We start from the raw sequence: 114,872 nt of genomic DNA, 5'->3' as shown, positions 1-114,872 counted from the left end.
GCACCGGGCCGGGACAGCCGGTCGTGCATCGGCCGGCGACCGGTCCGTCGGCGCCGCACGCGGCCCGGCCCCAACCGATGCCGCACCACGGGCCCGTGCCGCAGCAGTATCCCGCCACCGCCGCGCGTCCGGCGAATCAGCCGCAGCCGTACGGAGCCTCCGGCCAGTACAACCAGTACAACCAGCCCTACGGCCAGCGTCCGCCGATGACGCCGATGCGACCGGTGCCGGCGCGGAACACATCGAATACCGGGCTCATCATCGGCATCATCGTCGGCGCGGTGGTGCTGCTGCTGGTGGTTCTGGTTCTGCTGGCCGCGCTCTCGAGCTGACCCGCGCCCGCCACCACAGATAGGGACCGAGGCACAGCGCGAGCCAGACGAGACCGATCGACCAACCGGCCAGCACATCGGTGGTCCAGTGCACGCCGAGATAGATCCTGGTCAGGCCGATCACCACCGCGAACAGCGCCGCGGCCGCGACTGCGGTTACGCGGGCCACCCGGCCGCACGGCGAGAGCACGATCATGGCGGCGAGCACCCCGGTCACCGCGGTACTGCCCAGGGTGTGCCCGGACGGGAACGAGGGACTGGTCTCGGTGACCAGCTGGTCGATCGCGGGCGGCCGGTGCCGCCCGATCGCCGACTTCAGTACCGAGCCGATCACCGCTGTCCCGGCACCCACCGCGGCCGTGGTCAGCAGCCGCGTCCACTGCCGCCGCACGCCGAACCAGGCGCAGGCCACGATGGTCAGGGCCGTCATCGCGGCGACGCCGCCGAAATCGGTGAGGGTCCGAATCGCCGGGTTCAGCCAACCGAGGCGATGGTCGACCACCCAGTCGGTGACGGGTTCGTCGACGCGGGTGAGGCCGCCGCCGTCGGTAGCGTCATGGGTGAGTTGCGCGGCGAGGCCGAGGACCGTGGCCGGCACAAGCAATCGGGCGGCCGAAATCCCGCGCAGAATGCCGTGCTGCGCCAGCGCGATCCCACCCACGAGCATGAGCAGGACCGGAGTGAGCGCAGCCATGCGCACGAGGATATGCGCGTGGACGCTCGGCACTGCGGGATCGTCGGCGGGTCCCGGGAAATGGGCCCCAGGTATTGGGGGGAAATCCCGATGGCGCCCGCACGCCGGTTTGGCCAGACTGGAGACCATGACTGCCGATGCCCTGGGCACCGAACCCGCTGCGGCGACCATGCTCGCGGCCCGCGCCACCGACCTGACGAAACTGTACGGATCCGGAGACACCCAGGTCCGCGCCCTCGACGGGGTCTCGGCCGATTTCGCCCAGCGGGAGTTCACCGCGATCATGGGCCCGTCCGGCTCCGGAAAATCGACGTTGATGCATTGCCTGGCCGGGCTGGACAGCGCCACCTCCGGCACGGTGCACATCGGCGATACCGCGCTGACCGGTCTGTCGGACAAACAGATGACGCGCCTGCGCCGCGATCGCATCGGCTTCGTCTTTCAGGCGTTCAACCTGGTCCCGACGCTGACCGCGCTCGAGAACATCACCCTGCCGCTGGATATCGCGGGTCGCAAACCCGATCAGGAGTGGCTGGACACCGTGATCGGGCGTCTCGGTCTGGGGGACCGCCTCGACCACCGGCCGAGTGAGCTGTCGGGCGGGCAGCAGCAGCGCGTCGCGTGTGCGCGGGCGCTGGTCGGCAGACCCGACATCATCTTCGGCGACGAGCCGACCGGCAACCTCGATTCGCGATCCTCCGGTGAGGTGCTGTCGATTCTGCGGGCGGCGGTCGACGAATTCGGGCAGACGGTCGTGATCGTGACGCACGAACCGCATGCCGCCTCCTATGCCGACCGCGTGATCTTCCTCGCCGACGGGCGCATCGTCGACGAATTGCGGGATCCGACAGCGGAATCGGTGCTGGACCGCATGAAGTCCCTGGAGGCGTGATGAGAGTGATGAGCGACAATCGCGCAGCGGCTCGTCTCGCCGACCGGGTGCGGGTGTCCCGCAGGACACTGGAGGCGTGATGAGCGACAATCGCGCAGCGGCTCGTCTCGCCGACCGGGTGCGGGTGTCCCGCAGGACACAGGAGGCGTAGGGCCATGGCTGGATCGCCGATGCGCAAGGTGGCCTTGCGTAATCTGGCCGCGCACAAGGTGCGGCTGGCGCTGACGTTGCTCTCGGTCGTGCTCGGAACCGCTTTCGTCGCAGGCTCTTTCGTCTTCACCGACACCCTGCAGCGCACCTTCGACGGTATCTTCGCCGACCAGGCGAAGGGCGTCGATGTGCGGGTGGAGCCGAAACACAGCCAGTCGCTGGGTGTTCCGAACGACCTCGTCGCCAAGGTCGCCGCGACCGACGGGGTGCGCGCGGTGGCGCCGGCCGTGCAGGGCCCCATCGTCCTGCTGAAGGACGGGCATGCGGTGCAGACGGGCGGCGCGCCGAGCTGGGGTCGGTCGTATCTGCCGCCCGACAAGGCGATCGCCGACCCGGAGCATTTCGTCGACGGGGTCGCGCCGGCGACGGCGGGGCAGATCGCGATCAATTCCGGTGGCGCGGACCGTGCCGGACTGCACGTCGGCGATAAGGCCAAGGTGCTGATCCCCGCCCGCGGCACCATCGATATGACCGTGAGCGGCATCTACACCGTGTCCTCGGACACCGGCGGATTCATCGGGCTGCTGTTCGACGACGCGCAGGCTCGGGAGCTGTTCACCGACGGTGCGCATGTCGCCTACGTGGATGTGGCCGCCGTGCCCGGGGTTTCCCCGGATACGTTGCGCGACCGGATCGCGAAGGTGGCGCCGGACTACAAGGTCATGGACGGCGATCAGGTGCGTGCGGATCTGAGGGCCCAGGTCGGCAACGCGCTGAAATTCGTCAACTACTTCCTGCTCGCCTTCGGTGCGATCGCGCTGCTGGTCGGCACCTTCATCATCTACAACACGTTCTCGATGATCGTGGCGCAGCGATTGCGGGAGCTGGCGCTGTTGCGGGCGGTCGGGGCCGGGCGGCGCCAGGTCGGCTTGTCGGTGGTGGCGGAGGCCTTCGTCATCGGCCTGATCGGCAGCCTACTCGGACTGGCGGGCGGCATCGGGCTGGCGTTCGGGCTGTCCGCGCTGCTCAACGCCTTCGACCTCGGATTGCCCACCGGCACCATGCAGGTCTTGCCGCGGACCGTGCTGGCGGCGATCGGCATCGGCCTGGTGGTGACGGTGGCCAGCGCGTACGCGCCCGCTCGGCGAGCCGCGAAGATTCCGCCGGTGGAGGCGATGCGCGAGGAGTTCGCCTCGGTCGGTGAATCGCTGCGCGTGCGCACGGCGATCGGTGCGGTACTGGCGGTGATCGGTGTGGTACTGGTGGTGCTCGGGGCGCGCAACACCGGCGGCAACGCCGCGGCCACGGTCGGAGTCGGCGCGGCCGCGTTGATCTTCGCGGTGCTTTTCGCCTCACCGGCGCTGTCGCGGCCGATAGTTGGGGCGCTGGGCCTGCTGGTGCGTCCGTTCGGCGCGATCGGCGCGATGGCGCGCAACAACGCGGAGCGCAATCCGCGCCGCACCGCCGCCACGGCGTTCGCGCTCACCTTGGGGCTGATGCTGGTCTCGGCGATCGGCATGCTCGGCGCCTCGGCGAAGGCCAGTGTCGGCGAACTCGTCGACAAGGGTGTGAACGCCGACTACGTCCTGGCCGGGCCGCAGATAATCGGGGTGCCGCTGGGCGCCGCGGAGGCGGCGCGCTCGGTCCCCGGCGTTTCCGACGTGGTGGCCTTCCGCGGGGTCGCGCTGCGGGTGGGCGACGATCAGGTCACCGGCACCTCGCCGGACGCGCCGATGGGGCAGGTCCTGCGCTACGACATCCGCCACGGCACCGACAACCTCACCGGCGACTCCCTGCTGGTGTCGGAAACCGAGGCGGGCGAACGCAATTGGCATGCGGGCGACCGGGTCGAGGTCACCAGTGTGGACAACAAGAAGTTCTCGGTGACCATTGCCGGAATCTATGCCGACAGCCAGTTGCTCGGCCCCCTGGTGGTGGCGCCGGACCTGTACAACCAGGTGATGCCGGTGGCGTTCCGCACCGACCTGGTCGTGCTGGTCAAGGCCGCGCCGGACGCCGACGTCGCCGCGATGCGGGGCAATCTGGAGAAGGCGACCGCGTCCTATGTGGTGGTGCAGGTGCAAGACCGCGAGGAATTCAAAGGGGCGCAGGGCAAACAGATCAACACCATGCTCGCCATCCTCTACGGGCTGCTCGCATTGGCGGTGGTGATCGCGATCCTGGGCATCGTGAACACGCTCGCCCTCTCGGTCGTCGAGCGGCGGCGCGAGATCGGCATGTTGCGCGCGGTCGGCATGCAGCGACCACAGGTCCGGCGCACGATCTATCTCGAATCCATGCTGATCGCGGTCTTCGGGGCCGTGGTCGGAGTGGTCCTCGGGCTCGGGCTCGGCGTCGGTTTCCTGCGCACACTGTCGGATCTGGGATTGAGCACGATTACCGTGCCGTGGGGCCAGATCGTGGGCATGTTGATCGGCTCGGCCGTCGTCGGCGTGCTGGCGGCGCTGTGGCCGGCTGTGCGCGCCGCGCGCACACCACCGCTGGCGGCGATCGCCGATCTGTGACAGCGAGGGGTACGGCCGCTGAGCGCATGCGTTCAGCGGCCGACCCGAATCGCGCTCAGACGCAGTATTGGCAGACGCCGCCCGCGGGCAGCTGGATGAAGCACTGCGAGCAGACCGCCGGCCGCGGCTCGGAGATCTTTTCCTCCTGTGCCACCACGGTTTTGGTCGCGCTGCGACCGCGGCGGCGTGCGTCCACCTTCGGCGTCAGCGGCGGAACGCCGACCTCGGCGGGCATCTCCGCACCGTAGTGCTGATAGCACTGCCAGCGGGCGTAGGCCGCGTGCAGTTCGAGATCGTCGGGAATCGGCAGGCCGGCGAGTTCGAGCACGTACTTGTAGTCGTCGCCGACGGTGTGGTTCTGGCGTACGCACAGCGCGGTCAGCGGCGGCTCGCCGGCACCGTGGCAGCGCCGCGCGACCTTCCGCAGAATCGCCGCCATCCAGGTGCGCGTCGGCGCCTCGGTATGCACCCCGGACACGTCCTGAATCCGTTCGGCCAACTCGTTCACAGTGATGAAATGCCCGTATCCGGTCGCGGTTTCGGCCAGTTCGGCATGTGCGGCCAATGCCCAGGCCACCGCCGCCTCGCGAAATGACACCGCAGTGCCGTCACCTACCCGCCATGCTCCTGCCGTCGTGGCCACGGAATTCTTCAACACCGGTCCAAGTTATCGCGTCGATTTCCGCGCCGACGCGCGGCCCGCCGAACTGCGCGGCCCGTACGGAGGAAATCGGCCGTACCTCGCCGAGAACAGCAGGTAGTCGCCGCGCTACTGCGCTGCCGGTGAGAGTTGCGGTCCGGCAAGACCTTTCGGTGGCCACCGACCACGGGTATCGGTCAGGTGATCATCGGCGGCTCGCGGTGGATCGGGCCCAGGTCGCGACATCGCCGCGGTCGAGGGCGACCGACAGCAGTTCGGGAAAGCGGTCGGGAGTGCACGCGAAGGCGGGCACTCCGAGCGCGGCTAGAGCGGTGGCGTTGTCGTGGTCGTAGGCCGGGGCGCCCTCGTCGGAGAGCGCGAGCAGCACCAGGACCTGGACGCCCGCCTCCTTCATCACCGAGACCCGCCGCAACATCTCGTCGCGGATTCCGCCCTCGTACAGGTCGGAGATCAGGACGAACAGCGTGTCGGCCGGCCGGGTGATCAGTTGCCCGCAGTAGGCGATGGCCCGGTTGATATCGGTCCCGCCACCGAGCTGTGTGCCGAACAGCACATCTACCGGATCCGACAGTTGCTCGGTGAGATCCACCACCGCCGTGTCGAAGACCACCAGCGAGGTCTTCAGCGAGCGCATGGACGCGAGTACCGCACCGAAGACGGAGGCATACACGACGCTGGCCGCCATGGACCCCGATTGGTCGATCGCGAGCACCACCTCCCGCCGCACCGCCTGCGCCTTGCGCCCGTATCCGACCAGGTGCTGCGGCACCACCGTGCGGTATTCGGGCAGATAGTGGGCGAGATTGCGGCGAATCGTCCGATCCCAGTCGATATCGCGCAACCGTGGCCGCGACACCCGCGCCGCGCGGTTCAGTGCACCGGACACCGCGGCCACGGTGCGTGCGGCGAGCCGGCGTTCGATGTCGCGCACCACTTTCTCCACCACGACTCGTGCTGTGGCGCGGGTGGTTTCGGGCATCATGCGGTTCAGGCTGAGCAGGGTGCCGACGAGGTGGACGTCGGGTTCGACCGCCTCGAGCAGTTCGGGCTCGAGCAGCAGTTGCGTGAGCTGCAGCCGGTCGATGGCGTCGCGCTGCATGACCTCGACCACCGTCGACGGAAAGTAGGTGCGAATATCGCCCAGCCATCGGGCGACCTTCGGCGCCGAACCGCCCAGGCCTGCGGCGCGCTTGTCCGATGGGGTGTGCTCGTCGCCGTTGTAGAGCGCCGACAGCGCCCGGTCCATCGCCGCGTCCTCGGCCGTACCGAGCCCGCCGAGACCGGCCTCGGCGGGGGCGCCGAGGACCAGCCGCCAGCGCCGGGCCTGCACCTCGTCCGATTCGGTGTGAGTCATCGTCGGCTCCTCTCGGCTCGAATCATCGTGCGCCCGCCAGAATTTCGGTCGCCGCGTGCAAGGCCAGCGCGCCGCGGGCGGCGTCCGGCCCGGAGTGGTCGCGCTGCGGCGCGGTCGCGGGCGTCCCCTCCCGGACAGCCCGGGCGATGGCCTGCCGTTCTCCCGCCTCGAAAGCGCCGAAGGTACGCCGCAGCAGCGGCAGGGTCGCGACGAATTGCTCCTCGTCCAGCTCGCGCAGCCAGGAGTCGATGCGCCGCAACAGGTCTCGATCGTGGACGAGCAGCAAACCGCGCCCACCCAGGAAGCCGTCGATCCACGCCGCCTTCTCCGCCGGACTGTGGCCGATCGAGAGGGCCGCCGACAGCCGGCGCGCAGCCTCGGCGTCGGCGATGATTTCCGCATCGCAGAGCAGTCGAACCGCGCGGCCCACCAGAGCCCCATGCACATCGTCGCGGTCGGCCACCAGGCCCAGTGCCGCCAGCCAGGTCCGGGTGGCGTGCGCATCGTCGCGGGTCGCGATGGCGACGTGGGTGGCGTCGATCAGGCCGCGCAGTTGGGCGGCGGCATCGGTATCGAGACCGGTGACGGCGCCGGGTAATCCGGCGCAGATGCGCAGGAGCAAGCCGTCGGCGACCCGCGCCAATGCGCCGAGGTCGGTGCTACGAACGTCGCCGTAGCGCAGTGTGCGGATCAGGCCGGGCAGTGCGGCGAGCAGATGGGTGACGTCGTGATCCACCGCGGCCACCGCCTCCAGGCGAGCGACCAGACCGTCCACCGCGCCGCCGAGATCGGCCAGGAGCGCGGTTTCCAGGGCCGCGCTGATATCGGCGACCGTGGCGTCGGAGGCGTCGGCGCGGTCGCGGATCTTCGCCTCGGCCGCGGTGCGGATGGTCGTGCCCCAGCGCGACGCCTCGATGACCGCGACCGACAGGCCGGGTTCCCACCGCAGTGCCCACGACTCGCGGAAGGTGCCGGTATTGCGCACCGCGCCGGTAATGGTTGTTCCCCAGTCGATTCCGAGCAGCCGCAGCCGATGCAGCAGATGCGATCTGGCCACATCGCGGTCCTTGCGCAGATCCAGGTCCAACTGCTGGGCCAGAGCCTGCTGTTTGAGCCGCAGGGTGCGCGCCTGCGCGCGCAGGTCGGCATCCAGCGGGACGGTCGGCGTGCTCTCGGGCACCGAACCGAGCGCCTCGCCGACGACCAGTTCGTCGCTGACGAACCGCAGCATCGACTCGTCGCCGTCGCAGAGCACCGACCGCGTGGCATCGGTGACCTCGGACAATCCCGGCGCGGGACGACCGCGCAGCGCGGCCAGGGTATCGGCCAGTCGCACCGACTCGATGATGTGCGCACTGGAAACCGGCAGATCACGGGCGCGCAGCGCGCCGGCCACCCGGGTGAACCAGCGGGCGATCGGGTCGTCGGTCCGAGTGAACAGGTGGTGGTACCAGCCGGGCGAGGTGATGCCCGCGCCGTATCCGGACGAGCCGGCCAGCCGGGAGTGGGTCCACGGCACCCAGGTCAGCGTGGCCTTCACCTTCGGCAAACCCTTGAGCAGGCGGGAATCTGCCACCGCTGGACCGAGTTTGCCCGCCAGCGCCGGGGCGTGCCACGCCCCGCAGACCACCGCGATCCGCCGCGCACCGCTTTTGAGCGTCCGGCGGATGACCTGCCGCATATACGCCTCGCGCTGCAGTGTGCGCAGGTCGATGCCGCCGGGCAGGAAGCCCGCCGATGCGGATGGATCCGGCTGTGGCACGGCCTCTTCCGCGTCGCCGATCGCGCTTGCGGCAAGCCGATCCGGGTCGGACGGTGCCGGCGCGGCGGCTACGAGATTCGTATCCGAGGCCGCGCGGGCAGGACCGTCTCCGGCCGCGGCGCGCAGTGCGCCCATGGCCTCGGTGATGGCCTCGAAGATCTCGGTGCCGTCCCCGGTGTGGTTCGACGACGATTCGATGACGGCGTCCCACCACCGCTCCGGATCGTCGTACCCGCCCGCGGCGGCCAGCGCGGCCAGCGGGTCGCCGTTGTCACCCGGCTCGGTGTCGAGGGCGAGGGTGTGGGCGGCCGGAAGATCGCAGAAGCTCACGGGCACAGCGTGTTCGGCCGCATACCGCAGTGCCTGCCATTCCGGGGAGAACATCGCGAACGGCCAGAAGGCGGCCCGCGCGGGTTCGTTCGGCGCATAGGCCAGCAGTGCCACCGGCGGTTCCATACCGTCGGCGGCGACGTAGGCGACCAGCGGGTCGGCGTCGGCCGGGCCTTCGATGAGGATCGCATCCGGGCGGAAACACTCCAGTGCCCAGGACAGCGAGCGCGCCGACCCCGGACCGTGGTGGCGGATGCCGAAGATTCGGGTCCGCGGCTCGCCGAGCGCGACGGCGGCGCCGCTCATCCGTGCACCTCACGGCAGGCGCGGTAGAAATCGGACCAGTCGGGGCGTTCGCGGACGACGGCCTCGAGGTACTCGGTCCACACCACGGCATCGGCGACCGGATCCTTGATCACCGCGCCGAGTACCGCACCGGCGACATCGCTCGCACGCAACACCCCGTCACCGAAGTGCGCGGCGAGCGCGATGCCGTTGGTGAGCACCGAAATCGCCTCCGCGGTCGACAACGTGCCCGAGGGTGACTTCAACGTGGTCCGGCCGTCTTCGGTGATGCCGGAACGCAGTTCACGAAACACCCGCACCACCCGCCGCACTTCCTCGGCGGCAGCCGGAATCGGCGGCAATTGCAGTGCGGCGCCGAGCTGTTCGACCCGCCGGGTGACGATCGCGACCTCGTCGTCTTCACCCGCGGGCAGCGGCAGCACCACGGTGTTGAACCGGCGGCGCAGCGCGGAGGAGAGGTCGTTGACGCCGCGGTCGCGGTCGTTGGCAGTGGCGATGACGTTGAAGCCCTTGGCCGCCTGTACCTCGATACCGAGTTCGGGCACCGGCAGCGTCTTCTCCGACAGCACCGTGATCAGTGCGTCCTGCACGTCGGAGGGAATGCGGGTGAGCTCCTCGACCCGGGCGATCGCACCGGTACGCATCGCGGTCATGACCGGCGAGGGCACCAGCGCACCGTCGCTGGGCCCCTCCGCGAGCAGGCGCGCATAGTTCCAGCCGTACCGGATCGCCTCCTCGGCGGTTCCGGACGTCCCCTGCACCAGCAGGGTGGAGGCGCCGCTGATGGCGGCCGAAAGGTGTTCGGAAACCCAGGTTTTCGCGGTTCCCGGAACGCCGAGCAGCAGCAGCGCGCGATCGGTCGCCAGCGTCGCGACCGCCACCTCCATCAGGCGACGCGGTCCCACGTACTTCGGGGTGATCACCGTGCCGTCGGGCAGTGTGTCGCCGAGCAGGTAGGTGACCACGGCCCAAGGCGACAGCCGCCACGACGGTGGCCGCGGTCGGTCGTCGACGGCGGCGAGGGCTCGGAGTTCGTCGGAGTAGGCCTGTTCGGCATGGGGGCGCAGCGGATCGGCGGGTGGGTTCTGAGTGGTGGTCATGCCAGCTCCTCGAGCATCAGGGTGCGTTGGGTCAGATCGTCGGCGAGGCGGTCGAAGGCGCTCTGCCAGTAGGGGTCCGCGCAGCGACGGGCGGCGACGGTTACCGCCGCGACCGCGCGAACCGGGAAGTTGATCGCGGCACTGCGCAGCAGCGTGCGATAGGAGACGGGGGACAGCCCGGCCGCGCCGGGGCGGGCGGCGGCCAGATGGGCGCGATCGAGCAGCAGCCGGACCAGGTGTTCGGCCAGCGGCTGCGGCCACGGTCGCGGTAGCGCCGAGGCGAGCAGTTCGAGTTCGGCCAGCCAACTGCTGTCCAGGCCGCACAGGTACCGCACCCGCCGGTCGATCGGCAGCAGCGCGAACAACTGCTGTCGCAGCCGCGGATCCGCACCCAGGGTGGGCGTGGTGGACAGCACCTCGAACAGCGGCGTTGCCCAGCGGGAATCACCTTGTGCGAGTGTCGCTTCCGACCACCCCGCGGCGACCGGCCCGAGGATGTCGTCGGGAAGCCGCAGCGCGGTGGCCGCCTCCGGAGAGCCGCACAGTTGTTCCCAATGCCGTAGCGGGGTGGCCGCCATCAGGCGGCGCAAGCGTTCGGCATCCACATCGGCCCCGCCGTCGCGGCGGTAGGCCACCGGGTCGAGCCGGTCGGCGAGTCCGTCGCGGCGGGCCGCGTCGTCGAGGTTTCGCGGCAGGTGTGCCTCGAGCGTGCTGGACCGGATGATCAGCCACTGGCTCGCGCGCTCGCGCATCCGTTTCGCGAAGGCCGAATCCGGCAGGTGAGCAAGGAGATCGGCGGCCGTGCGGCGAACTTCGGGCCGCGCGTCGTCGAGGGCCGATTCGAGCAGCGGCTCGTCCTCGGGCCCGACGCCGGTGGCCAGCACCGCCAGCAGTTCGGCCCGGCCGCGCGCCGGTTCCCGGCTCCAGGTTTCGGTGAGGGCCTGCCGGGCGGCCGCGGCGTCGCGGGCGCGCAGGGCGGCCAGCCAACTTCGGCGTTCGGCAGGACGGCCGTGCGTCCACACCTGGGGATCGTCGTCCCCGGTCCGCAGCAGCGGTCGCCAGCGTGGATGCAGCGCTGCCAGCCACCGCCCGCGGCTGCCCGCCAGGCGCATCAGCGGAACCCGCAGGGCGGCTTGACTTCTCGCGGCCTCGAGGAGCGTGGCGCAGAGTGCGTCGGGTGCGCGCCGATCGCCGGGCAGCGCGGCCTCGAACCATTCGGCGAGCATCGGTGAGCCGTCCGCCAGCAGGTGTTGCAGCCGCTGTGCCGCTGCCCGCGGCAACTGGGCGCGATCGTCGGCGGCCGCCGGAGCCGGCAACTCGGCCCGGGCCGGTGGCACCCCGCCCCGGTGATACAGCTCCTGGAGCGCTACCGCCGCCAGCACGGCGTGTTCCGGAGTGTCGGCGCGCGCGGCCGAGGTCACCGCATCGGACAGTCCGCCGGGATCGAGGCTGCGCCGGGCGGTACCCAGCAGCGCAACCGGCACGATCGGCTCCGACGAGGCCGGGACCGCGGTGCCGGGGGTCGGTACCCCCAGAAGCGATTCGGTCTCGACCCCGACGAGTTCGCCGGCCACCAGAGCGGAGACCGGGATCACTCCGGCCGCGGTCCATTCACCGATCACCGTCAGCGGATGACCGCCCGACAGTCCGATCAACTGCCACGGCACCTCGGCGGTCGCGGCGATGGGCACCGCCGTGCCGTCCGGCTCGGCGAGGTACCAGCCGGCGGTTCCCAGGCTGGGGACCACATCCGCCAGTAACATCGGCCACCCGCGCAACCACGGATCGGCGCCCAAGGCCCGCGCATGAGCTTCGAGCTGTCCGGCGATGGACGCGGACTTCGACACGATGGTGGTGAACGGTTCCGGCTCGCCGTGGCGTAGGCCCCAGACCGCGCGCAGCGGCATCGCTGCCGGGTAGTAGTGCAGGTCCGCCTCGACCATGGTGCCGGGAATCGGCAGCTCGCCTGGGAAACTCGCACTGCCGAAGCTGTGGTCGAGGACATGTGCCCAGCGCTGTGTGTCCCGGCCGAGCAGCAGAGTGCGGCGGGTGAAGACCCGTTCCTCCTCGGTGATCCGCACCCCGAGCACCATCCATCGGTCGCGGATCGCGGGCTCGCCGCCGCGGACCTCCTCGGCCTTGGCCGGATATCCGATATGCGCGCGCACTCCGGCAGCCAGCGGGGGCGGTAGTTCGTCGAGCCGCCGGTGCGCGCCGATCAGCAGATACAACCGGGCATATTCGCTGAGCAGAATCGCCGGCCTCTGTTCGACGCCGAGGGTGCGGCGCGGCAGTTGCCGCAATGCTGCCGCCACCCCCGGCGCCTGCGAATCCACCATCCGGGCGGCCACCGTCTCCAGGGCCGCCGCGGAATGGTCGGCCTGGGCCAGGCCGGTGCGGATCTGGTCGCCGAGCCAGACGTCGAGATCGTCGAGTCCGGTGGTCACTCGCGCCCGCCGCTGGTCGAGTGCCGACTGTCTGGTGCCGCGCGTCGCCGGCTCGGCCGGTTTCGCGGCCCGTGCGGCCCGGCCCGCCACCCACTCGGCCGCGAAATCGGCGGGTGCGTCGGACGTCGCGACCGTGCCCTGCGACCAGAGCAGCAACAGCGACAGCGCGTGTTTGCAGGGAAATTTCCGGCTGGGGCACGAGCAGCGATAGGCGGGCCCCGACAGGTCGACGATCGTCTGATACGGCTTGGCGCCACTGCCTTTGCACTGCCCCCACAGCGCGCTGCCGTGGACACCGGTGCCCAGCCATGCGGCGGTGAGCTTGCGGGCCGCGCTCACCGATGCGGCGTCGGGCGCCAGGGCCAGCACATTGTCGGCGGTGACGGCGTAGGTCGCGGCCGGAGAGGTCGTCACGTGTTCCCCCGTTCGTTCGGTACCCCGGATTTGTACCCGAGCCCACCGACAACATCGCGCGGGCGGCCGTCGGGGCCACCGGCCAGACCGTCGTCACCGGGTTCGCTCATCGATTGCGAGACGAATTACCCTGGCGCGGAATGTGATTGCAGGATCAAGCACTGTTGTGAATGATTGTGATCTCTGGCATTCTGATCTGTTCGGTTGAACCGAGCCACCCGTCAGGGGTGTAACCCGTGGAACTGCCCGGCCGGGACGGCCGAGGGGTGGACATCGGGCGGTTCGACCGCTCGATGGCCATGCGTCCCGCCCGGGCCGGTTCTCCGGTAGCGTTCGCCACGACGAGTCGTGTGCGAGGGCCGGGAGGGGCTGTGGGGCAAGAGCAGGGGGAGGTCGCGCCGCGGCTGCGCGACCTGGTTTCGGCTCGGCTGCAGACGGATTCGTCGGTGAGCCCGGAAGTAGCGCAGACGGTGCTGGCGGCGCTGGGGGAGTCCGCCGAGGCGGCCGGCGCCGGGCCGCGGTCCGGAGTATTCCTGCGCGCCATCCGCGTCCGTGGCTTCCGCGGAATCGGTCGCGAGGCGGTACTGCGCATCGCGCCCGGCCCCGGTCTGACGCTGGTGGTCGGCCGCAACGGGTCGGGTAAGTCGAGTTTCGCCGAGGCCGCGGAACTGGCACTCACCGGGGTCAATCGGCGCTGGGAGGGCAGATCCGCGGTCTGGCGCGACGGCTGGCGGAATCTGCACTGCGAGAAGCATCCCCGGATCGCGATCGACCTGATCGCGCAGGAACGAGGCCCGTTCACGATCGAGCGCACGTGGGCGGACGGCGACGAACTGTCCGAAGGCAGCTGGACCCAGCGCGAAAACGGCAGCGACAGCGCCCCATTTCGCCCGCAGGACTGGGCGCGCGCCTTGGAGCTGTATCGGCCGTTCCTGTCCTACAGCGAACTCGGCGCGGTGGTCGACGGCCGCCCCAGCGACCTGTTCGACGCCCTCCATCGGTTGCTCGGGCTCGACGACATCAGTGCGGCGCTGGACCGGACCCGCACGCGCCGAATCGAATTGGAACGCGCCGCGAAGCAGTCGCGGGACGGCCGGCAGGCTTTGCTGGACGAACTGATCACCGTCGCCGACGAGCGCGCCGAGCGCGTCGCCGAGATGTTGCGCGCGCCCGCGCCGGACCTGTCCGCGATCGCCCACGAACTCGCCGGCGCCCGTCACGACCCCGGCGGTGTCGCGGCACTGCAGGCCGTCGCACGGCTGCGTATTCCGGCTCCCGCCCAGGTCGAGGCGGCCGCCGAGGCGGTCGAGCGGGCCACCGCCGAACTGCTGGACCTGGCGACCGGCGATCTGGAAGCCGAACTCCGCATGGTCGACCTACTGCGGGGTGCCCGCGAACACGCTGAGGCCGGCGAATGTCTCTGCCCGGTCTGCGGCCACGGCCGGCTCGACTCGCGGTGGCGGCGCGAGGTGACAGCCCGGATCGAGGCCGTCGAGCGGCGCGCCGCCGTGCTGACCGCCGCCCGGGGGGCGCTGAGCGAGGCGATCGCCGCGGCCCGCGCACTGATCGAACCCGTTCCGCCGGAACTGGAATCGACCATCGACGCGCCGAATATCGATCCCGTGGACGCCCATCGCGCCTGGACGTCCTGGTCCGCACTGCTGGAGGTCGAAGCGGGCGCCACGCTGGCGGCCCGGATGCGCGGCGCGCACGCCGAACTCGCGGTGCGGCTGGAGGTGTTGCAGCGGGCCGTGCACAAAGAACTCGATCGCATCGACGCGGTCTGGACCCCGCTGGTCCCGCGTATCGCCACCTGGCTGCACGAGGCGCGGCTGGTGGCCGCGGCCGATACCGAGCTGCGGACCGTCCGCCGCGCCGAGGACTGGTTGAAGTCGGCCGCCGCCGGTCTGCGCGACGAACGGCTCGCCCCGCTCGCCGAGCACGCCCGGCGCATCTGGGGCGGGCTGCGCCAGCGCAGCAACGTGGATCTCGGCGCGATTCGCCTGCAGGGCAACGCCGGAGCCAGTCGCAAGGTGCTGCTCGACGTCACCGTGGACGACTCGGGAGCCGCCGCTCTCGGGGTGATGAGCCAGGGCGAATTGCATGCGCTGGGCCTGGCCCTGTTCCTGCCGCGGGCCACGGTGGCCGAAAGTCCGTTCGGATTCGTCATGATCGACGACCCGGTGCAGGCGATGGATCCGGCGAAGGTCGACGGACTCGCCCGCGTGCTGGCCGCGGTGGCGCGCAGCGGACGCCAGGTGATCGTGTTCACCCACGACGAGCGGCTGGCCGAGGCGGTGCGCCGATTGCGTTTGGACGCAACGGTTCTCGATGTGCAGCGGCGTGAGCATTCGCGGGTGGAGGTGCGCGCGGTCGAGGACCCGGTGCAGCGCTATCTCGGCGACGCGCGGGCCCTGCTGCGCACCAGGCAGTTGCCCAAGCCCATCGCGACCGAACTGGTCATCACCTGCTGCCGATCGGCGATCGAGGCGGCCGCTTTGGCCCGTGCGCGGCGGGAACTGCTGGCCGCCGGCATCGACCACCGCGAGGTGCAGCGCCGCGTCGATCGGGCACGGACCACCTGGGAGACGGTCGCCCTGGCGGTCTTCGGTGTGCCTGACCGGGTCGACGATCTCAACGACTATCTCGACCGGGAGGCGCCGTGGGCGCGCGCGGTGGTGCGCGATGCCACGGCCGGAGCGCACATCCGCATCCAGCGCCGATCGGGCGATCTGATCTCGGGGACGAAGAGATTCGTGACATGGCTGAATCCGTGAGACCGACCGTGGCACAGCGACTGGCGGCGGCCGCGGAACTGCTCGACGGCACGGTCACCGATGCGGGCGGCCTGTGGTCGCGGGCGACGGTGTGGATCCTGCGGATCGCGCTCGAACAGTCGGTGGACCGGCTGTGGGCACGGGTGTCGCCATCGCTGGCCCGGTGCAGTATGCGCGCCCAGCTGCTGGCGCTGGACAGCTGCGCCGGCCCCGAACTCGCGGGCCGGGTCGCCGGATTGTGGGCGACGCTGTCGCGGGCCGGGCATCACCTCGACTCCGAACCCGCGCCGACCCTGCACGAACTGCGTGACTGGTACGACGAAACCACTCGGCTGGCCGAGGAACTCGACCGCATCGGCGGAACGGATGTACCCGCCGTCTTCGGCCGCCGCCGGAACAGGTGAATCCCGGGCGGCGATAATCGTCCGATGGCCGACACCTTTCGCGAGCGTCCGGACGACACCCGCTGTCCGTGCGGTAGCGGTGAACAGTTCGGGCAATGCTGCGGCCCGCGCCTGGACGACACCCGCCCGGCGCCGACCGCCGAGGCGCTGATGCGTTCGCGCTATACCGCCTTCGCCGTCGGCGATCGCGACTACCTGCTGCGGACCTGGCATCCACGGACCCGGCCGCGGCGGCTGGCACTGGATCCGGCGCAGCGCTGGATATCACTGCAGGTCTTCGGCACCGAGGCGGGCGGCCTGTTCGACGACACCGGGGTGGTCGAATTCCGCGCCACCTACCGATACGACGGCCGGCGGGGCGTGCTCTCCGAGTGCAGCAGGTTTGCCCGTGTCGACGGCCGGTGGGTCTACGTCGATGGAGATATCGAATCGTAACCGGCTCGTAAAGAGTTACCGCTGCTCTCCCACTACCATAACGGCAATACATTACCGATTAGAACAGATAGCGAAGGAGTTGCCCTGAACGTGGAGGGCCGCGCGGTGGCCACCGGGAATCCGGTCTCTCACTAGGGTCACCGCATGGCACGAATCGCGATCGAATACTGCACGCAATGCCGGTGGTTACTGCGGGCCGGATGGATGGCCCAGGAGCTGCTGAACACCTTCGGCACCGACCTCGACGAGGTGGCACTGATTCCCGGAACCGGCGGAGTGTTCCGGATCACCGTCGACGGTGAGCAGATCTGGGAACGCAAGGCCGACGGCGGCTTCCCGGATGTCGCCGGGCTGAAACAGCGCGTGCGCGACCGGATCGATCCCGACCGCGACCTCGGCCACATCGATCGAGGCTGACGCGGTACGAATGATCTCGGACGTACTCTCGGTTACAGGGAGTACGAGGAGGTGCGAGATGAGCACTCAATTCTTCGAGGCGACCCCGGTCGAGGACACTACTGGACCCGTCGCCCACACGACCAGCGGTGCGGTACGCGGATTCCGTACGGGATCGGTCCACGTATGGCGCAGCATCCCCTACGCCGCGGCACCGGCGGGCCCGAAGCGGTTCGCGCGGCCGGAACCGCCCGAACCCTGGTCGGGAGTGCGTGACTGCACCGAATTCGGCGAGATCGCGCCGCAGACCATGGGCGATATGGTGCCCGTGGACTCGGGGCTGCGTATGGGCGAGGACTGCCTCTGGGTCAACGTATGGGCACCGGCGGCCGAACCGGTGCAGCCGCGTCCGGTGATGGTCTGGCTGCACGGCGGCGCCTACTGTCTGGGCACGGCGGCCCAGGCGATCTACGACGGCCGCCGGATGGTCGAGATGGGCGACGTGGTGATCGTCGCGGTGAACTATCGGCTCGGCGCACTCGGCTTCCTCGATCTGTCCTCGCTGGGCGATGGGTTCGTCGCCAACCTCGGCCTGCACGACCAGATAGCGGCGCTGGAATGGGTGCGCGACAATGCCGCCGCCTTCGGCGGAGATCCGGGCAACGTGACTGTTTTCGGCGAATCCTCCGGCGCCGGATGCGTCACCGCGCTGCTGACCTCGCCGCGGGCCGCGGGCCTGTTTCACCGCGCCATCGCGCAGAGCCCGCCGGCCACCACCGTCTTCGGCCCCGACCGGGCCGCCGGGGTGGCGAGCCGTTTCCTGGAATTGCTGGATCTGCCCCCCGAACGTGCCGGGGAACTGCTGGAATGCCCGATCGAACGGATCGTGGACGCGGCCGGCATCCTGCTGGACGAGGTGCCGCTGCAGTCGCCGGGGCGCCTGGCCGCGGCGCCGGTGGTGGACGGTGATCTGCTGCCCACCTATCCGACCGACCGCTTTCAGCAGGGCCGCTCGCATCGCGTACCGCTGATCATCGGCACCAACAAGGACGAGGCGTCGCTGTTCCGGCTGTTCCGCTCGCCGATCATGCCGGTGACACCGGATGCGGTGAACGCGATGCTCAATGCCGTCGCAGGGGAACATCCCGGGCTGTCGCACGAGCGTATCGCCGAAATCACCTCCGCCTACCCGGATCTGGCCACGACTCGCGGCGCGCTGGCGATGTCGACCGATGCGGCGTTCCGGATGCCGGCGCACTGGGTCGCCGATGCGCATTCCCGGCACAGTCGCACCTGGATGTATCGCTTCGATCAGGCCACGCCGATGCTGAAAGCGGCGCGCGTCGGCGCCGGCCACGCCACCGAATTGCCGTACATCTTCGGCAATTTCGGCTCCTTCGATCACGATCCGACCTTCTGGCTGGGTGGTCGCAAGGTCGCGAGCGAGGTCTCGGGCCGGATGATGCGGCGCTGGCTGGCCTTCGCCGAGCACGGCGTGCCCGCGGCACTGGACGGCTCGAAGCATTGGCCGCCCTATCGCGAGTCCACCCGCACGACACTGGTCGTCGACGCCGTGGATCGAGTCGTCGACGATCCCGATCACGATCTGCACACCGCCTGGGGCGCCCAGGCGGTCGGCTTCAGCTGAGCCTGCTCAGACGCTGCTGGGCTGTTCGGCGCGCGTGCCGAGCAGCACCGGCAACCGGCTGTAGCCGTGCAGGGTGAACAGCGGCCGGCGCTGCGGGCGACCGGCCAGCACCAGATTCGGGAAACGCTCGAACAGCGACCGCAGCGCGTACGTGCCCTCCATCCGGGCCAGGCTGGCGCCCAGGCAGGCGTGGATGCCGCTGGAGAACGTCAGGTGATCCTTGGCGTTGGCGCGGGTGACGTCGAAGCGGTGTGGTTCGTCGAACACCCTCGGGTCGCGGTTGGCGCCCGACAGCGACAGCACCACCGTGCTGCCCCGGTGCACGGTGATACCGCCCAGCTCCACATCGCGCCCGGCGATGCGGCCGGTGTTCTGCACCGGTGCGTCGAAGCGCAGAATCTCCTCGATCGCGTTGGGCCACAGCTGCGGATCCTCGCGCAGCCGGTCCAGCTGATCGCGATGGTTCACCAGCTGTACGACGCCGTTGCTGATCAAATTGACCGTGGTCTCGAATCCGGCGCCCATCAGCAGCGTCGCGGAGGCCTTCAACTCGGTGTCGTCCAGCGTGCCGGAACTCACCAGGCCGGACAGGATGTCCTCGCCCGGTTCCCGGCGCAGCCGTGCGATGTGCTCGTCGAGATAGTGGTCCATCTCCAGGATGGCCGCCGAGGCGTCGCGGGTGGTGCGCCAGCTGATGCCGATATCGAGCATCGGCGAGACAGCGTCGCCCCAGGCCAGGAAGCGGTCGCGGTCGGCGTCGGGGAAGCCCAGCATTTCGGAGATGATCGCGATTGGCACCTGGGAGGCGAAATCGGCCACCAGATCCGCCGAACCGCCGGAGGGCAGGGCATCGAGCAGTTCCGTGGTCACCGATTCCACGCGGTCGCGCAGCCGGGCGATCGCGCGTGGTGTGAATGCCGAGGCCACCGGTTTACGCATCCGGGTGTGGTCGGGCGGATCGATCACCAGCATCGACGGCGGCTGCACCGGATTGGGCGGCAGCGGCGCCAGAGCCATCAGCGGACGCAGCGGTCTGGGCACGAAACCCTCGGCCGCCGCGACCTTGAACGTGGTGTCGCGCAGCACGGTACGCACCAGCTCGTAATCGGTGATCGCCCAGCCGAGGGGGGAGTGCACCAGCCGTCCCTGCGCACGCAGCGATTCCAGCAGCGGAATCGGATCCTCGACCGCCTCGGGGCTGGACATCAGTTGTGCCACGGTTTCGCCGCGCCGGGCGTAGGTCTTCAAGACCAGCCGCGGCGTGCCCTGCACCACCAACCACCGAAACCAGTACTGCGGCTTCATCGCCATCCCCGTTCGTCGTCCGGTTCCCCGACACCCACACTACGGAGTAGTGGGCGAGCCGAAAACGGACTGCGGGTGGATCGTCGTGCCCTACCCGGGTAGGAGATCAGGACCGGCGAGTGGTGACGCGCTCCGTCTCGATCCGGTGCTCGAGCCGAGCCGGATCCGGGGCGGTCACCTGCACCAGCGAGGCCCCGGCCGCGTACACCGCGAGCAGTCCGTCGATCAGGTGGGCGGTGGTATCCCAGTCGGTGGTGGACAGCACCCGGTCGCTCGCGGTGAACCCCTGCTGTTCGGCCGAGGCCCGGGCCGCGGCCACGGCCTCGGCGACCGTGGCACCGTCGAGGGCGGCGCCTGCGCCGGCCGGGTGGAATTGGTCGCCGTGCGCCCGCACCGACGTGGCGTAGTCGGTGATGCCGACCGGCAGATCGGCGACCGGCATGCCCATCGGATCCAGCGACAGCGCGGCCACCTCGGCGATATCACCAGCCTCGTCGACGCGCGCGGCCGAAACCAGCGCGAGTTCGGCATCGGCGTCCGGCCGCAGCACCACCTCCGTGCCCGCCCACCAGCAGCCGAGCAGGACCGCGGCGGTCTGCCAGTGCGCGGGCAGCAGCACCGACACCCGTGCGCCCGGGGCGAGGCCGAATTCGTCGCGAATCATGTTGGCGGTCTTGGCCGCCCAGTTCGCCAGCGTCAGCCCGGACAGTTCGATACGGGCACCGGTGCTGTCGTCGTAGTGGGTGATCCGGGGCGCCGCGGGCTCGCGGGCGAGGATCGGGCCGAGCAGGGCATCGGTGAGAGTGTCGTTCAGTTCACGCATTTCGGTCCGTTCTGGCCGGCGTCGATGGGAGGCGCGGGCGGCACCGGTGTCGCGGTGCCCGAGGCCGGCGAGGCTCCGGACATGTCGAACAGACTGCCGGCCGCCGAGCCTGGACCAGAGTAGTCATCGGCGAGCACCACGCGCACCGCGCCCTCCGGCACATCCGGTTCGGCGACCACGGTCAGGCCGCCGAGCGCCTCGGCAACCGCCTTCGCCTTCGGATCGGAGCTGGAGGCGGCGAGCACCCGGCTGCTGCGCACCGGCGAACCCGGCCAGTTCTCGACGGTTCCGGTGTGGAAACCCTTGCCGGTCAAGGCCTGCGCGACCTGGCCGGCCAAACCACCGGTACTGCCGGCGTTGTAGACGTCGGTGGTGACCGAACTCGGCGCCACCGCCCGGTCGTCGTGATCGTCGGTGGTGCCGCCGACCGCCGCCGCGACGAAGGATTTCACCGATTTCGGATCGACCTTCACCACGGATTCGCCGTCGGCGGTCGTCCCGTCGAGATCCTGCACCGGAATCGTCTCGAAATTCACCTTCCCGCCGGACAGATCCTGCAGTTGATGCATGAACGCCACCACGTCCCAGTCCTCGTCGAGCACGATCGTGCGGCCGACGGCATCGCTGAGTTCGCGCAACTTCGCGGGATTGGCGAGGATGCGCGCGTTGAGCGCCTTGTTCACCAGCGAGGCCATGAACACCTGCTGACGCACGATCCGATCCAGGTCACCGCGTGGCAGATCGTGGCGCTGACGCACGAAACTCAGTGCCTGCGCCCCGTCGAGCCGTTGCCGTCCGGCAGGGAAATCCGCGCCCGAGAGCGGTTCGTCCACCGCATTGTTCAGGCATACGTCCACCCCGCCGACGGCATTGGTGAGCAGCACGAATCCGAGCAGCCCCACCTCGGCGTAGTGGTCGACGGTGATCCCGGTGAGATTGGCGACCGACTTGATCAGCGCCTGCCGGCCGGCCTGGGTGGACTTCTGCTCGATCTGGGAGTCCGACAGTCCCTGCGCCGCGTATTTCTGCCGCGCGTTCTCTTTGGTCGCGCCGTAGGCGGAGTTGATCTTGCCCTTGCCGATCCCGGGGATGTCGACGTAGGAGTCGCGCGGAATCGAGATCGCGGTCGCCGAACGGCCGTCGTTGGGCACCCGGACCAGCACGATGGTGTCGGTGTTGGTCCCGACCTCGTCGCCCGCGTGCAGCATCGCCCGCTCCTGGTCGCTGAGCGGATTGCCGTGCGCGTCGGTGCGACTGTCGATGCCGACCATCAGGATGTCGACCGCACCGTCGTGGCCGCCGCCCAGGCCCAGATTGCCGATCCGCTCGATACCGGAGATCAAGGAATCCACGCTGTGCCAGCCGAAGCCGGTGACGATGAACACCACGGCCGCGGCGGCCGCGGCGAGCAGCCGTCCGGGACGATTCACCCCGGGATCCGGACTCGGGCGAACCCCGCGAGCTCGCGGGATGCGGCCGCCGGGCAGTGGTGCTCCGGCGCCGCGGGGCGGCGACGACGCACTTCTGTTCTGCGGCACTCCGTAATCCTTTTCCACGCTCGATCGACCCCCGTTCGAGAATCCGTCCGCGTAGCCCACCGCCTCCGATACCGGTGGTGTACCGGGGAGTTCCCGGATTCGAGGCTATCCAACCAGCGCGCCCGCACCATTGAACCGCTGTTGGCGTGGCGTGCCAGACTTGCCGGGTGAGTCCCGATTCCCCCTCCCGGCTCGTGATCACCGGCGCCGGCGGACAGCTCGGCCGCGCGTTACGCGCGGCGGCGCCCGCGGCCCTCGCCCTGGGGCGTGCCGATCTCGACATCACCGACGCCGAAGCGGTGCGCGCTGTCGTTCGTCCGGGCGACGTGGTGCTCAACTGTGCCGCCTACACCGCCGTCGACGCCGCCGAGTCCGACCACGACGCGGCGTATGCGGGCAATGTCGCCGGGCCGGCGGTGCTCGCCGCCGCCTGCCGCGTGGCCGATGCGCGCCTGATCCACATCTCCACCGATTACGTCTTCGACGGCGCCGCTTCGGACCCGTACGAGCCGGGCGATCCGACCGGCCCGGCAAGTGTGTACGGCCGTACCAAACTGGCCGGTGAGCAGGCCGTGCTCGGAGAGTATCCGCAGGCCACGATCGTGCGCACGGCGTGGGTCTACACCGGCGACCGCGGCGACTTCGTGGCGACGATGCGCCGGCTCGAGGCCGAACGCGAGACGATCGCGGTGGTCGACGATCAGATCGGATCGCCCACCTACGCGCCCGATCTGGCGCTGGGTCTGCTGGAACTCGTTGCGCGGCAGCCGATTCCGGGGGTGCTGCACGCGAGCAACGCGGGTGCGGTCAGCCGCTTCGGGCTGGCGCGTGCGGTGTTCGCCGAACTCGGGGCCGATCCCGAGCGGGTGCGGCCCTGCGGCACCGCCGATTTCCCGAGTCCCGCACGGCGCCCGGCATATTCGGTGCTGTCGAATCGGGCGTGGGCCGAGGCCGGGCTCACCCCGCTGCGTGAGTGGCGGGCGGCGCTCGCCGATGCGCTGGCACGCCTGTCGGATCGGGCGAAACAGTGATTCTTCCTGCTCGCCGCCGCGCGCGGTGGCGAGCGTGCGCGGCGGTGCCGGCCGTCAGCCTGATAAGGCCCTGTGGGTGGCTGCGCTCGGGTGCCTACTCCGGCCTCTCACCCATTAGGCTGGCCTTCCGTGAGCGCTTCGGATTCAGCCCCTTCCGCGGACCGTACCCCTCAGCTGGCGGTGGTCACCGTAACGTATTCGCCGGGCGAGCATCTCGACCATTTCATCAGCACACTCGCGACCGCCACCGCGGAGAAACCGCGGGTGATCCTCGCCGACAACGGCTCGACCGACGGCGCTCCCGAGCTGGCCGCGGAGTCCAACGAACACGTCACGCTGCTGCGCACCGGCGGCAACATCGGTTACGGCGGGGCGGTGAACCGAGCGGTCGCCGCCCTCGATCCGGATATCGAATACGTGATCATCGCGAACCCCGATGTGCGCTGGGGTACCGATTCCATCGATCAGCTACTGGCCGCCGCGCGACGCTGGCCGCGCGCGGGGGCGCTCGGGCCGCTGATCCATGAGCCGGACGGCAGTATCTATCCCTCCGCCCGGCGGGTGCCCGGCCTGCTCGACGGCGCCGGCCACGCGATCCTCGGCACGGTGTGGCCGGGTAACCCGTGGACGCGCCGGTACCGGCAGGAGAACGAGGAGATCGCCGAGCGCACGGTCGGCTGGCTGTCGGGTTCGTGCCTGCTGGTCCGGCGTGACGCGTTCGACAGCATCGAGGGCTTCGACTCCCGCTACTTCATGTACATGGAGGATGTCGACTTCGGCGACCGGATGGGCAAGGCCGGCTGGCACAACGTCTTCGTGCCGACCGCCGAGGTCACCCACGCCAAGGGGCACGCGGCCGGGCGGCATCCGGAGACCATGTTGCCCGCCCACCACGCCTCCGCCTATCGTTTCCAGGCCGACCGCCATCCGCACTGGTGGCAGGCGCCGCTGCGCTGGGCGTTGCGGGCCGGACTTGCGATTCGCTGCAAACTTGCGGTTCGATCTGCGCTGCGCGAGCGCGACCGCGAAGCGCAGCGATAACGCGTGGACCGAACCTGAACAGGGGAAGATTGATGCCGGACAATTCGGGAGGGAGCGGGCGTGGATACCGCAACTGACGCCGTGATCCTGGTCGGTGGCCAGGGCACCCGGCTGCGCCCGCTGACGCTGTCGGCGCCGAAACCGATGCTGCCGGTCGCCGGTCTGCCGTTCCTGCATCATCTGCTGGCCCGGATCGCCGATGCCGGCATCACTCATGTGGTGCTGGGCACATCGTTCCAGGCCGAGGTCTTCGAGGAGCATTTCGGCGACGGAGCCGAGCTCGGCCTCGACATCGAATACGTCACCGAGACCGAACCGCTCGGGACCGGCGGCGGCATCCGCAATGTGCTGCCGAAGCTGCGCGCCGACAACGTGATGGTCTTCAACGGTGACGTCCTCGGCGGCGCCGATCTGGGGGCCGTGCTCGACACGCACGCCTCGACCCGTGCCGATGTGACCCTGCATCTGGTCCGTGTCGGTGATCCGCGCGCCTTCGGTTGCGTACCCACCGACGAGACCGGCCGGGTCACCGCCTTCCTGGAGAAGACCCAGGATCCGCCGACCGACCAGATCAACGCCGGCTGCTACGTCTTCCGCCGCGAGTACATCGAGAAAATACCGAGTGGCCGTCCGGTGTCGGTCGAGCGCGAGGTGTTTCCGTCGCTGCTGGCCGAGGGCGCCCACATTCAGGGCCATGTCGATGCCTCGTATTGGCGCGATATGGGTACGCCCGAGGATTTCGTGCGCGGGTCCGCGGATCTGGTGCGGGGGATCGCGCCCTCTCCGGCGCTGCCGGGGCAGCGCGGGGAATCGCTGGTCCATCCCGGTGCCGGCGTCGCGCCGGGTGCGCTGCTGATCGGCGGCACGGTCGTGGGCCGCGGCGCCGAAGTGGGCGCCGGTGCGCGACTCGACGGTGCGGTGCTGTTCGACGGTGCCCGGGTCGAGGCCGGCGCCACCGTGGAGCGCTCGATCATCGGATTCGGCGCGCGCATCGGTCCGCGAGCGTTGGTCCGTGACGCCGTGATCGGTGACGGCGCCAGCGTCGGCGCCCGCTGTGAGCTGCTGCGCGGTGCCCGCATCTGGCCGGGCGTGGATCTGCCCGACGGCGGGATCCGCTTCTCCACCGACGTCTAGCGCCAGCGGTCGCCGGGTCGCCGACCGGGGTCACCGCGATTGCGATGCCGGGGGCGAAACGCTGCCGCGTGAGCAGCACCACGCCGAAGCTGATATTGCCTGCCGGATTTCCGGTCGTTCGAGTCATGCCGAATACCCCGATGCTGGTCGGCCAGGGCGTATGCGGAGGTCGCTAACTTGTCTAGCGTTGCTAGAGTTTCGGTATGACGGTTCAGGAACGCAAGGAACGCGAACGTGCCCAGCGCCGGCAGGCGATCATCGACAGTGCGCGTGAACTGGCCGAATCCGACGGCTGGGATGCGGTGACCGTGCGCCGGCTCGCCGAACGCATCGAATACAGCCAGCCCGTGCTCTACAGCCACTTCTCGGGAAAGCGAGCGATCGTCTCGGCTGTTGCCGAGGAGGGGATCGCCCTCCTCAGAGATGTCCTGCGGGACGCGCGAGAACAGGCCGACGGCCCCGACGCCGCGATGGAGGCCGTCGCCCGGGCCTATCTGCACTTCGCCGCCGACAACCCCGCCCTCTACGACGCCATGTTCGTTCAGGACACCGAACTGCCCTTCGGGCCCGACGCCCCGCAGACGCTGCGCGACTGCTTCGAGGAACTCGAGCGTCTCTTTCGCCCGCGCGTCCCCGAAGACGAATCCGGGGCGTACACCGAAGTGTTCTGGAGTGCGCTGCACGGGATGGCGGCATTGGACCGAAGCGCTCGTCTGCGCCCCGACCTGTGGGAACAACGCATGCACGTGCTCATGCGCTGGGGCACTCGCAGTTGACGAGCTCCGACGTGGCGTGGCACCGCGGCCGCTCGACCGTGCCACCTGCCGTAGGCGGTCAGGGCGTCGGGATGTCAGGTAGCCCTTGGTTTTCGCCCTAAGGTGGTGGTCATGGCGGATGCGGTGGTGGTCGGCTCCGGGCCCAACGGTCTGGCCGCGGCGGTGCTGCTGGCCCGCGCGGGGCTCGAGGTGGAGGTATTCGAAGCCGCGGATCATGCCGGTGGCGGCTGCCGTACCGCCGAACTCACCCTGCCCGGATATCACCACGACGTGTGCGCGGGCGCGCATCCGATGGCGACGGCATCCCCGTTCTTCCGCGCATTCGATCTCGGCGCACACGGCGTCGAATTGCGGACTCCCGAGATCTCCTACGGGCATCCGCTCGACGGCGGGGTGGCCGCGTCGGCCTGGCGGGATCTGGATCGGACGGTCGAGGGTCTGGGCCGCGACGGTGCGACATGGCGGCGCCTGTTCGCCCCGCTCGTGCGAGAGTGGGAGGCAGTGGTGGAGCTGGGGATGTCGGACCTGCGCCACATTCCTCGTGACCCGCTGTCGGCCGTGCGCTTCGGCCGCCGGCTGCTCGAGCAGGCTTCGCCGATGTGGGACCTGCGTTTTCGCGAGGAGCGCGCGGCGGCACTGTTCACCGGGGTGAGTGCGCACGCCATCATGCCGCCGCGGCAGTTCTCGGCGGCCGGCGTGGCGTTGCTGCTGGGCACCCTCGGCCATGTGGGTGGCTGGCCGATTCCCCGCGGCGGCTCGCAGGCCATCGTGGATGCTCTGATCGCCGATCTGGAGCGGCACGGCGGGCGCATTCACACCGGGCACCGCGTCGATTCACTGGACGAATTCGCCGGTGTGCGAACGGTTCTGCTCGATACCGCGCCGACGGAACTGCTGCGGATCGCGCGAGTCCCCACGACCTATCGAAACCGGCTGCGGCGCTATCGATTCGGCGGCGCGGCCTGCAAGGTGGATTTCGCCCTGTCGGGGCCGGTGCCGTGGCAGGCGTCGGAGCTGAGGGCCGCGGGCACCGTGCACGTCGTCGGCACGCGAGCCGAGGCGATGGCCGTCGAACGTCTCGTCGCGTCGGGGCGCCACGCCGAGCGGCCGTACGTCCTGGTGATCCAGCCGGGCGTGGTCGATTCGTCCCGGGCTCCCGGCGACAACCACACGCTCTACGCCTATGCCCATGTACCCAACGGATCCGGCCGTGACATGAGTCCCGAAGTCGTCGCGCAACTCGAACGCTTCGCCCCCGGCTTCCGGGATCTGATCCGGGCCACCCATGTGCGCCCGGCCGCGCACATGCCCGCGCACAACGCCAACTACGTCGGCGGCGATATCGCGGCCGGCGCGATGACCCTGGCGCAGACGATCTTCCGCCCGACCCCGCGCTGGAACCCTTACGCCACACCGCTTCCCGGGGTATACCTGTGCTCCGCGGCGACCCCGCCCGGGCCCGGCGTGCACGGCATGTGCGGCATGCACGCCGCGACTCGTGCGCTGCGCGAGCAGTTCGGCATCCGCACCGATCCGGCCGACCTGCTCGGCGCGACGTCGTGAACCGGAACCGCCGCGGCCGAGACCTACACCGGCTGGGTGCGGTACAGATCGGGCTCGATGTACATGACCCGGGCGGCGGGGACGGCGGCCCGCACTCGGGCTTCGGCGTCGTCGATCGCGGTGGCGATATCGCCGATCTCGAGTCCGGGCACGATCGACACCTTCGCCGCGACGAGCATCTCCTCCGGCCCGAGGTATTCGGTGCGCAGGTGGATGACCCGGTCGATGCGCTCGCCGTCGACCAGATTCGCGCGGATCGCCGCGTCCTGCGCGGGCGTCGCACCCTCACCGATCAGCAGACTCTTCATCTCCACGATCAGCACGACCGCGATGACACCGAGCAGCACGCCGATGCCGAGGGTGCCGATACCGTCCCAGATCGCGTTGTCGGTCACCACGGTCAGCACCACGGCGATCAGCGCGATCAGCAGGCCGATCAGCGCACCCGTGTCCTCGAGCAGCACCACCGGGAGTTCCGGGCTGCGCGAATTGCGGATGAACCGCCACCAGCTCGCCCCTTCGCGCAGCGGTGAGGACTCCCGCATCGCGGTCATGAAGCTGAAGCCCTCCAGTGCGGCCGCGAGACCCAGGATCACGATCGCCACCACCGGAGAGGTCAGTACCTCCGGATGCTGGATCTTGTGCACCCCTTCGTAGATGGCGTACATCGAGCCGAGCGAGAACAGCACCAGCGCCACGACGAACGAGTAGAAATAGCGGTTGCGCCCGTAGCCGAACGGATGCAGGTCGTCGGCTTCCTGCTCGGCACGTTTCTGCCCGAGCAGCAGCAGCCCCTGGTTACCGGTATCGGCCACCGAGTGCACGGCCTCGGCCAGCATCGAGCCGGAGCCGGTGATCGCGGCGCCGATGAATTTCGCCACCGCGATACCGGCATTCGCGCTCAACGCCGCGAAGATCGCTTTCTTTCCGCCACCAGCAGACATGATGCAGCCCCGGTCCTTCCGTCCCCGGCGCTCGCCGGTAGATGTCCGATTTGTTCGATCAATCTACTAAAGCGGCCGAACCGGCCGCGCGGTCACTCGCCCACACACGCGCAGAACAATTGCGCCGGGCCGCCGAGGGCCCGTGCCTGGATGTCGGCGTCGGTGGCCGAGATCCACGCGGCGCTGCCGGCCGCGATCGGCAATTCGCTCCCGGCCTGTGACAGCAGTACGGTGCCGGCGGTCACCAGCAGGATGCCCGGTCCGACGCGCGGGATGTCGGCCGCCGCGGCGTCCTCGGCCAATTCGTAGCGGCACAAGGCGAATTCCGGTGCGGGCGTGGGATACCGGAACGAATGCACATCGACCGGTTCGGGTTCGATGATCGGCGCCCGCAGTGGTTCGAAATCCAGCACTCGCAGCAGTTCGGGCACGTCGACGTGCTTGGGAGTGAGCCCACCGCGCAGCACATTGTCCGAATTGGCCATGATTTCGACGCCGATGCCGCGCAGGTAGGCGTGCAGACTACCGGCGGCCAGGAACAGGCCCTGTCCGGGTTCGAGGGTCAACCGGTTCAGCAGCAGGGCTGCCAGCACCCCGGCATCATCGGGATACGCCTCCGCCAGTTCCAGTGTGGTGCGCGCCTCGGTCGCGAATTCCTTGGCCCGGCCGGGAGGTTCGAGCGGGTCGACCTGTTTGAGGTAGCGCACACACCCGTCGAGGACCTTCGGTAGCAATGTGGCCAGCATGGCCTGCGGCAGGGTGATCCAGGTGGTGAACAGGGTGCGCAGGCCGCCGGAGTCCGGCTGGGCGGCAAGCAGTTCGGTGTACTGCACCAGTTCCGGCACGGCCAGCGAGTTCAGCAGGTCGACGGTGCGCAGCGGGTCGCGGAATCCGGCCAGCGCCTCGAAACGGTCGAGTGCCACCACCAGTTCGGGTTTGTGGGAGTCGTCGCGGTAGTTGCGCATGGGGGAATCCAGCGGCACCCGCGTGTGATTCTCCCGTTCGAATCCGTAGCGGGCCTGATCGGCGCTGGGATGTGCCTGCAGTGACAGCGGTTCCTCGGCGGCCAGGATCTTCAGCAGGAACGGCAGGCGCCCGCCGAATGCCGGTGCGACGGCACCCAACTCCCGGTTCGGCTCGGCCTCGAGCAGTTCGAGCAGCGAGCGGCTGGCGCCGTCGGCGAGGATCTTCGCGGGATCGGCGGGGTGGGCGCCGAACCACAATTCGGCCTCGGGATGGGGGGAGGGAACCTCTCGACCGCACAGCTGAGCGAGGGCGGTGCGAGATCCCCAGGCATAGGAACGCAACGCACCAACGAGTTCGTGCACTAGTAGTGGCCCCCGTCGTAGTGGGCGGGACGGCTCGTGGCTGGGGGGCCACCGAGCAGACGCAGATAGGCGGCGGCCATTTCCAGCCGCAGCACCAGCACCGCCAGTTGTTCGAGTTCGCTGCCGCGCCCGGCAACCGGCGCCTGGGGTTCGCTCGCACCGGTGTCGCGCGGGACACTCGCCTCGGTGCGCATCAGTTCGATGTCGACATTCACCAGATCGGCGTCGACGATGCCCGCGCCCGCGCCGAAGACGGCCAGCCGGCGCCGGGCCGCGACCTGGTCGCCGTCGGCGCTCACCACGAACACCCGGGCTCGATCGACGGGTGCCGGCCCGTCCAACTGCTCGTCGTGGAACAGCGGATCGTAACCGGGTGCGGGCGCCTCGGCGGATTCGATCAGCCGTGCGTTCGCGGCCACGGCCTCGGTGAGGTCGACGGCGGCCGCGATCTGTCCCGCGGTCTGCAACAACACTTCGGCGCCGTGCTCGGCCACCACCGCGGCGGCGGGTGAATCACCGGTCAGCACCAGTCGCCGTTCCCGCATCCGCGCGGCGAGGGTTTTGGCGGGGTTGTGGAAGACCTCGTGGTGCGGTCCGTCGCGCAGGGCCTCGGCGTCGAGCACATCGGCGAGTTCGTCGAGGTTCGGCACCAGCGGTCCGATATGCGTCGGATCGACCGCCTGCAGCACCGCGATTCCGACGGCGACGAAGCGCAGAATCCGGTTGTGGTCCAGCACCCGGACCCGGGGCGGCAGCATGGCCGCGCGTCCGGCGGCCGCGGCTCGCATCGGGCCTTCGTCCGGCGCGGCGACCACGACTTCGGCGCCGCGGCGCAGCGCCCGGTCGACGGCGCCGGTCAGTCGCGGATCGGCCGAGTCGTCGCCCGCGACGACCACCACATCCAGCGAACCGACCCACTGTGGAATCGTGGTGGCGCTGATGATGGGCAGCCCCGCGCGGTCGCCGAAGGCGGCCTGCAGCAGAGTGGCCGCGCGGGCCGCGCGCCCGGTGCCGGAAACCAGCACCAGACTTCGCGGCCGCAGCCCGTCGAGCCGGCTGAGCGCGTTTTCGGCGACGGCGGCCGCGGTGGCACGCACCTGAGCGCCCCCGGAGGCGGCCGAACGCAAAATTCCCCCGGAATCCGCAGCCTCCAACGAGGCGACGTCATCGAGGTCGAGTACGGGTGTCCCTGCGATCATCGGGCGTTGCCACCTCCCCTCAATCGGGTCACCACGCCGGGGGATGTCGTTGTCCCCGGGCGAATCCAAGCCCTGTGATTCCACTATTCCAGTCAGCCGCGCACGATGCTCAGAATCTCGGTTACGAGTGCGTCTACTTCCTCCTGCGAACGGGCCTCGACGTTGAGTCGCAACAACGGCTCGGTGTTGGATGCGCGCAGATTGAACCATGCCTGTCCGGGCAGCCGCACGGTCACGCCGTCGAGCCGGTCCACCGATTGCGCGCGCCCTTCGAATGCGGTGACCACCGCCAGGGTTCGGTCCTGCGCATCCGCCACTGTGGAGTTGATCTCCCCGGAGGCCGCGTACGTCGCGTACGAGGACGCGAGCTCCGACATCGGCCGGTCCTTCTCGCCCAGGGCAGCCAGCACGTGCAGAGCGGCCAGCATACCGGAGTCGGCACCCCAGAAGTCGCGGAAGTAGTAGTGCGCCGAATGCTCGCCGCCGAAGATCGCGCCGGTCGAGGCCATCTGCTGCTTGATGAAGGAATGGCCGACGCGGGTGCGGACCGGCGTGCCGCCGAGTTCGGTGACCAGTTCGGGTACGGCCTGTGAGGTGATCAGATTGTGAATGATCGTGGCGCCCGGCTCTTTCGCCAGCTCGCGCTCCGCGACCAGCGCGGTGATCGCGGAGGGGGAGACCGGTGCGCCGCGCTCGTCGACGACGAAGCAGCGGTCGGCGTCACCGTCGAACGCCAGACCGATGTCGGCGCCGGTCTCGCGGACGTACTTCTGCAGGTCGACCAGGTTCTTCGGATCCAGCGGATTCGCCTCGTGGTTGGGGAACGATCCGTCGAGTTCGAAGTAGAGCGGGGCGATGGTCAGTTGCGGCACCGCGCCGAGCACGGCGGGGACCGTGTAGCCGCCCATGCCGTTACCGGCGTCCACGGCGACCTTCAGCGGCCGGATCGCGCCGAGATCGACCAGGCCGCGCAGGAATTCGGCATAGGCCTCGAGCAAGTTCTGCTCGGTGGCGGTGCCGCGGGTGCCCGGTCCGGCGGGCACGCCGTCGACGAGTTCCGCGGCGATGGTCGCGAGCCCGGTCTCCTGGCCGACCGGCCGCGCGTTGGCCCGGCACAGCTTGATGCCGTTGTAGCGGGCGGGGTTGTGGCTGGCGGTGAACATCGCCCCGGGGCACTGCAGATGGCCGGAGGCGAAGTAGAGCTCGTCGGTGGAGGCGAGCCCGATGTGGACCACGTCGAGCCCCCGATCGAGGACGCCGTCGGCGAAGGCGGCGGCCAGTTCCGGGGAGGAGTCGCGCATATCGTGACCGATGACGATGCGCGTGGCTGGGGTGGCGTCGGTGCGCATCAGCCGGGCGAAGGCCGCACCGACGTCGCGGACGAATTCCGCGTCGATCTGCTCTCCGACAACCCCGCGAACGTCGTATGCCTTGACAACTGCGTGAACGGACTCGGCAGACCGGGCGACTGTCATGACCAACACCCTAATAGTGCCGCGGGCTCGGCCGGGCTTCAGGCCGGTCGCGCGTGTGGCGCGTGTGGTGCGGGCTCAGTTCGGGGGATCGGGCAGCACCCGTAGATGGCCGCGGCGGCCGGTGCGGCCGGACCGCTGGGGTCGCGCCGGCGGCGGGGAGTAATCGCTGTAGCCGCGCTGTTCGGGTTCCGGCGCGCGCCGCCGCATGCCGGCTTCGCGGACGGCCTCGGCCAATGCCGTCAGGTCGTCGTCGTCCGGTGTGCTGGAGGAGAATCCACCCTCGTGCCGGACCAGTTCCCAGCCCTTGGGGGCGGTGATGCGGGAGCCGTGGGTTTCGCACAGATCCCATGAGTGCGGTTCGGCGACGGTGGCAAGGGGGCCGACGACTGCGGTGGAGTCCGAGTAGACATACGTGAGCGTCGCGACGGCCGGATTCTTGCAGCCTGGGCGGCAGCAACGACGCATGGGAATCACATCCAGCAGACTAACCCCCCACGCCGTGTGTCGCAGACAGACACGCGGGTCGGCGCACCGCCACTTCGGGGCGCGCGGGGGCTCCGGCCCGGGGAGAGCACGTGGCCGCGCCGTCGGCGCGGTGACTACTGTCGCAAGGTATGACCCGATCGAAGAGGCGGCCGGTGACGACCCGTTCGGTGGTTCGCCGCGGGCGTGGTGTGCGCGGACCGATGCTGCCGCCCTCGGCGCCCGCGCGCCGCACCCGCGGCCAGCAGTTCGACCGGCTGGTACTGGAGGCGTTCGCCCCGCTGGACGCCCGCTGGCACGATCGCCTGACCAAGCTCGACATCGCGGTCGACGACGTGCCCAAGATCCGTCCGCTGCACCCGGATTCGGTCACCTGGCCCGATGAGGTGGTCGCCGACGGCCCGGTCCCGCTCTCCCGCCTGATCCCGGCCGGAGTGGACCGTCACAATGTCGCCACCCGAGCCCGAGTGGTCCTGTTCCGCAAACCCCTCGAACTCCGCGCCCACGACCCGGAAGACCTCCTGGACCTACTTCGCGAAGTCCTGGTCCAGCAGATAGCCACCTATCTGGGCGTCGACCCGGAGATCATCGACCCGACAGGGGAGTGAGCCCGGTACCCGCCTCGCTTCGCCAAAGCGAAGCGAGGCGAACCGGAACCGAGACAACAGATTTCGTGAGCACACGGGTAGCTCACCGGGTACGCCCCAGAACCCGACCAGGCCCACTATCGCCGGCCCGGAGCGAACCTCACCCGGCTCGGCTCTCACGGCACGCAAAAGATCCGGAGAGGCGGCTACGAGATGCCGCGCTTGAGGCGGCGGCGTTCGCGTTCGGACAGGCCGCCCCAGATCCCGAACCGCTCATCGTGCGCGAGTGCGTACTCCAGGCACTCGTCGCGGACCTCGCAGCCCATGCAGATCCGTTTGGCTTCCCTTGTAGAGCCGCCTTTTTCGGGGAAGAAGGCTTCCGGATCGGTTTGGGCGCACAGCGCCCGTTCCTGCCACTGTTCTTCGATGGTGTCGAACATCGCATCGAAGTCGGTGACGATGAGACTCAGCTGCGGTGGTTCGGGTTTGCGCTGAGTGCGCGCCCACTGTCCTCCCTGGGGAGTTCTGTTGAGCGATCCCGATTCGTTGTTCACCGTGCTGCCCCCCTCTCGTTCGTCGTTCCGGCTGTCAGCGCAGTCGCTTGGTGCTGCGCATGCTGTGGAATCGGTTTGCGATACACCGCCTGGAATGCCCGACGGGGCCAGCTCCTCGGCCATCGCTCCGCCTCCTCACTGTGTGTTAGCGCAGAATGATTTTTCCGTCGGACCGGACGTGCCCACCGACGGTCCCACACCGCGACGTAGTCCCGCGGACATCCCCGAGCTTGCCTTTCCGATGCGAACATGCGTTCGAAACGCGGTCTGCGCCAAAGGCTCTCGCGCGGACCCGGAATGACATGTCTGTGATTAGACACGCCGGACGCGCCGATGGTCAAGCTGCCGACACAATTCCGTTACTATCCGAGGCCGCCTTCGGCACGGTTCGGTAACCCCGAAGTAGCAAATGACCAGCAAATACGCACTCGAACACCCGCTTCCGGGCACCGCATAGGCTGTGCGGATGTGACTGGAGAACAAGCGGACATCGCGGCCGAGATCGAGCGGATTGATCGTAAACCGCGCATTGCGGTGTTGGTCGGTGGAGTCGGCGGCGCGCGCTTCTTACAAGGTGTGCGGGAACTGCTGCCGGAGGCGGATGTAACGGCGCTGGTGAACGTCGGCGACGACGTCTGGATGCACGGTTTACGTATCTGTCCCGACCTGGACACCTGCATGTACACGCTGGGTGGGGGTATCGATACCGAGCGCGGCTGGGGTCGCGTCGGGGAAACCTGGCACGCCAAGGAGGAACTGGCGAAATACCACGCGCAACCGGATTGGTTCGGACTCGGAGATCGCGATATCGCGACGCATCTGGTGCGCAGTGAAATGCTGCGCGCGGGATACCCGCTCTCGGCGGTTACCGAAGCGCTGTGCAATCGCTGGCAGCCCGGTGTGAAACTTCTGCCGGCGACCGACGATCGGTGTGAAACGCATGTTGTGATCAGTGACCCAGACAACCCTGGCGAACGCCGCGCGATTCATTTCCAGGAGTGGTGGGTACGGTACCGGGCAAACGTCGAGACCCATGGATTCGTCACAATCGGGGCGGATCAAGCCAAACCTGCCCCTGGTGTGACGGAAATCATAGAGGCTGCTGATGTGGTGCTGCTGGCACCCTCGAACCCCGTGGTGAGCATCGGTGCGATCCTCGCCGTGCCGGGTATCCGGGGCGCTTTGCGGACCACGTCCGCAAAAGTCGTCGGTTTATCGCCCGTCATCGGGGGAAAACCCTTGCGCGGCATGGCCGATGAATGCCTCGAGGTGATCGGCGTGCAAACCTCGGCCGAGGCCATCGGGCGGCACTTCGGCGCCCGGTCGGATACCGGCATCCTCGACGGTTGGCTGATCCACTCGACCGACGAGGCCGACGTACCGGGTGTGCAGGTGCGCAGCGTGCCGCTGCTGATGACCGACCCCGCCGCCACCGCCGCGATGGTGCGGGAGGCGCTCGATATCGCGGGGGTGCCGGCATGAGCGATCGGCAGCGACACACCGATCACGCGCCCGGCGGGGAGATCAGGATCATCCCGGTGCCGGGGCTGCCGGAATTCCGGCCGGGCGACGATGTCGCGGAACATATTGCGGCTCAGGCCCCGTGGCTCGTCGACGGGGATGTCCTGGTCGTGACGAGCAAGATCGTCGCCAAGGCGGAGGGGCGCATCGTCGAGGCGCCGCGGGATCCGGACGAGCGCGATGCGGTGCGGCGGAAACTGGTCGATGCCGAGGCGGTGCGGGTGCTGGCGCGCAAGGGCCGCACCCTTATCACCGAGAATCACATCGGCATCGTGCAGGCCGCTTCCGGCGTGGACGGCTCGAATGTGGAACGGGGCGAATTGGTCCTGCTTCCAGCCGATCCCGACGCCAGCGCGAAGGCGTTGCGGGCGGCATTGGCGCAACGCCTCGGCGTCGACGTCGCGGTGGTGATCACCGACACCATGGGCCGTGCCTGGCGCATCGGGCAGACCGACGCCGCGATCGGCGCCGCCGGCCTGCGCGTCGTGCACGACTACGCCGGTGCGGTCGACGGGCAGGGGAACGAGCTGCAGGTCACCCAGGTGGCGGTGGCCGACGAACTCGCTGCCGCAGCGGATCTCGCGAAGGGCAAACTGGGCGGGGTGCCGGTCGCGGTCGTGCGCGGGCTGACTCCGTACGATGACGGATCCACCGCCAAGGATCTGCTGCGCGGTGGCGAGGAGGATCTGTTCTGGCTCGGCACCGCCGAGGCGATCGAGCGTGGCCGCCGGGAAGCGCTGCTGCTGCGCCGCTCGGTGCGGACCTTCGCCGATACCCCGGTGGATCCCGAGGTGATCCGGGCCGCGGTCGGCGACGCGCTCACCGCGCCCGCGCCGCATCACACCCGGCCGGTTCGATTCGTGTGGGTACGGCAGCCGGAGCTGCGCGCGCGACTGCTGAATTCGATGGCGGCGCAATGGCGCAACGACCTCGGTGGCGACGGCCTCGATCCCGAGCGGGTGGAGCGCCGGGTCGCACGCGGCCGGATCCTGTTCGACGCGCCCGAGGTGATCATCCCGTTCTGTGTCCCCGACGGCGCGCACGACTATCCGGACGAGCGTCGCCGTGCCGCCGAGTCGACGATGTTCACCGTCGCGGTGGGCGCGGCTGTGCAGGGACTGCTGGTCGGTCTGGCCACGCGGGGCGTCGGTAGCTGCTGGATCGGCTCGACCATCTTCGCGCCCGAGGTGACCCGCGAGGTGCTGGGGCTGGCGCCGGACTGGAATCCGTTGGGAGCCATAGCCATCGGCTATCCCGAGGAGGAGCTTTCGCCGCGGCCGCCGCGCGAGGCGGGAACGGGTCTGGTCGAGTTGTGAGTATCGAGTCGCTGCACGCCTCGGCCACCGAGCTGCTCGAAAGCTGGGAGCCCGCAACGCATCCGGAACAGTCCGTGCGGGAGGCGATGCTGGCGTTCCTGGGGTCGGCGCCGCGCGGGTGTCTGCGCGAACACGCACCTGGCCACATCACCGCTTCGGCGGTGGTGTTCTCCCATGACGAGCGTGAGGTGCTGCTGACGCTGCACCCGCGGGTCGGCCGGTGGATCCAGTTGGGCGGTCACTGTGAGCCGGGCGACGAGACCGTCGTCGACGCCGCGTTGCGGGAGGCGATCGAGGAGTCCGGGATCGCCGGGCTGGAGGTCGAACCCGGCCTGTACGGCGCGCAGGCCCATCCGATCACCTGCTCGCTGGGGGTGCCGACCCGCCATCTGGATCTGCTGTTCAAGATCCGCGCTCCGCGCGGCGCGGTGCCGGTGCGAAGCGCCGAGTCGACGGATCTGCGGTGGTGGCCGGTGGACGCGCTGCCCGCCGATTCGGACGTGCTGTTGCGCTGATCGATCTCTCGCGGCGGGACGGGTCGCCGAGCGGAACCCGTCCCGTCCGGCCGTTGCGCGGTCACAAGGCGTTTACAAATCGGCAAAAATGTATAGACAACCGACAGGCGTCGGAATATTGTCCACGGTAATGGTTACCCGCATCACAGTAGATGTGGCAGCTGTATCGAATGGAGACGACGATGTCGACCGAAGCCGGAACCACCGACGGCCTGCTCGACTCGGGATGGCGTGACCGCAAGCGCTATATGTGGTTGTGGGGCTTGTTCGCCCCGACCGGGCTGTTCATCATCGGACTACCGCTGATCTGGGGACTCAACGAACTGGGCTGGCATACCCTCGCGAAGGTGCCGTTCTGGCTCGGCCCGATCCTGATCTATCTGGTCATTCCCGCCGCCGACCTGTTCTTCGGGGCCGATGGTGAGAATCCGCCGGACGAGGTCATGGAGTATCTGGAGAACGACCGGTACTACCGCTACCTCACTTACATCTACCTGCCGTTCCAGTACGCGTCGCTGGTCATGGCGTGCTACCTGATCACCGCGGACAACCTGAGCTGGCTCGGCATCGACGGCGGGCTGACCGTCGTGGACAAGATCGGCCTGGCACTGACGGTCGGGATGGTCGGCGGCATCGGGATCAACACCGCCCACGAACTCGGGCACAAGAAGGTGCGTCTGGAACGCTGGCTGTCGCGGATCGCGCTGGCCCAGACGTTCTACGGCCACTTCTACATCGAGCACAATCGTGGTCATCATGTGCGGGTGGCCACGCCGGAGGATCCCGCGAGTTCCCGTGTCGGCGAGACGTTCTGGGCGTTCTGGCCGCGCACGGTCCGGGGCAGTCTGCGCTCCGCGTGGGGCCTCGAGCGGACCCGGCTGCAACGGCTCGGGAAGCGGCCGTGGAGCCTGCACAACGATGTGCTCAGCGCGTGGGCGATGTCGCTGGTGCTGTACGCGGCGCTGGTGGCCGGTTTCGGTATCGAGGTTCTGCCGTATCTGGTGCTGCAGGCGGTGGTCGGGTTCAGTCTGCTGGAGGCGGTCAATTATCTGGAGCACTACGGTCTGCTGCGGCAGCGCACGGCCCGCGGCCGGTACGAGCGGCCGACACCGCGGCACAGCTGGAACAGCGACCACCTCGTCACCAACATCTTCCTCTACCACCTGCAGCGGCACAGCGATCACCACGCCTATCCGACCCGCCGCTACCAGACCCTGCGCAGCTGGGACGGAGCGCCGAATCTGCCGAGCGGCTACGCCAGCATGATCCTGCTCGCCTACTTCCCGCCGCTGTGGCGGCGCGTGATGGACAAGCGCGTTCTGGCCCACTACGACGGCGATCTCACGCTGGCGAACGTCCAGCCGAGCAAACGGGACAAGATCCTCGCGCGTTACCAGGAGGCGCGGTGAGCGACAATCGCGCAGCGGCTTGCCGTGCCGACCGGGTGCGGGTGTCCCGCATGACACGAGGCGCGGTGAGCGACAATCGCGCAGCGGCTTGCCGTGCCGACCGGGTGCGGGTGTCCCGCATGACACGAGGCGCGGTGAGCGACAATCGCGCAGCGGCTTGCCGTGCCGACCGGGTGCGGGTGTCCCGCAAATTACAGGAGACATGATGGGGGTTTTTCGTTGCCCTGTCTGCGATTACGTGTACGACGAGGCGAAAGGTGCTCCGCGGGAAGGGTTTCCGGCGGGCACGCCGTGGGAGGCGGTACCGGACGACTGGTGCTGCCCGGACTGCGGAGTGCGAGAGAAGATCGACTTCGAGGAGGCAGGGTGAGCGACAATCGCGCAGCGGCTCGCCGCGGCGACCGGGTGCGGGTGTCCGGCACGATGCAGGAGGCACAGTGAGCCGGCCCTATCGGATTTTTCAGTGCGTCCAGTGCGGCTTCGAATACGACGAGGAGCAGGGCTGGCCGGACGAGGGGATTGCGCCGGGCACGCGCTGGGAGGACATTCCGGACGACTGGACATGTCCGGACTGCGGCGCGGCCAAGGCCGACTTCTTCATGGTCGAGATCGAACGTTCGTGAGTCGTTTTGACTGCGGAATCGACCCGTGACACCGTCGCGGGTATGCCGCGTAACGGATCCCGGGTCCCGTATCAGGAGGCGGCGCGCACCCTGCTGCGTACGTCGGTCCTCGACGCGATGCGGGAACTGCTGATCGAGCGGGACTGGGCCAAGATCACGCTCGGCGACGTCGCGACGCGGGCGGGGGTGAGCCGCCAGACCCTGTACAACGAATTCGGCTCCCGGACGGGGCTGGCGCAGGCGTATGCGCTGCGGCTGGCCGACCAGCTGGTGGATCATGTCGGAACGGCCGTCGAGGACAACGTGGGGGATGCGCGGGCGGCATTCCGCGAAGGCCTGGCAAATTTCATCCTCGACAGTGCGGCCGATCCGTTGGTGCAGTCACTGGTAGTCGGTGAGGCCAAGCTCGACCTGCTGCGGTTGATCACTCTCGACGCCGGGCCGCTCATCGAACATGCCGCCCGGCGCTTGGGTGCGGTATTCGAAAACAGCTGGGTGGGGGCGTCGTCGGCGGAGGCGGATGTACTGGCGCACGCCCTGGTGCGCATCGCCATCAGCTACATTCCGACCCCCGCCGGACTGCACCGCGACGCGCCGGAGGAACTGAGCAGGTTGCTGTCGCCGTACGTGGAGGCGATTCTCGCCGCGCGAGACCGGACCGGCGGCCACTAGCCCGAAATCGCCCTGGGAAGGATAACGATTTCTCCGCGGGCTGGTTGGGGTGCTGGACAACAACCGCACGGGCGCTCTCCGGCCGGATGGAGTGGGATGAATGGGTGCTGACCTGTGTGTTCGCTGCGGAAACGGTGGTTGCTCATGCGGTGCCGCGTACCCGGTTCCGGCCTTCGCTGTCTGTGACTTCGGGTCCACCTGTGTAACGGTTACCGCTTTGCGGGTTTGAACCCGGCGTAACGGCCTGGGAGCGGCTACATATTTACCTGGCAGGAGTCCAGGTTCGTTCTAGTGGGGCAATGAGTGCAAATGGTCGGCAAACGTTCGGGTTCGGCTGATCCCAAGAAGCATCTGTGGATGTTGGGATTGATCGCTCCGGGCTGCGCATTGCTCCCTTCCCAGCTGGTCGCGAGGACCGGCATCGAAGCGTTCTGGTGGATCGGGCCGATCATCGTGCTGATCGCGATACCGGTGCTGGACTGGTTCGTCGGCGAGGACGGCACGAACCCGCGCGACGAGGACTACGAGCGGCTCTCCCACGACCGCTACTACCGGTGGTGCACGTATCTGTTCCTGCCCATCGAGCTGGCCGGACTGGTGATCGCGGCCTACATGTGGTCGGGTGACGAACTCGACGTCGTGGACAAGCTCGGGCTGGCGGCGACGCTCGGTTTCGTCAGCGGTATCGGCATCAACGCCGCGCACGAGCTGGGGCATCGGGTGGAACGGCTGGAGCGGTGGCTGGCCAAACTCGCGCTGGCGCAGTCCGGATACGGGCACTTCTTCGTCGAACACAACAAGGGTCACCACGCACGGGTGGCCACCCCGGACGATCCGGCCAGTGCCCGGCTCGGTGAATCGCTGTGGATGTTCCTGCCCCGCAGCGTCTTCGGCGGACTGCGCTCGGCGATCCGGCTGGAACGCGACCGGCTGCACCGCAAGGGCCTCGGCTGGTGGAACGTGCGCAACAACATCCTGCAGGCGTGGTCGATGACGGTGGTGCTCTACGGTGCGCTGCTGGCGGCGTTCGGCTTCGCCATGCTCCCGTATCTGCTGCTGCAGGCCGTGATCGGATTCGGGCTGCTGGAAACCGTGAACTACGTCGAGCACTACGGGTTGTTGCGCCGCCGCCTGCCCGGTGGCCGCTGGGCGCGCTGCTCGCCGGCCGACAGCTGGAACTCCGATCGGCTGGTCACCAATATCTTCCTGTTCCATCTGCAGCGCCACAGCGACCACCACGCCAATCCGGGCCGCCGCTATCAAACCCTGCGCAGCACCCAGGAGGCTCCGCAGCTTCCGGCGGGTTACGCGACGATGATTCTGCTGGCCACCGTTCCGCCGCTGTGGCGACGGGTGATGGATCCGAGGGTCACCGCCCACTACGCGGGCGATCTCGGCAGAGCCAATATCGCGCCGCGCAAGCGGGAGCGCACCCTCGCCGTCTACCGGCTCGCCGGATAGCGGTATCGGGCGGGACCAGGTTTCAGGCGGGGACCAACTCGGTCCGTTCGGCGGGAGTGGCGGGTGCTTCGGCAGGTTCGCTGTCGACCATCGTCGTCTCGTCGAAGGGGAGTTCGCGGTCGAGCACGGCGTGCAAGCGCACGTCGTCGATTGTCCCGGTCCAGGTTCCCACCAGGACGGTGGCGACGGCGTTGCCGGAGAAGTTGGTGATGGCGCGGGCTTCGGACATGAACCGGTCGATCCCGACGATCAGGCCCACACCGTCGATCAGATCGGGGCGATGGCTCTGTAACCCGCCGGCCAGGGTGGCCAGCCCCGCGCCGGTAACCCCGGCCGCCCCCTTGGAGGCGACGATCATGAACACCAGCAGGCCGATCTGCTGCCCGAGCGACAGTGGCTTACCCATCGCATCGGCGATGAACAGCGAGGACATCGTGAGGTAGATCGCGGTGCCGTCCAGGTTGAACGAGTATCCCGTCGGCACCACGATGCCCACGGTCGAGCGTTCGACCCCCAGGTGTTCCATCTTCGCGATCAACCGCGGTAACGCCGACTCCGAGGACGAGGTGGAGAAGATCAGGAGATATTCGCGGGCCAGGTAGCGAACCAGCTTGAAGATCGATACGCCCGAACTCACCCGCAGCAGCACGCCCAGTACGCCGAAGACGAAGACCAGGCAGGTCAGATAGAACGCCAGCATCAGCGCCGCAAGCTGTTTCACCGCATCCAGCCCGGTGGCCGCCACCACGTTCGCGATCGCGCCGAAGGCACCGAGCGGTGCCAGCCACAGGATCATGGTCAAGATCTTGAACACCAGCTTCTGAACCAGCCCCACCGCGCGCAGGATCGGTTCGCCCTGCTTGCCCATCGCCTGCACGGCGAAGCCGACCAGCAGCGCCACGAACAGGGTTTGCAGCACGCTGCCCGCGGTCAGCGACGAGAGCAGCGAGGTCGGGATGATGCTCTCCAGGAAGTGCCAGGTACCCCCGCTGCCTTCGGCCTGTTTCACGTAGCCGGCGGCAGCGCCGATGTGTTCGTGGACGTTCAGGCCGCTGCCCGGCTGCAGCAGGTTGCCGACGACGAGACCGATCGTCAGAGCCACCGTCGACATGATCAGGAAGTAGCCGATCGACAGGCCGCCGATCTTGCCGACCCGCGCTGCCGCCCGAACCGAGCCGATACCCAGCACGATCGTGCAGAAGATGACCGGGGAGATCATCATCTTGATCAGGTTGACGAACATAGCGCCCAGCTCGCCCACGGACGTTCCGAATCCGGGCGCCAGCCAGCCGACGAGTACGCCGGCCACGACCGCCACGATGACGGCGAGATAGAGCCAATGGGTACGGTCGCGACGGTGCGTCCGTGTCGAGTCGCTCATGAGATGTGCCTCCGGTACTGCCCGATCTGTCCTTCGGGTTCGTACTGTGATGATGGGGGTGGCCGTGACCTCGGTCACCATTACGTACGTTTCGTTCACGGGAGGACCGTTGCGGGCGAAAGGCCGGACCCGTCGTTCGCGTCGTGCAGCGCGCGGGGGCATGACACTGGCCGGCCAGGTCTTCGTGGTGCAGCTGGCGGTCCTGGTGGTGGTGATCGCGGTCGGATCGGCGCTGGCGGTGTGGGAGGTGCGGCGCGAACAAGACGATGCGACGGCTCGGCGGGTGACCGGCGTCGCGGTCTCCCTCGCGCAAGCGCCCTCCACGGCTGCTGCGGTGCGGACGCCGGATCCCACGGCCGTGCTGCAGCCGGTGACCGAACGGATCCGGCAGCGCACCGGGGTCGATTTCATCGTCGTGATGGCCCCCGACCGCACCCGCTACACCCATACCGATGTCGGCCGGATCGGTCAGCCGTTCAGTGGCAACATCGATCGGGCGCTGTCCGGTGAGACGTTCACCGAGACCTACACCGGGACGCTGGGCCCGTCGATCCGGGCGGTCACACCCGTCGTCGACGACACCGGCCGGGTCGTCGCGCTCGTCTCGGCGGGCGTGACCAGGGCCCGCATCGGCGCTCAGGTGGGTGCGCAGCTGCCGCTGATCCTCGGGGCGGCCGCCGCCGGTCTGCTGCTGGCCGTCCTGAGCGCACTACTGCTGCGCGGCCGGCTGTTGCGCCAGACGCAGGGACTGGGCCCGGCCGAACTGCGGACGCTCTACGAGCATCACGATGCCGTGCTGCACTCCGTGCACGAGGGGCTGATCGTGTTCGACCGCGACGACGAGGCGGCGGCGGTGGTCAACGACGAGGCCAGACGCTTGCTCGAACTGCCGGACGGCCCGGTGCGCCGCGCCGATCTGCCGGTCTCGCTGCGGCGCCTCGACGCGCCCCTGATCCGTGACGAGATGCACGTGACAGCCGCACGCGTGCTGGTGGTCAATCAGGACGTCGTCTCCTGGGCGGGGCGGCGCCTCGGCACCGTCCTCACCATCCGTGACCACACCGAATTGCGCGACATCATGGGTGAATTGGATTCCGCGCGGGGTCTGGCGGAATCGCTGCGGGCACAGGCGCACGAGGCGGCCAACCGGTTGCATGCGGTGATCACCATGGTCGAGCTCGGCAATGTCGCCGAAGCTGTCGATTTCGCGACGGCCGAACTGCGGCTGTCCCAGGCGCTGATCGATCGCCTGACCGATGCGGTCCACGAGCCGGTACTGGTGGCACTGCTGCTGGGCGAGGTCGACCGGGCTATCGAGCGCGGAGTGGAGCTGACCGTCGCCGACGACACCGCGCTCGAATCCGTCGCCCCGCTGACCCCGCAGGAAATGGTCACCCTGGTCGGGAATCTGGTCGACAACGCGGTGGACGCGGTGGCGCAGACACCCGACGCGTGGGTCGAGGTGTCAGTCCGCTCGGAGGCATCGGCGCTGGTGGTCAGGGTCGCCGACAGCGGCCCGGGAATGTCGGAGGAGACCTTCGCCCGGGCGATGGAGCGGGGATATACGACCAAGGCCGAACACCACGGACTCGGCCTGGCGCTGGTCTGGCGGCTGGTGACCCGATACGGTGGCTCGCTGCGCGCCGAGCGAAGCCCCGAATCCGCTGTCGTGGTAAGGATTCCGGTGCGATGACGGGCCAGCCGATTCGGGTGCTGATCGTGGAGGACGAACCGCGCATCGCCGAGGCGCATCGCTCGTATGTCGCGCGGGTGGCGGGATTCGAGCCGGTGGGGGTGGCCGCCACCGGCCGCGACGCCCTCCGGACGGCAACGCACGCTGCCGCCGCGGGAACCCCGGTAGATCTGGTCTTGATGGATCTGGGACTGCCCGATATCGGCGGGCTCGAGGTGACCGCCGCCCTGGCCCGGTTGCGCCCGCGACCCGATGTCATCGCTATCACCTCGGCGCGCGACCTCGAGATGGTGCGCGCCGCGGTCGCTCACGGGATAGCGCTGTATCTGCTGAAACCCTTCACATTCGCGGCTTTCCGGGACAAACTCGAGCGCTATCTGGAATTCCGGGCCGCGCTGCCGGCCGGTGATTCGACGCTCACGCAGCACGATATCGATCGGGCATTGAGCGCGCTGCGCACCACCGATCCGAAGGCGTCCGCGCCGAAAGGTATTGCGCCGCAGACACTCCAGGAGATCTCGCGGGCGGTACGCGAAACGCCGGACGGACTGTCGGCGACCGAAACCGGCCGCGCCGTGGGGGTTTCGCGGGTCACGGCATGGCGCTATCTGGAGCAGCTGGCGGCCGACGGTGTGGTGGAGCGCCGATCGGACTACGGCCGCGCCGGACGGCCCCAGGTCCGATACATCTGGCGCCGGTGATGCGCGGCCGGCTGTGCGGGCGGGCACCGGCGCGGTCGGGACCGAATTCGATCGGGCTCGGCAGCCGCACCCCGTCGGCGTACACCGAACGCGTGCGAGCGACTAGCCTGAGTTGTCGAACCGACATCCACCGAGAGGCTGATCCAGGCGCATGACGACCTCACAACTTTCCGCTCAGACGAACCTGACTCCCGATGTTCGCAACGGCATCGACTACAAGGTGGCGGATCTGTCGCTGGCCGAGTTCGGCCGCAAGGAGATTCGACTGGCCGAACACGAGATGCCCGGTCTGATGGCGCTGCGCCGTGAGTACGCGGAGGTGCAGCCGCTGAAGGGTGCGCGCATCTCCGGTTCGCTGCACATGACGGTCCAGACCGCGGTGCTGATCGAGACCCTGGTCGAACTGGGCGCGCAGGTGCGCTGGGCCTCGTGCAACATCTTCTCCACCCAGGATCACGCGGCCGCCGCGGTCGTGGTGGGCCCGCACGGCACCGTCGACGAGCCCAAGGGCACCCCGGTCTTCGCCTGGAAGGGGGAGACCCTGGAGGAGTACTGGTGGGCGGCCGAGCAGATGCTCACCTGGCCGGGCGAGCCCGCCAACATGATCCTCGACGACGGTGGCGACGCCACCATGCTGGTGCTGCGCGGCGCCCAGTTCGAGAAGGCGGGGGTCGTTCCGCCCGAGGACGAGTCGCATTCCACCGAATACAAGGTGTTCCTCAACTTGCTGCGCGCGAGCCTGGCCGCGGACCCGGGCAAGTGGAGCGCGATCGCCGAATCGGTGCGGGGTGTCACCGAGGAGACCACCACCGGCGTGCTGCGGCTGTACCAGTTCGCCGCCGCCGGTGAGCTGACCTTCCCGGCGATCAACGTCAACGACTCGGTCACCAAGTCCAAGTTCGACAACAAGTACGGCACCCGGCATTCGCTGATCGACGGCATCAACCGCGGCACCGATGTGCTGATCGGCGGTAAGAAGGTGCTGATCTGCGGTTACGGCGATGTGGGCAAGGGCTGCGCGGAGTCGATGGCCGGCCAGGGCGCGCGCGTGCAGGTCACCGAGATCGACCCGATCAACGCGCTGCAGGCGCTGATGGACGGCTTCGACGTCGTCACCGTCGAGCAGGCGATCGCCGATGCCGACATCGTGATCACCTCGACCGGCAACAAGGACATCATCGGCCTGGACCACATGAAGGCGATGAAGAATCAGGCCATCCTGGGCAATATCGGTCACTTCGACAACGAGATCGATATGGCCGCGCTGGAGAACTCTGGGGCCACCAAGCTGAACATCAAGCCGCAGGTCGACCTGTGGACCTTCGGTGATTCCGGCAAGTCGATCATCGTGCTGTCCGAGGGCCGGTTGCTGAACCTGGGCAACGCCACCGGCCACCCCTCGTTCGTGATGAGCAACAGCTTCTCCAACCAGGTCATCGCGCAGATCGAGCTGTGGACCAAGCCGGAGCAGTACGACAACGAGGTCTACCGCCTGCCCAAGGTGCTCGACGAGAAGGTCGCTCGCATCCACGTCGAGGCGCTGGGCGGCACCCTCACCAAGCTGACCAAGGACCAGGCCGAGTACATCGGCGTGGACGTCGAGGGCCCGTTCAAGCCGGAGCACTACCGGTACTGAGTTCGGAAACGGGAGTTCGGAAACGGGAGTTCGGAAACGGGTTGTCCCGCAGGGGCTTTCGGCTTCGGTGGGACAACCGTCTCGTGCGCCGCGACACTCAGATCCGGCAGGTGGGGCTGGGGTGCAGCAACCAGCACAGCACCGAGCCCGGCTCGTTCGAACCGCTCGCCGAGCCGGATCCGAGCGGCGTGTCGGCGATCGCGGTGTTCGCCTGCGGTGTCCGGGCTGCCGCCGTGGCGGCACAGACGGTGCCCGGGGTGCATCCGTGGCTGATGTCGCCGAGCAGTTTCAATAGGTCGATGACGCTGCTGCCGGCACCGCCGTCGGTGGCCGAATTCGCACTTCCGGAGGTGCCCGCGACCGGGGCGGCCGGCTCGAGCGGGAGCGGTGCGGCCGCCGCGACACCGGCGGCGAGGCCCGCCGTGATGGCGAGAGTCGCTGCGGCGGTACGTAATACACGAGAGATGAGCATGGGCGCCTTCCTGTTTTCGGGACGCTTCCTTGATCCCGCGCGGCGTCGCGGTCGTTATCCGGTGCGCTGCCCCCGAAAGTCGCGTCTTCTGAAACGTTAGTGTTTCCGATAACGCGCCGCGGGTGCGTGGAACAGGGCGGCCGCGAAAGCTGTAACCTGCACGTTATGGGTGCACTCATCGCGGTAGAGGGCCTCGACGGCGCGGGCAAGCGGACGTTGATCGACGCCGTCGTCGCGGGTCTGCGCGACCGCGGTCTGCGCGTGGACACGCTGGCCTTCCCGCGCTACGGCCGGTCGATCCACGCGGATCTCGCGGCCGAGGCCCTGCGCGGCCGGCACGGCGATGTGGCCGCATCCGTGAGCGCGATGGCGCTGCTGTTCGCGCTGGATCGCGCCGAGGCCCGCGACGAGTTGTCGAAACTGTTGGTGGACAACGATATTGTGCTGCTCGATCGGTATGTCGCCTCCAATGCCGCCTACAGCGCCGCGCGGGCCGGCGAGCAGGCGGACGGCGAAACAAGTTCGTGGGTAGCGGAATTGGAGTTCGGCCGGTTCGAACTGCCGGTCCCCGATATCCAGATACTGCTCGACGTGCCGACCGAGCTGGCGGTCGAACGCGCCCGGCGCCGAGGTGAACTCGACACGGCACGCGCGCTCGACGCCTATGAACGAGATATATCGCTGCAGGAACGTACGGCGGCGGTCTATCGTGTGTTGGCCGAATCGCGGTGGCACGGGGCCTGGTGGGTCCATGCGCCGCAGGACGATCCGGTCCGACTCACCGAACGACTGGCGGAAATGATTGGCCGATAGGGTGGCATGTGCGTCGGTAATGTAACCAGTGTTGGCGTGGTTGCCCGTTCCGAGCCGGAGAGATGACAACATAGTAATTATGAAGCCGAAGATTCTGGTCGTCGACGACGATATGGCGCTCGCCGAGATGCTCACGATCGTCTTGCGCGGCGAGGGTTTCGACCCCCATGTGGTCGGCGACGGCACGCAGGCGCTCACCGCGGTCCGGGAGCTACGCCCGGATCTGGTGTTGCTCGACCTCATGCTTCCGGGCATGAACGGTATCGACGTGTGCCGGGTGCTGCGCGCCGATTCCGGTGTGCCGATCGTGATGTTGACGGCCAAGACCGACACGGTCGACGTCGTCCTGGGCTTGGAATCGGGTGCCGACGACTACATCGTCAAACCCTTCAAGCCGAAGGAACTGGTCGCGCGGGTGCGGGCACGGTTGCGCCGTACCGACGACGAGCCGGCCGAACTCCTGTCGATCGCGGACATCGTCATCGACGTACCGGCCCACAAGGTGACCCGCAGCGGGCAGCAGATATCGCTGACTCCGCTCGAATTCGATCTGCTGGTGGCACTGGCACGCAAACCGCGGCAGGTGTTCACCCGTGAGGTACTGCTCGAGCAGGTGTGGGGTTACCGGCACGCGGCCGACACCCGCCTGGTGAACGTGCATGTGCAGCGACTGCGGGCCAAGGTCGAGAAGGATCCCGAGAACCCTGAGATCGTGCTGACCGTTCGTGGCGTGGGCTACAAGGCCGGACCGCCGTGATCGCAGGCTCCAGAAGCCGCGTCGAGCGGCTGCTGGCAGCTGTGGTGGCCTGGTTCAAATCCGTCGGAGAATCGCTGGGCCACACGTGGCGGCGATCGCTGCAGTTGCGCGTGGTGGTCTCCACGCTCACCCTGTCGCTGATCGTCATCACGATCCTCGGTGTGGTGCTGACCAGTCAGATCACCGACCGCCTCCTGGACGCGAAAGTCAATGCGGCCGTTGAGGAGATGAGTCGTGCCCGCAATACCGTCGAGGCGCAGCTGACGGGCGTTTCCGATTCGAGCACCCAGGCGGTCCGGCTGCAGGACGCCGTGCGCGCACTGTCGACGGGCAGCAGTTCGTCCACCGGCGGCGCCGGAACCTACAATGTCGCGCTGGCGATGGTGGGCGACGGCCAGCAGGAGGTGACCGCCGGGCCCATCACGGAGGTGCCGGCCGAGCTGCGCCGGTTCGTCCAGCAGAACCAGGTGAGCTACCAGTTCGCGACGATCTCGGATCCGGACGGATATCGCGGCCCGGCGCTGATCATCGGCAGCCCGAGTTCGGAGATACCGACCCTCGAGGTCTATCTGATCTTCCCGCTCAACAACGAGCAGCGCAGCCTGAGCCTGATGCGCGGCACCATGCTGATCGGCGGCATCGTGCTGCTGCTGTTGCTGGCCGCGATCGCCGCGCTGGTGGCCCGGCAGGTGGTGTTGCCGATCCGCTCTGCCGCCCGGATCGCCGGACGTTTCGCCGACGGCCGCCTCAAGGAGCGGATGCTGGTCCGGGGTGAGGACGATATGGCCAGACTCGCCATGTCGTTCAACGAGATGGCCGAAAGTCTGTCCAATCAGATCACTCAGCTCGAGGAATTCGGCAATCTGCAACGCCGCTTCACCTCCGATGTCAGCCACGAACTGCGAACCCCGCTCACCACAGTGCGCATGGCCGCCGACCTCATCCATGGATCCAGCGACGAACTCGATCCGGCGCTGGCGCGCAGTGCCGAACTGCTGGTGACCGAGCTGGACCGGTTCGAGGGCCTGCTCAACGATCTGCTCGAGATCAGCCGCCACGACGCGGGTGTGGCCGAATTGCAGATCGAATCGCTGGATGTGCGGATGTGCGCGCGGGCGGCGGTTTCCACGGTCCGGCATCTGGCCAAGGAATCCGGCTGCGAACTGGTGGTAGACCTGCCCGAGGAACCGCTGGTCGCGGAGGTCGATCCGCGCCGCGTCGAACGCGTGCTGCGCAATCTGCTGGCCAACGCCATCGACCACAGTGAGGGCAAACCGGTCCTGATCCGCATGCGCGGTGACGTCGACGCCAACGCCGTCGCGATGGTGGTGCGCGATCAGGGTGTCGGACTCCGGCCCGGTGAGGAGAAGCTGGTCTTCAATCGCTTCTGGCGGTCGGATCCCTCGCGGATGCGGCGTTCCGGCGGTACCGGCCTCGGTCTGTCGATCAGCGTCGAGGACGCGAATCTGCACGACGGTCGCCTCGAGGCCTGGGGCGAGCCCGGGGTGGGCGCGAGCTTCCGTCTCACCCTGCCGCTGGTGCGCGGACGAAAACTCGGACCGAGCCCCCTGTCGCTGGAACCGCCCAAGCGGCGGCTGGCCGATCCGCCGGCCGGGTCGGAGGAGGCGGACGATCTCGCGGAACCCGCGGGCGATGCGCTCGCCGATTCGGCGGACCCGGCCGCGAGCCAGGCACAGGCGGACGGGCCCGACGGTCACGCGGGCGTTGCCGGTACCGTCGAAGCGGATGCCGATGCCGAGCCGTCGGCGCGGACGACGCCGCCGGGCGGGGACGCCTCGGGATCGCCGGAAGCTCCGGACTCGCCGGAAGCTCCGGAATCGCCGCACGGTGAACCGGCGGCCGAGCGGACATCGTCGAAGCCGGCGGGTGAGAACGCGGGCTGCTCGGACGACACCGCACTTGCCGACAAAGAGGACATCAACCCATGAACCGCACTCGTCTGGCAACGCTGTTCGCCGCGCTGTTCAGCTGCGTGCTGGTTCTCGCCGGCTGCGCCAATCTGCCGGATTCCTCGGCGCCGCAGGCATTGGGAACGCTCAACCGTCAGCCGACGTCGACCGGCCCACATCCGCCCACCTCCGGGCGGGACCCGGATCTGCTACTGCACGATTTCCTCGACGCTACTGCCGATCCGGCCGACCACCATCGAACGGCGCGGCAGTACCTGACGCCGGGGGCCGCGGAGGGGTGGGACGACAGTGCCCGCACCGTCATCGTCGATAAACCCGACACCCTTCGGGAGTCGAGGTCGGAGGACTCCGCGACGTACCGCATTCGAGCGCGAAAACTAGGTGAGCTTGCCGCAGACGGGTCTTTCCGCGCCCAGGACAATACGTACGAGACCAGAATCGAGATGAGCAAGGTCGGCGACGAGTGGCGCATCAGCCAGGTGGAACCGGGCGTGGTAGTGGACAGCTCCGCGTTCCACAAGTCCTACCGTCGGTATCCGCTCTATTTCGCCAACAGCGCCGGGACCACCATGGTTCCCGAGTTGCGTTGGATCTCGAGCCCGAAGGATCAACTGACGCGGCGGCTGGTGGGACTGCTGGCCGCGGGCCCGCAGTCGGCCCTGTCGCCGGCCGTGCGCAATATGCTCGCCCCTCCCGTCAGTCTGCGCGAAAGTATCACCAAAGCCAACGGCGAACCGGATAACGTCGGCGTCGGCCTGGGTGGGGTACGCATAGATTTCGCTGGTGCCTCGGCTCTTGATGCGCACGATAAGGAAATGCTGGCAGCCCAGGTGGTACTGACCTTGGCAGGGGCGGATATCCCTGGCCCCTACGTGTTACTCGCCGACGGCAAGCCGCTGGACGACCGGTACGCCGGCGTGGGCTGGTCATTGGACGACGTAAGTGCGATGAACCCGACAACTCTCACAGGAGATCGGTCCAACCTCCATGCGTTGCGGGACGGCTCGCTGGTTGCCGTGGATGTCTCCAAGGGACAAATCGTCCGTATGCCCGGATACTTCGGTGCCGCCCGAAATCTCCAGTCGGTCGGATTGTCGGAGGACGGAAAGTTGATCGCCGCGGTCGCCGAGAGCGGCGAGCCCGCACCCTCCCCGAAGCGCACCCTCATCATCGGCAGCTATGACGGCGCTTCCACATTCCCGGTGGTCCAGGGTGAGACCATCACGCGGCCGTCATGGACCTCCAATGGCGAGGCTGCGTGGACGGTGGTCGATGGAACTCGGGTAATCCGAGTAGCGCACGATCGCGGCACCGGCAACGTATCGATGCAGGACATCGATACGTCGACGCTGACGTCGGGAGAGGCGAACAGCACCGACCCAGTGCCCCGTTTCCCGATCACCGACCTCAGTATCTCCCGCGATGGAACGCGTGCGGCGATCATCGCCGGAGGCAAGGTTTACCTCGCGGTCGTGATTCAGCATCCGGACGGCAAGTACGCACTGGTTTCGCCCAGGCCGGTGGCGGTCGATCTCAGCACAACGGCCGTATCCATCGACTGGTCCACTCCTGATTCCCTCGTTCTGGCACGAGAAGGAGACGTGAACCCGGTGGAGTCGGTCTTTATCGATGGTTCGGAGCTGACGCCACTGTCCAGTCAGAACCTGACTCCACCTGTCCGCGTGGTAAGTGCCGCTCCCGGCATTCTGTACGCCGCCGATTCACGTGCGGTAATGCAACTGCAGTCGACAGGACCGTCGGCGGACCGGTTTTGGCGTGAGACGCCGGGGCTCGGTGCGAACACGGTGCCGGTTCTGCCGGACTGAACAGGCGAAACTAACTTCTACAATCACCACCGAGCCCGCTCCGCAATCGGAGGACGGCCACCAGTCGCCCGACTGACCAACCTCCCTGAACATCACAGTTGGTCCGCGCGAGCGCTACCTGTCGGTGGCCTCGGCCAGACTGGGCCGATGCGGACGCTGCTGGATTTGGTCCTGCCGCAGTACTGCGGGGGATGTGGATCGGCCGGAATCGGATGGTGCGGGGAATGTGCCGCGACACTGAGCGCGCAGCCGATGCGGGTATGGCCGCGCACCGACCCGGGGGTGCCGTGCTGGGCGTTGAGTGGATACGCGGGTCCGGCGCGGCGCGCCGTGGTGGCGGCCAAGGAATCGGGCCGCCGGGATCTGATCGCACCGCTGGGCCGGGCTCTGGCCCGCGGTATCGGCCTGCTGCGTGCTCCCGGCCGCCCGCTGATTCTGGTTCCGGCGCCCAGCCGCCGGGTCGCGGCCCGGCGCCGTGGAGGCGATCCGGTCCTGCGGACGGCGCGCGTCGCGACCGGTTGGCTGTCCGATTGCCATCTCGCACCCGTGCTGTGGACACGCGGTGAGGTACGGGACTCCGTCGGACTGAGCGCGCGAGCGCGCCGGGACAATCTGGCGGGCCGGATCGTCGGCCGCATCGGCGCGACGTCGGTCCTGCGGACACTCGCGGCTGCCGACATCGTGCTGGTAGACGATGTTCTCACCACGGGCGCGACCGCGGCCGAATCGGTGCGGGTTCTGGCGCTGGCCGGGCTGAACGTGCGTGCCGTGATGGTGACATGCGCCGCGTGAGTGGGAGAAATTTGCGTGAACAGTGGCGGACGGATCGTTGGCGTAATAGCGTTGCTGACAGAGCGATCTGACACCCGAACCCAGAGTTTGGAGGTGGCTACTCGGACGACTTCGTACCGAGCATTCCGGCATGAGTGGCGGGCCACGGGTGGCAGGTTGCAAGCCCTTTCCGAATCCCGCGCAACCTCTCTCCGGTCGGCTCGGTGCGGTTGCTAACCCGCCGCACATGAATCGGTTGTGCGGCCAGATCCGGGAGGTACGCGTGACGACTTCACGACCTTCAGTGAAAGAAGCAGATCCCTCGACCGGTACGGGCACCCAGTTGGGTTCCGGTGAACTGAACGGAGCCGAACAGACTATTTCGGATGTGCCCCGGACGCCCGATGCGGACGTCGTGGTCAAGGGACGTAACGTCGAGGTACCCGATCATTTCCGCATTCACGTCGCGGACCGACTCTCCCGTCTCGAACGGTTCGACCCGTCGATATACCTCTTCGATGTCGAGCTGTTCCATGAACGAAACCGCCGCCAGCGCAAGAACTGTCAACGTGTCGAGATCACCGTGCGCGGCAAGGGCCCGGTGGTCCGGGCCGAAGCCTGTGCCGACAGTTTCTACGGCGCACTGGAATCCGCGGTGGTCAAACTCGAGGCCCGATTGCGGCGCAGCAAGGATCGCCGCCGGGTGCACTACGGCGAGAAGACACCGGTATCGGTCGCCGAGGCGACAGCCGCGCTGGCCGAGGACACCCTTCCCGCCGGCGCCGACGGATTCGAGTCGGCCGACCGCGCCGACACCGAATCGAGCGAGTACGCCGGGCCGGGGCATATCGTGCGCACCAAGGTCCATTCCGCCACTCCGATGTCGGTGGACGACGCGCTGTATCAGATGGAACTCGTCGGCCACGATTTCTTCCTCTTCCACGACCGCGAGACCGACCGACCGTCGGTGGTCTATCGGCGCCACGCCTTCGACTACGGGCTGATCAGGCTGACCTAACGAGTTTTCGGGAGCTGGACGGCCGGGGCCGAGACGCCCCGGCCGTTCGTCAGGTGCGGGCGATGGTGTGGGGCGGGGTGATCCTGCCGAGTGCGGCGCCCAACGTCGCGCGGGAGATCGCTCTGGATCGAGGCCTCGACCACAGTTGCGAGGGCTACACGGTGACCCCGGGCGTGCGCCTCCGGACTGCAGGCCGTGACCGCGGCGGCGGCCGCCATCGAACGCGGGGAATACGACATCATGGTCGCCGGCGGCAGCGATTCCACCAGTAATCCCTTCGGCGCCACCGGTGCCGGCATGGTGACGACCATGGCCAACGAGCTGGCGCTCAGCGGGAAGAGCGCTGCGCTGCTGGGCATCTGCGCCGCGGGAGGGCCACGGCGCAGATGCCGTCCTCGAACGGGTGTAGGCGGGGCGCTAGTACCGCTCCCAGTGGATCGCGTCGTCGAGGGGACGCCGGTCGCGCCAGCCGAACCGTTCCAGATCCGGCGTGTGCTGGAATTCGTGCACGGGGCCGATGCACAGCCACGCGACGGGACGAATGCCGGCGGGCAGCTCGATCAATTCGGTGAGCAACGGTGCGTCGTAGAAGCTCACCCAGCCGACGCCCACCCCTTCGGCGGTCGCGGCCAGCCATAGGTTCTGGATCGCGAGAACCGTAGAGTACAAACCGGTTTCGGGAACCGTCGCGCGACCGAGGATCTGCGGTCCGCCGCGACTGTCGTCGTGGGTGACGACTATCCCGGTGCCGCTCTCGGTGATGCCCTCGATCTTGATCGGCTCGAAAGTGCGGGCCCGCTCCGGTGGCAGGCAATCGCGGAATTCGATGCGCTTCTCGGCGACGTGTGCGGCGAAGCGCGCCAATGTCGCCGGGTCACGCACGACGACGAAATCCCACGGCTGCGAATTGCCGACGCTGGGTGCGCGATGGGCCGCGTCGAGGATTCGGAGCAGGGTCGCATCGTCGACGAGATCGCCGGTGAATTCGGCACGAACATCGCGGCGCCGCCGGATCACGTCGTAGATGCTGGATTCTTGCGTTGACACCGGTTCAGTCAATCAGGCCCGGACGCCGGCAGACGAAAGGGGCTCCCCGGAGATCGAATCCGGAGAGCCCCTTCTGTTCGGTGATTGCTCAGGCGGCCGAGCCGACCGTCTGCCGACGTTCCGCCACCCGGCGCTTGCCTTCCCTCAGCGCGGTGCGCAATCCGCGCCGGCGCCCGGTTACCGGGTCGACCGTGCCGATGCCGCCGAATGCGCGCTCGGACTTGGTCTCCGGAGCGTCGTCGGTACCACGGCGCAAATATTTGTTGGGCACCGACAGCTTGATGATGGTGCGCCACGATTTCGCATACTGCACCGGCAGCGAGCCGCTGGTGTAGGGCAGATCGTATTTGTCGCACAATTCCCGCACGCGCACCGAGATGGCCCGCAGCCGGTTGCTCGGCAGGTCCGGGAACAGGTGGTGCTCGATCTGATGGGAGAGGTTGCCGGTCATGAAATGCATGACCGCGCCGCCGGTGATATTGGCGCTGCCCAGCATCTGGCGCAGGTACCACTCGCCCTGCGTTTCGTTGTCCACATCGCCCTTGGTGAACTTCTCCGCGCCGTCGGGGAAGTGGCCGCAGAAGATCACCGCGTTGGTCCACACATTGCGGACGATATTGGCGGTGATATTGGCCGTCAGCGTGGACAGGAAGGCCGGTCCGGTCAGCAGCGGGAAGATCAGATAATCCTTGGCCGCCTGCTTGCCGACCTTCTTCAGCACGACCTTGCGGTCCTGCTCGAATTGCCGGCGTTCCGGCGAATCGGCCGGCCACTTCTTCTTCGCGACCTTGCCCAGCTCCAAATGCTGGATGGCCACACCGTATTCGAAGAACATCTGCAGCAGCAGGTTGTAGATCGGCTGTCCGAGATAGAACGGCGTCCACCGCTGATCGCGCGTCACGCGCAGCAGGCCGTAGCCGATGTCGTCATCCATACCCAGCACGTTGGTGTACTTGTGGTGCAGGTAGTTGTGCGTGATCTTCCAGTGTTCCGACGGCCCGGCGTTGTCCCACTCCCAGTTGGAGGAGTGGATTTCCGGATCGTTCATCCAGTCCCACTGGCCGTGCATGACGTTGTGGCCGATCTCCATGTTCTCGATGATCTTGGCGGCCGACAACATCGCCGTGCCGGCCAGCCAGGCCGGCGGTAGGAAACTGGCGAACAGCGTGGCGCGACCCCCGATTTCCAGGGCGCGCTGCAAACGGATCACGTTACGGATGTAGCGGGCGTCGTTCTCGCCTCGGGAGGCCTCGATTTCGCGACGGATCGCATCCAGCTCCGCGCCGATCGCTTCCACATCCTCTGGAGTGAGGTGGGCGTATTCCTTGACATCCGAGATCGCCATGCTGGTTACACTACCGTAGGTTACGGTCCCGTAGGTTGTCTCTGGATCGATCACAGCTGTGGCGTATACCGCATTGTGATCGTAGCCGACATGGCTTAGGTTAGTCGCCTCCGTTTTTGCCGCAACCGGACGCGAACGGTCGCGCGTCCTCGCAGTCCGCGGCGCCGGAGTATCTGCTTCTCGGCCCGAGCTTTTTGCTGCAGAGCGAGCTTGGCTTCGCGCAGCGCCGCCTTTTCCTGCCGCGCCTTCTCGCGCAGTGCGGCCTTGGCTTCGACCAGTGCCGACCGCAATCCCTGCCGCCGCCCGGTGAGCGGGTCGACACCGAACAGTGGCTCCTCGGCACCGGCCGTCAACGAACGGGTCAGCAGCGAGAATTTGCGTTCCGACGACGTCTCCGGGGCGTCGTCGGCGGTACGGCGGAGGAATCGATCGGGCAGCGCCAGTTTGTGAATCGTGCGGAACGCCAACGCGTATTGTCTGCCCAGCGATCCCGTGGTGTACGGCAGGTCGTATTTGTCGCAGAGCTGACGGACCTGCTCGGCGATCTGCGGATACCGATTGCTCGGAATGTCCGGAAAGAGATGGTGCTCGATCTGGTAGCACAGATTGCCGCTCATGAACGCCATCGCCGGCCCGGCCCGGAAGTTGGCGCTGCCCAGCATCTGCCGCAGATACCATTCCGCCCGGGATTCGTCCGCGAACTGCTCCTGGGTGAATTTCTCGGCGCCGTCCGGGAAATGCCCACAGAAGATCACCGCGTACGCCCACAGATTGCGGATCAGGTTGGCCGTCGCGTTGGCCTTCAGTGTCGCCTTCCAGCCCGGACCACTCAGCAGCGGAAAGACCACGAAGTCCTTGGCGACCTGGCGGCCGGCCTTCCGCAGGAACTGCCGGTTGGGTTCGGACAGCAGTTCGCTGCGGGGAACTCCGGTCTGCAGTTTCTCGATTTTCAGATCGTGCAGGGCGATACCCCATTCGAAGAGCGCGGCCAGGATCAGATTCGCCACCGGCTGGGCGAGATTGATCGGCTTCCACTCTTCGTCGCGGGTCATGCGCAGGATGCCGAAGCCCACGTCGTCGTCCATGCCGACGATGTTGGTGTAGGTGTGGTGCGAGAAGTTGTGCGCCCGTTTCCACTGCCCGGAGGTGCCGGTCATGTCCCACTCCCAGCTGGTGGAGTGGATCTCCGGGTCGTTCATCCAGTCCCATTGCCCGTGGCTGATGTTGTGCCCGAGTTCCATGTTCTCGATGATCTTGGCCACCGACAACATCGCGGTGCCGGCGACCCAGGCCCATTTGTTGCGGCCGGCGAGCAGGACCGCCCGGCCCGCGGCCTCGAGTGTGCGCTGGGTCCGGATGGTGCGCCGGATGTAGGCGGCGTCGCGCTCACCCAGCGATTGCTCGACCGTACGGCGGATGGTGTCGAGTTCCTGCCCCAGTGTGTCGATATCGGCAGCCGTCAGATGCGAATACGCCTTGATGTCGGTGATGGCCACGGTCCTGCAATGCCTCCGCTTCGCTCCGGCGGTTTCGAATGAATGCCTCCGCATCGCGTCGGCGGGCCGGTATCGGATTGCCTCCGCTGCGCTTCGATGGAATGCCTCCGCCGCGCTTCGGTGAAATCGCTCCGCCGCGCTTCGGTGGGAGGTCTCGGTCTTGTCCTCTTCAGAGTATCGGTAACCGATGGTGATCGCTCGCGCCGCTGCGGGGCGAACGGGTGAACACCACCGGAACGCGACTCACACGTCCAGGGTGCAGTCGCCGGCCGCGGCCGAGATGCAGGTCTGCACCTTCTCCCCGGCCTGGTGTTCGGCGCCGTTGCGCAGGTCGCGCACGTGCCCGTCGGTCAGGGTGACCACGCAGGTCTGGCAGATACCCATCCGGCAGCCGAACGGCATCTGCACGCCCGCGGCCTCACCGGCCTCGAGCAGGCTGGTGGCGCCGTCGACCTCGGTGCTTCGATCGGTGCGGGCGAAGGTCACCGTGCCGCCCTCGCCGACCGCCGAACGCTCCACCTCGAACCGCTCGACATGCAGCTTGTCGCTGATACCCGCTGCGGCCCAATGCTTCTCGACATCGTTGAGCAGGCCGGCCGGACCGCAGGCCCAGGTTTCGCGCTCACGCCAGTCCGGGAACCGGCTGTCGAGATCGGCCAGATCGAATTTGCCCTGCTCACCGGTGAGGTGGACATGGGCGGTAAAGCCAGGATGCTTGGCGTGCAGCGCCCGCAGTTCCGCGCCGAACATGACGTCCTCGGCGGTCCGGGCGGAATGGATGTGCACGATGTCGTCCATCGCGTCGCCGTCGGTGCGGTCGGCCGCGCGGCGGTCCATGGTCCGCAGCATGGCCATCACCGGGGTGATGCCGCTGCCCGCGGTGATGAACAACACCTTCGCCGGCGGCGGCTCCGGCAGGACGAACCCGCCCTGTGGCGCGGCCAGGCGCACCACCGTGCCCTGCGGCACGCCGTTGACCAGGTGGCTGGACAGGAAGCCCTCCGGCATCGCCTTCACCGCGATCGAGATCACCCGTTCGGCGCGGTTGTCCGGATGGGTCCAGTCCGGCGGGCAGGTCAGCGAATACGACCGCCAGTGCCAGCGTCCGTCGACCAGGACTCCGATGCCGATGTACTGACCGGGGGTGAAGGTGAAATCGAAACCCCAGCCCGGCTTGATCACCAGGGTCACCGAATCGGCGGTCTCCTTGCGGACCTCGACGATCCGTCCGCGCAGTTCCCGCGCCGACCACAGCGGATTCACCAGATGCAGATAATCGTCGGGCAGCAGCGGGGTAGTGATGCGGGCGGCCGCGCCGCGCAGCGCGTCCAGGCGGGTCCGCCCGGCCATCTTCGCGTCGGCGACCGGGGCCTCGAGCCATGCCCGCAGGCCTTGTACCGATTTCGACACCATCGTGCGAATGCTCATTTCCTGTGATCACGCGCCTGCGGCGCACCCTTCGAGCCAAGGTTACGGCATCGTAGGTTAGCGGGCGGATCAGAGGAGGTCGAGCAGGAACGGCAACTCCTGTGCCGCGTACCAAGCCAGTTGGTGATCCTCCGCGTCGCCCAGCACGAATTCCGCGTCCGGATCGCCCAGATCGGCCGCGTCGATGACGTCGACGGCCTTCGCGACCTGCGGTTCGGCCTCGGCCAGGTCGACGTGCACCGAGGCGATGCGCTTGTAGGTGATCGGTCCGGACAGCCGGACCACCGCATCGTCGAGATCGGAGCGCAGGGTCGTGCCCGTCACATCGGCGGCGATGACGGCACGGCGGTAGACGGGCGCCGAATACGACGATCCGGCGTCTTCGGCGGCGTCCGGATCGGCATCGGCCGCCGATTCGGCATCGCCGTCTTCGGCATGCAGCAGGGCGGATTCGCGTTCCTCGGCGAGCAGCCGCAGCGATGCGCGCGCCGCCTCGCCCATCGCCACCTCGGACAGTTCCTCGTCGTCGCCGGAGGCGTAGGCCTCGCGCAACGCGGGGGTGACCGCGAAGGCGGTGTCGTTCACCGCGCGAATTTCGCGCTGCGCCACCAACTCTCGGAGCATGGCGATGGTGGCCGGGACATAGACGCGTAGCTTGCCCTGATCAGACGCAGGCACCGAGCATCTCCTCCATGGATTCGCGCACCGCCGCCGCCAGTACGGCGATATCGGCCATCGCCTCGCGGTCGGCATTGAGACCGTAGAACACACGTCCGTCGTAGGACGTGATTCCGATGCTCGACGCCTGATTGCGCAGCAACGGCGATACCGGATACATCTCCAGCATCCGTGCGCCGCCGATGTACATCGGCCGCTGCGGACCCGGGGCGTTGGTGATCACCAAGTTGAATGTGTGTTCTGCGAACGTACTCGCCGCCCGCACACTCATCGCGTGCAGGCTGGCCGGGGCGAAGCCGGCCAAGTGAACCAGGGTGCGCGCCCGCACGCCACGCCGATGCCGGGAATTCTCGGCCGTGGCATGCGAGATGTGCGACAGCCGCATCACCGGATTCTGCTCTCCCACCGGCAGATCGATCAGGAACGAGGAGACCTCGCTGGACGGGCGCACGGTGTCGTCGGGCGGCCCGTCGACGTAGACCGACATCGGCACCACCGCTCGCAGCACCGCCGATCCGACCAGCACCTCACCGCGTGATTGCAGGAATATCCGCAGCGCGCCGGTCACCACGGCCAGGATGGCGTCGTTGATGGAACAGCCGAAGTGTCGTCGAATGAGGCGATAGTCCTCGAGGTCGGTCCGTGCGATATCGAACCGGCGGCACCGCGAGATCGAGGTGTTGAAGGGGCTGTCGGGCGCCGTCCGCCCGGCCGCGCGCACCCGATTGACCGCAGCGTCGACCGCCTTGCCCGCGGCCGCCAGCACCGCCGACGCGTTGGCGCCGGCATCGCGGACGACTTCCCACGCCGTCGCGGGCTGGGTCGCCATTTCGGCCAGCGACATACCCAGCAGTTCCATGTCGCTGGGTTCGCGGTGGGCCACCCAGGTATCGGGTGCGACCACCCGCGGCGAGGGCCCCGAGTCCAGGATGACGTGGCCGATCTCGAGCGCGGTCTCACCGTCTACCAGCGCCGAATGGGTTTTGGTGAAGATCGCGCAGCGGTCCTCGGACAGGCCTTCGATCAGGTACATCTCCCACAGCGGCCGGCTCGGGTCGAGCGGTCGCGACGACAGCCGCCCGACCAGTTCGTAGAGCTGCTCGTCGGAGCCCGGAGCCGGCAGCGCCGATCGCCGCACGTGATAGGTGAGGTCGAAGCGGCTGTCCTCGACCCAGACCGGGCGCCCTACTTTGAACGGGACCTCGCGGACCTTGCGGCGGTAGCGCGGCACCATCGACAACCGGCTGTCGACCAGGTCCAGCAGCGTCTGGTAGTCCACGCACGCCGAACCGTCGCCGGGGTCCTCGGGGGCGACGCGCACGATCGCGAGAGAGCCGATGTGCATGGGATTGCTACTCGACTCGAGCCGGAAGAACGACGCGTCCTGCGGCGTCAGTCTCGTGATCACGCTGTCCGAGCTCCTCTCCGTTGCCGCTCTCCATTGTGGAGTGACACAAACCATCTGCGCGTGACTGTGTGGGACTTGTCGCGTCGGCGTCGGAATTCCGCCGTCGCCGACGCCGGGCATGGCATGCTGGTTCGATCCGTGCCCAAGCATGCCGACCCAGGGGGAGTGTCGAATGCTCGAGTCTTCTGCAAGCCCGGTATACACCCGCCGCGCCCGCCGCGCGCCGGTATTCGAACCGCCGTTGGATCCGAGGAGTTCCGGTAATCCGAGGAGTTCCGGTGATCTAACTGCTGGTAAGCCGCTCGATCGGGGGACGGCCGAGCACGCTGTGCCGCGACTGCGGACGCCGCGCCGGTCCGCGCACGACGGCCGCTCGCCGGGCTCCGGCGCCGGTGTGCCGGTGTCGTCCGAAATCTCCGGCGGCAACGACAGTGGTTCGGCCGCAGCGTATTTTGCGGAGCGGTCGCTGCGGCTGGTACTCGAGGTCGTCGACGGGCGGCGTCCGCTGGGGCAGTTGCGTCCGGTGGTGGAGCCGACCGTGCTGGCCGCCGTCGAAACGCTCGCCCGCACCGCCGCCGCGGAGCGCCGTCTCGGTACGGCGGTGCTCGTGACCGTGAAGCTCGCCGAGGTCACCGCGAGCGCTGCGGAGGTGTGCGGCGGATACGAGCGGGGGCAGCGCCGTTTCGCCGTCGCCGCGCGTTTGGTTCTGCGCCGCGGACGGTGGCGAGTGAGTGCCCTGCGCATGCGGTGATCGCGGCCGCGTGTCGTGCCGAAGTGTGATCGATCACTGCCGGGCGCCGCTGGGCCACCGCTGTCCGTGGATGTTCTGACACGGCGGCGCCTACGATGGAGGCCGCATTACCATGGACGATGCCGCTTATCCGCGCGCCGGGAATTTCGCCCATACGATGTGGCGGGGGCTTCGGTATGCCGCGAGTAGTGCGGTGTGCCGAGGATGTAGCACTGCAAGACGACAACATCGACCAGAGGACTGACGAGACCCGTGCCTGCGCTGACACTGACGAGGTTGCTACGTTTTGGTGAGGGTCGCACCGTCAAGCGGCTCGCGCATCTGGCCGACGAAGTTCTCAGTCTGGACGACGAGTACGCCGATCTCACCGACGCCGAACTGCGAGCCAAAACCGACGAATTCAAACAGCGTTACGTCGACGGCGAATCCCTGGACGAGTTGCTGCTCGAGGCTTTCGCCGCCGCTCGCGAGGCCTCCTGGCGCGTGCTGAATCAGAAGCATTACAAGGTGCAGGTGATGGGTGGCGCGGCCCTGCACATCGGCAATGTCGCCGAGATGAAAACCGGTGAAGGTAAGACGCTCACCTCGGTGCTGCCCGCCTATCTCAACGCGATCAGCGGCGACGGTGTCCACATCGTCACCACCAACGACTACCTGGCCCGTCGTGACTCCGAATGGATGGGCCGCGTGCACCGTTTCCTCGGCCTGCAGGTCGGCGCGATCCTGTCCGGGATGAGCCCCGCCGAGCGGCGAGCGGCCTACAACGCCGACATCACCTACGGCACGAACAACGAATTCGGCTTCGATTATCTGCGCGACAACATGACCCATTCGCTGGACGATCTGGTCCAGCGCGGGCACAACTTCGCCGTGGTCGACGAGGTCGACTCGATTCTGATCGACGAGGCCCGGACGCCGCTGATCATTTCCGGCCCGGCCGATGCGTCGAGTAAGTGGTATGCCGAATTCGCCCGTATTGCACCGCTTCTCAAGAAGGATGTGCACTACGAGGTCGACATCAAAAAGCGCACTATCGGCGTGCACGAGGCCGGTGTCGAATTCGTCGAGGACCAGCTCGGTATCGACAATCTGTACGAGGCCGCCAACTCGCCGCTGGTCAGCTATCTGAACAACGCGATCAAGGCCAAGGAACTCTACGTTCGCGACAAGGATTACATCGTCCGCAACGGCGAGGTCATCATCGTCGACGAATTCACCGGCCGCATTCTGGTCGGCCGTCGCTACAACGAGGGCATGCACCAGGCCATCGAGGCCAAAGAGGGCGTGGAGATCCAGCCGGAAAATCAGACGCTGGCCACCATCACGCTGCAGAACTATTTCCGCCTGTACGGCAAATTGTCCGGTATGACCGGTACCGCCGAAACCGAGGCGGCCGAGCTCCACCAGACCTACGGTCTCGGTGTGGTGCCGATCCCCACCAACAAGCCGATGATCCGCATGGATCAGGCGGACCTGATCTACAAGACCGAGGAATCGAAATTCGCCGCGGTCGCCGACGACATCGCCGAGCGGCACGAGAAGAACCAGCCGGTGCTGATCGGTACCACCTCGGTGGAGCGGTCGGAGTACCTGTCGAAGTTGCTCACCAAGCGCGGAATTCCGCACAACGTGCTGAACGCGAAGTTCCACGAACAGGAAGCGCAGATCATCGCCGAGGCCGGCCGCCCGGGCGCGGTCACCGTGGCGACGAATATGGCCGGTCGTGGTACCGACATCGTGCTCGGCGGTAACCCCGACATCATCACCGATACGCTGCTGCGCCGGCAGGGCCTGGATCCGGTCGAGACGCCGGACGAGTACGAGGCCAACTGGCTGCCCGCGCTGGAGCAGGTCAAGCGGCAGGTCGAAGACGACGCCGATCTGGTGCGCGACGCCGGCGGCCTCTATGTGCTGGGCACCGAGCGGCACGAGTCGCGGCGTATCGACAACCAGTTGCGCGGTCGTGCCGGCCGCCAGGGCGACCCGGGTGAATCGCGCTTCTACCTCTCGCTCGGCGACGAGTTGATGCGCCGCTTCAACGGTGCGGCCCTGGAGTCGATCATGACCCGGCTCAACCTGCCCGACGACGTGCCGATCGAGGCCAAGATGGTCTCGCGTGCGATCAAGAGCGCCCAGACCCAGGTCGAACAGCAGAACTTCGAAATCCGCAAGAACGTTCTGAAGTACGACGAGGTGATGAACCAGCAGCGCACCGTCATCTACGCCGAGCGCCAGCGCATCCTGGCCGGCGAGGATATGGAGGGCCAGGTTCAGTCGATGATCACCGACGTGATCACCGCCTACGTCAACGGTGCCACCGCCGAGGGCTACGTCGAGGACTGGGATCTGGCCAAGCTGTGGACGGCGCTCAAGACGCTGTACCCGGTGGGCATCGAATACCAGGATCTGACCGGTGAAACCGTAGACGGTGAGATCGGCGAGCTGACCCGCGAGGAACTGCTCGACGCCATTCTCGAGGACGCCCACGATGCCTACGCGCGGCGTGAGAAGGAGATCGACGATCTGGCCGGCCCGGGCAGTATGCGCAACCTGGAGCGCCAGGTGCTGCTGTCGGTCCTGGACCGCAAGTGGCGCGAACATCTCTACGAGATGGACTACCTCAAGGAGGGCATCGGCCTGCGCGCGATGGCGCAGCGCGATCCGCTCGTCGAATACCAGCGCGAGGGTTTCGACATGTTCTCCGCCATGCTCGAGGGCCTGAAGGAGGAGTCGGTCGGCTTCCTGTTCAACCTCCAGGTGGAGGTTCAGCAGGCTCCCGAACCGCAGCCTGCGGTAGACCCCGGCCTGCGGTCCCCGGTCGGTGCGATGCATCCGGCCCCCGCCGTACCCCAGGGCAACGGCGCCGCCGACAACGCCCCGGCGGCCCTGCGCGCCAAGGGAATCGACGAATCCGGCCCGCGCGGCCTCAGCTTCTCCGGTCCGGACGAGGGCGGCCACGCCGAAGTCCGCAGTGCCGCTCAGGAATACGGCGACACCCCCTCGACCGGCATGACCCGCCGGGAGCGCCGTGAAGCGGAACGTGACCGGGCCAGGCAGTCCAAGCCTCCGAAGTCCAAGCGCCGCCGGTAATTTCGGCGAATGAGGCGGCCGGTTCACCGATCAGGTGGGCCGGCCGCTTTCGTGAAGGGGCGGATGCGTCCTCGGCGACGCCATGGGTGAACCCAAGTGGCCTGGCCGACACCGCAACGCGCCTCCGAGGGAGTGCGTGAGCGTCTACAGGGCGGCTTCGGAGTGCTGTTCGTAGCGCTCGCGGGCCGCGTGGACCTGATCCATGTTGTCCTCCGCCCAGTCCTTGACGGCACGCATCACGGGCTGTGACTTCTCAACAACGGGAATGAGCAGGTGGGCGAACGGCTAATCCGGCGCATACGGTCGGCTTCGTCGAAGGCCGGTTCGCACACAGCCGGGTGGCTCCGTCGAATATCCGGCCGCCCGCGCGGCGAAACGGAACGGTGATCACGCCCGCCTGCCGGTGACCAGGAGATACTCCCAGCGCATCCGCCCGCCGCCGAGATCGTGGCGAGCGGCCAGGTCGGCGAGGGCGCGGTCCAGTTCGGCAGTGCGGTCCGGGTCGCCGGCCAGGGCTTTGTACACGGCGACCGTGGGACCGTAGTTCGTTTTGAAGAAGTCACGGAACCGGTCCCCATCGGCGAAACACTCCACCGTCGCGAATTCGCGCTGCATGTGCAGGTCGGTGACGCGGTCGGCGAACAGTTCCCGCACGTGGTCGGCGGTGCCCCAGAGCAGCGGCGATTGTGCGCCGGGCGGCGGTGGCGGCGCGAACCGTTTCGTGATGGCGAACATTTCGCCGATGAATCCCTCCGGCGTCCAGTTGATCAGCCCGATCGTCGCGTTCGGTGCGGTCACTCGGAGCAGTTCGTCGGCGGCTGCCCGATGCGACGGGGCGAACATGATGCCGACGCAGGACATGGCGACGTCGAATCGGCCGTCGTCGTACGGCAGTGCCTGGGCGTCGGCGGTCTGCCAGGTGAGGCGGACACCGCGGGCGGCCGCGGCGGCCCGGCCCGCCTCGAACATTTCCGGCGTCAGGTCACTGGCGATGACGTCCGCGCCGGTTTCGGCCGCCGGAATGGCCGCATTCCCCGCTCCGGCGGCGATGTCGAGCACTCGCCGGCCGGGACCGATATCGCAGGCTCGAACCAGGCGCCGGCCCAGGCCGGGGATAACGGTCTCCGCGACCCGGGGATAGTCGCCGAGGGCCCAGAGTGCGTGTGTGCGTTCGGTGAGGTCGATGGGTGATTGCTGGGTGTGGTGGATAGCTGTCATATCACAAGCATCCGGCGGCCGCGGTAGGACCGGCCAGTTCAACATCTGTACCCGGGGCGCGCCGAGTGGTCTACTGGTGGTGTGTCCGGCTACGGGGAGTTCTGCCCGATCGCCAAGGCAATGGACGTCCTCGACGAGCGGTGGACGTTGCTGGTCGTGCGCGAATTACTCTTGGGCAGTACGCATTTCAACGAGTTGCGGCGGGGCAATCCGAAGATGTCGCCCGCGCTACTGTCGCGGCGTCTACGCTCGCTGGAGCGGTCGGGGGTGCTGCGTCGCGAGATCGGTGCGGATGGACGCGCCGCCTACATCCTGACCGAGGCCGGACGGGAACTGTCGACCGTCGTACAGGCGCTCGGAACGTGGGGGGTGCGCTGGATCGGCGATCTCGGCGACCGGGATCTGGATCCGCACCTGTTGCTGTGGGATATCCGCCGCACGATACCGGTCCGGGCGTGGCCCGATGAACGGACGGTCCTGGCGGTCGAGTTCACCGACGTACCCGGCAAGGAGGCGCACTGGTGGCTGTTGGTCGAGCGGGGTACGGCGGCGATCTGCGACTACGACCCTGGTTTCGAGGTCGCGGCCACCGTGCGTAGCACGCTGCGGCAGCTCACCGAGATCTGGCGCGGCGACCGGACCTGGGCAGCGGCGCTCCGGGACGAAACGACCGAGATCGTAGGCCCGGCGTCGATTCGGCGGCAGGTACCGCAATGGCTCGGGCAGGCGACCCTGGCGGCGACTCCGCGCCCGGAACGCGCGGACTGATCACATCCGCTGATACTCGGTAAGGTCGATGTCCAGCTCGAACGGCACCGACAGTGCGAGGCGATCGTGGTGGATGCCGGTGGGAGTGTATTGGCCGGTGGCCGGGTCCAGTTCGTAGCTATAGACCACCGCGCGACCGTCGTCATTTTCCACACGCCAGAAATGGGGGATTCCGGCGCGCGCATACAACTGCGGTTTGCGTTCGCGGTCGCGCACAATCGAATCCGGCGAAACGACTTCGACCGCCAGGACGACATCCTCGGGCAGATAGGTGGTCTGATCGGCCCCACGATCCGCCGATTCGTGGACGACGATAAGGTCCGGCTCCGGGCGTTGCCGAGGGCCCAGTGTCACCGTCATTTCCCGGCGAACCCGAAGGGCGGAGGGCGCTGAGGATCGCAGCGCGGATACGAGCAGATCGATTACCAGTGCATGGAATCTCATCTGCGGGCTCACGAAGACGAGACTCCCATCGATCAGCTCGGTGTGCGGGGGCAGGTCGGGCAGCTTGTCCAGGTCATCGGCGGTATAACCGCCGGGCGGCGGGACGACCCAGGCAGGCAGCGGCTCCGCGCTCATCAGCCCTCCCTCCTTGTCGGGACGTCTCGTGCAATGTCAAGTATCGCATTCCGCCGCCACATGCCCGCGCGCAGAACAAGAGGGTTCAGCTGCCGCCGACTGCCCAGGGATCGTTGGAATTCAGCGCGGTCAGCAACAGCCGGATCGCCGCCACCCGCCGCTCCTTGCCCGGCATTTCGTCCAGCGCGCATTCCGGGTCGGCGGGCGGACCGAGGTGGGTGCAGCCGCGGGGGCAGTCCTCGATGGCCTCGGACAGGTCGGGGAAGGCGGCGATCACGTCGTCGGGGGAGATGTGGGCGAGGCCGAAGGAACGGATGCCGGGGGTGTCGATGACCCAGCCGCCGCCGTCCAGCGGCAGGGCCACCGACTGAGTGGAGGTGTGGCGACCCTTGCCGACGCCGGAGACGGTGCCCACGGCTCGTTCCGCTTCGGGGACAAGGCGATTCACCAGCGTCGACTTGCCGACGCCGGAGTGGCCGAGCAGGCAGGTCAGCGAATTCCGAAGGAGTTCTCGAACGGGTTCCAGTGGATCGTCACGCCCGCCGTAGACGATGGTCAGATCCAGATCGGCGAATTCGGCGGCGAATTCGGAATCGGCGGCCAGATCGTGTTTGGTCAGGCATAGAATCGGTTGCAGCCCACCGGCATACGCGGCCACCATGGCGCGTTCGACGAAGCCGGTGCGGGGCGGCGGATCGGCCAGCGCCACGACGATGAACAACTGTTCGGCGTTGGACACCACGATCCGTTCGAAGGGATCGGTGTCATCGGCGGTGCGGCGCAACACCGTTCGGCGATCGGCGACGCGCACGATCCGCGCCAGCGTGTCGGGCCGGCCGGACAGGTCGCCGACCACGTCCACCCGATCGCCGACCACGATCGGCGTGCGGCCCAGTTCCCGCGCCCGCATCGCGACCACGCGGCGATCCGGATCGTCGCCGAGCACGCACCCCCACCGTCCCCGATCCACCGAAACAACCATGGCCGACACCGCATCTCGATGTTCCGGCCGGGTCTTGGTACGGGGACGCGAACCCCTGCCCGGGCGGACCCGGACATCGGATTCGTCGTACTCCCGGCGCCTCAGTGGGCCGCTCCCTCACCCGATAAGGCGCCGGCGCCCGCCAGCATCGAGTCCCACAGGGTGACGAATTCGGGCAGCGTCTTGGCGGTGGTGCCGATGTCCTCGATGCTCACCCCGGGCACGCGCAGGCCGAGAATCGCTCCCGCCGTGGCCATTCGGTGATCGGCGTAGGAATGCCACCGGCCGCCCTTCAGCGGGGTCGGCTCGATGCTCAGCCCGTCCTCGGTTTCGGTGACATTGCCGCCGAGGCGGTTGATCTCGGTGGTCAGCGCGGCCAGCCGATCGGTTTCGTGCCCGCGTAGATGGGCGATGCCGCGCAGCCGCGACGGAGAGTCGGCCAGTGCGGCGAGTGCGGCCACGGTCGGCGTCAGCTCGCCCACATCGTGCAGGTCGATATCGATGCCGGCGAGGGACTGCGGGCCACGCACGGTGAGCTTGCCGTCGTAGCGCCGCGCCTCGGCACCCATCCGGACCAGGATTTCGCGGATCACGTCTCCGGCCTGGGTGGTCAGCTGCGGCCAATGCGGAATCGTCACCTCGCCGCCGGTCACCGCCGCCGCGGCCAGGAACGGCGTGGCGTTGGACAGATCCGGCTCGACCTCCCAGTCGACGGCGTGGATCGGCCCGGGTTCGACGGTCCAGACCTGTTCCTTGCGCGGATCGGCCGGCGCCTCCACCCGGACCCCGGCCTGCCGCAGCATGTGCACCGTCATCTCGATATGCGGCATGGAGGGCAGCGGTGCGCCCTCGTGGTGCACGATGATCCCGGTCTCGAAATGCGCCGCCGACAACAGCAGCCCGGAGACGAACTGCGAGGAACCGGACGCGTCGATGGTGACCGGCCCGCCGCGCAGCGCCCCGGCGCCGTGCACGACGAACGGCAGGGTGTTGCCGTCGATGTCGACGCCGAGGCTGCGTAGCGCGTCGAGGATCGTGTGCAGCGGACGCAGCCGCGCCTGCTCGTCGCCGAAGAACGCGACATCGCCATGCGCCAGCGCGGCCACCGGCGGCAGGAACCGCATCACGGTGCCGGCCAGTCCGCAATCGACGGTGGCGTTGTGCAGTTGCGCCGGCGGGGTGACGGCGAGGGTGTCGCCGTCACCGGTGATTTCGGCGCCCATCGCGCGCAAGCCGGCGATCATCAGCTCGGTGTCCCGGCTGCGCAGGGCGCCGGAGATCGTCGAGGGGCGGTCGGCGAGCGCGGCCAGAATCAATGCCCGGTTGGTGATCGATTTGGACCCGGGCAGGGTGACGGTCGCGTGGACGGCATGGTCGATGTGGGGCGCGGGCCAGAAACTCACCGGACCATCTTCGCGCATGAGAGCTGAACCCGTGTGCAGGGAGCGCGGTTTTGTGATCTCCGACGTATGCTCGTTTAATTGCTGAACTCGGACAATTGCCGCCTCATGCGGGAACGCGCCGGTTTCCGCGGCCGATGTCACCCCACGATCGGGCCCGCACCGTTGGGTGCGGGCCCGATCGAGCGGCAGTGAGTACTTGGACGAGTACTCGGACTACTTGTGGCGGCCGTGCAGCAGCGGAACCACCTTGCGCAGCAGCTTCATGGTGCTCTTGGTGCGCTTGTAGCTCATCAGCGCCATACCCGGAATCGCGAAGCGCTGCACCGCGATCGAATGCGGGCTGGTGAACTCCAGCAGACCGGGCGCACCGTGGATGCGGCCGATACCGGAGTCGCCGACGCCGCCGAAGGGCAGCGACGCGATGGCGGCGAAGCCGAGCACCGAGTTGACCGAGGTCGCACCGGCGCGCAGGCGGCGGGCGATCTCGAGGCCGTGCTTGCGTGAGTAGACCGCCGACCCCAGGCCGTACTTCGAGTTGTTCGCCAGCTCGACCGCCTCGTCGATGGTGTCGACGGTGCGGATGGTGACGGTCGGGCCGAAGGTCTCCTCACAGACGGCGTCCGAACTCTCGTCGACATCGAGCAGGACCACCGGCTCGATGTACGGCGCGTGCACCGATTCCGGGCCGCCCAATACCGCGGTGCCGCCGTTGGCCAGTGCCGCTTCGATGTGCCGGCGCACGATGTCGACCTGCGACGGCATGGTCATCGGCCCGTAGGAAGCCTTCTCGTCGGAGCCGGCGTGCACGTCCGACAGGATCTTCTTGACCTCGGCCACGAACGGCTCGCGAATCGACTTGTCGACGTAGACGCGTTCCACGCCGGCGCAGGTCTGGCCGCTGTTCATGGTCGCGCCGTAGGCGACGGCGTCGGCCGCCGCGGCGATATCGGCGTCCGCGGCGACGATCACCGCATCCTTACCGCCGCATTCCAGCAGCACCGGAGTCAGTGTCTCGGCTGCGGCGACCATGATCTTCTTACCGGTCGCGGTGGAGCCGGTGAAGGCGATCTTGTCGACTCCCGCGCGTACCAGCGCGGCGCCGGTCGCGCCGAATCCGTTGATCGTGACGAAAACGCCCTCGGGCAGGCCGGGGTTGGCGTCCACGAACGCCTGGCCGACGAAATTGCCGATGGCGGTGGAGTATTCACTCGGCTTGAACACCACGGTGTTGCCGGCGGCCAGTGCGTAGGCCAGCGAGCCGTTGGGGGTGTAGACGGGGTAGTTCCACGGCCCGATCACGCCGACCACGCCCAGCGGGCACTGTTCGATCGACGCCGCGAAATTCGACATCAGCGCGCCGGGCGATACCTTCTTCGGCTCGAGAACCTTCTCGGCGTTCTTGGCGGCCCAGGCAATGTGTTCGAGAGCCAGCATCAATTCCAGGTACGCGTCGTCGCGCGGTTTACCGTTCTCGGCGTGGATCAGATCGCAGAATTCGTCGGCACGGGTGACGAGGCGGCTGGACCAGCGCAGCAGCGCCCGCTTGCGATCGGCGAAGCTGAGGCCGCCCCAGGTCGCGGCGGCCGCGCGGGCCTTGGCGACGGCCGCCCGCACCGCATCGTCGTCGGCGATGGGGTGGGTGGCGATGACCTCGCCCGTGGCCGGATTGAGTGAGGAGAACTCGGTGGGCCGATCGGATTCGGCTGCCTGTACCGACGCGGTGGCGGCGGTGGACTCGGTGGTGGACATGATTCGGCGACCCCTAATGAGAGAGTTGTAGCAAAAAGCTCTCATACTCGCGATGTGATGTCAATCGCCTTCAGTTGGTTTCGTCTCGTTGTGCGGGTATGGCCGAGCCTACGGATTCCGTCGGTCCCGGATGGCAGCATGGAGGTATGTGCGGCAGATATGCGACCACGGCGAATCCCGCCAGCCTGGCGGTCGAACTCGATGCCGTCGACGAGACCGCGAACGGTGCGCCGAGTGACAACGCCGCGGCAGGGAAATCGGCGCCCGGTGCGGGTGGCGCGAGTGCCGGCGACAAATCCGGAAACGGCGCCAACTACAACGTCGCCCCGACGAATCGGATTCTCACCGTCGTTCGCCGCCACGACCACGACCACCCCGACGACGACCCGGCGCTGCGGATTCGCCGCATGCGCTGGGGGTTGATCCCGGTCTGGACGAAGGCCGCCGAACCGGGGGTTCCGGCCAAGGGCAAGCCACTGTTCAACGCCCGCGCCGACCGTGCCGCCACCGCACCCTCGTTCCGGGATTCGGTGAAGAAGCGTCGCTGTCTGGTTCCGATGGACGGCTGGTACGAATGGCTCACCGAACCGCACCCCACCGGCTCCGGGAAGGCCGTGAAGCAGCCGTACTACATGTCGGATGCCCAGGGGCGCCGGTTGTACATGGCCGGCCTGTGGTCGGTGTGGCGGGATCCGGCGCAGCGGGATATGGCCCCGCTGCTGTCCTGCACGATCCTCACCACCGATGCGGTGGGCGATCTGACTCGCATCCACGATCGGATGCCGCTGATGATGCCGCGCGAACATTGGGACGCCTGGCTCGACCCCGACCGTCCGGCGCCGCGCGAACTGCTGGAACCTCCTGAGCCGCAGGTGATTTCGTCGATCGTCGCCCGGCCGGTGTCACCGCTGGTGAATTCGGTACGCAACAACGGCCCGCAACTGCTCGAACCGGTGGCGGGCGCGGGCGGTGAACAGGCCGGGCAGACCAGCCTGATCTGAACCCGGCCCTCGCTGCGCATCTGCCGCTATTCACATTTCACGGACGGCACCGCGATATTCAGTCCACATTTCACGATGTCGGCGCCCAGTTGGACGATCTTGGTGGTGGTGTCGGCGCCCAGTTCGATGATCTTGGTCGTCGTATCGCCGCCCAGCTTCTCGGCTTTCTCCGCCCTCGGATCCTTCTCCGGAGACCTCGGATCCTTCTCCGGTGAGCCGGGATGTTCGGCTTCGCCGCCCAGCGGATAGTTCGGGTTGTGGGCCGGCGTCACCACGCTCGGAGTGGCACTCGCGGGTGCGGCGGCCGCTGGACCGCATCCCAGGGCGAGCAGTGCGGCGCCGGCGGTCGCGACGAGCAGGCTTCGTACGTGCGGACGGTGGGTCATTTCGCATCACATCCTCGGTTCGAGACGAATCGGGGGAGAACGAACTGCTCGACAAGTAACGCACAGATACCGGTGTGCTTCGAGTGATTTATGTGAATGTCGTGTGTCCCGTCGCCAGTGTTGCCGCTGCGGCCTGTCACGCGCCACGACACGGGCGGCTCACTTCCCGGTGAGCCGTCCGTGATCCGCGGCGCAAACCCGTCGGCGCGCCGGAGTCGGTCGCGGGCCAGGTCGCGAAGGTCCTACCGGTCGGATCAAGTCCGTGGAGTCACCGCCGGATTCCGGTCGGCTCGCTCCGCCGCGGCGGTCTGTTCGGCGTTATCGCCGACCCTCGGCCGGGGTGGTGGTTGTGGTCACGAATTTTTATCCGTCGCAGCGCCTTTCGTGGGCGAGGGGAGGGTGAGTATCGCCGGGCGCGCGGCTTCGTAGTCGCCGACGAAGCGGTGCAGCAGGACCGCGAACTGCTCGCGGTCGGGGTCGTTCCAGTCGGTCAGGATGCGCTCGAGCATCTCGTTGCGCCGCGCGCGCAGCTGGGCGGCCATCTCCGTGCCGGCGTCGGTGACGATCAGGACGCTGGCACGGCCATCGCTGGGATCGGCCTCGCGGCGCAAGAGGCCGCGCTTGACCAGAGCCGCCACCTGGCGGCTGATCGTGGACGCATCGGAGTACATCGCCTCGGCCAGCGCGCCCGAGCGCATCGGGCCGTCGCAGAGCAGGCGGAAAATGATGCGGTAGGCCGAGAGGTCGATGTCGCCGTGTGATGCCGCTGCCGCCTGCGCGTTCGTCCGCTCCCGGATCCGCCCCAGGCGAATCAGCTGCTGTGCGATCCGATCGATCACCTGCTCGCTGTCCATATCGGACCTCCCACTTCCGCCCGATCGGCCGCATACTACTTGCATCAATCAACTATTTGTATACACCAACTAGTTGTTACATGCAAATATTTCCGATCCGGGGCGGTCGGAGCCCCGATTGGGAGAAATCAGGCGATGACGGGCGCTGTGACCGCGCCGGTCAATCGGATCAGCTCCGCGGGCGCGAGTTCGATCTCGAGGCCGCGCTTGCCGGCGCTGACGAGGACGCGATCCCAGGTCAGTGCGGATTCGTCCACCACGGTGGGGAGTGCGCGCTTCTGCCCCAGTGGCGACACCCCACCCAGGACATAACCAGTGATGCGCTGAGCCTTCGCCTTATCGGCCATGGCCGCCTTGGGTGCGCCCAGAGCCGCGGCCGCGGCCTTCAACGACAGCGAGTGCGGAACCGGGAGCACCGCGACCGCGGGCGTGCCGGTCGACAATTCGATGATCAACGTCTTGAAGAACTGAGCGGCCGTCACGCCGACCCGCTCCGACAGGGCGGTGACGGCCTCGTCCCCGTAGGAATCGTTGCGCGGATCGTGGGGATAGGAATGCACCGCATGCGGCACCTTCGCCTGGGTCAGTGCCCGGATCGCGGGTGTCGATGCGGCCATGCCGGCCACCCTAGCGGCGACGGTTCACCCCGGCAATCGCGTTTCGCCCGGGTGTGACGCGGCGTGGGAACACAGTGGAGGCCCCGCATGTTGCACGGTTCGCCAGCACAGCGCAGCTGCCTTCGCAGCCGCTCGAGATCGGAAAAGTTCGAAGGAGATGCCGGTGACCGTCCTCGTCGACGAACGCCCGGTAACGCCCGGCGACTCGCTGTCGTACCCGCTGATCGACATCATGATCCCGGACACCGGGTTCGATCGGCGACCCTCGCGCGCGGTAGATTCAGATGCTACGGCGACCGAAGGGACTTCCGTGACGAGCGACGACGAACTGGCGGCCGATCGCCCCCGCGGGGATACCGCGGGCGGTTCCCGACCGGAGGATATCGAGATCCCCGACGACCCGGTGGACGACGACCTCACGTCCGAGGATTCCGACGCTCGCGACGCCCAGGACGAGGACAGCGACGGCGATTCGACCGTGCGCTCCACGGCCGACGAGGCCGAACTCGCGCGGCGCTTCGAGCGGGACGCGCTGCCGCTGCTGGATCAGCTCTACGGTGCGGCCCTGCGGATGACCCGCAACCCGGCCGACGCCGAGGATCTGGTGCAGGAGACCTTCGCCAAGGCCTATCAGGGCTTCCGGTCCTTCCGGGAGGGCACCAACCTGCGGGCGTGGCTGTATCGGATCCTGACCAACACCTACATCAACTCCTATCGCAAGAAGCAGCGCCAGCCCGCGCAGTACCCCACCGACGAGATCACCGACTGGCAGCTCGCCGCCACGGCCGAGCACACCTCCACCGGTCTGCGCTCGGCGGAGATGGAGGCGCTGGAGGCGCTGCCCGACGACGACATCAAGGCGGCACTGCAGTCGCTGCCGGAGGAATTCCGCATGGCGGTGTACTACGCCGACGTGGAGGGCTTCCCCTACAAGGAGATTGCCGACATCATGGGGACTCCGATCGGCACCGTCATGTCCCGGCTGCATCGCGGGCGCAAACAGCTCAAGGGGCTGCTGGCCGATGTCGCGCGCGAGCGGGGGTTCGACCGGAACCGAACGGGCAACGGGGCGCGTCAGGAGGTAACCCAGTGAGCACCAGTGGGCACGAGCACGAGGATCGGGGCGCCGGGGACGAGATGGAACTGGACTGTTCGGCGGTTCTCACCGACGTCTGGCTGATTCTCGACGGTGAATGCGACGAGGCCACGCGGGCGCGATTGCAGCACCACATGGACCATTGCTCGCCGTGTATCGAGGCATACGGTCTGGAGGAGAAGCTCAAGCGTCTGCTGAGCCGCAAATGCGGTGGGGACCGGGCCCCCGAATCGCTGCGCGAGCGGCTCACTCTCGACATCCGGCGGTCGATCACCGTCACCGAAACCCGCGTCGACCGCGAGTCCTGACCGGAAACGCGAATGCGGCACGCCATCCGCGATGGCGTGCCGCATTGTCGTCTTCAGCAGTGCACCGAGTCCGCTGGGCGGTCCCGGGGCGCACGGCGAAACGGCTCAGGAGTTGGGCCGCTTGCCGTGGTTGGCCGCGTTCTTACGGCGGCTGCGCTTCTTACGCCCACGCTTACCCATCGGTATCTCCCTTCTGACCACACCAGGCTGGGGTGAACCCGCCTCAGGTGCGAGTTCCTGGGAGGAAAGGTTACATGCGTCCGCCGCTCACCCGGCAATCGGCCGGTGAGCGACCGGAACGCAACCCACGGTAATCCGCCGATCACGCGGGCGGCGGTTGTGACGGACCCGGGCGTAGGTACCGTGGGCAGAGGAGGTGCCAGGTGGACAGACAGATGACGGAGGCCAGGCAGCAGCGTCGGCGGGTGATCCTGGCCGCGGCGGCGGGTTTGTTTGCCGCGTGTGGGTATCGGGCCGCGGGCATGGAGGAGATCGCCTGCCGGGCCGGGATCAGCAAGCCCGTCCTGTACAAGTCGTTCTCGAGCAAGCTGGAACTGTATCTGGCCGTTCTGCACGAGGCGATGCGGGAATTGGAGGAGACGCTCACCGCCGCACTCGAATCCGCCGAGGGCATGCGATCGATCGTGGAGGCGTCGGTAGCAGCGGTGTTCGACTTCGCCGACACCCGGCAACGCAGTGTCGCCCTGCTGGCCGGGGCGGCCGTGGCCGACGAACCATCGGCGCAGCGCATCGCCCATCAGGCCGCCACCATCTGTATCGAGACGCTCGCGCAGGCGCTGGCACCGCACCCGCTACCGCGTGCCGAGCATGGCTGGCTGATCACGGCCGAGCTGGTCGCCATCGCCCAGTCGTGTGCGCGGGACTGGGTGGCCACCGGCAAACCCCTGCCCAAACACGATGCCATCGCCACGACTGCCAGTCTGTGCTGGGCCGGACTCGCCGGCGTGCAACTGGCGCCGAAGCATTCGGCACGCGGCGCCGGCCAGTTCCCGGTCCCGGACGCCACGGCATAGCGGGCGAACCGCCCGGCAACTGTGCGGTGCCGTTGATGCCTTGCGCCGATTCGACTTTCGCCGCTGCCACCGCATCGGCCCGCCCGTCGAACTCGACCTGCGTCTTGGGTCGCTATCAGTAGAGTGAACTCGTGAGTCCCGCGAAGATCGTGATCATCGGCGGTGGTTTCTCCGGCGTCGAATGTGCCCGTTACCTGGAACGTCATCTCAGCTCCGACGAAGCGTTCATCCAACTCGTGACACCGGATGCGGGGCTGCTCTATCTGCCGCTGCTGCCGCAGGTCGCCTCGGGTGTGCTGAATCCGCGATCGATAACGGTGTCGCTGCGGCGGGTGTTGCGCCGCACCGAGGTGGTTCCGGGGATGGCGATCGGGGTGGATCCGGATACCCGGCAGGTCGTGGTGCGCGGATCCGCGGGCGCCGAAAGTGCTCTCGACTACGACCATCTGGTGCTGGTTCCGGGCAGCATCACCCGCGTCCTCGATGTGCCCGGACTGGACGAGTACGGATTCGGGATGAAGACGCTCGCCGAGGCCATGTTCCTGCGTGACCACGTCCTGCAGCAGTTGGACATCGCCGCCGTGCGCGGCGGCGAGGAGGAGGACCGAGAGCGGCTGAACTTCGTCACCATCGGTGCCGGATACGCCGGTACCGAGACCGCCGCGGTCCTCAACAAGGTCACCCGGGCCGCCGCGCGCCGATACTTCCCGAAGCTGGAATCCGGCATGGTGCGCTGGCATCTGGTCACACACGGGGACCGGATCATGCCCGAGCTCGGGCAGCGACTGGGGGAACAGGCCACACGGAATCTGGCCGAGCACGGCATCGAACTGATCACCGGCACATCGGCGAAAGAGGTTACCGCCCACGGGGTTCAGCTCACCAACGGCCGGTTCATCCCGACCCGGACGGTGCTGTGGACCGCCGGTGTGGTCCCCAGCCCTCTCGCCGGACACCTCGGTGCGGCGACGGAGAAGGGCCGCGTCGTCGCGGAAGCCGATTTCACCGTGCCAGGGCTCACCGGTGTGTGGGCCTGCGGCGATGCGGCCGCGGTACCCGACCTGACCGCAGGTGCGGGCGCGCTGTGCGCTCCCACCGCGCAGCATGCCATGCGGCAGGGACGCCACCTCGGCAAGAATCTCGTGGCCGCGCTTCGTGGCGGACGGCCGACGCCGTACCGGCACCAGGACCTCGGGATGGTGGTAGACCTCGGCGGCGCCGATGCGGTGGCGCGCCCGCTGAAGATCGGATTGCGCGGCATCCCAGCACAATTCGTCACGCGCGGCTATCACCTCATGGCCCTGCGAACCCTCGTCGCCCGGGCCCGGGTGGCCTTCGACTGGACCGTGCACGGCCTCAGCGGCGACGACTTCCTGCGTATCGGCTACGGCGACTACAACATCCACACCATCGGCGGTTTCGAGCAGACCGGATGCTATCTGCCGGCCGAGGAAGTCCCGCGGACCTTGAAAGCGCTCTGCGACAACAACTGACCACAGGGCGTATCTCATCTCACCGGTCTCATCTCACCGGTCTCATCTCACCGGTCTCATCTCGGTAGCGAAGTTCGTGAGTTCGGATTCGACGGATCCGATCGGGCGCAGCAGATAGTCGGTCACCGCCCCAGTGTGATACCTCAACCCCGCTGCAGGTCAAGGACTTCGGACGACGACCCGGGCTTGCGACGGCGGGATTCCGCGACGGCCCGTATAGTTCGGCGCGCATCTGCTCCGGGCTCCGGCCGTGCCGGCGCCGGAAGGCTTCGCGGAACCGCAATCCACTGCGGTCCGGTCTCCGTGACCGGCGTGAAGCTCACCGATCTGCCGCACCGGCGATCGGCGATCCGCACGGTTCATGCCGCATTCTGGCGAAGGTCTGCCGTGTGTGCCCGCCACCGGTGCTGCGGCGGCCGAGCCCCGGTCCTGCCGGGCGTCAGGGCTGAACGAAGGCCCGTTCCAGGACCGTATACAGCCGGGCTCGGTCCTCGTCGCCGAGCCTGCTCAGGCATTCTCGGGTGCGGTGCATTTTCGCGCGGATCGCGTCGACGGCACGCTCGCCCTCGGATGTGATGACCAGATTGGTCACGCGGCGGTCGGATGCGCTGGCCTCCCGTCGCACGAGACCCCGCTTTTCCAGCCGGTCGATGATCCCTGTGACGTTGGACGCATCGCAAGCCAGTATCTCGGCCAGGGTGCGCATCGCGGCGGGGCCCCGGCGCAGCACCGTCAATGTCTTCCCCTGGCTCGCCGTGAGGTTCTCGCTCGCCGCCGCGACCGTGAAGTCGCTGTAGTAGACGCCCAGCGACACCGAGAGCAGCTCCATGAGCTGGGCGATATCGATGTGCGGAACCTCTGCCATGCAATTCATCCTACGTCCCGAAACTTGACCATCTCAACTATTCGCCCCTACCGTGGTAAATGCTTGAGGTTATCAACCATAAATGTTGTCAAGTTTCTACGAGGAGCATCCCGTGTCCATCACCGCGTCCGACGTCTCCCGCGCAGCGGAGATCCTGTCCCGGCCCGTTTCGCTGAACAGCCTGACCATCCCCAACCGGATCGTGATGGCGCCGATGACGCGTATGTTCTCCCCGGGCGGCATCCCGGGTGAGGAGGTGCGGTCCTACTATGCGCGCCGGGCCGCCGCCGGTGTCGGTCTGATCGTTACCGAGGGGACCTACGTCGGCCACGCGTCGGCCGGTCAGAGCGATCGAGTACCGCGATTCCACGGTGCCGAGCAGCTGGCGGGCTGGGCGAAGGTCGCCGCGGACGTGCACGCGGTGGGCGGCACGATCGTGCCGCAACTGTGGCACATCGGCATGGTCCGCAACCACGGCGAACAGCCCTACCCCGATGCCCCGGCCATGGGCCCCTCCGGCATCCGCGTGGACGGCACCGAGGGGACCGGTGAGGCGATGACGCGGCGCGACCTGGACGATGTCGTCGCCGCCTTCGCCGAGGCTGCCGCGGCCGCCGAGCGCATCGGTTTCGACGGGGTCGAACTGCACGGCGCCCATGGCTACCTCATCGACCAGTTTCTGTGGGCGCGCACGAACCGCCGCACCGATGCCTACGGTGGAGATCCCCTGGCGCGCACCAGGTTCGCGACCGAAATCATCGCCGCGGTCCGCGCCGCCGTGTCGCCCGGCTTCCCGGTGATCTTCCGCTTCTCGCAGTGGAAGCAGGATGCCTACGACGCGCGGCTCGCCGAGACCCCGCAGGAGCTCGAAGCGATCCTGGCGCCGCTGGCCGCTGCCGGTGTCGATGCCTTCCACGCCTCCACCCGCCGGTACTGGCTGCCGGAGTTCGAGGGCTCGGATCTGAACCTGGCCGGTTGGGCCAAGAAGCTCACCGGCAAACCCGCCATCACCGTCGGCTCGGTCGGCCTCGACGGCGACTTTCTGCACGCCTTCACGGGCAGCGGCGCCGAACTCGGCAGCCTCGACAACCTCCTCGACCGCCTGGAACGCGACGAGTTCGACCTTGTTGCCGTCGGCCGCGCCCTCCTGCAGGACCCGGAATGGGCAGCCAAGGTTCTGGGTGGCCGGATCGATGAACTGAAGGCCTACGACGCGGCGGCGCTGAACACATTGAGCTAGGAGTCTCGATCGCCCGGGCTGGTGCCTGTCGGCCCCTTGGGTAGGCATCGGCCAGCCACACATGGCGGGGATACGTGCTCGGGCGGTGAGCTCGGGCGGTGAGGATTTGGTGCGGGCGCTCGCACTGGAATTGGCGCCGATCCGGTCAACGCCGTCTCGGCCTGTGCGGGCCAGTGACGAGAGAAGTCACGCTAGCGGCCGCCGTGCGAGGTTTCGATTCCGAAATACGTTGTCCGGCAACCTCTCCCCGGTCCTCGCCGATATCGACGGCCCAATCTCGCGAAAAGTTGCGCTTAAGGTGTCGATGGAACTGTTCGAGCGGGCACAGCGTGTAAGCCGCGCGATCAACGGTCTGTTCCGGACATTCTGGTGGATAAACGCGGCGCTGCCGGCCGCCGCCGACCGGGTCGTGGTCGACCTGGCGGGCATCGAGCCGGCGGGCGGGCAGCCCACGAGTACGCTGCGGCGAGATCATGTCGGCTAGGTTGTCCAGCGCGGCCAGGACCCGTTTGCCGTCGCCGGTGGCCCCGAAGTCGATGGTGCGCATCATCGCGGGCAGGAACGAGCGGACCGTGGAGAACCGGCCTGCCAACTCCTCGAGCGCTGCTCATCGAATTCCGGATCCGCTTGCGGCACAAGCTCGTCTATCGCGGCCGGCGCCCTCCGCAACTCAGCCTTGGACACGGCAGTCGAATGCCACGCTCAGTCGCGCTCGTATGGCTTCCAGCTTTCGAACGCCGGTCAATGCCGAGGGCGCCATTGCCGTTCGGAGCCCGCCCGGCTTCCCCGACCGTGACCGATCCGACCACGAGGTCGGCTTCCGGTGCGTGAATGGACTGCGGTGGCAGGGAGTGCGAGCCGTGGGGAGACGATGGCATATGTCCGAGATGGAAGAATGGTAGCTCGATACTGTCCTCGTAGGGAGGAGATGCGATGTCGGCGCCGGCTAGGATGGGTCGTCCGGTGAACGCGGACGGGGAGCAGACACGCCTCCGGATCATGGCCGCGGCAATGGATCACATCGCGGAGGTCGGCTATGCCAAGGCGACCATGAAATCGATCGCCGAGCAGGCGGGGCTGACCAGTGCGGCGATCTATCACTACTTCCCGTCCAAGGTGGACCTGGTCACCGCGACGCTGAACGCGCGCCTCGATGAGGTGATGGGCCGCTTGGCGCGGGCGGTCGAGTTTCCCGGGACGCTGCGCGAGCGTTTCGTCGCACTGCTGGACGAGGCGATCGCCTGCGTGCGTGACTATCCGTCGGTGGCCAGGTTCGACGCCACCGTCTACCTGGAGTCCGCGCGCTATCCGGATCTGGGGGCTGCGGTGGCGCGCCGGGAGCGTGCGGAGAACGAGCTGTACTCGCAGCTGGTCGCTGAGGCGGTGCGGGCCGACGAGTTGGTGCCCGGTACTGATCCGCGGTCCGTGGTGGACATGCTGACGTCGCTGACCTGGGGGTTGGCTCACCTCTCGGCGACCGCCACCGCCGAACGGCATCGAGGGGCGGTGCGCGCGACCGAAGCGCTGCTGGCCGGAGTCCTGCTGATCGAACGCAATGATTAAACGAAGTTAGGCAATTTCGCCGGAATCGTTGACGTGACCGGGGCCACATCCTTAAAGTAACTCATCAATTAGTTACTTATGTCGCAGCCCAGTCACAAGGAGGTGGCCGGCCATGACCATCCACACCGAACGCCGGATCGAGCAGCCGAGCACCGGAGTCCCGTTCGCGATCACCGATTCCTCCAAAGTTCCTGCGGAAAGGTATTTTTCGCCGGAGTTCGCACAGCTCGAGAAGGAGAAGCTCTGGCCGCACGTCTGGCAGATGGCGTGCCGTCTGGACGAGATTCCGCGCCCGGGAGACTTCACCGAGTACAAGATCAACGATCAGTCGATCATGGTGGTGCGCCAGGCCGACAATACGGTCAAGGCATATTTCAATGCGTGCCGCCATCGTGCCACCGCCCTGGCCACCGACACCGGAACCTTCCACGGTGGCCAGATCGTCTGTCCCTACCACGGCTGGCGCTGGAACCTGGACGGTTCCAACTCCTACGTCTTCGCCGAACGCGGTTTCGCCCCCCACTGTGTCGAGCGAGACTCGTTGCGGCTGAGGGAATGTCAGGTCGGCGAGCTGTTCGGGATGGTGTGGATCAACATGGATCCCGAGGCCCCGCCGCTATCGGAGGCGATGGGTGAGATCGCCGAGGCGATGGGCCCGATCGGCTTCGAGCGGATGCAGGTGCGGTGGTGGCGGCATCTGATCCTGCCGGGGAATTGGAAGGTCGCCCAGGAGGCGTTCCTGGAGGCATACCACGTGATGCAGGCGCATCCGTCGCTGGCCATGGGCGCTGCCGACGACGACTTCAACCTCGATGCCTTCGGTGGCACGTTCGAGTGTTTCAAGGGTGGCCACGCGCATATGCTGCCGCTGTCCGGCGAGGTTCCGGTCGAGGGGATGACCGTGGCCGATTACTTCATCCAGTTCAACAACGCGCTGTACTTCGGCACCGACGCCTACGCCACCGATCGGGAAATGTTCATCCAGCAGGGTCTGATGGAACGTGACATCGATCCCGAGCAGTTCCCGCTGGCCTTCTTCGGCGCGCTCTACGAATACGCGCAGGGCGCCGGCATCCCCTTGCCGCCGCCGCCGACCAACACCAGCGGCTACGGCCACATCTTCCCGAACATCACCGTGTTGCCGGCCTACGGGAACTCGATCATGTACCGGGTACGCCCCAACGGTGACGATCCCGAATCGTGCATCTTCGAGGTGTGGGCGCTGCAGATTCCGGCGGCCGGTGAAGAAAGCGAGGATCGGCCGGAACTCGAGGGGCCGATTCCGGTCGAGGACTGGCCCCAGATCTTCCAAGAGGATTTCGCCAACATCACCGCTCAGCAGAAAGGGCTCAAGACCAAGGGCCTCGACGATTTGGTGCTGTCCGAACGGTACGAGGCCATGATCATCAACAGCCACCGGACCATCGACCGGTATCTGGCGCGGTGATCCGAGGTGGCAGTCGTGCGGGTGGATCCCGCCGGGTTCGACCTGACCGTCCGTGACGGTGAGACCGTCTTCGAGGCGGCGCTGCGGGTCCAGGCCCGCTGGCCGACGATCTGCTTCGGTCAGGCCCGCTGCACCGCGTGTGCGGTGCGCGTGCTCGACGGGCACGAGAACCTCGGCCCGATCCAGGACGAGGAGCGAAATATATTGCGGCAGCTCACAAATCGCCGCAGGGGTTGGTCGATGCGGGATACCCGGCTCGCGTGCCGGCTGACGGTGACCGGTGACATCACGGTGGAAAAGCGGGCGGCGCGGCCGCCGGCGGAGTCGGCAGAGATACCCGACAGTGAGGAGCAAGTGCGGTGAGCGAGCGGGAAGCGCAGACCCGGCCGGAACAGGTCTACGACGTCGTCATCGTGGGATTCGGTGGCGCCGGTGCGTGTGCGGCGATCGCGGCCGCGGATGCCGGCGCCTCGGTGCTGGTATTGGACAGGTTCTACGGCGGCGGATCGACGACGCATTCCGGCGGCGTCGTCTACGCCGGAGGTGGGACCTCCGCCCAGCGGGAAGCGGGAGTCACCGACTCCGGCGAGGACATGTTCGGCTATCTCGCCCAGGAGGTCGGTGACGCGGTCGGCACCGAGACGCTGCGCCGGTTCGTGGACGGCAGTCCCGCGATGATCGAGTGGCTCACCGCGCAGGGCATGACGTTCGAGGGCAGTCTGTGCCCGTACAAGACCTCCTACCCGACCAATCGTCACTTTCTGTACTACTCGGGCAACGAACAGGTTCCGAAGAACGCGGAGAATGCCGCCCCGGCCCCGCGCGGGCACCGGGTCCGGATGAAGAACTTCAGTGGGGCCGCGTTCTACGCCGCGCTGCGAGATGCCGCGCTGGGCAAGGGCGTCGAGTTCCGGCCGCTGGCCGAGGTGCGCGAGCTGATCGTGGCCGACGGTGCGGTGGTGGGCGTCGAATTCGACGCCCCGGACCCCGGTGTCTTCGGGCGCTGGCACAAGATCCGCACCGAGATCGCCGCCAAGGCAGAGGTGTGGCATCCGCCGCTGGGCGACCGCCTGATGGCGAAAGTCGTTTCGGCCCAACGCAAGCGAAGCACTCGGCACAGGGTCCTGGCCCGCGGCGGGGTGGTGCTGTGCACCGGCGGCTTCGGGCAGAACAAGGAGTTGGTACGACGCTACGCGCCCGCCTGGACCGAACTGTCGCCGCTGGCCGCCGGTGGGGACGACGGCGCGGCTCTGCGGCTGGGTGCGCAGGTGCACGCCGCCACCAGCCACCTGCACAAGATGTCGGGCTGGAAGTTCATCTCGCCTCCGTCGGGATTTCTCGAAGGGGTCGCGGTCGGTCTGTCGGGCGATCGTTTCGCCAACGAACAGCTCTACGGCGCGACCATGTCCGAGCCGCTGGTCGAGCGGCAGGGTGGGCGGGGATTCCTGATTCTGGATGCGGCAGGGTGGCGCAAGGCCCGGCGGCAAGCGCGTTCGCAGTGCGCGTTCTTCCAGGTCCCGCAGAGCATGTACATCTTCAGCCCGTTCGGTCATCGCCGGGCCGCCACCGTGGCGGGGCTGGCCTCGGCGTGTGGTGTTGATCCGGCCGGTCTCGAGGCGACCATCGCGCAGTACAACCAGGACATCACCGCGGGTCAGCCTGACCAGTTCGGTAAGGCGGACGAATATCGCCGGGTGTTGGACCGCGGGCCGTACTTCGCTGTGAATCTGGCGCCGCAGGTCAGCCCCGCCTACCCGTTCCCGTTCATCACCCTCGGCGGTTTGGCGGTGGATGAGGACACCGGGGCGGTGCGCCGGGCGAGCGGCGGTATCGTGCCCGGCCTCTATGCCGCCGGACGCGCGGCGGTCGGAATCTGCAGCAACAGTTACGTTTCCGGGCTGTCGCTGGCCGATGCCGTGTTCTCCGGCCGCCGTGCGGGTGAGCATGCGGCCGCGTCCGGCCGCGACGTCGAAATCCTCGAATCGAAGAATCAGGAGATCAGGTGAGTTCATCGACCCCCGCGCCGAGCCCCGAGGTGCAACTGGACATTTTCGCGACGGCAACGCGAATCGCGTTGTCGGACGAGAAATATCGGGCGTACATGTTGAGCGGCAAGATCGGCGGCATGTACTACTCGCCGCGCGGACAGGAGTTCGTCGCGGCTTCGGTAGCGGCGCATCTACGGCGCGACGACTACGTGGTGACCACGTATCGCGGACTACACGACCAGGTCGCCAAGGGGGTGCCGCTGCGAGATCTATGGGCCGAATACCTCGGAAAGGCCGCCGGAACCTGCGGCGGCAAGGGCGGGCCGATGCATGTGACCGCGCCGGAGTACGGGCTGATGGTCACCACCGGTGTCGTCGGCGCCGGCCTGCCGATCGCGAACGGACTGGGCCTGTCCGCGCAGATGCGCGGCACCGATCAGGTGACCGTGGTGAACTTCGGTGACGGCGCGTCCAATATCGGCGCCTTCCACGAGGCGCTCAACCTGGCGTCGGTGTGGCGGCTGCCGGTCGTATTCGTCTGTCAGAACAACAAATACGCCGAGTACACGCCACTGCGCGAGGGCACCTCGGTGGAGAGCATCGCCACCAGGGCGGCCAGTTATTCGATGCCCGGTGTCACTGTGGACGGCAACGATCCCATTGCGATGTACCAGGTCGCGGGCGACGCGATCGACCGGGCTCGCCGCGGCGCGGGGCCGACGTTGCTGGAGGCCATGACCTTTCGCTTCCACGGCCATGTCATGGGCGATCAGCAGGTGTACATGCCCAAGGAGGAACTCGCGGCGGCGATGGCGAACGATCCGCTGCCGCGCTTCCGGGCCCAACTGATCGAGTCGGGCGTGGCCACGGTCGAGCAGATCGAGGCCGTCGAGGCGGCGGCGGCCGCCGAGGTCGCCGATGCGGCCGAGTTCGCGTTCGACGCTCCACTGCCGGATCCGGCTGAACTCACCACCGATGTGTATGCGGAAGGAGCGGCGGCATGACCATCGCAGAACAGCCAGTGCAGACCCGGACCCTGGGCTTCGTCCAGGCGATCAACGAGGCACTGGATATCGCGCTGGAGACCGACGAGCGGGTCTTCGCCCTCGGCGAGGATATCCAGGAGCCCGGCGGCGGCGGTTTCGGTGTGTTCAAAGGCCTGGGCAAAAAGTATGGGACACAACGGATCAGGCATACACCGATCTCCGAGCAGGCGATCATGGGGGCCGCGATCGGCGCGGCCATCTCCGGACTGCGGCCCGTCCCGGAGATCATGCTGATGAACTTCACCCACGTCTGCATGGATCAGCTGGTCAACCATGCCGCCAAGTTGCGCTACATGTCCGGCGGCCGTACCCCGGTGCCGATCACCGTACGCACCGCCACCGGGGCCGGCGGTGGATTCGGGGCACAGCATTCGGACATGCTCGAGGCTCAGTTGGTGCATGCCGCCGGGCTGAAGGTCGTGGTGCCGAGTAATCCGGCCGATGCGAAAGGCCTGTTGCTGTCGTCGATTTTCGACGACGACCCGGTGGTCTTCGTGGAGATGTTCGGGCTCTACTTCGCCTCGCGCGGTGAGGTTCCGGTGGGAGACTATCGAGTTCCCTTGGGTAAGGCCAATATTGCGCGTGCCGGATCGGACGTCACCATTCTGACCTACGGTCGCCAGGTGGTGGATTGTCTGGCCGTCGCCGAACAGCTGGCCGGGGAGGGGATCGATGTCGAGGTGGTCGATCTGCGGACGTTGCAGCCATTGGACACCGAGACCGTACTCGCCTCGGTGGCCAAGACCAAGCGCGCGGTCGTCGTGCACGAAGCGGTGCGGCGCAATGGATTCGGCGCGGAACTCGCCGCGACCATTCACGCGGAGTTGTTCGGTGAGCTGGCCGGTCCGGTGGCACGCGTGACAGCGCCGAACACGCCGGTGCCGTACGCCAAATCGCTGGAACAGGCCTACATTCCGGGCCCGCCGCAGATCGAGGCGGCAGTACGCGGACTGCTGTGAGCCCCGATCATCCGATTCATCTCGAGAGGAGACGCCTCCGTGGCGCACGAACTATTGATACCCCAGCTCGGTGTGACGATGACCGCGGGAACGATCACGCAGTGGTTGGTCGAGGACGGCGAAGCCGTACAGGAGGGAGACGTCCTGTACACCCTGGCCACCGATAAGACCGAGACCGATATCGAGTCGCCCGCCGCTGGAACGCTGATCATCGTCGGCGAGGTCGAGGTGGAGTACCCGGTCGGAACGGTCGTCGGCCGGATCGAATAGGCATCTCGGCTCGCGCGGCACGGTGATCTCGTTGCCGCCAGGCGCCTCGGTCCCGCGTGGCAGGGTGATCCCACTGCCGGGCGGGACCGGCGTCGCCCAGGGGTGCTCCTGGGTAATCATGCTTGAAATATCTTGTGCAACAACGAGTTCGGACATAATCAATGAATCGGAAGGAAACTGCCGTGGCCCGAGGAATCCTGTACGTCGAGACGCGGCCCAGTGCTCCGCAGCGCACGGCGGAATACCACACCTGGTATGACGAGACTCATCTGCGCGAGGTGGTGGCGATGGACGGGTTCGTCTCGGCCCGCCGGCTCGAGCCGATCGCCGATGACGGCCCCTTCGTCGCACTGTACGAGATCGAGGCAGACGATCTGCAGGAGGTGGCCGATCGGCTGTTCGCCGCCGCGGCGGGAGGTGCCCTGCACATGTCCGATGCCCTGTGTACCGATCCGGCACCCGTCGTCCGTCTGCTGCGTACGATCACCGTTCACGAAACCGAGTCCGGTCCCGGTCGGCTTTCCACGGCCGATTCGGGCAAAGCCGCGCACTGATCCGGTCCGGCTCCGGTCGCACACCCACAGCTGCGGGGTGTGCGACCGGATGGGTTCGCGCCCGACCGATCATCTGCGATTCGACCTCGATCGCGCGCAGGCAGCCTCGGCGTCGAATGTGCCGTGGCTGCCGCCCGAACCCACGGCACGGTAGTCGTCACCGGCGTGTGCTCTGGATGCGCTGGCGCGCGGCAGATCGATCCGGCGCCGTTCATCACCGACCGGGTCACGCTCGACGGGATCGGCGAAACCTTCGCCGCGCTGTCAGCCAACTCTGGTCACTGTAAAGTCTTGGTTCGCCCCTGAGCGAATCGCCTCGTTCGCGGGTGGTCAGGCCACATTCTCAGGCAGCGCCCCGGCGACGATGCGCAGGGCCTCGCGGAGAGCCCCGTCGGCAGGCTGGCCGTCCATCTCGGATTCGTTCCAGGCCCAGTACTCCACCCCGGCGGTCAGCGCGGCGTTGAGCACCGATCCCTGGACCATCATCGGCAGGCTTTCGGGGTCCTGACCGGTACGGGCGGCGAGGATCTGAATGAGTTCTCGCGTCGCCTCGTCGTTTCCCCGCAGCCAGACCGCGCGCAGTCCCGGCTCGGTCCGCGTCAGACGGATCAGCCCCCGCAGCGATTCTTGTCCATCGGAGACGGAGAAGTTGGGGGTCGCGCCCGTGTGCAGAGCCTCCAGTAATGGTCGGTCGTTGGGCCACTCGCGCAGGCGTGTGACCAGTTCCTCGATGCCGGCGGTGAGTAGTGGCTGGACGCACTGTTCTTTGGTCGGGAAGTAGCGCCACAGGGTCCGGGTGGACATGCCGGCAGCGTCGGCGATCTCGTCGGCGGAAGTCGCCGCGACGCCCTTGCGCGAGAACAGGCGCACCGCCTCGTAGGCGATCTCCAACTGGGTCGCCCGTCGGCGGCGTTCGCTGAGCCGTGGGCGACCGGGCCCCTGGCGGTGTCCGCGATCGGATGTCGCGGGCGTGGTGTCGCCATCGTTCATGTCTGCGTGCTCAGCTGTCGCCACATACCCATCGTCCATGTCTGGTGCCTCGCTGTCGTCGACATCTCCAGTTTACCTTTTGTGTCCCTGTAGGACATTATTGTCACTGAGCGCCATAAATGGTAGCGTTCTCTCCGTCGGGGCAGACCGCCCCATTGCACGGAAGGAGTTGACATGCGTGCACTCCGGCTTCATGGCGCCAAGGATCTGCGCCTGGAGGAGGTTGCCAAGCCCGAACTGCGCCCGGGCGCCGTCGAGATCAAGGTCGAGTGGGCCGGAATCTGTGGCACCGACCTGCATAACTACACCCAGCCGTTTATCCCGGACGACTACATCCACCCGCTGTTCGGCGAGCACGGCCCGCATGTGCAGGGCCATGAATTCTCCGGCCGAATCACCGCTGTCGCGGACGACGTCCGCGATCTGCCGGTGGGCGCGCTGGTCGCGGTGGAGCCGTTGATGTCCGACGGGACCTGTCCCGCCTGTCTGCGCGGCGAGTACAACCTCTGCGAGAATTACGGATTCGTCGGCATCATGGGTGGTGGCGGCGGGATGTCCGAATACGTTGTCGTTCCCGGTCATCGAGTCCATCTGGTGCCTGAGGGGATCTCTGCCGAGGCTGCCGCGCTCATCGAGCCGCTGTCCGTCTCCTGGCATGCTGTGCGCCGCTCGGGCCTGCGGCCCGGCGACACTGCTGTTGTCATCGGCGCCGGCCCGATCGGCCTCGGCCTGTTGATGGCTGCCAAAGCGCAGGGCGCGGGCTTCGTCGCCGTCAGTGAGGTCAGTGCCGCTCGAAAGCGCCTCGCGGCGGAATTCGGGGCGGACGCGGTCTTCGACCCGACCCGCGACGATGTGGTGGCCCAGGTGCGCGAGGCGGTCCCCGGCGGCGTTCGCGCCTCTTTCGAGGCATCCGGCGCAGGTAAGCCGGCGGTCCAGGCGCTGCTGGGTGTCCTGGCCAAGGGGGGAACCGCGATCACCGTGGCATCCGGGCATCCGCTCGAGTTCGACCCGGACGCCTTGATGACCACCGAGATCAACTACACCGGCAGTTTCGGGTACAACGGCCCGGACTTCCCCGGCGTCATCGAGGCCATTCGTGACGGCCGCATCCGGCCCGATGCCTTGGTCACCAGCCGCGTCTCCCTCGAGGATGCGCAGCAGCGCGGGTACGAGGAACTGCTCAACCACGGCGACGCACACGTCAAGATCCTCGTGCACCCCTGACGCGGCGCTACTGGGTGGCGCGGTTCAGTGAGCCTCCCCCAGGTGAACGCCGTTAATTAATTGCGGCGATGTGGACGCCCAGCTTCGGCGCCCATGTCGCCGGTCCAACCTGCCCTAGAAGTGGCATGACAGGAGGTATTGCTGTGAAGATTGATATCGATTTCGACAGGTGCTGCGGTGCGGGCCAGTGCGTGCTGGTCGCTCCCGAGGTCTTCGATCAGCGCGATGAGGACGGCATCGTCGTCCTGCTGCAGGAGAATCCGCCCGCGGAACAGTACGAGAACGTACGCCAAGCCGCCGCGGTCTGCCCAGCGGCCGCGATCATGGTCCACGAATGAGCGCCCCGTCGCGGATCGCCGTCGTGGGCGCGTCGGCAGCCGGCCTGAGCGTCGTGGAGGGATTGCGGCGCGCGGGCTACACCGGGCGGCTGACCCTCATCGGCGAGGAACAGCATCTCCCTTACGACCGGCCGCCGCTGTCCAAGCAGCTGCTGGCCGGCGAGTGGGACACCGAGCGCCTATTACTGCGCGCCCCCGAGGCCATCACGGCACTCGACCTGGATCTGCGACTCGGCAGCGCGGCCGTCGCCGTGGATACCGACGCCGGTCAGATCAGCCTGGCCGACGGCAGCCGGGTCGGCTATGACGCCCTGGTGGTGGCCACCGGCACCCGGGCCCGCCGTCTGCGCGGTACCGAGGGGGTCGCCGGAGTGCATGTCTTGCGCACCCTGGAGGACACCCTCGCCCTGCGCGAGGACCTGGCCGCGAAACCGCACCTGCTGGTGGTCGGTGGTGGGTTCGTCGGGGCCGAGGCCGCCGCGGTGGCCCGCGGCATGGGCTGCGAGGTCACTCTCGTCACCGACACGGTCCAGCCCATGAGCGACGCCCTCGGGGAGGAGTTGGGGGCCATGCTCGGCGCTGTGCACGGGGAACACGGCGTACGCATCGAGACCGGTGTCCTCGTCGACCAGGTTCTTACGGCCGACCGGCGGGCCAACGGAGTCCGTCTCGCCGACGGCCGCATCATCGACGCGGACGCGGTGCTGGTCGGCATCGGCGCTCAGCCGAATGTGGAGTGGCTCGCCGACAGTAGCGTCCCGGTCGGCAATGGGGTGGAGTGTGACGCCACCCTGTACGCCGGTTCGGGGGTGTGGGCCGCCGGCGATGTCGCCTCCTGGCTGCACCCGCACACGGGTGAGCGGAGGCGGATCGAGCACCGAACCAATGCCGCCGAGCAGGGCCTGGCTGTCGCCCGCAACATCCTCGCCGGGCCCGACCGCGCGACCCCCTTCGACTCGGTGCCGTATGTCTGGTCCGACCAGTACGACCTGAAGGTTCAGATATACGGCCGGACTCGGGGCGCCGACCAGATGCGGATCGTCGAGGGCAGTCTCGACGATCGCAAGCTCGTCGCGCTCTATGGCAAGGACGGCCGAGTATGCGGCGTCGTCGGCGTGAACCTTCCCCGCGCGACCCGCGCTTACCGGAATGCGGTCGCGGAAGCAATCCCTTTCGAAGAAGCGAGTGCAGCATGACGAACCACATGAATCTCCGGGCCGGTGTGGTCGGTCTGGGCATGATCGGCGGCGGGGTAGCCGTCAGCCTGGCCCGCCGCGGTCGCGTCCCGGCGGTGTACGACGTCCGCCCGGACGCCTCGGCGGATCTGGCCGCCGTCCCCGACCCCCTGGGCTCACCCGCGGAGGTGGCCAAGGAAAGCGACGTGGTGATGGTCGCGGTCGTCAACGCGGACCAGGCTCGCGAGGTCATCGGCGGCGAGAACGGGTTGCTGTCCGCCGCCCACCCGGGGCTGACGATCGTTCTGCAAGCCACCGTCGCGCTGCCGGTCGTGCACGAGCTGGCCGCCTTGTGCGCCGCCAGCGGCGTCGGCTTCCTGGACTGCGGGGTGACTCCCGGCGACAAGGCGGCCGAGAACGGTATGGTCGCCATAATCGGCGGCGACCGGGCCACCGTGGATGCGGCGCGACCGGTGCTGGACGATTGGGCCAAGAAGGTCGTGCATTGCGGCCCGGTCGGTGCCGGCATGGCCACGAAGATCGCCCGCAATGTCATCACCTACGGCAGTTGGCGCACCGTTGCCGAGGCGGCTGCCCTGGCCCGCGCGGCGGGTGTGGACACCGCGCGCCTCGCCGAGGTCATCGACACCGCCGACCCCGAGGGGCGCACTCTGCTTCAACTGCTGCGCTCGCAGGCTCCCGACGGGACCCTGCCCGAAGCGGTAGGCCGCAAGATCGAGCCGTTGATGACCAAGGATCTGGCAGCGGCCCGCGATCTGGCCGCCAGCCTCGGTGTCGAAGTTCCGTTGGTCGAGGTTGCCCACACCCGGGCCCGGCAGACTCTGCAGCTGGACCAGGAGACGGCCCCGGCCGAGCCGGAGGACCTGCACGAATTCGGCCTTCAGATGATGGACCAGGTCTACGGTCCCGGGTTCAGCGAGGGCGTTCAGGGGAGCAGCGACCCGTTCGTGGACCAGACCGTCGACTACCTTTTCGCTCAGGTCTGGTCCCGGCCCGGCTTGTCGGTCCGGGACCGCAGGCTGCTTACTCTCGGCGTCGCCGCCACCGTCGGCCGCCCCGAACTCATCCAGATAATCGCTGGCGGCGGCCTGATCAACAGTGAGCTGACCCCCGACCAGCTGCGTGAGGCCGCGCTCCACCTGGCCGCCTACACAGGCTGGTGCAAAGCCACCGCGACACATGCGGGCATCACCGCCGCCATCGATTCCCACACCGCGAAGGAGCAGAAGTGACCGAGACCCTCATCGACCAACCCGTCACCCGTGACCCCAGCAATCCCCTGGACCCGCCCGCGGAGTACACCCAGCTGCGCGAGGACCAGCCGATCGTCAAGGTGCGCTTTCCCAACGGCCTGACCGGCTGGATGGTCACCCGGTTCGAGGAAGGCAGCCAGGTCTTCACCGATCCCCGCCTGTCCGCGCTGCGCCCCCGGCACGACACCCCCGAAGGCGAGGTCGCCGAGGCCGGCGAGGACTCGCCGTTCGACGCCGGATTCGTCCACATGGACGAGCCCGACCACGGCGTCTATCGGCGGTTGCTCACCGCACGCTTCACCCCCAAGGCAGTCCAGGCCAAGCTCCAGCCTTATATCGACAAGATCGTCGACGAGCACCTCGACGCGATCGCCGCGGGCCCCGAGACGTTCGACTTCGTCGAGGCCATGTCGTTGCCCATTCCGTGCCTGGTGATCTGCGAGTTGCTCGGAGTTCCCTATGCGGACCGCGACGGCTTCCACGATGCGACCATGGATCTGATGGATATGGGCAAGCCTCGTGAGGTGCGCGACAAGGGTGCTCACTGGCTGATCGACTACATCACCGCGCTGGTCGCCGACAAGCGCCGCACCGGTGCCACCGACGGCATTCTCGCGGAGCTGATCGACAAGGCCGAGGGCGAGGACGCGGTGCTGACCGAACGCCAGCTGATCGGCTTGGGTGTGCTGCTGCTGTTCGCCGGGCATGACACCACGGCCGCCATGATGGGCCTGTCCACGCTCACTTTGCTCACCCACGATCAGCAGCGCAAGGATCTGATCGAGCATCCGGAGAAGATCGGCAACACGGTCGAGGAGCTGATGCGCTACCTGACCATCGTCCAGTTCGGTCTCGGCCGGGTGGCCAAGGAAGATCTCGAGATCGGTGGCGCTCAGATCAAGAAGGGCGACCTGGTCGTGGTTGCCATGAATGCCGCCAACCGTGACCCGCGGGCCTTCCAGGATCCCGACACCTTCGACATCGACCGCAAGATGGCCCGCCACATGGGCTTCGGCTACGGCGTCCACGCCTGCCTCGGCCAGAACGTCGCCCGCGCCGAATTGAGGACGGTCCTGCCGAAGCTCTTCCAGCGTTTCCCGAATCTGCGCCTGGCCACCCCACTCGAAGAGGTCCCGATGGACTTCACCGGCACCAACTACGGCGTTCGCAAACTCATGGTCACTCGCTGAGCCCGGTGTGGCGCCGGCGCGACGTTCCCGGCGCCGCGGGGGCGGTACCCGGCCTTTTCGACGCCCTGTCGTCGAAAGGCCTTCGGGTCGAGGGGATGGCGTTCGAGACGGCATTGATACCCGTGAAGCGCTCGCGGCCGCCGGGCAACTCGTCGTCGGCGTAGATAGTCTCGGCCGGACTCGCATCGGCGCACGCTCTGCGGTCGATACAGGTCTGCGGATCGATGTAGAGCATTTCCGCGACAGCATCGCTATGTCGCTAGGAAGTCGATGGGGCGAGGTGGTCCTCACATTCGTTGCGTCCCAGGTGTTTCGGCCAGCTTGGTCGGGTAGCTGGGACGGCGGCGGGTTCCGGCTGCGGCGGTTGGATGCATTATCACCTAATGAGTACACCTATTGTACTAGAGTGAAGGAACTCCCTGATCAGCCGGCGCAGCCGACCGCGGACGCCCATCCTCACGATGTTGTCGCGCAGTCGGGGGAGGCCGGGTTGATGACGCAGAAGCTGCCTGAACGGCTCGAGGTCAGGCCGGGGCTGCCCAAGACCAGGCTGGGGAGTTGGGCAAACAACCGCTGCGCCGCCGCTTCACGGCTGAGTAAAGCCCCGGAAAGGGTATGACATGGCAGGAACGGAATTGACCGGCCGGAAAGTGATCATCACCGGCGGGGCCAGCGGTATGGGTGAGGGGCTGGTGCGGGCATTCCCGGCGTTGGGCGCCGAGGTGGTGTCGCTGGATCTGACGGCCGATGCGGGCGAGAAGATCGCTGCCGACGCGGGCGCCGCCTTTGTCGCCTGCGATGTGTCTCGTAAGGAGTCTGTGGACAGTGCGATCGCGCAGGCGGCAGCGCTGCTCGGCGGGCTCGATGTCCTGATTCACGCGGCGGGGATCGCCCCGGGCGGCGCGGCGGAAGAGATCGAGACCGGGGTGTGGGAGAAGGTGATGGCGGTCAATGCGACCGGCACTTTCTTGACGAACCAGGCTGTGTTCCCGTATTTGAAGGAGCGGGGTGGCCGGATCATCGACTTCGCCTCCGCAGCGGGCGTACAGGGGTATCCGAACAAGGCGGCCTACGCCGCGAGCAAGGGGGCGGTCGTAGCGTGGGTGCGGTCGATCGCGGTGGAGTGGGGCAAGTACGGAATAACGGTCAATGCCATCGCTCCTGCCATCTGGACGCCCATGTACGACAAAACGCGCGCCGCGATGTCCCCGGAACAACTCCGTGAGCATGATGCGATGATGGCGAAGTCTGTGCCGCTGGGTGGCCGTCTCGGCGATATCGAGCGCGACTTCGTCCCCGTGCTGGCGTTCCTCGCCGGAGAGGGGTCTCGTTTCATCACCGGTCAGATCCTGCCCGTCGACGGCGGAACCCTGATGATGCGCTGACCCCTCTTCGCCTACATTATGGCTGGTACAACTCCCAGCGCATCCAGAAGAAGCTGGGTTGGCGATCACCGGACGAGTGCCAGCCGTTGGGCAGGATGGAGTTCTCGTAGCCGTCGCGGCTGGCCCGGTAGACGGTGTTGACCGAGATCGACAACCGTGGAGTGGCCGATGTGTGCAGAGCGATTTGCGAATGGTCGCGAGCCTGCCCGCGGCGACCGACGCCGTGTGGCCCGCCACGGGTGGCGCTGTGACCTTTAGCGATGGGTGGCGCGGTTATCCAATCGGTTGTTGTTGCTGTCAGCTCCAGGTTCCAGGAGGGCGGGCAGGAACGGTCAGTTCGGCGACTACGCCGTAGTGGTCGCTCGCTTGAACCCCGCCGTGTGGCTGGACACCGATCAGTTCGACAGACCGCACCGCGAGCGTCGGCCCGAAACTCCCGCCGCGCACCATCACGTAGTCGATGCGCCGTCCGGCGGCGGAGAACATGTCGCCGCGGGCGACCAGCGGGTTGTCCGGGGTGAAGGTATGCCCGGGATCGTTGGGTCGCAGCATTTCCCACGGATCGTGATAACTGACGCTCACGCCTTCCAGTGACTGGCGGCCGGTCCAGAACCGTACGCTCGACGAGTCCGGGGTGGCGTCGAAGTCGCCGACCACGACAACGTGGTCGTCACGGTCGTCGAGTACGTCCTCGATGAACCGGGCCGCCTCGACCGCCTGCAACTCGCGTTCATGTTCGTAGTCGAACTGGAAGACCGGTTTGTGGTGGGCGATGTGCAGTGTCCCCAGTGGTTGCGGAGCGCGGACCTCGGCGACGACCACCGCCGACCACGGGAACACCGCCGCGCGGTCGGTGACACCCAGGCTGTGCTCGTGAATCTCGTTGAACGGCCAGCGGCTGGCCAGCGCCAAGCCGACACCATCGGGTGTTGTCCGCGAGTGCCACGCGACGTGCCAGCCCGGGCCGAGCAGATCCGCGATGCCCTGTTCTCGGTCCTCGCCGGCGTCGACTTCTTGCAGGGCGACGATGTCGGGGTCAGCTGCCCGTAACTGCTCTGCCACAACCTTTCTCCGGTCGTGCCAGTCGGCGAGCAGCGGCGACAGGACATTGAAGGTTGCCACACGCACGGAACCGACTGATACTTCGGGGCTGGTGTTCGGCGTCGGATTGGTCACGATGGACATGGTCCCAGACGCAACGTAGTTCGCGATGTGACCGGAATACGCCGGTAAGGCCGGGCCGGAAGTTGCGCTGGTGATGCGGATGATGGCGGCGCGGGTTTGTTCGTCGCTGGACATGGGTTGGTGTGGTGGAGGAACCCGACACGGTTGTGGAGCTGGGGGTAGCGGGCGAGACGGCGTTCGAAGTCCCCAAACCGGTAGCTCGGCCACTGCAGCGTGTGGGATAGGCATTCTCACACGGTCAGGCCGAGATCGGATCCGTTGTTGCTCTGTTCTCGCGGTGTTGCCGGGTTGTGCCCGTCGTGGCGGGCAGTGCAGTGGGGACAGCTGTTTCCGCGAAGGTGGTGCACGGTGGAGGTGCGGGGCGGCGATGCGTGCGGGGTGAAGCGGCGGCGTTCGAAGTTCCAGAACCGGTAGATCGGCCATTGGATGGTGTAGGCCAGCCACGCTCGCACGATGAGCACGTGGTGAGAGGGCTGGATGAGATAGCCCTGGTTGGCGATGGTGCGTAGTCCGCACTGCTGGTATCGCCACCACTGGCGCGGAGGTGTGCGGTATCGGCGCGCGGAGGTGCGGGCGTGCATGTGCACGGGGCGGTCGATGCGCAGGCCTTGTTTGCTCACACACAGCGCGAGGTCGAGGTCTTCGACGATGTCGGCTCGCATGCAGACGTCCGCGCGCACTTGCTGCCAGGCGCTGGCGCGGATGGCCATGTTCGCGCCGAACATGTTGGCGACGGTGCGGCTGGGCCGGCCGCGTCGTTGCTGGAGTCGCACAGCGGTTTTCAGGAAGAAGCCGAGGGGTGAGTCGTGGAAGGTGAGCGGGCCGGTGAGTGCGGCGGTGCCGGGGTGGGAGGTGAGGTGCTGGCGGATGGCGCGGGCCCAGCCCGGCGCGACGAAGGTGTCGGCATCGGTGCGCGCGATGATCTGTCCGCGCGCGTGGTCGAAGCCGGTATTGCGCGCCCACGCGATTCCCGGGCGGGGTTCGTCGAGCACAACGATCCGGTCATGAACGCGGCTGTAGTCGGCGACGATCGAGGCGGTGGCGTCGGTGCTCGCGTTGTCGACGACCACGATTTCGTCGATCTCCTGTTGCGCCAGCAGGTGATCGAGCACCGCGGCGATGGACTGTTGTTCGTTGAACGCGGGCACGGCCACCGACAGCACCGGCATGGAATCTGGCAGGGGCACAACAGCTCCTGATCTGTATGGGTACAGGGAAACGACACGCACTGGTTGGGCGGCCACGCGTTTCGGCGCCGCCCCCGAGCGCCCGGCACCATCGTGGTGACACAGGTCCCCACCGTCGTGCCCGTCCAACCGTGTCGCCGAAGCCCGAAGTGCCACGGCGCCACAGTCATTCGCAGCTGCTCAGCGCATGGATCGGTGCCGGATGCCGACCGGTCGCGCCAGCCAGCACCTGCGGTTTGCTTCGCGCGACGCCCACCGGCCGGCCGGTCACCGCAGGGGGGCCGGAACCGACCGCAGGCCCGCAAACACCCCCCACGCCCCCGATCTCAGCCGGGTGAGGTGGGAAACAAAAGACTTCGCACACAATTTTCCTGTGTTTTTTCGGCACCGGATACTAATAGTGGCGATCTCCACAGGAACGAAAGTTCATCGCAGCCTTCTCGAAGCGTGAGGCCGGTGCGGAAGTCGCGTGGAATACGTGTTCGCGAGTCATTGTTTTGGCTTTCTGGGCGATTTTTGATTTCCGGAAGCTGTGTGTAATGTTCCGGCTCGGGCTCAGGCAGGAGCTCCACTCGGAAAAACCATCAAAGTCCTCGGAGGGGGTGATTACCCGTGATTCTCACTTTCGTTGTGAACCTGCTGCACTCGCTGCTCGGCATCGTCGGACTGTGATTGCGAAACCGGTCGGCTCCCCACGCCGGGGCCACGGCCGGTCCTCTCCCCGATCGCCATAAGCGCTGTTCAGTTCCTATTCTGCTGGTAGGCGCAGCGTGGTGGCAAACCAGACCAGGGGCCATCCACACCCCTGAGTCACGCGTGATCCGCACACCGGAACGCAGTGCACTGATCGAATCCGGCGGTTTATCAGCACTGCATTCCTTCTCGATGCAACCGAACTTATCTACCGGCAATCCTTATCGCCGGTGAATAATTCAGTTGCTGGCCGAGGTGGCATTTCGAGATACCCATTTTTTCGAGCGCGGGTGGCTAATCGGCGTACACCACGCCCGTGCCGAAATACATTCGGGTGGATCCGACACCTCCGCCATTCGGTAAAAAGGTTGGGTGGCGCCATGGCTGCCCGAGCCGCAGCCTCGGCGCCCTCAACCTCGCCCGACCGCCTTCGGACTCGACACCGAAACCCCTGGAACAGAAGGGGAACCCCAGGTGAGACCGAGATCGACTGCCCGCCCGCATCCCAGCCCACGCGAGCAGACATGGCAGTTCACCGATTTCGGTGACACACTCATGATTTCGATACCTCCGGGCACAGTGGCTCGTTGCCGGGCGTCGCTGGTGCGGGTCGCTTCGCCGGCGAGGTCGTCGTCGAATCCGACGAGGACACCGAGCTCGGTCAGGGTTTCATCGCCGGTGTCGACCCGGCGCAAGGTATGGGGCATGGTGCGAGCGGCGTCGGCGATGATGTGGGCGTCGCGGGCGTCGGTCTTGGACTGGCCCGGGTAGAGGTCGGCGATGCGGCGCATCGACAACCCGGGCAGATAGGCGATGTCGTGACCGCAGGCGCGGGCGACGGTGACCGGCAGCGCGCCGATGGTGTTGGGTTGATCGACCACGATCAACAGCCGGCCTCGAGCAGCGCGCTGGTCGAACACTGCCCGCAGGCGGGCTTCGTCGTTGGGCAGGGCTTTGTCGAAGAGTCGTTTGCCGTCCGGGTCCAGGCCCACGGCGTGGTGTTCGCCCTTGCCGACATCGATGCCGCAGAACACGGCATATGCCTGTGTCACTTCGTGTTTCCTCGTCAGGTGAGAAACCGCTGGCGGAAACGGTCACCGATCGAAGCGTCGACGCCCGGCACCCACGTTACGAAGAGACCTGAGTAGCGGCCCTGTCCCCATCAGCGGTCCGTCGACGCCACCGGTACCCGGCGACACCACCCCCCGGATCATGCGTTCGACTGGGGGAAGAAGTCATACCAGGCCCGGTGACCGTGGGCCCGGTCTTGAGCCCACGAACAAGGTAACGGGGACACCACGGGCATCGATCTGGTCGGCCGTGCGGTGGCGGCCGCGCGAGGCAAGGCGCGGTCGGCGGGTGTGGAGGCAAGGCTGATCGAGGGGGATGTGACCCGGCTACCGGAGCTGGGTCTGGGTGGGCCGTTCGATCTGCTGCTGGATATCGGTTGCTACCACAGCCTGTTCCCGGTCGCGCTGCGTGATGATTACGCCCACGCGGTCACCGAGGCCGCCGCGCCAGGGGCGATGCTGCTGCTCTACGGGTTCCTGACCGATCGCAAGCCCGAGCACACCGTTACCGGCGATGAACTGCGCCAACGGTTTTCGGGGTGGGAGTTGCTCGGCGAAGACGGCGGCGTCAACTGGCTGCCGACCACCGCGTTCCGATTGCGCCGCCACACCGCCAGCCGACGCTGATGCGAGCCCGGCGGCTGTCGGGTCGGATTCCCAAGGGCTCGTGCGGTTGTCAGTCACAGCGCGGGAGCCGGAGAGGGGTGGCGGGTGTGTGGTCGTGCGGTGAGTGCGGCGACGGGGACGACGGCGAGGGCCATGGTGGGGTAGCTGGTGGCGGCGACGATGAGTCCGGAGCTCATGCCGCCGGTAGCTCCGGCGAGGGCGACGGAAACATCGACTGCGCCTTGGGTTTTGGCGCGTGTCGCGAGCGGCACGGTGTCGGTGATGATGGCGGTGCCGGCGAGGAGGCCGAGGTTCCAGCCCAGCCCGAGCAGTGCCAGGGCGACGGCGAGGACGGCGATGGAGTCGCCAGGAGCCAGAGCGGCGAGAGTGCCGGCGGCGAGCAGGGTCACTCCGGAGGCGGCGGCGATGGGGAGGCGTCCGTAGCGGTCGACGAGCCACCCGGTGATCGGTGAGGGCAGGTACATGGCGCCGATGTGCACGGCGATCACCAGGCCGGCTGCGGCGGTGTCGTGGCCGTGGGCGAGCATGTGGACCGGGGTCATGGTCATGATCGCCACCATCACCAGCTGAGTCAGCGCCATCACGAATCCACCTGCGGCCACACCCTTCCCGGCAGAGGTGGTCGGCGCCTCAGGTGTGGCGTCGCCCGAGCCGATGTCGGCGGTGTCGAGTTGCCGTGCGAGCAGCAGCGGGTCAGGGCGTAGCCAGACGGTGAGCACGAGTGCGGCCAGGGCGTAGGCGAGCGCGGCGAGGATGAACGGTCCGGCCAGCACGGGGATGGCGAGGGTGCGGGCGAGGCTGCCGGTGGGGGCGGCGAGGTTGGGGCCCACGACTCCGCCGAGGGTGGTGGCCACCAGCACGGTGGACACGGCCCGGCCGCGGTGGGAGACCTCGACGAGGTCGGCTCCGGCGTAGCGGGCTTGCAGGTTGGTCGCGGTGCCCGCGCCGTAGACGAACAGGGCGATGAACAGCAGGACCGGGTTGTCGAGAACGGCGGCGGCGATGACGCCGAGGCTGCCGAGCGCGCCGATCAGGTATCCGGTGGCCAGGCCGGGGCGTCGCCCGCGGGCCTGGCAGATGCGCCCGACCGCCACGGCGGCGAGCGCGGAGCCCGCGGTGACCAGGGCGCTGGGCAGTCCGGCCAGGCTGGTGGAGCCGAGCATGTCCTGGGCCAGCAGCGCGCCGACGGTGACCCCGGCCGCGAGCCCGGCGCCGCTGAGGATCTGCGCGGACACCAGCACGGTGAGGGCGCGGCGTTGGATTCGGTGGGTGTCGGGCGGGTCGGGGTGGTGCAGGGCGGTGGCGTCGACAGACATCGGAAGGTGTTCTCCAGCAGTGCCGTCCCGCGCGTCCCGGTGAGGATGCGCGCGGGTGAGGTGGGAGGTCAGGCTGGGGTGGTCCAGCGGTCGAGCCAGTCGCGTTCCTGCTGCTCTTTTTCCTGGTGGTAGGCGGCCGACGGGGCGTGGAGGGTGACCTGGGGTGCGGGGGTGGCCAGGAAGTCGCCTTCGCCCTTGGCGGCCAGGCCGTCGCCGAGTTCGACGTAGCAGGCGCCGTGGCCGGTGAATCGGGTATCGGGGGCGTCGTATCCCAGGAAGCGGGCCGCCTGGTGGGCGGCGACGCGGCCTTCCTCTTCGGCGAAGATCGCGGCCTTGGGCAGCGGTTTGCCGTTGGCCAGCATCAACGCGGTGGCATCACCGACCGCGAACACCCCCTCGGCCGCCGTGGCCAGGGTCGCCGGATCCACCGGAATCCAGCCCGCAGGCCCCAGACCGGTCGAGGCCAGCGCCGCACCCGGCGCGTGCGGGGGCACGACCGCGAGCAGGTCGAACGACTCGCGTGTGCCGTCGGCGAATTCCACCGCCCGCGCATCGGGATCCACGGCGGTGGCCGGCATCTGCCCGTGGAACCCGATGTTCTTGGCTCCCATCATCTCCACCAGGGCGTTACCGACCGCAGGCCCCGCGACCGGCATCGGCAGCGGGTCCGGAGTGAACACGTCCACCGATACCGCGCCGGTGGCGTGGCGGTCGCCGAGCTGGTCGGCGATCAGGAACGCGGCCTCGAACGGAGCGGCTGGGCATTTGAACGGTACCGCCGCCACCAGCACCAGCACCCGCCCCGACTCCATCTCCTCGATGCGGTGATGCAGATCGGCGGCGGTGTCGACGCTGTAGAACTGGCCCGCGACTCCGGCATCGAGGGCCTGTGGCAAGCCCGGCAGCTGGGCCGGATCCAGCTGCGCGCCGAGCGCGATCACCAGCGCGTCGTAACCGATCGATCCACCGTGGCCGTAGTTCACGGTGCGGGCGGTGGTGTCGATGGCCTCGACCTCGCCGGTGATCAACTCGACCCCGGTCAGCGCTTTCGTCTCCGGCTGCATGGTGGCTTGTTGCGGGGTGCGCCAGCCGCGCAGCACCCACAGCATCGACAACCCCAGGCTGCTCTGGAATGTGCGGTCGATCAGCACGACTCGATCTGTGCCGGGAAGGATTTCGCGTAGTTCGGCGGCGGCGGTCAGCCCGCCCACTCCCGCGCCGAGCACCACAGTGGTTCTACTCATCACTTCGTGCCTTTCGTGTTCAGACGTTGATGACCTGGTCGGCCCAGGCGGTCCATTCGGCCAGCTCCGCCATCGACGAACGGTGCGCTCCGTCGATCAGCTGGTCCTCGCTCATCCCGCGGGCGTCCATACACGCCCCGCAGTTGCCGATCTCCCCACCCTTGCCGGTCAACGCGGTGGTCATCTTGGCCAGGTTGTAGAACCCATTGGGCACCTTCTGACCGGCGGTGACGGAAATGACGGCGTCGGCGAAGTTGAACACCCGCACCGCGTGCCCGGCATCGAGCAGCTGCCGGGCCCAGCGGATGCCGTTGTAGGTGCGTTCGGTGCCGTAGGGCGGATCGTGCAGAACGAACAGATAGTTCACGGTGACCTCCCGGTCGCGCCACCACCGGTCAGCTCGAGGGGTGGCGAATACAATCGACAGCTGAAACGTTGTTCCATAGAATTATGGAATACGGTATTCCAAGGAATAGTGGAGAAGCAACCGTGAGTGAGCTGTCCGGCCGTAAAGCCGCCCTCTTCGACGAGATCGCCCGCGTCGGCAAAGCGCTCGGCAACGGGCGCCGCCTGCAGATCCTCGACCTGCTCGCCCAGGGTGAGCGCACCGTCGAGGCGATCGCGACCGCGACCGGGATGAACCTGACCACCGCCTCGGCGAACCTGCAAACACTGAAAACCGGCGGGCTGGTCGAAGCGCGCCGCGAGGGCACCCGCCAGTACTACCGCCTCGCCGGGGCCGATGTCGCGCAACTGTTCGCTCTGGTGCAAACCGTCGCCGACGCCCACCTCGCCGATGTCGCCCGCGCCGCCGCCGACGTCCTCGGCTCACCCGACGACGCCATCACTCGCGAGGAACTGCTGCGCCGCCGCGACAGCGGCGAGGTCACCCTCATCGACGTGCGACCCCACGAGGAATACGAAGCCGGGCACATCCCCGGCGCCATCAACATCCCCGTCGGCGAACTCGCCGACCGCCTCGCCGAACTCCCCACCGGCCGCGACATCGTCGCCTACTGCCGCGGACAGTTCTGCGTCATGGCCCCCGACGCGGTCCGCATCGCCCACAACGCAGGCCACGACATCAAACGACTCGACCAGGGCATGCTCGAATGGGCACTCGCCGGACTACCGGTCACCACCCAACCCGCCTGACAGTGCGAAACGCGCACCGGTCACCCACCGCCCCGGGGACACGTAATCGTGTCGACGGTCACCTGGGATGAGGCAGGGGCGAGGGTTGGAATCGAGGTGATCGTAGCCCTCCCCAGCCCTGCGGCTGGTTCCTAGCATCGACGGTCGTGGAGACTTTCGTGTTGGCCGGGGGATGTTTCTGGTGTCTGGACGCGGTGTATCGGAGCCTGCGCGGGGTGACCGACGTGGTGTCCGGATACACCGGCGGCACCGATCCCGACCCGACCTACGAACGGGTGAGCACCGGCGACACCGGACACGCCCAGGCCGTCGCGGTCACCTTCGACGAGACGATCATCCCGCCCGAGATCATCCTCGACGCCTACTTCACCCTGCACGACCCGACACAACTCAACCGCCAAGGCGACGACATCGGAACCCAGTACCGATCCGCGATGTTCCACCGCGACCCAGCGCAACGCGCACTGTTCCAGGCCGCCGCCGACCGAGCCGCCCACTGGTGGGACGCACGCATCGTCACCGAGATCACCCCGATGGGCACCTTCCACCGCGCCGAGGACGAACACCAGAACTTCTTCGCCCGCAACCCCGAAGAGGGCTACTGCCTCGCAGTAACCCAGCCGAAAGTCCTCAAAGTACGCAAACGATTCACCGACTACCTCCGCTGACAGCACGGTCACACGCTGCGGGTCATGCCCACTGTCGTGCGAGCGCAACCGAACTCGAAAGGGGCAGGGCGGCCGGACGCCACCCACGGGCGCGGTGTCCGATGTCCGTCGCCCCCATTCCGCTCGCGCGCCGAGTCCGGATCCGCCTCTCGAGGTGAGCCGGTAGCTGGTCGGGTTGCAGCGCGTTCGGAAAGCACCGGCATGCCGAATGCCGCACATTCGCGAGGCCCGGTGTGCGATCTGGGGAGGCTGCCGGGATGGTTCCGCTGACGGGACCGGGTGTGGTGGTGGGGTCGCGGTCGGGTTGACGGTCGCGGTATTGACCACCCCGGTCGGTGTTTCCGGCGCGGTGTTCCTGCTGCCGGTCCAGATCAGCGTGCTCGGTGTGCCGAGTCCTGCTGTGACACCGACGAACCTGTTGTTCAACGTGGTGTCCATCCCGGGGGCACTCGTTCGCTTCCGCCGCCGGGGCTCGTTGCGCAGTCCACTGACTCGTCTCTTGCTGATCGGCACCCTGCCCGGAGTTGTCGCAGGCGCGATCATCCGCGTGTTCCTGCTCCCCAGCGCCGGCGTGTTCAAGGTCATCGCTGCGACCCTGCTGTTCCCGTTGGGAGCGTGGTTGTGCCTGCGCACAGCCTCGCGAGACCGCGCCCGCAGACCACGCCCATCGACCCTGTTCACAGCCGCGATCGCGCTGGTGGTCGGAGTGGTGGGTGGGATCTACGGGATCGGCGGTGGTTCGCTGCTGAGCCCAGTCCTGGTCGCTCGCGGTGCCCCACTCGCCGAGATCGCGCCGGCGGCGCTGACCTCGACGCTGGTGACCTCGGTCGCGGGTGCGGCCACCTACCTGGTCATCGCCCTGGCGACAGGCGATGCGGGCATCGCACCGGACTGGGTCGTCGGCGGCCTGAGTTGCGGTGCGGGCGGGCTTGTCGGCGGATACCTCGGGGCACACCTGCAACCACTGCTTTCGGACCGCGGGCTGCGCGTGACCCTCGGCGGCCTGGCCATGGCGACGGCTGTTGTCTATGCCGCCCAAACCCTGTGACGCATCGGCGAATCCTCGAACTAACCGGTTCGCGGCCACGGCGATGCGGGTGGTCGAACCGATCATGGTGCGACTTGCGGCCGACCACCTGACCCGCGACCCGCGGCCCTACTGCGCGACGCGGGTTTCGTTATCGAATCACTCGCCCGCACCGGACGTGGTGGACTGACCTTCCGGGTTGCGGCACGCAAACCGGAAACCCCACCACACCTTGATCATCGGATCCGGTCTCTCACACGGCGTGGGCGATGTCGGAGGCCAGGTCGGCGGGCACGGGCATAGGTGTGCGCAGGCCGACTGCGGCGCGACCGGTGTTGCCCTGCGGGGCTTTCCCGGCCAGCGACCCGGGGGAGGCGACGATGATGCGCACGATCTGGCCCAGCGCTTCACGGCGGTCACGTTGGGCTACCGCTTGGGCGAACATCGCGATGTGGTTGTGGGTGTGCAGCCAAGGGCAGGGCTGGGAGACGATGTGCGCGCGTTCCAGATGCGCCCAACGCTGCTGGAGGTCGACAGCAGTACGGGCTGCCGACATTTCGCGTTGGTAGAGGTTTTTGATGCCGGTGCCGGCAGACATGACAGGTCGGCCTTTCGGTAGGCGTGCGGGGGTCAGTCCTCGCAGCAGTCGCAGTCGTGCCCGCTCTGTCGGGTGTCGGGGCCGAGTGTGGTCGGTGTCGGGCAGCAGGTCTCGCCGTGCCAGGCGTTGACGCCTTCGCGCACGGCGATGGCGGCGATGACCAGGGCTGCGATCGGGTCGGCCCACGACCACCCCAACAGGGCGTTGAGCAGCAGCCCGGCCAGCAGCACCGCGGACAGGTAGGTGCATAGCAGGGTTTGTTTGGAATCGGCGACAGCGGACGCGGAGCCGAGCTCGCGTCCGGTACGGCGCTGGGCATACGACAGCACCGGCATGACGACCAGACTGGCTGCGGCCAAACCGATCCCGATCGGCGAGTGCTGAGCTTCACCGATCCCGAGCAGACCACGAACGGAATCGATGGCGACGTAAATCGCGAGCGCGAAGAAGGAGAACGCGATGATCCGCAGCGCGATCTTTTCCCGCGCCTCGGGGTCGTGGCCGGCGAACTGCCAGGCGACCGCAGCCGCCGAGGACACCTCGATCACCGAGTCCAGCCCGAACCCGATCAACGCAGTCGACGACGCCCGATTGCCCTCGGTCAGCGCGATGACCGCCTCGACGACGTTGTAAGAGATCGTCGCCGCCACGAACCAGCGGATCCGCCGCGCCAGCAACGCCCGCCGCTCGGCACTCGGCACGGCGGGTGCGGGCGAGGGCATACCCAGCGGCACCGACATCAGCAGCACCCCTCGGTCGCAGCGTCCGGGCAGCAGGCCGGGTCGACGGCCAGCACCAGTCCGAGCAGATCGGTCAGCGCAGCAGCGATCCGTGGATCAGCGAGTTCGTAGCGGCTGCGTCGCCCTTCCGGAACAGCGACGACCAGACCGCACCCACGCAGGCAGGCCAGATGGTTGGACAGGATCTGCCGCGTCACCCCGATCCGCTCCGCCATATCGGAGGGATAGGCCGGGCCGGTGCGCAGGCTCAGCAGGATCTGGGTACGAGTCGCGTCCGACAACGCATGCCCGAACCGGGCCAACGCGTCACGCTGCAAAACGGCTTCCACAACCAGATAATACAGATTTCGGTGTATTCATCTAATCCTGAACCATCTGGGGCTGCTGGGAGGTCGGCTTGGCGGCGCGACGGCGGGTGAGTCCGGCGGCGCAGGTGTCGCCGCTGATGTCGGCAAGTTTGCCCCACCGGATCGCGGCGGTGACCGACAGTCCGAGCAGGTCGCTGAGCACCTTGGCGGGCAGGACGGCGGCGTGATCGGCCAGTGCGGTGTTGCGTCCGGTGCGGCTAGGAACGCCCAGGCGACGAAGCCGGGCCGCCAGCGTAGTCGGGTGGATCGCAGTGCCGGGCAGCCCGCCAGGAAACAGCCAGCGGTTGCGGTCGCCGTCGAGGTCAAGTGAGGCCTTGCCCCGGCGGGTGGCAACCAACTCGATCAGCAGCCCATCGAGCGAGTCCGGGGTGATCAGGGATTGGCGGCCGAGTCGCAGCCCTACTCGGCCGGCGGGGTGAGTGACGTTGCCGATGGGAAGACACACGATCCGGGCGGCGGTCTGCCCCTAGAGCACGAATGGGCAGGCCTGCAACGCGGTCGACGGTTGGGAGGCTGTGGTCGTGCAGCAGTCGCTGCGCCAGCTTCTAGCGGTGCTCGTCGTCACCGAAAACGACCCGATGGTCAGGTTTGGCCAGCGCCGCGACGACCAAACGGGCGGTATGACCGCCGTTGCTACACCACGTGAGGAAGTGGCGCGCACGGCGAGGCATATGGCCGCTCTGCGTGCACCACACATCGATGTCGTTCTGGGTGCACGACCGCAGGCTCCGGTCGCGTGTCCGCAACCACGCCAGAAGCTTGACGTCAACAATACGAGACCCGACCGAACGGTCTGCCAAGCCGGGCAGCGGACGCTTCCTGGCGGAGTGCTTTGAGACCTCTAATCTGCTTTTTGCGCAGCCAACGGGTGGGGTTCGCCGGTCAGGACAGACAGCGCTGCCGCGACTTCGTGGAGGTTGGCCTTCACGTACGTTGCGGTGGTACCGCCGTTCTTGCCGGAGTGCCCGGCGTATTCGCGAGCAACGGCATAGCTAAAAGTGCGTTCTACCCAGGTCGGGGTAGTGTGGCGTAGCCAATGGATGGTCACGCCTTGCGTGGCGACCCAGAAGAGCTCCTGGCCGATGCGGTTCCAGAGGTGGTCGTATCTGCGGTGGGTGATCGGTTTTCCGTTTCGGTAGCGCAGTAGCTGCCCGGATTGCGGACTGCCGCGTTCGAGGCCGTGGGCGACGAGGTGGTTCATCAGCGTCGGTGAGACCGGTTGCCAGCGGTCGGTTCCGTCCTTCTCGCGGAGGTAGATCAGGCACTGGGCCACGTCGAGGTCATGGGGGCGCAAGCTGAGAGCTCCGCTACGGCGACATGCGGTTTCGAGGTGTAGTCGGAGGAGCAAGGCGTCCAGCCCGGGGTCGTCGCCGGTGGTGGTGGCGACTGCGCAGATCTCGGCGACTCGGTCCTAGGGAATGGCGTAGCGGTGTGACTTGCGGCGTGCAGGGAACGGGAGTTGGCGGGCGGGGTTGTCGGCGGGCCTGATCCATCCGTGATCCTCCGCGTAGCGATAGACGCAGCGGACGTAGGAGACGAAATGTTCAACCGCGCTGGTCCCGCCGCGGGAGGCTCGGTTGATCCGCGCGGACGATCGAATTGCGTCTGCCAGTTCGTCGAGGTCGGGCCTGGTCACCTCGTCCAGTCGTTTACCGCTCCACTTGTTTTCGAGGTGATCAAGATGAGTGCCATAGGTGCGTCGGGTGCCGGCTCCGAGGGTTGCCCGGACTGGAGGGCCTCGGCGAATGTGGGCACTGGCGAGGTGGGTGCGACGAGATCGGCTGGCGACAAACCCATCTGATTCAGTAGCAGCCGCGCGGCGGCAACGGTGTCGCTCGTGTTGTGGCAGTCATAGGGTCACCGGTCCAGCAATGCGAGGCGGGCCGCGAGGAGTGTGGAGAGGGCGGCCGGTGGAAGGAGTAGGAGTCGGCCGGGGCTGCGCCGGCCGGTGACCAATACTCGGTCACCGATCGACAGGCCGACGCGGCGCCGCTGCCGGAACGGGACTCGAAAGTAGCCGTCGGCTGTCATGCGGACGGGCCCGTCGGGAGCCGCTCCGACGATCAGAACGTGGTCGATTGGGTCGATCCGCAGACAGGTACCCGCGCGCCAGTTGATGGCCTTGAATATGTATCTGTCCAGCGCCCTTCCGGATTCGCCGAGTGTTGAGACGCCGCACAAGATGTCGCCATCGGCGACGGGGGCCTGGTCGGGTGAGGGGGCCAGTGGCCCGCGGATCAATTGCTCGAGCGGCCCCTGTGGTGGGATGCGGGGCGGAATCACCGCCGTACCCGAAGGCATTCGGGGAATGCCGTGGTCGGCAGCGAATTTCGGCATATCTGCCGGAACGTGTCGCAGGTCGGAACGCATTTTCCCAGGTCACCTCCGTGTGTTCGAGTCCGCTCGAACACACGGCACGCAAATCAGGCATATTTGCCGGGAATCTGTGCGCGAGGGGGGACTCGTATCCCTCGATGCGGCAGATTTACCTAAACCATGTGTTCGATGACATCTAATATAGATAATTCCCGTTTCCGTTTCAATGCTGGTCGCGTGTTGTGCCTGCAAGAGGTTGAAGTCCAATAATTGTAGGAAGGCGCAATGATATTCTCTGTGCTGATTGAGATCGGGTGATCTCTCCGACAGGCATCCTGCCTGATCTTCTCTCGTAAACAACCAGAACTGCTGGGTGGAATCGGGCCGTGCACTACTTGCGAGCGGGGTGGCCCGCTTCGCATCGCTGGTCGAAGAGGCTCCATCCTCGTCTCAGGCTGCACAACGCCAGCTCGTGCCAGGCGGCAAGATCGCCGATATGCGTACCTGTGGCAAGAATTGACAAGGTCGAGTTCTTCTCGGTCGCTGACAGGGATGGTCTGCTCGCGATGCCCCATATGGTGGTGTGCGCGTCCGAAGATAACACGTTCCATGCAAGTCGCAGCCCTGCCCTGCGCTGCGGTCACTGCCGGCCGGCGAGAAACCCAGGGCCGTCAGTCGGCCATGAGCGCTCCGATTCCGGAGAGCGAACATTCGGCAGCCATCTCGGGCATACCGCGCTCACAGGCGTTCGCTCTGTTGCATCATGTCCCATATCTAGTGATCTACTCAGGTGGAATGGCAAGCGTACCAAGGGGGATTCGATGACGGCGGAGGTTGATCCTCGTCTGGACGAGCTGACGCAGCAGCTGAGTGCTCTCCGAACCCACCTCGGTCAAATCCGCCGTAAGAGAATGGATGTCGAGAAGACAACCCCGAGCCCAGCACCCCTGGTTGCAGCGGCACAGCAGGCTTACCGCGACCGCGACGCCGTAGTCAGTCCGACTTTGGAGGAGTTGAGAGGTCGAGCCGACGCGCTGGCGACCGAGCTCGCCAAATCGTGGGCATCCGCCGACAACATCCGTTGGATCCTGTTCCGCCTACGCGAAACCGGGGTGGCCCAAACCCTATCGGCCGCCGTTCGCAGCAACCTCGCGCTCGTTCAAGAAGAACTGGACCGCGAAGCTGCCCTCAGAGCAGAGATCAGCGAGGACCTGAGCAGGCGAGATGTCGTGGGCTTCACTGTCCCCGCGCCCCTGCACGTCCACAAGTCAGTCGGCGGAGAGTGATATCGGTGGCACGCGGTAGACACAAAAAGGCCAAGTACTCTCGGGATCTCCGCGAAACCGAGACGGCGATCGCGCAGGTCCAGGCCGATCTTGCCGCGGAGGAACACCTGCTGCAAGACGCTTTGTCGACGCGCGCCGAGGTCGACGCGCTCAAAGCCAAACTGCGCCAGGCATGCGATGACCGAGATCGAGCGTGCCAACCCGAAGCAGACCGCCTGATCAACGAGATCGCCGCTCTACAGCCGTGGCGGTCGAAGGTGCAGGAGCAGATGCGACTGATACAGGTCAGATGGGGCAAAGCCAGTGAGTACATCGACGAACTAGGCGATACCTTCAGCGAAGGCACGGAGAACCTCCTGGCAATCGTCTCCGGTGTTGACCAGGCCCTGCTGGATATCGGCACCACGCCTGTGGCGCAATTAACATCCGAAGCAGCTGTGAGGATTCAACGAGCCCGCGGGGAACGTTCCCGCGACCCAATACACCATCACAGCGACAAGCAAAAGAAGCTCTTCAAAGATCTGTTGATCAGTAGGATTCCCGCTGACGAAGTTTCAACCGACCACCTCGCCAGCGCCACTGACACCGAACCCGCAACCCTGGTCCGGAGGGCGGGTACCGTACTCGATGCTTCGGTGCGGGCTGTGAGCGCGTGGCACCCCATGCCCTGGATCGTGGAACCGTCCGGAGAGTCGATATCGCCCGACCTTGGATTAGGTCTTGCATTCACCTCAATCCGTACCGATTTCGTCGGTCTTCCCGAGGTGCCGGATCAACCCGCCGCCACGATGAGCGCCGCGTCTCGAAACGCGCTCGCTGCACGTCCCCCACGCCAAGTGTTCGACGCATGGCATCGCACATTCGCAGCAGAAACGGAACACTGCATACGCTCTCGAATCCCTACGCCCGTCGACGCTACGCCTCGGCATCCCGTTCCCGCCGATGCCGCCACGCTTCGCCATTGGTACGCCGCTGCCGCTTGGGGTCGCGCGTTTCGGTCACCCGCCGACTGCGGCACCTCGACAGCACACTCACGCATCGCGGTTGCTACCCAAGCGGCAGTGCCGTTCTGGTTACCTCCGGGACACACAGTCACCTATGTTGACTCCGAGCCACTCTCGTCCGACGACCTCGGCGACCTTCGGCTGCCCTACCCGCAAGTCTTTCTTGCATTTGCTGACCCATTGCAGTTGGCTCCGATCCTGGAGTTAGATATTCCTGGATTCGATGAGGCGTACGCATGGCTTGCCCACATCGTGGCAGATATTGCCGCCAAGGAACGGTCTCGGCGTCAGACGATTACAGAAGTACTCTCGGCGGGGACCCGGGGGTTTACAGGCGAACGGCTCAGCATGCTTGACTACACTGCACACTTGGGTGCTCGGGTAGAGGGAATCGTCTTTCTCGCCGATGCCTTAGGCCGACTGGACGACGAGTTCGCTTGGTGCCTCACCATTCCCGCGAAGTCGGGTGGCGTACTCGGTCGATGGACTCTTCCAGCTTCATTAGAACGCACCGCATTTCGTGACCAGGTGATCAACCTGGCGGCCGTTACTGCCTGGGGCGACTGGCATCGACCGGAGGACGATTCCGCCGGCGGGGATCTGCACGCCACCATACAGCTGGATGCCGATCGACGGCGGCTGACCAACGCAGCCGCGACGGTCCGCGTTCTGAATGTCAAAACCACTGCCCGCTCCGATTCCGGCGACGGTGCCTACTCGGGCGCACAGGTCGCCCCACACATCCGACGCGGGCATTGGCGACGCCAGCGCTATGGGCCGAGCCGCTCACTTGTCCGTCGAGTCCGAATCGCGCCGGTGTTGGTCAACGCTTCCCGGGGCGACATCGGCCACCGGGTGTATCGACTCCCGCCTGTCGCAGACGGGCATGCGCGCAGAGCCGACAACAGGAAAAGCACAACTATACCTGCCTGCGACTGAATCATCACACCCGCCGGGTACCCACCGGTGTGATCCGGACCGCTGGGCCTTTGACCGTCAGGGCCTTCGGGTTGTAGCGCACCCCATCAATCGTCGGAGTTCCGGCGTAGCGCATTCAACTCCGCCTCCAACTCGATGATTCGAGCCTCAAGATGTTTACGGGTGGGCCGCTTTTCGGGCGGGCAAGACTCACTCGTGGGAGGTTGGTTCGGACGTGGGACAGAGAGTCCGACCGGCTCGTACGCAACGATGCGCGCGGGTTCCTTTCCGCATTCCGGGCACCGCA

General features: G+C 67.5%; 109 protein-coding genes and 2 pseudogenes (1 of these 111 only partly in view). 62 read left to right on the top strand and 49 right to left on the bottom strand.

Going from position 1 to position 114,872, the window contains the following annotated elements; all coding sequences use genetic code 11:
- Positions 1 to 332 carry the 3' end of a serine/threonine-protein kinase gene (locus C5E41_RS15050; RefSeq protein WP_104376448.1) on the top strand. Its footprint begins 904 nt before the window's first position, so the window shows 332 of its 1,236 coding nt (coding positions 905-1,236); its start codon lies beyond the left edge, outside the window; it ends in the stop codon at positions 330 to 332.
- On the opposite strand, the gene C5E41_RS15045 is transcribed toward C5E41_RS15050, so the two are convergent.
- Complete coding sequence (locus C5E41_RS15045; protein WP_181063253.1) at positions 268 to 1,026, bottom strand: phosphatase PAP2 family protein; 759 nt, start codon at positions 1,024 to 1,026, stop codon at positions 268 to 270. The two genes, C5E41_RS15050 and C5E41_RS15045, sit on opposite strands and share 65 nt — an antisense overlap.
- 127 nt (positions 1,027 to 1,153) lie before the next feature.
- Between C5E41_RS15045 and C5E41_RS15040 the strand changes: the two genes are divergently transcribed.
- Together C5E41_RS15040 and C5E41_RS15035 are read left to right on the top strand one after the other, a co-directional pair.
- Positions 1,154 to 1,918 carry an ABC transporter ATP-binding protein gene (locus C5E41_RS15040; protein ID WP_104376446.1) on the top strand — a complete coding sequence of 255 codons (765 nt, stop codon included), beginning with the start codon at positions 1,154 to 1,156 and terminating at the stop codon, positions 1,916 to 1,918.
- Between the two features lie 155 nt (positions 1,919 to 2,073).
- Positions 2,074 to 4,593, top strand: a complete 2,520-nt coding sequence (locus tag C5E41_RS15035; protein WP_104376445.1) for an ABC transporter permease — start codon at positions 2,074 to 2,076, stop codon at positions 4,591 to 4,593.
- A 55-nt stretch (positions 4,594 to 4,648) separates the two neighbouring features.
- On the opposite strand, the gene C5E41_RS15030 is transcribed toward C5E41_RS15035, so the two are convergent.
- The 5 genes from C5E41_RS15030 to C5E41_RS15010 all read right to left on the bottom strand — a co-directional run bounded on the left by C5E41_RS15030 (position 4,649) and on the right by C5E41_RS15010 (position 12,967).
- Positions 4,649 to 5,251 (bottom strand): hypothetical protein, encoded by a 603-nt coding sequence (locus tag C5E41_RS15030; protein WP_258080983.1) that lies wholly within the window; start codon positions 5,249 to 5,251, stop codon positions 4,649 to 4,651.
- A 187-nt stretch (positions 5,252 to 5,438) separates the two neighbouring features.
- A complete protein-coding gene (locus C5E41_RS15025) occupies positions 5,439 to 6,608 on the bottom strand; it encodes a VWA domain-containing protein (RefSeq protein ID WP_104376444.1) in 1,170 nt (389 codons plus the stop codon).
- Between the two features lie 22 nt (positions 6,609 to 6,630).
- Positions 6,631 to 9,006, bottom strand: coding sequence for a DUF5682 family protein (locus C5E41_RS15020; RefSeq protein ID WP_104376443.1), 2,376 nt, complete (start codon positions 9,004 to 9,006; stop codon positions 6,631 to 6,633).
- Positions 9,003 to 10,106 (bottom strand): ATP-binding protein, encoded by a 1,104-nt coding sequence (locus C5E41_RS15015; RefSeq protein ID WP_104376442.1) that lies wholly within the window; start codon positions 10,104 to 10,106, stop codon positions 9,003 to 9,005. The genes C5E41_RS15020 and C5E41_RS15015 overlap by 4 nt, the downstream gene beginning before the upstream one ends.
- Positions 10,103 to 12,967, bottom strand: coding sequence for an SWIM zinc finger family protein (locus C5E41_RS15010; RefSeq protein WP_181063252.1), 2,865 nt, complete (start codon positions 12,965 to 12,967; stop codon positions 10,103 to 10,105). Before C5E41_RS15010 ends, C5E41_RS15015 begins: the two co-directional genes overlap by 4 nt.
- 371 nt (positions 12,968 to 13,338) lie before the next feature.
- On the opposite strand from C5E41_RS15010, the gene C5E41_RS15005 reads away from it, so the two are divergent.
- From C5E41_RS15005 to C5E41_RS14985, 5 genes are all read left to right on the top strand, one after another.
- Complete coding sequence (locus C5E41_RS15005) at positions 13,339 to 15,744, top strand: AAA family ATPase (RefSeq protein WP_258080982.1); 2,406 nt, start codon at positions 13,339 to 13,341, stop codon at positions 15,742 to 15,744.
- Entirely contained in the window at positions 15,729 to 16,148 is a 420-nt protein-coding gene (locus C5E41_RS15000) for a hypothetical protein (RefSeq protein ID WP_104376441.1), read from the top strand. The genes C5E41_RS15005 and C5E41_RS15000 overlap by 16 nt, the downstream gene beginning before the upstream one ends.
- Before the next feature lie 24 nt (positions 16,149 to 16,172).
- Positions 16,173 to 16,583: a YchJ family protein gene (locus C5E41_RS14995; RefSeq protein WP_104376440.1), complete on the top strand. Its 411-nt coding sequence runs from the start codon at positions 16,173 to 16,175 to the stop codon at positions 16,581 to 16,583.
- A gap of 144 nt (positions 16,584 to 16,727) precedes the next feature.
- Positions 16,728 to 17,000: a SelT/SelW/SelH family protein gene (locus C5E41_RS14990; RefSeq protein WP_104376439.1), complete on the top strand. Its 273-nt coding sequence runs from the start codon at positions 16,728 to 16,730 to the stop codon at positions 16,998 to 17,000.
- A 58-nt stretch (positions 17,001 to 17,058) separates the two neighbouring features.
- Positions 17,059 to 18,627, top strand: coding sequence for a carboxylesterase/lipase family protein (locus C5E41_RS14985; protein WP_104376438.1), 1,569 nt, complete (start codon positions 17,059 to 17,061; stop codon positions 18,625 to 18,627).
- Positions 18,628 to 18,633: 6 nt separating this feature from the next.
- Here the strand turns inward: C5E41_RS14985 and C5E41_RS14980 are convergent, their stop codons facing one another.
- The 3 genes from C5E41_RS14980 to C5E41_RS14970 form a co-directional block, all read right to left on the bottom strand.
- Entirely contained in the window at positions 18,634 to 19,938 is a 1,305-nt protein-coding gene (locus C5E41_RS14980) for a cytochrome P450 (protein ID WP_439956408.1), read from the bottom strand.
- A gap of 100 nt (positions 19,939 to 20,038) precedes the next feature.
- A complete protein-coding gene (locus tag C5E41_RS14975; protein WP_104376495.1) occupies positions 20,039 to 20,755 on the bottom strand; it encodes a TIGR03089 family protein in 717 nt (238 codons plus the stop codon).
- Positions 20,743 to 22,185 (bottom strand): LCP family protein, encoded by a 1,443-nt coding sequence (locus tag C5E41_RS14970; protein WP_104376437.1) that lies wholly within the window; start codon positions 22,183 to 22,185, stop codon positions 20,743 to 20,745. Before C5E41_RS14970 ends, C5E41_RS14975 begins: the two co-directional genes overlap by 13 nt.
- A gap of 275 nt (positions 22,186 to 22,460) precedes the next feature.
- Here C5E41_RS14970 and rfbD point away from each other — a divergent pair, with 275 nt between their 5' ends.
- The 5 genes from rfbD to C5E41_RS14945 all read left to right on the top strand — a co-directional run bounded on the left by rfbD (position 22,461) and on the right by C5E41_RS14945 (position 27,838).
- Positions 22,461 to 23,324, top strand: coding sequence for a dTDP-4-dehydrorhamnose reductase (rfbD, locus tag C5E41_RS14965; RefSeq protein ID WP_104376436.1), 864 nt, complete (start codon positions 22,461 to 22,463; stop codon positions 23,322 to 23,324).
- A gap of 129 nt (positions 23,325 to 23,453) precedes the next feature.
- Positions 23,454 to 24,365 (top strand): glycosyltransferase family 2 protein, encoded by a 912-nt coding sequence (locus C5E41_RS14960; protein ID WP_104376435.1) that lies wholly within the window; start codon positions 23,454 to 23,456, stop codon positions 24,363 to 24,365.
- 60 nt (positions 24,366 to 24,425) lie between these two features.
- Positions 24,426 to 25,499, top strand: coding sequence for a sugar phosphate nucleotidyltransferase (locus tag C5E41_RS14955; protein ID WP_104376434.1), 1,074 nt, complete (start codon positions 24,426 to 24,428; stop codon positions 25,497 to 25,499).
- A gap of 203 nt (positions 25,500 to 25,702) precedes the next feature.
- The gene (locus C5E41_RS14950) at positions 25,703 to 26,275 is read left to right on the top strand and encodes a TetR/AcrR family transcriptional regulator (protein ID WP_104376433.1); all 573 of its coding nucleotides are present in this window, start codon (positions 25,703 to 25,705) and stop codon (positions 26,273 to 26,275) included.
- Between the two features lie 111 nt (positions 26,276 to 26,386).
- Entirely contained in the window at positions 26,387 to 27,838 is a 1,452-nt protein-coding gene (locus tag C5E41_RS14945; RefSeq protein ID WP_104376494.1) for a phytoene desaturase family protein, read from the top strand.
- A gap of 23 nt (positions 27,839 to 27,861) precedes the next feature.
- On the opposite strand, the gene C5E41_RS14940 is transcribed toward C5E41_RS14945, so the two are convergent.
- From C5E41_RS14940 to C5E41_RS14920, 5 genes are all read right to left on the bottom strand, one after another.
- Positions 27,862 to 28,782: a cation diffusion facilitator family transporter gene (locus C5E41_RS14940; RefSeq protein ID WP_104376432.1), complete on the bottom strand. Its 921-nt coding sequence runs from the start codon at positions 28,780 to 28,782 to the stop codon at positions 27,862 to 27,864.
- A gap of 92 nt (positions 28,783 to 28,874) precedes the next feature.
- A complete protein-coding gene (manA, locus tag C5E41_RS14935; protein WP_104376431.1) occupies positions 28,875 to 30,110 on the bottom strand; it encodes a mannose-6-phosphate isomerase, class I in 1,236 nt (411 codons plus the stop codon).
- Entirely contained in the window at positions 30,110 to 31,309 is a 1,200-nt protein-coding gene (locus C5E41_RS14930; protein WP_104376430.1) for a tobH protein, read from the bottom strand. Before C5E41_RS14930 ends, manA begins: the two co-directional genes overlap by 1 nt.
- A 92-nt stretch (positions 31,310 to 31,401) precedes the next feature.
- Entirely contained in the window at positions 31,402 to 32,784 is a 1,383-nt protein-coding gene (locus tag C5E41_RS14925) for a phosphomannomutase/phosphoglucomutase (RefSeq protein WP_104376429.1), read from the bottom strand.
- A gap of 75 nt (positions 32,785 to 32,859) precedes the next feature.
- A complete protein-coding gene (locus tag C5E41_RS14920) occupies positions 32,860 to 33,249 on the bottom strand; it encodes a DUF3499 domain-containing protein (protein WP_104376493.1) in 390 nt (129 codons plus the stop codon).
- Positions 33,250 to 33,398: 149 nt separating this feature from the next.
- On the opposite strand from C5E41_RS14920, the gene C5E41_RS14915 reads away from it, so the two are divergent.
- Positions 33,399 to 33,875, top strand: a complete 477-nt coding sequence (locus tag C5E41_RS14915; protein WP_167331878.1) for a metallopeptidase family protein — start codon at positions 33,399 to 33,401, stop codon at positions 33,873 to 33,875.
- 185 nt (positions 33,876 to 34,060) lie between these two features.
- On the opposite strand, the gene C5E41_RS14910 is transcribed toward C5E41_RS14915, so the two are convergent.
- Positions 34,061 to 34,294 carry a WhiB family transcriptional regulator gene (locus C5E41_RS14910; protein WP_030515006.1) on the bottom strand — a complete coding sequence of 78 codons (234 nt, stop codon included), beginning with the start codon at positions 34,292 to 34,294 and terminating at the stop codon, positions 34,061 to 34,063.
- A gap of 447 nt (positions 34,295 to 34,741) precedes the next feature.
- On the opposite strand from C5E41_RS14910, the gene cofD reads away from it, so the two are divergent.
- From cofD to C5E41_RS14870, 8 genes are all read left to right on the top strand, one after another.
- Complete coding sequence (gene cofD, locus C5E41_RS14905; protein ID WP_258080981.1) at positions 34,742 to 35,890, top strand: 2-phospho-L-lactate transferase; 1,149 nt, start codon at positions 34,742 to 34,744, stop codon at positions 35,888 to 35,890.
- Positions 35,887 to 37,245, top strand: coding sequence for a coenzyme F420-0:L-glutamate ligase (locus C5E41_RS14900; RefSeq protein ID WP_104376428.1), 1,359 nt, complete (start codon positions 35,887 to 35,889; stop codon positions 37,243 to 37,245). The genes cofD and C5E41_RS14900 overlap by 4 nt, the downstream gene beginning before the upstream one ends.
- On the top strand, positions 37,242 to 37,760 hold the full coding sequence (locus C5E41_RS14895) for an NUDIX hydrolase (RefSeq protein WP_104376427.1): 519 nt from the start codon (positions 37,242 to 37,244) through the stop codon (positions 37,758 to 37,760). Before C5E41_RS14900 ends, C5E41_RS14895 begins: the two co-directional genes overlap by 4 nt.
- A 182-nt stretch (positions 37,761 to 37,942) precedes the next feature.
- Positions 37,943 to 39,169: an alkane 1-monooxygenase gene (locus C5E41_RS14890; protein ID WP_104376426.1), complete on the top strand. Its 1,227-nt coding sequence runs from the start codon at positions 37,943 to 37,945 to the stop codon at positions 39,167 to 39,169.
- A gap of 205 nt (positions 39,170 to 39,374) precedes the next feature.
- The gene (locus C5E41_RS14885) at positions 39,375 to 39,539 is read left to right on the top strand and encodes a rubredoxin (protein ID WP_104376491.1); all 165 of its coding nucleotides are present in this window, start codon (positions 39,375 to 39,377) and stop codon (positions 39,537 to 39,539) included.
- A 67-nt stretch (positions 39,540 to 39,606) separates the two neighbouring features.
- Positions 39,607 to 39,792, top strand: coding sequence for a rubredoxin (locus C5E41_RS14880; RefSeq protein WP_104376425.1), 186 nt, complete (start codon positions 39,607 to 39,609; stop codon positions 39,790 to 39,792).
- Positions 39,793 to 39,834: 42 nt separating this feature from the next.
- Complete coding sequence (locus C5E41_RS14875) at positions 39,835 to 40,464, top strand: TetR/AcrR family transcriptional regulator (protein ID WP_104376490.1); 630 nt, start codon at positions 39,835 to 39,837, stop codon at positions 40,462 to 40,464.
- 309 nt (positions 40,465 to 40,773) lie between these two features.
- A complete protein-coding gene (locus C5E41_RS14870) occupies positions 40,774 to 41,925 on the top strand; it encodes an alkane 1-monooxygenase (protein ID WP_258080980.1) in 1,152 nt (383 codons plus the stop codon).
- A 22-nt stretch (positions 41,926 to 41,947) separates the two neighbouring features.
- Here C5E41_RS14870 and C5E41_RS14865 read toward each other — a convergent pair whose 3' ends face one another.
- Positions 41,948 to 43,306 (bottom strand): cation:dicarboxylate symporter family transporter, encoded by a 1,359-nt coding sequence (locus tag C5E41_RS14865; protein WP_104376424.1) that lies wholly within the window; start codon positions 43,304 to 43,306, stop codon positions 41,948 to 41,950.
- A 160-nt stretch (positions 43,307 to 43,466) separates the two neighbouring features.
- On the opposite strand from C5E41_RS14865, the gene C5E41_RS14860 reads away from it, so the two are divergent.
- From C5E41_RS14860 to ahcY, 3 genes are all read left to right on the top strand, one after another.
- Positions 43,467 to 44,999: a sensor histidine kinase gene (locus C5E41_RS14860; RefSeq protein ID WP_104376423.1), complete on the top strand. Its 1,533-nt coding sequence runs from the start codon at positions 43,467 to 43,469 to the stop codon at positions 44,997 to 44,999.
- Complete coding sequence (locus C5E41_RS14855) at positions 44,996 to 45,700, top strand: response regulator (protein ID WP_104376422.1); 705 nt, start codon at positions 44,996 to 44,998, stop codon at positions 45,698 to 45,700. Before C5E41_RS14860 ends, C5E41_RS14855 begins: the two co-directional genes overlap by 4 nt.
- A 151-nt stretch (positions 45,701 to 45,851) precedes the next feature.
- The gene (gene ahcY / locus C5E41_RS14850; RefSeq protein WP_104376421.1) at positions 45,852 to 47,336 is read left to right on the top strand and encodes an adenosylhomocysteinase; all 1,485 of its coding nucleotides are present in this window, start codon (positions 45,852 to 45,854) and stop codon (positions 47,334 to 47,336) included.
- 97 nt (positions 47,337 to 47,433) lie between these two features.
- On the opposite strand, the gene C5E41_RS14845 is transcribed toward ahcY, so the two are convergent.
- Positions 47,434 to 47,808, bottom strand: a complete 375-nt coding sequence (locus tag C5E41_RS14845) for a hypothetical protein (RefSeq protein ID WP_104376420.1) — start codon at positions 47,806 to 47,808, stop codon at positions 47,434 to 47,436.
- 165 nt (positions 47,809 to 47,973) lie between these two features.
- On the opposite strand from C5E41_RS14845, the gene C5E41_RS14840 reads away from it, so the two are divergent.
- From C5E41_RS14840 to C5E41_RS14810, 7 genes and pseudogenes are all read left to right on the top strand, one after another.
- Positions 47,974 to 48,621, top strand: coding sequence for a dTMP kinase (locus C5E41_RS14840; RefSeq protein ID WP_104376488.1), 648 nt, complete (start codon positions 47,974 to 47,976; stop codon positions 48,619 to 48,621).
- 79 nt (positions 48,622 to 48,700) lie between these two features.
- Complete coding sequence (mtrA, locus tag C5E41_RS14835) at positions 48,701 to 49,378, top strand: MtrAB system response regulator MtrA (protein ID WP_030515021.1); 678 nt, start codon at positions 48,701 to 48,703, stop codon at positions 49,376 to 49,378.
- Complete coding sequence (gene mtrB / locus C5E41_RS14830; protein WP_439956539.1) at positions 49,375 to 51,327, top strand: MtrAB system histidine kinase MtrB; 1,953 nt, start codon at positions 49,375 to 49,377, stop codon at positions 51,325 to 51,327. The genes mtrA and mtrB overlap by 4 nt, the downstream gene beginning before the upstream one ends.
- Complete coding sequence (lpqB, locus tag C5E41_RS14825; protein ID WP_104376419.1) at positions 51,324 to 53,135, top strand: MtrAB system accessory lipoprotein LpqB; 1,812 nt, start codon at positions 51,324 to 51,326, stop codon at positions 53,133 to 53,135. Before mtrB ends, lpqB begins: the two co-directional genes overlap by 4 nt.
- Positions 53,136 to 53,282: 147 nt before the next feature.
- On the top strand, positions 53,283 to 53,927 hold the full coding sequence (locus C5E41_RS14820; RefSeq protein ID WP_181063250.1) for a ComF family protein: 645 nt from the start codon (positions 53,283 to 53,285) through the stop codon (positions 53,925 to 53,927).
- A gap of 262 nt (positions 53,928 to 54,189) precedes the next feature.
- On the top strand, positions 54,190 to 54,924 hold the full coding sequence (gene hpf, locus C5E41_RS14815; protein ID WP_258080979.1) for a ribosome hibernation-promoting factor, HPF/YfiA family: 735 nt from the start codon (positions 54,190 to 54,192) through the stop codon (positions 54,922 to 54,924).
- 14 nt (positions 54,925 to 54,938) lie between these two features.
- A pseudogene (locus C5E41_RS14810) lies at positions 54,939 to 55,197 on the top strand (beta-ketoacyl synthase N-terminal-like domain-containing protein); the annotation flags it as partial.
- A gap of 144 nt (positions 55,198 to 55,341) precedes the next feature.
- Here the strand turns inward: C5E41_RS14810 and bluB are convergent.
- The 6 genes from bluB to C5E41_RS14780 form a co-directional block, all read right to left on the bottom strand.
- Positions 55,342 to 55,971, bottom strand: coding sequence for a 5,6-dimethylbenzimidazole synthase (gene bluB / locus C5E41_RS14805; protein ID WP_104376417.1), 630 nt, complete (start codon positions 55,969 to 55,971; stop codon positions 55,342 to 55,344).
- A gap of 88 nt (positions 55,972 to 56,059) precedes the next feature.
- Positions 56,060 to 57,316, bottom strand: coding sequence for a fatty acid desaturase family protein (locus C5E41_RS14800; RefSeq protein ID WP_104376416.1), 1,257 nt, complete (start codon positions 57,314 to 57,316; stop codon positions 56,060 to 56,062).
- 95 nt (positions 57,317 to 57,411) lie between these two features.
- On the bottom strand, positions 57,412 to 58,812 hold the full coding sequence (locus C5E41_RS14795) for a fatty acid desaturase family protein (RefSeq protein ID WP_104376415.1): 1,401 nt from the start codon (positions 58,810 to 58,812) through the stop codon (positions 57,412 to 57,414).
- 243 nt (positions 58,813 to 59,055) lie between these two features.
- Complete coding sequence (locus C5E41_RS14790; RefSeq protein ID WP_104376486.1) at positions 59,056 to 60,225, bottom strand: ferredoxin reductase; 1,170 nt, start codon at positions 60,223 to 60,225, stop codon at positions 59,056 to 59,058.
- An 84-nt stretch (positions 60,226 to 60,309) separates the two neighbouring features.
- Positions 60,310 to 60,864 (bottom strand): DUF6912 family protein, encoded by a 555-nt coding sequence (locus tag C5E41_RS14785; RefSeq protein WP_104376414.1) that lies wholly within the window; start codon positions 60,862 to 60,864, stop codon positions 60,310 to 60,312.
- 40 nt (positions 60,865 to 60,904) lie between these two features.
- On the bottom strand, positions 60,905 to 62,326 hold the full coding sequence (locus tag C5E41_RS14780) for a WS/DGAT/MGAT family O-acyltransferase (protein WP_104376413.1): 1,422 nt from the start codon (positions 62,324 to 62,326) through the stop codon (positions 60,905 to 60,907).
- A gap of 172 nt (positions 62,327 to 62,498) precedes the next feature.
- Here C5E41_RS14780 and C5E41_RS14775 point away from each other — a divergent pair, with 172 nt between their 5' ends.
- Together C5E41_RS14775 and secA are read left to right on the top strand one after the other, a co-directional pair.
- A complete protein-coding gene (locus C5E41_RS14775) occupies positions 62,499 to 63,077 on the top strand; it encodes an Rv3235 family protein (protein WP_146097561.1) in 579 nt (192 codons plus the stop codon).
- 252 nt (positions 63,078 to 63,329) lie between these two features.
- Positions 63,330 to 66,167: a preprotein translocase subunit SecA gene (secA, locus tag C5E41_RS14770; RefSeq protein WP_104376411.1), complete on the top strand. Its 2,838-nt coding sequence runs from the start codon at positions 63,330 to 63,332 to the stop codon at positions 66,165 to 66,167.
- Positions 66,168 to 66,554: 387 nt separating this feature from the next.
- On the opposite strand, the gene C5E41_RS14765 is transcribed toward secA, so the two are convergent.
- A complete protein-coding gene (locus C5E41_RS14765; RefSeq protein ID WP_104376410.1) occupies positions 66,555 to 67,385 on the bottom strand; it encodes a class I SAM-dependent methyltransferase in 831 nt (276 codons plus the stop codon).
- A gap of 81 nt (positions 67,386 to 67,466) precedes the next feature.
- Between C5E41_RS14765 and C5E41_RS14760 the strand changes: the two genes are divergently transcribed.
- On the top strand, positions 67,467 to 68,153 hold the full coding sequence (locus C5E41_RS14760) for a winged helix-turn-helix transcriptional regulator (RefSeq protein ID WP_104376409.1): 687 nt from the start codon (positions 67,467 to 67,469) through the stop codon (positions 68,151 to 68,153).
- Here the strand turns inward: C5E41_RS14760 and C5E41_RS14755 are convergent, their stop codons facing one another.
- The 4 genes from C5E41_RS14755 to C5E41_RS14740 form a co-directional block, all read right to left on the bottom strand.
- Positions 68,154 to 68,732, bottom strand: a complete 579-nt coding sequence (locus tag C5E41_RS14755) for a Uma2 family endonuclease (protein ID WP_104376408.1) — start codon at positions 68,730 to 68,732, stop codon at positions 68,154 to 68,156.
- 85 nt (positions 68,733 to 68,817) lie between these two features.
- Positions 68,818 to 69,819 (bottom strand): ribosome small subunit-dependent GTPase A, encoded by a 1,002-nt coding sequence (gene rsgA / locus C5E41_RS14750; RefSeq protein ID WP_104376407.1) that lies wholly within the window; start codon positions 69,817 to 69,819, stop codon positions 68,818 to 68,820.
- Positions 69,816 to 71,135, bottom strand: a complete 1,320-nt coding sequence (gene aroA / locus C5E41_RS14745) for a 3-phosphoshikimate 1-carboxyvinyltransferase (RefSeq protein ID WP_104376406.1) — start codon at positions 71,133 to 71,135, stop codon at positions 69,816 to 69,818. Before aroA ends, rsgA begins: the two co-directional genes overlap by 4 nt.
- A gap of 195 nt (positions 71,136 to 71,330) precedes the next feature.
- Positions 71,331 to 72,866, bottom strand: coding sequence for an aldehyde dehydrogenase family protein (locus C5E41_RS14740; RefSeq protein WP_104376405.1), 1,536 nt, complete (start codon positions 72,864 to 72,866; stop codon positions 71,331 to 71,333).
- A gap of 146 nt (positions 72,867 to 73,012) precedes the next feature.
- Here C5E41_RS14740 and C5E41_RS14735 point away from each other — a divergent pair, with 146 nt between their 5' ends.
- Entirely contained in the window at positions 73,013 to 73,867 is an 855-nt protein-coding gene (locus C5E41_RS14735; protein ID WP_104376404.1) for an SOS response-associated peptidase, read from the top strand.
- Positions 73,868 to 73,893: 26 nt separating this feature from the next.
- Here the strand turns inward: C5E41_RS14735 and C5E41_RS14730 are convergent, their stop codons facing one another.
- From C5E41_RS14730 to ybaK, 3 genes are all read right to left on the bottom strand, one after another.
- Positions 73,894 to 74,253: a hypothetical protein gene (locus tag C5E41_RS14730; RefSeq protein WP_104376403.1), complete on the bottom strand. Its 360-nt coding sequence runs from the start codon at positions 74,251 to 74,253 to the stop codon at positions 73,894 to 73,896.
- 353 nt (positions 74,254 to 74,606) lie between these two features.
- Positions 74,607 to 75,107, bottom strand: coding sequence for a MarR family winged helix-turn-helix transcriptional regulator (locus C5E41_RS14725; RefSeq protein ID WP_104376402.1), 501 nt, complete (start codon positions 75,105 to 75,107; stop codon positions 74,607 to 74,609).
- Positions 75,108 to 75,235: 128 nt separating this feature from the next.
- Positions 75,236 to 75,733, bottom strand: a complete 498-nt coding sequence (gene ybaK / locus C5E41_RS14720; RefSeq protein ID WP_104376401.1) for a Cys-tRNA(Pro) deacylase — start codon at positions 75,731 to 75,733, stop codon at positions 75,236 to 75,238.
- A 469-nt stretch (positions 75,734 to 76,202) separates the two neighbouring features.
- On the opposite strand from ybaK, the gene C5E41_RS14715 reads away from it, so the two are divergent.
- Both C5E41_RS14715 and rsrA read left to right on the top strand, forming a co-directional pair.
- Entirely contained in the window at positions 76,203 to 76,817 is a 615-nt protein-coding gene (locus C5E41_RS14715; RefSeq protein ID WP_181063254.1) for a sigma-70 family RNA polymerase sigma factor, read from the top strand.
- 44 nt (positions 76,818 to 76,861) lie between these two features.
- Entirely contained in the window at positions 76,862 to 77,128 is a 267-nt protein-coding gene (rsrA, locus tag C5E41_RS14710; protein WP_104376484.1) for a mycothiol system anti-sigma-R factor, read from the top strand.
- 105 nt (positions 77,129 to 77,233) lie between these two features.
- Here the strand turns inward: rsrA and C5E41_RS36180 are convergent, their stop codons facing one another.
- Positions 77,234 to 77,308 carry a 50S ribosomal protein bL37 gene (locus C5E41_RS36180; RefSeq protein ID WP_369801531.1) on the bottom strand — a complete coding sequence of 25 codons (75 nt, stop codon included), beginning with the start codon at positions 77,306 to 77,308 and terminating at the stop codon, positions 77,234 to 77,236.
- 215 nt (positions 77,309 to 77,523) lie between these two features.
- Here C5E41_RS36180 and C5E41_RS14705 point away from each other — a divergent pair, with 215 nt between their 5' ends.
- Both C5E41_RS14705 and C5E41_RS14700 read left to right on the top strand, forming a co-directional pair.
- Positions 77,524 to 78,162, top strand: a complete 639-nt coding sequence (locus tag C5E41_RS14705; protein WP_104376400.1) for a TetR/AcrR family transcriptional regulator — start codon at positions 77,524 to 77,526, stop codon at positions 78,160 to 78,162.
- Between the two features lie 131 nt (positions 78,163 to 78,293).
- Positions 78,294 to 79,655, top strand: coding sequence for an NAD(P)/FAD-dependent oxidoreductase (locus C5E41_RS14700; RefSeq protein WP_104376399.1), 1,362 nt, complete (start codon positions 78,294 to 78,296; stop codon positions 79,653 to 79,655).
- A 439-nt stretch (positions 79,656 to 80,094) separates the two neighbouring features.
- Here C5E41_RS14700 and C5E41_RS14695 read toward each other — a convergent pair whose 3' ends face one another.
- On the bottom strand, positions 80,095 to 80,520 hold the full coding sequence (locus C5E41_RS14695; RefSeq protein WP_258080978.1) for a MarR family winged helix-turn-helix transcriptional regulator: 426 nt from the start codon (positions 80,518 to 80,520) through the stop codon (positions 80,095 to 80,097).
- A gap of 112 nt (positions 80,521 to 80,632) precedes the next feature.
- Here C5E41_RS14695 and C5E41_RS14690 point away from each other — a divergent pair, with 112 nt between their 5' ends.
- Positions 80,633 to 81,760 (top strand): NADH:flavin oxidoreductase, encoded by a 1,128-nt coding sequence (locus C5E41_RS14690; RefSeq protein ID WP_104376482.1) that lies wholly within the window; start codon positions 80,633 to 80,635, stop codon positions 81,758 to 81,760.
- Between the two features lie 145 nt (positions 81,761 to 81,905).
- Here C5E41_RS14690 and C5E41_RS34475 read toward each other — a convergent pair whose 3' ends face one another.
- A complete protein-coding gene (locus C5E41_RS34475) occupies positions 81,906 to 82,310 on the bottom strand; it encodes a hypothetical protein (RefSeq protein WP_146097560.1) in 405 nt (134 codons plus the stop codon).
- A gap of 383 nt (positions 82,311 to 82,693) precedes the next feature.
- Between C5E41_RS34475 and C5E41_RS14680 the strand changes: the two genes are divergently transcribed.
- From C5E41_RS14680 to C5E41_RS33305, 9 genes are all read left to right on the top strand, one after another.
- Positions 82,694 to 83,323, top strand: coding sequence for a TetR/AcrR family transcriptional regulator (locus C5E41_RS14680; RefSeq protein ID WP_104376397.1), 630 nt, complete (start codon positions 82,694 to 82,696; stop codon positions 83,321 to 83,323).
- Positions 83,324 to 83,435: 112 nt separating this feature from the next.
- Entirely contained in the window at positions 83,436 to 84,770 is a 1,335-nt protein-coding gene (locus tag C5E41_RS14675; RefSeq protein ID WP_104376396.1) for an aromatic ring-hydroxylating oxygenase subunit alpha, read from the top strand.
- Between the two features lie 15 nt (positions 84,771 to 84,785).
- Positions 84,786 to 85,133: a 2Fe-2S iron-sulfur cluster-binding protein gene (locus tag C5E41_RS14670; protein WP_219823165.1), complete on the top strand. Its 348-nt coding sequence runs from the start codon at positions 84,786 to 84,788 to the stop codon at positions 85,131 to 85,133.
- Positions 85,130 to 86,776, top strand: coding sequence for an FAD-binding protein (locus C5E41_RS14665; protein ID WP_104376394.1), 1,647 nt, complete (start codon positions 85,130 to 85,132; stop codon positions 86,774 to 86,776). The genes C5E41_RS14670 and C5E41_RS14665 overlap by 4 nt, the downstream gene beginning before the upstream one ends.
- Positions 86,773 to 87,762, top strand: coding sequence for a thiamine pyrophosphate-dependent dehydrogenase E1 component subunit alpha (locus tag C5E41_RS14660; RefSeq protein ID WP_258080977.1), 990 nt, complete (start codon positions 86,773 to 86,775; stop codon positions 87,760 to 87,762). The genes C5E41_RS14665 and C5E41_RS14660 overlap by 4 nt, the downstream gene beginning before the upstream one ends.
- Before the next feature lie 2 nt (positions 87,763 to 87,764).
- Positions 87,765 to 88,763 carry an alpha-ketoacid dehydrogenase subunit beta gene (locus C5E41_RS14655; RefSeq protein ID WP_439956411.1) on the top strand — a complete coding sequence of 333 codons (999 nt, stop codon included), beginning with the start codon at positions 87,765 to 87,767 and terminating at the stop codon, positions 88,761 to 88,763.
- Positions 88,764 to 88,802: 39 nt separating this feature from the next.
- Positions 88,803 to 89,033: a biotin/lipoyl-containing protein gene (locus C5E41_RS14650; RefSeq protein WP_104376392.1), complete on the top strand. Its 231-nt coding sequence runs from the start codon at positions 88,803 to 88,805 to the stop codon at positions 89,031 to 89,033.
- Positions 89,034 to 89,215: 182 nt separating this feature from the next.
- Positions 89,216 to 89,587, top strand: coding sequence for a hypothetical protein (locus tag C5E41_RS14645; RefSeq protein WP_258080976.1), 372 nt, complete (start codon positions 89,216 to 89,218; stop codon positions 89,585 to 89,587).
- A gap of 123 nt (positions 89,588 to 89,710) precedes the next feature.
- Positions 89,711 to 89,893 carry a hypothetical protein gene (locus tag C5E41_RS33305; RefSeq protein WP_146097559.1) on the top strand — a complete coding sequence of 61 codons (183 nt, stop codon included), beginning with the start codon at positions 89,711 to 89,713 and terminating at the stop codon, positions 89,891 to 89,893.
- 24 nt (positions 89,894 to 89,917) lie between these two features.
- Here the strand turns inward: C5E41_RS33305 and C5E41_RS14640 are convergent, their stop codons facing one another.
- Positions 89,918 to 90,577 (bottom strand): TetR/AcrR family transcriptional regulator, encoded by a 660-nt coding sequence (locus C5E41_RS14640; RefSeq protein ID WP_181063248.1) that lies wholly within the window; start codon positions 90,575 to 90,577, stop codon positions 89,918 to 89,920.
- A gap of 174 nt (positions 90,578 to 90,751) precedes the next feature.
- Between C5E41_RS14640 and C5E41_RS14635 the strand changes: the two genes are divergently transcribed.
- The 5 genes from C5E41_RS14635 to C5E41_RS14615 all read left to right on the top strand — a co-directional run bounded on the left by C5E41_RS14635 (position 90,752) and on the right by C5E41_RS14615 (position 95,778).
- On the top strand, positions 90,752 to 91,801 hold the full coding sequence (locus C5E41_RS14635) for a 2,3-butanediol dehydrogenase (RefSeq protein WP_104376391.1): 1,050 nt from the start codon (positions 90,752 to 90,754) through the stop codon (positions 91,799 to 91,801).
- A 143-nt stretch (positions 91,802 to 91,944) separates the two neighbouring features.
- Positions 91,945 to 92,139: a ferredoxin gene (locus tag C5E41_RS14630; RefSeq protein ID WP_104376390.1), complete on the top strand. Its 195-nt coding sequence runs from the start codon at positions 91,945 to 91,947 to the stop codon at positions 92,137 to 92,139.
- Positions 92,136 to 93,335: an NAD(P)/FAD-dependent oxidoreductase gene (locus C5E41_RS14625; RefSeq protein ID WP_104376389.1), complete on the top strand. Its 1,200-nt coding sequence runs from the start codon at positions 92,136 to 92,138 to the stop codon at positions 93,333 to 93,335. Before C5E41_RS14630 ends, C5E41_RS14625 begins: the two co-directional genes overlap by 4 nt.
- Complete coding sequence (locus C5E41_RS14620; RefSeq protein WP_146097558.1) at positions 93,332 to 94,567, top strand: NAD(P)-binding domain-containing protein; 1,236 nt, start codon at positions 93,332 to 93,334, stop codon at positions 94,565 to 94,567. Before C5E41_RS14625 ends, C5E41_RS14620 begins: the two co-directional genes overlap by 4 nt.
- Entirely contained in the window at positions 94,564 to 95,778 is a 1,215-nt protein-coding gene (locus C5E41_RS14615; protein ID WP_104376388.1) for a cytochrome P450, read from the top strand. Before C5E41_RS14620 ends, C5E41_RS14615 begins: the two co-directional genes overlap by 4 nt.
- Here C5E41_RS14615 and C5E41_RS14610 read toward each other — a convergent pair.
- The gene (locus tag C5E41_RS14610; protein ID WP_104376387.1) at positions 95,768 to 96,013 is read right to left on the bottom strand and encodes a hypothetical protein; all 246 of its coding nucleotides are present in this window, start codon (positions 96,011 to 96,013) and stop codon (positions 95,768 to 95,770) included. The genes C5E41_RS14615 and C5E41_RS14610 overlap by 11 nt on opposite strands.
- Before the next feature lie 415 nt (positions 96,014 to 96,428).
- Here C5E41_RS14610 and C5E41_RS14605 point away from each other — a divergent pair, with 415 nt between their 5' ends.
- On the top strand, positions 96,429 to 97,163 hold the full coding sequence (locus tag C5E41_RS14605; protein ID WP_258080975.1) for an SDR family NAD(P)-dependent oxidoreductase: 735 nt from the start codon (positions 96,429 to 96,431) through the stop codon (positions 97,161 to 97,163).
- A 16-nt stretch (positions 97,164 to 97,179) separates the two neighbouring features.
- Here C5E41_RS14605 and C5E41_RS33865 read toward each other — a convergent pair whose 3' ends face one another.
- The 4 genes and pseudogenes from C5E41_RS33865 to C5E41_RS14590 all read right to left on the bottom strand — a co-directional run.
- Positions 97,180 to 97,317: a hypothetical protein gene (locus C5E41_RS33865; protein ID WP_181063247.1), complete on the bottom strand. Its 138-nt coding sequence runs from the start codon at positions 97,315 to 97,317 to the stop codon at positions 97,180 to 97,182.
- A gap of 143 nt (positions 97,318 to 97,460) precedes the next feature.
- Complete coding sequence (locus C5E41_RS14600) at positions 97,461 to 98,339, bottom strand: endonuclease/exonuclease/phosphatase family protein (RefSeq protein ID WP_181063246.1); 879 nt, start codon at positions 98,337 to 98,339, stop codon at positions 97,461 to 97,463.
- A gap of 239 nt (positions 98,340 to 98,578) precedes the next feature.
- Positions 98,579 to 99,535 carry a glycosyltransferase gene (locus tag C5E41_RS14595; protein WP_104376384.1) on the bottom strand — a complete coding sequence of 319 codons (957 nt, stop codon included), beginning with the start codon at positions 99,533 to 99,535 and terminating at the stop codon, positions 98,579 to 98,581.
- Positions 99,536 to 100,824: 1,289 nt separating this feature from the next.
- Positions 100,825 to 101,280, bottom strand: a pseudogene (locus tag C5E41_RS14590) (IS110 family transposase); the annotation flags it as partial.
- Positions 101,281 to 101,553: 273 nt separating this feature from the next.
- Here C5E41_RS14590 and C5E41_RS14585 point away from each other — a divergent pair.
- Complete coding sequence (locus C5E41_RS14585; RefSeq protein WP_104376383.1) at positions 101,554 to 101,925, top strand: class I SAM-dependent methyltransferase; 372 nt, start codon at positions 101,554 to 101,556, stop codon at positions 101,923 to 101,925.
- 53 nt (positions 101,926 to 101,978) lie between these two features.
- On the opposite strand, the gene C5E41_RS14580 is transcribed toward C5E41_RS14585, so the two are convergent.
- The 3 genes from C5E41_RS14580 to C5E41_RS14570 all read right to left on the bottom strand — a co-directional run bounded on the left by C5E41_RS14580 (position 101,979) and on the right by C5E41_RS14570 (position 104,852).
- A complete protein-coding gene (locus C5E41_RS14580) occupies positions 101,979 to 103,241 on the bottom strand; it encodes an MFS transporter (protein ID WP_104376382.1) in 1,263 nt (420 codons plus the stop codon).
- Positions 103,242 to 103,309: 68 nt separating this feature from the next.
- On the bottom strand, positions 103,310 to 104,485 hold the full coding sequence (locus C5E41_RS14575) for an NAD(P)/FAD-dependent oxidoreductase (RefSeq protein WP_104376381.1): 1,176 nt from the start codon (positions 104,483 to 104,485) through the stop codon (positions 103,310 to 103,312).
- A gap of 19 nt (positions 104,486 to 104,504) precedes the next feature.
- Positions 104,505 to 104,852, bottom strand: coding sequence for a DsrE/DsrF/TusD sulfur relay family protein (locus C5E41_RS14570; protein ID WP_104376380.1), 348 nt, complete (start codon positions 104,850 to 104,852; stop codon positions 104,505 to 104,507).
- Positions 104,853 to 104,935: 83 nt separating this feature from the next.
- Here C5E41_RS14570 and C5E41_RS14565 point away from each other — a divergent pair, with 83 nt between their 5' ends.
- The 3 genes from C5E41_RS14565 to C5E41_RS14555 all read left to right on the top strand — a co-directional run bounded on the left by C5E41_RS14565 (position 104,936) and on the right by C5E41_RS14555 (position 107,356).
- Positions 104,936 to 105,640, top strand: coding sequence for an ArsR/SmtB family transcription factor (locus C5E41_RS14565; RefSeq protein ID WP_439956410.1), 705 nt, complete (start codon positions 104,936 to 104,938; stop codon positions 105,638 to 105,640).
- 146 nt (positions 105,641 to 105,786) lie between these two features.
- Positions 105,787 to 106,308 (top strand): peptide-methionine (S)-S-oxide reductase MsrA, encoded by a 522-nt coding sequence (gene msrA / locus C5E41_RS14560; RefSeq protein WP_104376378.1) that lies wholly within the window; start codon positions 105,787 to 105,789, stop codon positions 106,306 to 106,308.
- Positions 106,309 to 106,516: 208 nt separating this feature from the next.
- Positions 106,517 to 107,356 carry a sulfite exporter TauE/SafE family protein gene (locus C5E41_RS14555; RefSeq protein WP_104376377.1) on the top strand — a complete coding sequence of 280 codons (840 nt, stop codon included), beginning with the start codon at positions 106,517 to 106,519 and terminating at the stop codon, positions 107,354 to 107,356.
- Between the two features lie 232 nt (positions 107,357 to 107,588).
- Here the strand turns inward: C5E41_RS14555 and C5E41_RS14550 are convergent, their stop codons facing one another.
- From C5E41_RS14550 to C5E41_RS14520, 6 genes are all read right to left on the bottom strand, one after another.
- Entirely contained in the window at positions 107,589 to 107,933 is a 345-nt protein-coding gene (locus tag C5E41_RS14550) for a DUF3703 domain-containing protein (RefSeq protein WP_104376376.1), read from the bottom strand.
- A gap of 32 nt (positions 107,934 to 107,965) precedes the next feature.
- On the bottom strand, positions 107,966 to 108,673 hold the full coding sequence (locus tag C5E41_RS14545; protein WP_104376479.1) for a cation transporter: 708 nt from the start codon (positions 108,671 to 108,673) through the stop codon (positions 107,966 to 107,968).
- Positions 108,673 to 109,002 (bottom strand): ArsR/SmtB family transcription factor, encoded by a 330-nt coding sequence (locus tag C5E41_RS14540; protein WP_104376375.1) that lies wholly within the window; start codon positions 109,000 to 109,002, stop codon positions 108,673 to 108,675. The genes C5E41_RS14545 and C5E41_RS14540 overlap by 1 nt, the downstream gene beginning before the upstream one ends.
- 31 nt (positions 109,003 to 109,033) lie before the next feature.
- Entirely contained in the window at positions 109,034 to 109,486 is a 453-nt protein-coding gene (locus C5E41_RS14535) for a hypothetical protein (RefSeq protein WP_104376374.1), read from the bottom strand.
- Positions 109,487 to 109,882: 396 nt separating this feature from the next.
- Complete coding sequence (locus tag C5E41_RS34470; RefSeq protein WP_219823163.1) at positions 109,883 to 110,389, bottom strand: site-specific integrase; 507 nt, start codon at positions 110,387 to 110,389, stop codon at positions 109,883 to 109,885.
- Positions 110,390 to 110,898: 509 nt separating this feature from the next.
- Positions 110,899 to 111,411, bottom strand: coding sequence for a hypothetical protein (locus C5E41_RS14520; protein ID WP_104376371.1), 513 nt, complete (start codon positions 111,409 to 111,411; stop codon positions 110,899 to 110,901).
- Positions 111,412 to 112,178: 767 nt separating this feature from the next.
- Between C5E41_RS14520 and C5E41_RS14515 the strand changes: the two genes are divergently transcribed.
- Both C5E41_RS14515 and C5E41_RS14510 read left to right on the top strand, forming a co-directional pair.
- Positions 112,179 to 112,643 carry a hypothetical protein gene (locus C5E41_RS14515; RefSeq protein WP_104379978.1) on the top strand — a complete coding sequence of 155 codons (465 nt, stop codon included), beginning with the start codon at positions 112,179 to 112,181 and terminating at the stop codon, positions 112,641 to 112,643.
- 5 nt (positions 112,644 to 112,648) lie between these two features.
- The gene (locus C5E41_RS14510; protein ID WP_146097556.1) at positions 112,649 to 114,586 is read left to right on the top strand and encodes a hypothetical protein; all 1,938 of its coding nucleotides are present in this window, start codon (positions 112,649 to 112,651) and stop codon (positions 114,584 to 114,586) included.
- The last annotated feature ends 286 nt before the right edge of the window (positions 114,587 to 114,872 follow it).

Source organism: Nocardia nova, from assembly GCF_002933465.1.
Taxonomy (GTDB): domain Bacteria; phylum Actinomycetota; class Actinomycetes; order Mycobacteriales; family Mycobacteriaceae; genus Nocardia; species Nocardia nova_B.
This window is presented reverse-complemented; position numbering and strand designations above follow the sequence as displayed.

Coding starts and splice junctions, on each gene's coding strand:
- C5E41_RS15045 (WP_181063253.1), bottom strand. CDS start 1,026: ATGGCTGCGCTCACTCCGGTCCTGCTCATGCTCGTGGGTGGGATCGCG.
- C5E41_RS15040 (WP_104376446.1), top strand. CDS start 1,154: ATGACTGCCGATGCCCTGGGCACCGAACCCGCTGCGGCGACCATGCTC.
- C5E41_RS15035 (WP_104376445.1), top strand. CDS start 2,074: ATGGCTGGATCGCCGATGCGCAAGGTGGCCTTGCGTAATCTGGCCGCG.
- C5E41_RS15025 (WP_104376444.1), bottom strand. CDS start 6,608: ATGACTCACACCGAATCGGACGAGGTGCAGGCCCGGCGCTGGCGGCTG.
- C5E41_RS15020 (WP_104376443.1), bottom strand. CDS start 9,006: ATGAGCGGCGCCGCCGTCGCGCTCGGCGAGCCGCGGACCCGAATCTTC.
- C5E41_RS15015 (WP_104376442.1), bottom strand. CDS start 10,106: ATGACCACCACTCAGAACCCACCCGCCGATCCGCTGCGCCCCCATGCC.
- C5E41_RS15000 (WP_104376441.1), top strand. CDS start 15,729: ATGGCTGAATCCGTGAGACCGACCGTGGCACAGCGACTGGCGGCGGCC.
- C5E41_RS14995 (WP_104376440.1), top strand. CDS start 16,173: ATGGCCGACACCTTTCGCGAGCGTCCGGACGACACCCGCTGTCCGTGC.
- C5E41_RS14990 (WP_104376439.1), top strand. CDS start 16,728: ATGGCACGAATCGCGATCGAATACTGCACGCAATGCCGGTGGTTACTG.
- C5E41_RS14985 (WP_104376438.1), top strand. CDS start 17,059: ATGAGCACTCAATTCTTCGAGGCGACCCCGGTCGAGGACACTACTGGA.
- C5E41_RS14980 (WP_439956408.1), bottom strand. CDS start 19,938: ATGGCGATGAAGCCGCAGTACTGGTTTCGGTGGTTGGTGGTGCAGGGC.
- C5E41_RS14975 (WP_104376495.1), bottom strand. CDS start 20,755: ATGCGTGAACTGAACGACACTCTCACCGATGCCCTGCTCGGCCCGATC.
- C5E41_RS14950 (WP_104376433.1), top strand. CDS start 25,703: ATGACGGTTCAGGAACGCAAGGAACGCGAACGTGCCCAGCGCCGGCAG.
- C5E41_RS14945 (WP_104376494.1), top strand. CDS start 26,387: ATGGCGGATGCGGTGGTGGTCGGCTCCGGGCCCAACGGTCTGGCCGCG.
- C5E41_RS14940 (WP_104376432.1), bottom strand. CDS start 28,782: ATGTCTGCTGGTGGCGGAAAGAAAGCGATCTTCGCGGCGTTGAGCGCG.
- C5E41_RS14930 (WP_104376430.1), bottom strand. CDS start 31,309: ATGATCGCAGGGACACCCGTACTCGACCTCGATGACGTCGCCTCGTTG.
- C5E41_RS14925 (WP_104376429.1), bottom strand. CDS start 32,784: ATGACAGTCGCCCGGTCTGCCGAGTCCGTTCACGCAGTTGTCAAGGCA.
- C5E41_RS14920 (WP_104376493.1), bottom strand. CDS start 33,249: ATGCGTCGTTGCTGCCGCCCAGGCTGCAAGAATCCGGCCGTCGCGACG.
- C5E41_RS14915 (WP_167331878.1), top strand. CDS start 33,399: ATGACCCGATCGAAGAGGCGGCCGGTGACGACCCGTTCGGTGGTTCGC.
- C5E41_RS14910 (WP_030515006.1), bottom strand. CDS start 34,294: ATGTTCGACACCATCGAAGAACAGTGGCAGGAACGGGCGCTGTGCGCC.
- cofD (WP_258080981.1), top strand. CDS start 34,742: ATGGTCAAGCTGCCGACACAATTCCGTTACTATCCGAGGCCGCCTTCG.
- C5E41_RS14900 (WP_104376428.1), top strand. CDS start 35,887: ATGAGCGATCGGCAGCGACACACCGATCACGCGCCCGGCGGGGAGATC.
- C5E41_RS14890 (WP_104376426.1), top strand. CDS start 37,943: ATGTCGACCGAAGCCGGAACCACCGACGGCCTGCTCGACTCGGGATGG.
- C5E41_RS14885 (WP_104376491.1), top strand. CDS start 39,375: ATGGGGGTTTTTCGTTGCCCTGTCTGCGATTACGTGTACGACGAGGCG.
- C5E41_RS14875 (WP_104376490.1), top strand. CDS start 39,835: ATGCCGCGTAACGGATCCCGGGTCCCGTATCAGGAGGCGGCGCGCACC.
- C5E41_RS14870 (WP_258080980.1), top strand. CDS start 40,774: ATGGTCGGCAAACGTTCGGGTTCGGCTGATCCCAAGAAGCATCTGTGG.
- C5E41_RS14865 (WP_104376424.1), bottom strand. CDS start 43,306: ATGAGCGACTCGACACGGACGCACCGTCGCGACCGTACCCATTGGCTC.
- C5E41_RS14860 (WP_104376423.1), top strand. CDS start 43,467: ATGACACTGGCCGGCCAGGTCTTCGTGGTGCAGCTGGCGGTCCTGGTG.
- C5E41_RS14855 (WP_104376422.1), top strand. CDS start 44,996: ATGACGGGCCAGCCGATTCGGGTGCTGATCGTGGAGGACGAACCGCGC.
- ahcY (WP_104376421.1), top strand. CDS start 45,852: ATGACGACCTCACAACTTTCCGCTCAGACGAACCTGACTCCCGATGTT.
- C5E41_RS14845 (WP_104376420.1), bottom strand. CDS start 47,808: ATGCTCATCTCTCGTGTATTACGTACCGCCGCAGCGACTCTCGCCATC.
- C5E41_RS14840 (WP_104376488.1), top strand. CDS start 47,974: ATGGGTGCACTCATCGCGGTAGAGGGCCTCGACGGCGCGGGCAAGCGG.
- mtrA (WP_030515021.1), top strand. CDS start 48,701: ATGAAGCCGAAGATTCTGGTCGTCGACGACGATATGGCGCTCGCCGAG.
- lpqB (WP_104376419.1), top strand. CDS start 51,324: ATGAACCGCACTCGTCTGGCAACGCTGTTCGCCGCGCTGTTCAGCTGC.
- C5E41_RS14820 (WP_181063250.1), top strand. CDS start 53,283: ATGCGGACGCTGCTGGATTTGGTCCTGCCGCAGTACTGCGGGGGATGT.
- C5E41_RS14800 (WP_104376416.1), bottom strand. CDS start 57,316: ATGGCGATCTCGGATGTCAAGGAATACGCCCACCTCACTCCAGAGGAT.
- C5E41_RS14790 (WP_104376486.1), bottom strand. CDS start 60,225: ATGGTGTCGAAATCGGTACAAGGCCTGCGGGCATGGCTCGAGGCCCCG.
- C5E41_RS14785 (WP_104376414.1), bottom strand. CDS start 60,864: ATGCTCCGAGAGTTGGTGGCGCAGCGCGAAATTCGCGCGGTGAACGAC.
- C5E41_RS14775 (WP_146097561.1), top strand. CDS start 62,499: ATGCTCGAGTCTTCTGCAAGCCCGGTATACACCCGCCGCGCCCGCCGC.
- C5E41_RS14765 (WP_104376410.1), bottom strand. CDS start 67,385: ATGACAGCTATCCACCACACCCAGCAATCACCCATCGACCTCACCGAA.
- C5E41_RS14755 (WP_104376408.1), bottom strand. CDS start 68,732: ATGAGCGCGGAGCCGCTGCCTGCCTGGGTCGTCCCGCCGCCCGGCGGT.
- aroA (WP_104376406.1), bottom strand. CDS start 71,135: ATGCGCGAAGATGGTCCGGTGAGTTTCTGGCCCGCGCCCCACATCGAC.
- C5E41_RS14740 (WP_104376405.1), bottom strand. CDS start 72,866: ATGTCCACCACCGAGTCCACCGCCGCCACCGCGTCGGTACAGGCAGCC.
- C5E41_RS14735 (WP_104376404.1), top strand. CDS start 73,013: ATGTGCGGCAGATATGCGACCACGGCGAATCCCGCCAGCCTGGCGGTC.
- C5E41_RS14730 (WP_104376403.1), bottom strand. CDS start 74,253: ATGACCCACCGTCCGCACGTACGAAGCCTGCTCGTCGCGACCGCCGGC.
- C5E41_RS14725 (WP_104376402.1), bottom strand. CDS start 75,107: ATGGACAGCGAGCAGGTGATCGATCGGATCGCACAGCAGCTGATTCGC.
- rsrA (WP_104376484.1), top strand. CDS start 76,862: ATGGAACTGGACTGTTCGGCGGTTCTCACCGACGTCTGGCTGATTCTC.
- C5E41_RS14705 (WP_104376400.1), top strand. CDS start 77,524: ATGACGGAGGCCAGGCAGCAGCGTCGGCGGGTGATCCTGGCCGCGGCG.
- C5E41_RS14695 (WP_258080978.1), bottom strand. CDS start 80,520: ATGGCAGAGGTTCCGCACATCGATATCGCCCAGCTCATGGAGCTGCTC.
- C5E41_RS34475 (WP_146097560.1), bottom strand. CDS start 82,310: ATGATGCGCACCATCGACTTCGGGGCCACCGGCGACGGCAAACGGGTC.
- C5E41_RS14680 (WP_104376397.1), top strand. CDS start 82,694: ATGTCGGCGCCGGCTAGGATGGGTCGTCCGGTGAACGCGGACGGGGAG.
- C5E41_RS14675 (WP_104376396.1), top strand. CDS start 83,436: ATGACCATCCACACCGAACGCCGGATCGAGCAGCCGAGCACCGGAGTC.
- C5E41_RS14640 (WP_181063248.1), bottom strand. CDS start 90,577: ATGAACGATGGCGACACCACGCCCGCGACATCCGATCGCGGACACCGC.
- C5E41_RS14635 (WP_104376391.1), top strand. CDS start 90,752: ATGCGTGCACTCCGGCTTCATGGCGCCAAGGATCTGCGCCTGGAGGAG.
- C5E41_RS14625 (WP_104376389.1), top strand. CDS start 92,136: ATGAGCGCCCCGTCGCGGATCGCCGTCGTGGGCGCGTCGGCAGCCGGC.
- C5E41_RS14620 (WP_146097558.1), top strand. CDS start 93,332: ATGACGAACCACATGAATCTCCGGGCCGGTGTGGTCGGTCTGGGCATG.
- C5E41_RS14610 (WP_104376387.1), bottom strand. CDS start 96,013: ATGCTCTACATCGATCCGCAGACCTGTATCGACCGCAGAGCGTGCGCC.
- C5E41_RS14580 (WP_104376382.1), bottom strand. CDS start 103,241: ATGTCTGTCGACGCCACCGCCCTGCACCACCCCGACCCGCCCGACACC.
- C5E41_RS14575 (WP_104376381.1), bottom strand. CDS start 104,485: ATGAGTAGAACCACTGTGGTGCTCGGCGCGGGAGTGGGCGGGCTGACC.
- C5E41_RS14565 (WP_439956410.1), top strand. CDS start 104,936: ATGGAATACGGTATTCCAAGGAATAGTGGAGAAGCAACCGTGAGTGAG.
- C5E41_RS14555 (WP_104376377.1), top strand. CDS start 106,517: ATGCCGCACATTCGCGAGGCCCGGTGTGCGATCTGGGGAGGCTGCCGG.
- C5E41_RS14550 (WP_104376376.1), bottom strand. CDS start 107,933: ATGTCTGCCGGCACCGGCATCAAAAACCTCTACCAACGCGAAATGTCG.
- C5E41_RS14545 (WP_104376479.1), bottom strand. CDS start 108,673: ATGTCGGTGCCGCTGGGTATGCCCTCGCCCGCACCCGCCGTGCCGAGT.
- C5E41_RS14520 (WP_104376371.1), bottom strand. CDS start 111,411: ATGCGTTCCGACCTGCGACACGTTCCGGCAGATATGCCGAAATTCGCT.
- C5E41_RS14515 (WP_104379978.1), top strand. CDS start 112,179: ATGACGGCGGAGGTTGATCCTCGTCTGGACGAGCTGACGCAGCAGCTG.